General features: G+C 66.7%; 95 protein-coding genes and 1 riboswitch (1 of these 96 running past the window's edge). Of the genes, 40 read left to right on the forward strand and 55 right to left on the reverse strand.

Annotated features, from left to right (window positions below):
* Window positions 1-172: 172 nt before the first annotated feature.
* Window positions 173-262, reverse strand: a riboswitch (cyclic di-GMP riboswitch).
* A gap of 205 nt (window positions 263-467) precedes the next feature.
* The 3 genes from ACYVJ8_RS16925 to ACYVJ8_RS16935 are packed head-to-tail and all read left to right on the forward strand — an operon-like array spanning window position 468 to window position 3,882.
* Complete coding sequence (locus tag ACYVJ8_RS16925) at window positions 468-1,274, forward strand: thiazole synthase (protein WP_460714605.1); 807 nt, start codon at window positions 468-470, stop codon at window positions 1,272-1,274.
* Window positions 1,274-2,014 (forward strand): tRNA (guanosine(46)-N7)-methyltransferase TrmB, encoded by a 741-nt coding sequence (gene trmB / locus ACYVJ8_RS16930; protein WP_460714607.1) that lies wholly within the window; start codon window positions 1,274-1,276, stop codon window positions 2,012-2,014. Before ACYVJ8_RS16925 ends, trmB begins: the two co-directional genes overlap by 1 nt.
* Window positions 2,015-2,034: 20 nt before the next feature.
* Window positions 2,035-3,882 (forward strand): SLC13 family permease, encoded by a 1,848-nt coding sequence (locus ACYVJ8_RS16935; RefSeq protein ID WP_460714609.1) that lies wholly within the window; start codon window positions 2,035-2,037, stop codon window positions 3,880-3,882.
* 5 nt (window positions 3,883-3,887) lie between these two features.
* Here the strand turns inward: ACYVJ8_RS16935 and ACYVJ8_RS16940 are convergent, their stop codons facing one another.
* Window positions 3,888-4,241 (reverse strand): Rieske (2Fe-2S) protein, encoded by a 354-nt coding sequence (locus tag ACYVJ8_RS16940; RefSeq protein ID WP_460714611.1) that lies wholly within the window; start codon window positions 4,239-4,241, stop codon window positions 3,888-3,890.
* A gap of 105 nt (window positions 4,242-4,346) precedes the next feature.
* Between ACYVJ8_RS16940 and ACYVJ8_RS16945 the strand changes: the two genes are divergently transcribed.
* The 4 genes from ACYVJ8_RS16945 to ACYVJ8_RS16960 all read left to right on the forward strand — a co-directional run bounded on the left by ACYVJ8_RS16945 (window position 4,347) and on the right by ACYVJ8_RS16960 (window position 7,412).
* Window positions 4,347-4,631 (forward strand): hypothetical protein, encoded by a 285-nt coding sequence (locus ACYVJ8_RS16945; protein ID WP_460714613.1) that lies wholly within the window; start codon window positions 4,347-4,349, stop codon window positions 4,629-4,631.
* Between the two features lie 3 nt (window positions 4,632-4,634).
* Complete coding sequence (locus ACYVJ8_RS16950) at window positions 4,635-5,387, forward strand: fumarylacetoacetate hydrolase family protein (RefSeq protein WP_460714615.1); 753 nt, start codon at window positions 4,635-4,637, stop codon at window positions 5,385-5,387.
* Between the two features lie 42 nt (window positions 5,388-5,429).
* Window positions 5,430-5,834, forward strand: a complete 405-nt coding sequence (gene mscL, locus ACYVJ8_RS16955) for a large-conductance mechanosensitive channel protein MscL (protein WP_460714617.1) — start codon at window positions 5,430-5,432, stop codon at window positions 5,832-5,834.
* Window positions 5,835-5,969: 135 nt separating this feature from the next.
* Window positions 5,970-7,412: a M28 family peptidase gene (locus tag ACYVJ8_RS16960; protein ID WP_460714619.1), complete on the forward strand. Its 1,443-nt coding sequence runs from the start codon at window positions 5,970-5,972 to the stop codon at window positions 7,410-7,412.
* Between the two features lie 550 nt (window positions 7,413-7,962).
* Here the strand turns inward: ACYVJ8_RS16960 and ACYVJ8_RS16965 are convergent.
* The 3 genes from ACYVJ8_RS16965 to ACYVJ8_RS16975 form a co-directional block, all read right to left on the reverse strand.
* Window positions 7,963-8,919: a TrmH family RNA methyltransferase gene (locus ACYVJ8_RS16965; RefSeq protein WP_460714621.1), complete on the reverse strand. Its 957-nt coding sequence runs from the start codon at window positions 8,917-8,919 to the stop codon at window positions 7,963-7,965.
* Window positions 8,920-8,981: 62 nt separating this feature from the next.
* On the reverse strand, window positions 8,982-12,107 hold the full coding sequence (locus ACYVJ8_RS16970) for an efflux RND transporter permease subunit (protein ID WP_460714623.1): 3,126 nt from the start codon (window positions 12,105-12,107) through the stop codon (window positions 8,982-8,984).
* A 3-nt stretch (window positions 12,108-12,110) separates the two neighbouring features.
* Entirely contained in the window at window positions 12,111-13,256 is a 1,146-nt protein-coding gene (locus tag ACYVJ8_RS16975; protein ID WP_460714625.1) for an efflux RND transporter periplasmic adaptor subunit, read from the reverse strand.
* Between the two features lie 119 nt (window positions 13,257-13,375).
* Here ACYVJ8_RS16975 and ACYVJ8_RS16980 point away from each other — a divergent pair, with 119 nt between their 5' ends.
* Complete coding sequence (locus ACYVJ8_RS16980) at window positions 13,376-13,900, forward strand: O-acetyl-ADP-ribose deacetylase (RefSeq protein WP_460714627.1); 525 nt, start codon at window positions 13,376-13,378, stop codon at window positions 13,898-13,900.
* Window positions 13,901-14,351: 451 nt separating this feature from the next.
* Here ACYVJ8_RS16980 and ACYVJ8_RS16985 read toward each other — a convergent pair whose 3' ends face one another.
* The 10 genes from ACYVJ8_RS16985 to gap all read right to left on the reverse strand — a co-directional run bounded on the left by ACYVJ8_RS16985 (window position 14,352) and on the right by gap (window position 30,224).
* Window positions 14,352-15,362, reverse strand: a complete 1,011-nt coding sequence (locus ACYVJ8_RS16985) for a class I fructose-bisphosphate aldolase (protein ID WP_460714629.1) — start codon at window positions 15,360-15,362, stop codon at window positions 14,352-14,354.
* A 195-nt stretch (window positions 15,363-15,557) separates the two neighbouring features.
* Window positions 15,558-16,700 (reverse strand): OprO/OprP family phosphate-selective porin, encoded by a 1,143-nt coding sequence (locus ACYVJ8_RS16990; protein WP_460714631.1) that lies wholly within the window; start codon window positions 16,698-16,700, stop codon window positions 15,558-15,560.
* A 124-nt stretch (window positions 16,701-16,824) separates the two neighbouring features.
* Entirely contained in the window at window positions 16,825-18,291 is a 1,467-nt protein-coding gene (gene pyk, locus ACYVJ8_RS16995; RefSeq protein WP_460714633.1) for a pyruvate kinase, read from the reverse strand.
* A gap of 190 nt (window positions 18,292-18,481) precedes the next feature.
* On the reverse strand, window positions 18,482-19,120 hold the full coding sequence (locus ACYVJ8_RS17000) for an HAD hydrolase-like protein (RefSeq protein ID WP_460714635.1): 639 nt from the start codon (window positions 19,118-19,120) through the stop codon (window positions 18,482-18,484).
* Between the two features lie 32 nt (window positions 19,121-19,152).
* On the reverse strand, window positions 19,153-21,420 hold the full coding sequence (locus ACYVJ8_RS17005; RefSeq protein ID WP_460714637.1) for a tetratricopeptide repeat protein: 2,268 nt from the start codon (window positions 21,418-21,420) through the stop codon (window positions 19,153-19,155).
* A complete protein-coding gene (locus tag ACYVJ8_RS17010) occupies window positions 21,417-23,453 on the reverse strand; it encodes a DUF3857 domain-containing protein (RefSeq protein ID WP_460714639.1) in 2,037 nt (678 codons plus the stop codon). Before ACYVJ8_RS17010 ends, ACYVJ8_RS17005 begins: the two co-directional genes overlap by 4 nt.
* Window positions 23,454-23,556: 103 nt before the next feature.
* On the reverse strand, window positions 23,557-24,732 hold the full coding sequence (locus ACYVJ8_RS17015; RefSeq protein WP_460714641.1) for a phosphoglycerate kinase: 1,176 nt from the start codon (window positions 24,730-24,732) through the stop codon (window positions 23,557-23,559).
* 109 nt (window positions 24,733-24,841) lie between these two features.
* Entirely contained in the window at window positions 24,842-26,260 is a 1,419-nt protein-coding gene (locus ACYVJ8_RS17020; protein WP_460714643.1) for a DUF3999 domain-containing protein, read from the reverse strand.
* Window positions 26,261-26,271: 11 nt separating this feature from the next.
* Entirely contained in the window at window positions 26,272-29,061 is a 2,790-nt protein-coding gene (locus ACYVJ8_RS17025) for a DUF2339 domain-containing protein (protein WP_460714645.1), read from the reverse strand.
* Between the two features lie 158 nt (window positions 29,062-29,219).
* Window positions 29,220-30,224 (reverse strand): type I glyceraldehyde-3-phosphate dehydrogenase, encoded by a 1,005-nt coding sequence (gene gap / locus ACYVJ8_RS17030; RefSeq protein ID WP_460714647.1) that lies wholly within the window; start codon window positions 30,222-30,224, stop codon window positions 29,220-29,222.
* Window positions 30,225-30,407: 183 nt separating this feature from the next.
* On the opposite strand from gap, the gene ACYVJ8_RS17035 reads away from it, so the two are divergent.
* The 5 genes from ACYVJ8_RS17035 to ACYVJ8_RS17055 are packed head-to-tail and all read left to right on the forward strand — an operon-like array spanning window position 30,408 to window position 35,061.
* The gene (locus ACYVJ8_RS17035) at window positions 30,408-31,349 is read left to right on the forward strand and encodes a S1/P1 nuclease (protein ID WP_460714649.1); all 942 of its coding nucleotides are present in this window, start codon (window positions 30,408-30,410) and stop codon (window positions 31,347-31,349) included.
* On the forward strand, window positions 31,346-32,218 hold the full coding sequence (locus tag ACYVJ8_RS17040) for an MBL fold metallo-hydrolase (RefSeq protein ID WP_460714651.1): 873 nt from the start codon (window positions 31,346-31,348) through the stop codon (window positions 32,216-32,218). The genes ACYVJ8_RS17035 and ACYVJ8_RS17040 overlap by 4 nt, the downstream gene beginning before the upstream one ends.
* Window positions 32,219-32,248: 30 nt before the next feature.
* Window positions 32,249-32,674, forward strand: coding sequence for a YeeE/YedE family protein (locus ACYVJ8_RS17045; protein WP_460714653.1), 426 nt, complete (start codon window positions 32,249-32,251; stop codon window positions 32,672-32,674).
* On the forward strand, window positions 32,671-33,093 hold the full coding sequence (locus ACYVJ8_RS17050) for a DUF6691 family protein (protein WP_460714655.1): 423 nt from the start codon (window positions 32,671-32,673) through the stop codon (window positions 33,091-33,093). Before ACYVJ8_RS17045 ends, ACYVJ8_RS17050 begins: the two co-directional genes overlap by 4 nt.
* 30 nt (window positions 33,094-33,123) lie before the next feature.
* Window positions 33,124-35,061 (forward strand): acetyl-CoA hydrolase/transferase C-terminal domain-containing protein, encoded by a 1,938-nt coding sequence (locus ACYVJ8_RS17055; RefSeq protein WP_460714657.1) that lies wholly within the window; start codon window positions 33,124-33,126, stop codon window positions 35,059-35,061.
* Here the strand turns inward: ACYVJ8_RS17055 and ACYVJ8_RS17060 are convergent.
* Window positions 35,058-37,088: an oxidoreductase gene (locus tag ACYVJ8_RS17060; protein ID WP_460714659.1), complete on the reverse strand. Its 2,031-nt coding sequence runs from the start codon at window positions 37,086-37,088 to the stop codon at window positions 35,058-35,060. The two genes, ACYVJ8_RS17055 and ACYVJ8_RS17060, sit on opposite strands and share 4 nt — an antisense overlap.
* A 161-nt stretch (window positions 37,089-37,249) precedes the next feature.
* On the opposite strand from ACYVJ8_RS17060, the gene ACYVJ8_RS17065 reads away from it, so the two are divergent.
* Window positions 37,250-40,774, forward strand: coding sequence for a galactose oxidase-like domain-containing protein (locus ACYVJ8_RS17065; protein WP_460714660.1), 3,525 nt, complete (start codon window positions 37,250-37,252; stop codon window positions 40,772-40,774).
* A 37-nt stretch (window positions 40,775-40,811) separates the two neighbouring features.
* Window positions 40,812-42,431: a hypothetical protein gene (locus tag ACYVJ8_RS17070; RefSeq protein WP_460714662.1), complete on the forward strand. Its 1,620-nt coding sequence runs from the start codon at window positions 40,812-40,814 to the stop codon at window positions 42,429-42,431.
* Between the two features lie 67 nt (window positions 42,432-42,498).
* Here ACYVJ8_RS17070 and tkt read toward each other — a convergent pair whose 3' ends face one another.
* The 14 genes from tkt to ACYVJ8_RS17140 all read right to left on the reverse strand — a co-directional run bounded on the left by tkt (window position 42,499) and on the right by ACYVJ8_RS17140 (window position 59,526).
* The gene (gene tkt / locus ACYVJ8_RS17075; protein ID WP_460714664.1) at window positions 42,499-44,493 is read right to left on the reverse strand and encodes a transketolase; all 1,995 of its coding nucleotides are present in this window, start codon (window positions 44,491-44,493) and stop codon (window positions 42,499-42,501) included.
* Between the two features lie 103 nt (window positions 44,494-44,596).
* A complete protein-coding gene (locus tag ACYVJ8_RS17080) occupies window positions 44,597-45,919 on the reverse strand; it encodes a dicarboxylate/amino acid:cation symporter (RefSeq protein ID WP_460714666.1) in 1,323 nt (440 codons plus the stop codon).
* A 125-nt stretch (window positions 45,920-46,044) separates the two neighbouring features.
* The gene (locus ACYVJ8_RS17085; protein WP_460714668.1) at window positions 46,045-47,376 is read right to left on the reverse strand and encodes a dicarboxylate/amino acid:cation symporter; all 1,332 of its coding nucleotides are present in this window, start codon (window positions 47,374-47,376) and stop codon (window positions 46,045-46,047) included.
* A gap of 63 nt (window positions 47,377-47,439) precedes the next feature.
* Window positions 47,440-49,119, reverse strand: coding sequence for a BatD family protein (locus tag ACYVJ8_RS17090; protein ID WP_460714670.1), 1,680 nt, complete (start codon window positions 49,117-49,119; stop codon window positions 47,440-47,442).
* Window positions 49,116-50,885: a VWA domain-containing protein gene (locus ACYVJ8_RS17095; protein ID WP_460714672.1), complete on the reverse strand. Its 1,770-nt coding sequence runs from the start codon at window positions 50,883-50,885 to the stop codon at window positions 49,116-49,118. The genes ACYVJ8_RS17090 and ACYVJ8_RS17095 overlap by 4 nt, the downstream gene beginning before the upstream one ends.
* On the reverse strand, window positions 50,882-51,895 hold the full coding sequence (locus tag ACYVJ8_RS17100) for a vWA domain-containing protein (RefSeq protein ID WP_460714674.1): 1,014 nt from the start codon (window positions 51,893-51,895) through the stop codon (window positions 50,882-50,884). Before ACYVJ8_RS17100 ends, ACYVJ8_RS17095 begins: the two co-directional genes overlap by 4 nt.
* Window positions 51,892-52,344 (reverse strand): DUF4381 domain-containing protein, encoded by a 453-nt coding sequence (locus ACYVJ8_RS17105; protein WP_460714676.1) that lies wholly within the window; start codon window positions 52,342-52,344, stop codon window positions 51,892-51,894. The genes ACYVJ8_RS17100 and ACYVJ8_RS17105 overlap by 4 nt, the downstream gene beginning before the upstream one ends.
* Window positions 52,344-53,285 (reverse strand): DUF58 domain-containing protein, encoded by a 942-nt coding sequence (locus ACYVJ8_RS17110; RefSeq protein ID WP_460714677.1) that lies wholly within the window; start codon window positions 53,283-53,285, stop codon window positions 52,344-52,346. The genes ACYVJ8_RS17105 and ACYVJ8_RS17110 overlap by 1 nt, the downstream gene beginning before the upstream one ends.
* 8 nt (window positions 53,286-53,293) lie before the next feature.
* On the reverse strand, window positions 53,294-54,325 hold the full coding sequence (locus tag ACYVJ8_RS17115; RefSeq protein ID WP_460714679.1) for an AAA family ATPase: 1,032 nt from the start codon (window positions 54,323-54,325) through the stop codon (window positions 53,294-53,296).
* Between the two features lie 207 nt (window positions 54,326-54,532).
* A complete protein-coding gene (locus ACYVJ8_RS17120) occupies window positions 54,533-56,479 on the reverse strand; it encodes a type IV pilus secretin PilQ (RefSeq protein WP_460714681.1) in 1,947 nt (648 codons plus the stop codon).
* A 15-nt stretch (window positions 56,480-56,494) separates the two neighbouring features.
* The gene (locus ACYVJ8_RS17125) at window positions 56,495-57,019 is read right to left on the reverse strand and encodes a pilus assembly protein PilP (RefSeq protein ID WP_460714840.1); all 525 of its coding nucleotides are present in this window, start codon (window positions 57,017-57,019) and stop codon (window positions 56,495-56,497) included.
* A 31-nt stretch (window positions 57,020-57,050) separates the two neighbouring features.
* Window positions 57,051-57,749 carry a type IV pilus inner membrane component PilO gene (locus ACYVJ8_RS17130; RefSeq protein ID WP_460714683.1) on the reverse strand — a complete coding sequence of 233 codons (699 nt, stop codon included), beginning with the start codon at window positions 57,747-57,749 and terminating at the stop codon, window positions 57,051-57,053.
* Window positions 57,746-58,468, reverse strand: coding sequence for a PilN domain-containing protein (locus ACYVJ8_RS17135; protein WP_460714684.1), 723 nt, complete (start codon window positions 58,466-58,468; stop codon window positions 57,746-57,748). The genes ACYVJ8_RS17130 and ACYVJ8_RS17135 overlap by 4 nt, the downstream gene beginning before the upstream one ends.
* The gene (locus ACYVJ8_RS17140) at window positions 58,468-59,526 is read right to left on the reverse strand and encodes a pilus assembly protein PilM (RefSeq protein ID WP_460714686.1); all 1,059 of its coding nucleotides are present in this window, start codon (window positions 59,524-59,526) and stop codon (window positions 58,468-58,470) included. Before ACYVJ8_RS17140 ends, ACYVJ8_RS17135 begins: the two co-directional genes overlap by 1 nt.
* Window positions 59,527-60,000: 474 nt before the next feature.
* On the opposite strand from ACYVJ8_RS17140, the gene ACYVJ8_RS17145 reads away from it, so the two are divergent.
* The 3 genes from ACYVJ8_RS17145 (at window position 60,001) to ACYVJ8_RS17155 (ending at window position 64,974) form a co-directional block, all read left to right on the forward strand.
* Window positions 60,001-62,529 (forward strand): penicillin-binding protein 1A, encoded by a 2,529-nt coding sequence (locus tag ACYVJ8_RS17145; RefSeq protein ID WP_460714688.1) that lies wholly within the window; start codon window positions 60,001-60,003, stop codon window positions 62,527-62,529.
* A gap of 183 nt (window positions 62,530-62,712) precedes the next feature.
* Window positions 62,713-63,372: a hypothetical protein gene (locus ACYVJ8_RS17150; RefSeq protein WP_460714690.1), complete on the forward strand. Its 660-nt coding sequence runs from the start codon at window positions 62,713-62,715 to the stop codon at window positions 63,370-63,372.
* Between the two features lie 108 nt (window positions 63,373-63,480).
* Window positions 63,481-64,974: a M20/M25/M40 family metallo-hydrolase gene (locus ACYVJ8_RS17155; protein ID WP_460714692.1), complete on the forward strand. Its 1,494-nt coding sequence runs from the start codon at window positions 63,481-63,483 to the stop codon at window positions 64,972-64,974.
* 79 nt (window positions 64,975-65,053) lie between these two features.
* On the opposite strand, the gene ACYVJ8_RS17160 is transcribed toward ACYVJ8_RS17155, so the two are convergent.
* The 9 genes from ACYVJ8_RS17160 to ACYVJ8_RS17200 all read right to left on the reverse strand — a co-directional run bounded on the left by ACYVJ8_RS17160 (window position 65,054) and on the right by ACYVJ8_RS17200 (window position 75,001).
* A complete protein-coding gene (locus ACYVJ8_RS17160; RefSeq protein ID WP_460714693.1) occupies window positions 65,054-66,358 on the reverse strand; it encodes a citrate synthase in 1,305 nt (434 codons plus the stop codon).
* A 403-nt stretch (window positions 66,359-66,761) separates the two neighbouring features.
* On the reverse strand, window positions 66,762-67,007 hold the full coding sequence (locus ACYVJ8_RS17165) for a type B 50S ribosomal protein L31 (protein WP_460714695.1): 246 nt from the start codon (window positions 67,005-67,007) through the stop codon (window positions 66,762-66,764).
* An 84-nt stretch (window positions 67,008-67,091) separates the two neighbouring features.
* Window positions 67,092-68,027, reverse strand: coding sequence for a nucleoside hydrolase (locus tag ACYVJ8_RS17170; protein ID WP_460714697.1), 936 nt, complete (start codon window positions 68,025-68,027; stop codon window positions 67,092-67,094).
* Between the two features lie 45 nt (window positions 68,028-68,072).
* Complete coding sequence (gene recG, locus ACYVJ8_RS17175) at window positions 68,073-70,208, reverse strand: ATP-dependent DNA helicase RecG (RefSeq protein WP_460714699.1); 2,136 nt, start codon at window positions 70,206-70,208, stop codon at window positions 68,073-68,075.
* A gap of 47 nt (window positions 70,209-70,255) precedes the next feature.
* Window positions 70,256-70,639, reverse strand: a complete 384-nt coding sequence (locus ACYVJ8_RS17180; protein ID WP_460714701.1) for a RidA family protein — start codon at window positions 70,637-70,639, stop codon at window positions 70,256-70,258.
* 48 nt (window positions 70,640-70,687) lie between these two features.
* The gene (locus ACYVJ8_RS17185) at window positions 70,688-72,883 is read right to left on the reverse strand and encodes a RelA/SpoT family protein (protein ID WP_460714703.1); all 2,196 of its coding nucleotides are present in this window, start codon (window positions 72,881-72,883) and stop codon (window positions 70,688-70,690) included.
* A gap of 172 nt (window positions 72,884-73,055) precedes the next feature.
* A complete protein-coding gene (rpoZ, locus tag ACYVJ8_RS17190; protein ID WP_460714705.1) occupies window positions 73,056-73,355 on the reverse strand; it encodes a DNA-directed RNA polymerase subunit omega in 300 nt (99 codons plus the stop codon).
* A gap of 133 nt (window positions 73,356-73,488) precedes the next feature.
* Window positions 73,489-74,106, reverse strand: a complete 618-nt coding sequence (gene gmk, locus ACYVJ8_RS17195) for a guanylate kinase (protein WP_460714707.1) — start codon at window positions 74,104-74,106, stop codon at window positions 73,489-73,491.
* A 34-nt stretch (window positions 74,107-74,140) separates the two neighbouring features.
* On the reverse strand, window positions 74,141-75,001 hold the full coding sequence (locus ACYVJ8_RS17200) for a YicC/YloC family endoribonuclease (RefSeq protein ID WP_460714709.1): 861 nt from the start codon (window positions 74,999-75,001) through the stop codon (window positions 74,141-74,143).
* A gap of 170 nt (window positions 75,002-75,171) precedes the next feature.
* Between ACYVJ8_RS17200 and rph the strand changes: the two genes are divergently transcribed.
* The 8 genes from rph to pepQ all read left to right on the forward strand — a co-directional run bounded on the left by rph (window position 75,172) and on the right by pepQ (window position 82,712).
* Window positions 75,172-75,903, forward strand: coding sequence for a ribonuclease PH (gene rph / locus ACYVJ8_RS17205; protein WP_460714711.1), 732 nt, complete (start codon window positions 75,172-75,174; stop codon window positions 75,901-75,903).
* A gap of 111 nt (window positions 75,904-76,014) precedes the next feature.
* A complete protein-coding gene (locus ACYVJ8_RS17210; protein ID WP_460714713.1) occupies window positions 76,015-76,407 on the forward strand; it encodes a VOC family protein in 393 nt (130 codons plus the stop codon).
* Between the two features lie 11 nt (window positions 76,408-76,418).
* On the forward strand, window positions 76,419-77,015 hold the full coding sequence (gene rdgB, locus ACYVJ8_RS17215) for an RdgB/HAM1 family non-canonical purine NTP pyrophosphatase (protein WP_460714842.1): 597 nt from the start codon (window positions 76,419-76,421) through the stop codon (window positions 77,013-77,015).
* Window positions 77,016-77,017: 2 nt separating this feature from the next.
* On the forward strand, window positions 77,018-77,317 hold the full coding sequence (locus ACYVJ8_RS17220; RefSeq protein WP_460714715.1) for an antibiotic biosynthesis monooxygenase family protein: 300 nt from the start codon (window positions 77,018-77,020) through the stop codon (window positions 77,315-77,317).
* On the forward strand, window positions 77,314-78,516 hold the full coding sequence (gene hemW, locus ACYVJ8_RS17225; RefSeq protein ID WP_460714717.1) for a radical SAM family heme chaperone HemW: 1,203 nt from the start codon (window positions 77,314-77,316) through the stop codon (window positions 78,514-78,516). Before ACYVJ8_RS17220 ends, hemW begins: the two co-directional genes overlap by 4 nt.
* Before the next feature lie 148 nt (window positions 78,517-78,664).
* Window positions 78,665-80,953, forward strand: a complete 2,289-nt coding sequence (locus ACYVJ8_RS17230) for a DUF1631 family protein (protein ID WP_460714719.1) — start codon at window positions 78,665-78,667, stop codon at window positions 80,951-80,953.
* Window positions 80,950-81,294, forward strand: a complete 345-nt coding sequence (locus ACYVJ8_RS17235; RefSeq protein WP_460714721.1) for a PilZ domain-containing protein — start codon at window positions 80,950-80,952, stop codon at window positions 81,292-81,294. The genes ACYVJ8_RS17230 and ACYVJ8_RS17235 overlap by 4 nt, the downstream gene beginning before the upstream one ends.
* A gap of 86 nt (window positions 81,295-81,380) precedes the next feature.
* The gene (gene pepQ, locus ACYVJ8_RS17240; RefSeq protein WP_460714723.1) at window positions 81,381-82,712 is read left to right on the forward strand and encodes a Xaa-Pro dipeptidase; all 1,332 of its coding nucleotides are present in this window, start codon (window positions 81,381-81,383) and stop codon (window positions 82,710-82,712) included.
* A gap of 7 nt (window positions 82,713-82,719) precedes the next feature.
* Here pepQ and ACYVJ8_RS17245 read toward each other — a convergent pair whose 3' ends face one another.
* Entirely contained in the window at window positions 82,720-83,181 is a 462-nt protein-coding gene (locus tag ACYVJ8_RS17245; protein ID WP_460714725.1) for a hypothetical protein, read from the reverse strand.
* 98 nt (window positions 83,182-83,279) lie between these two features.
* Here ACYVJ8_RS17245 and ACYVJ8_RS17250 point away from each other — a divergent pair, with 98 nt between their 5' ends.
* From ACYVJ8_RS17250 to ACYVJ8_RS17270, 5 genes are all read left to right on the forward strand, one after another.
* Window positions 83,280-83,858, forward strand: a complete 579-nt coding sequence (locus ACYVJ8_RS17250; protein WP_460714727.1) for a manganese efflux pump MntP — start codon at window positions 83,280-83,282, stop codon at window positions 83,856-83,858.
* 153 nt (window positions 83,859-84,011) lie between these two features.
* Window positions 84,012-85,253, forward strand: coding sequence for a hypothetical protein (locus tag ACYVJ8_RS17255; protein ID WP_460714729.1), 1,242 nt, complete (start codon window positions 84,012-84,014; stop codon window positions 85,251-85,253).
* A gap of 165 nt (window positions 85,254-85,418) precedes the next feature.
* Window positions 85,419-86,225 carry a thiol:disulfide interchange protein DsbA/DsbL gene (locus ACYVJ8_RS17260; RefSeq protein WP_460714731.1) on the forward strand — a complete coding sequence of 269 codons (807 nt, stop codon included), beginning with the start codon at window positions 85,419-85,421 and terminating at the stop codon, window positions 86,223-86,225.
* A 141-nt stretch (window positions 86,226-86,366) separates the two neighbouring features.
* Entirely contained in the window at window positions 86,367-86,576 is a 210-nt protein-coding gene (locus ACYVJ8_RS17265) for a dodecin (protein ID WP_460714733.1), read from the forward strand.
* A 79-nt stretch (window positions 86,577-86,655) separates the two neighbouring features.
* The gene (locus tag ACYVJ8_RS17270) at window positions 86,656-86,964 is read left to right on the forward strand and encodes a hypothetical protein (RefSeq protein WP_460714735.1); all 309 of its coding nucleotides are present in this window, start codon (window positions 86,656-86,658) and stop codon (window positions 86,962-86,964) included.
* A gap of 17 nt (window positions 86,965-86,981) precedes the next feature.
* Here the strand turns inward: ACYVJ8_RS17270 and ACYVJ8_RS17275 are convergent, their stop codons facing one another.
* Window positions 86,982-87,455: an Lrp/AsnC family transcriptional regulator gene (locus ACYVJ8_RS17275; RefSeq protein WP_460714737.1), complete on the reverse strand. Its 474-nt coding sequence runs from the start codon at window positions 87,453-87,455 to the stop codon at window positions 86,982-86,984.
* A 177-nt stretch (window positions 87,456-87,632) separates the two neighbouring features.
* Here ACYVJ8_RS17275 and ald point away from each other — a divergent pair, with 177 nt between their 5' ends.
* The gene (gene ald / locus ACYVJ8_RS17280; protein ID WP_460714739.1) at window positions 87,633-88,751 is read left to right on the forward strand and encodes an alanine dehydrogenase; all 1,119 of its coding nucleotides are present in this window, start codon (window positions 87,633-87,635) and stop codon (window positions 88,749-88,751) included.
* A 639-nt stretch (window positions 88,752-89,390) separates the two neighbouring features.
* On the opposite strand, the gene ACYVJ8_RS17285 is transcribed toward ald, so the two are convergent.
* Entirely contained in the window at window positions 89,391-89,867 is a 477-nt protein-coding gene (locus ACYVJ8_RS17285; RefSeq protein WP_460714741.1) for a thioesterase family protein, read from the reverse strand.
* A 183-nt stretch (window positions 89,868-90,050) separates the two neighbouring features.
* On the opposite strand from ACYVJ8_RS17285, the gene ACYVJ8_RS17290 reads away from it, so the two are divergent.
* Window positions 90,051-90,950 carry a DUF6689 family protein gene (locus tag ACYVJ8_RS17290; RefSeq protein ID WP_460714743.1) on the forward strand — a complete coding sequence of 300 codons (900 nt, stop codon included), beginning with the start codon at window positions 90,051-90,053 and terminating at the stop codon, window positions 90,948-90,950.
* A 24-nt stretch (window positions 90,951-90,974) separates the two neighbouring features.
* Here ACYVJ8_RS17290 and ACYVJ8_RS17295 read toward each other — a convergent pair whose 3' ends face one another.
* The 4 genes from ACYVJ8_RS17295 to ACYVJ8_RS17310 all read right to left on the reverse strand — a co-directional run bounded on the left by ACYVJ8_RS17295 (window position 90,975) and on the right by ACYVJ8_RS17310 (window position 94,268).
* Complete coding sequence (locus ACYVJ8_RS17295) at window positions 90,975-91,778, reverse strand: alpha/beta fold hydrolase (RefSeq protein ID WP_460714745.1); 804 nt, start codon at window positions 91,776-91,778, stop codon at window positions 90,975-90,977.
* Window positions 91,779-91,844: 66 nt separating this feature from the next.
* Window positions 91,845-93,083 carry an MFS transporter gene (locus ACYVJ8_RS17300; protein ID WP_460714747.1) on the reverse strand — a complete coding sequence of 413 codons (1,239 nt, stop codon included), beginning with the start codon at window positions 93,081-93,083 and terminating at the stop codon, window positions 91,845-91,847.
* An 86-nt stretch (window positions 93,084-93,169) separates the two neighbouring features.
* Window positions 93,170-93,550, reverse strand: coding sequence for a cupin domain-containing protein (locus ACYVJ8_RS17305; protein WP_460714749.1), 381 nt, complete (start codon window positions 93,548-93,550; stop codon window positions 93,170-93,172).
* Between the two features lie 37 nt (window positions 93,551-93,587).
* The gene (locus ACYVJ8_RS17310; RefSeq protein WP_460714751.1) at window positions 93,588-94,268 is read right to left on the reverse strand and encodes a hypothetical protein; all 681 of its coding nucleotides are present in this window, start codon (window positions 94,266-94,268) and stop codon (window positions 93,588-93,590) included.
* A 135-nt stretch (window positions 94,269-94,403) separates the two neighbouring features.
* Here ACYVJ8_RS17310 and ACYVJ8_RS17315 point away from each other — a divergent pair, with 135 nt between their 5' ends.
* The 3 genes from ACYVJ8_RS17315 to ACYVJ8_RS17325 all read left to right on the forward strand — a co-directional run bounded on the left by ACYVJ8_RS17315 (window position 94,404) and on the right by ACYVJ8_RS17325 (window position 96,770).
* Window positions 94,404-94,937, forward strand: coding sequence for a tetratricopeptide repeat protein (locus tag ACYVJ8_RS17315; RefSeq protein ID WP_460714753.1), 534 nt, complete (start codon window positions 94,404-94,406; stop codon window positions 94,935-94,937).
* A 182-nt stretch (window positions 94,938-95,119) separates the two neighbouring features.
* Window positions 95,120-95,677, forward strand: a complete 558-nt coding sequence (locus ACYVJ8_RS17320; RefSeq protein WP_460714755.1) for a hypothetical protein — start codon at window positions 95,120-95,122, stop codon at window positions 95,675-95,677.
* Window positions 95,678-95,783: 106 nt separating this feature from the next.
* Window positions 95,784-96,770, forward strand: coding sequence for an aldo/keto reductase (locus tag ACYVJ8_RS17325; RefSeq protein WP_460714757.1), 987 nt, complete (start codon window positions 95,784-95,786; stop codon window positions 96,768-96,770).
* A gap of 47 nt (window positions 96,771-96,817) precedes the next feature.
* Here the strand turns inward: ACYVJ8_RS17325 and ACYVJ8_RS17330 are convergent, their stop codons facing one another.
* Window positions 96,818-97,786 (reverse strand): lipase family protein, encoded by a 969-nt coding sequence (locus ACYVJ8_RS17330; protein WP_460714759.1) that lies wholly within the window; start codon window positions 97,784-97,786, stop codon window positions 96,818-96,820.
* A gap of 527 nt (window positions 97,787-98,313) precedes the next feature.
* Between ACYVJ8_RS17330 and ACYVJ8_RS17335 the strand changes: the two genes are divergently transcribed.
* Window positions 98,314-103,416 (forward strand): amino acid adenylation domain-containing protein, encoded by a 5,103-nt coding sequence (locus ACYVJ8_RS17335; RefSeq protein WP_460714761.1) that lies wholly within the window; start codon window positions 98,314-98,316, stop codon window positions 103,414-103,416.
* 15 nt (window positions 103,417-103,431) lie between these two features.
* Here the strand turns inward: ACYVJ8_RS17335 and ACYVJ8_RS17340 are convergent, their stop codons facing one another.
* The 7 genes from ACYVJ8_RS17340 to ACYVJ8_RS17370 all read right to left on the reverse strand — a co-directional run bounded on the left by ACYVJ8_RS17340 (window position 103,432) and on the right by ACYVJ8_RS17370 (window position 109,095).
* On the reverse strand, window positions 103,432-104,457 hold the full coding sequence (locus ACYVJ8_RS17340) for a diguanylate cyclase domain-containing protein (RefSeq protein ID WP_460714763.1): 1,026 nt from the start codon (window positions 104,455-104,457) through the stop codon (window positions 103,432-103,434).
* Window positions 104,458-104,647: 190 nt separating this feature from the next.
* Entirely contained in the window at window positions 104,648-105,046 is a 399-nt protein-coding gene (locus ACYVJ8_RS17345) for a DUF1801 domain-containing protein (protein WP_460714765.1), read from the reverse strand.
* Between the two features lie 65 nt (window positions 105,047-105,111).
* Window positions 105,112-105,525, reverse strand: a complete 414-nt coding sequence (locus ACYVJ8_RS17350; RefSeq protein ID WP_460714767.1) for a VOC family protein — start codon at window positions 105,523-105,525, stop codon at window positions 105,112-105,114.
* Window positions 105,522-106,040, reverse strand: coding sequence for a helix-turn-helix transcriptional regulator (locus tag ACYVJ8_RS17355; protein WP_460714769.1), 519 nt, complete (start codon window positions 106,038-106,040; stop codon window positions 105,522-105,524). The genes ACYVJ8_RS17350 and ACYVJ8_RS17355 overlap by 4 nt, the downstream gene beginning before the upstream one ends.
* A 5-nt stretch (window positions 106,041-106,045) precedes the next feature.
* The gene (locus tag ACYVJ8_RS17360; RefSeq protein WP_460714771.1) at window positions 106,046-106,627 is read right to left on the reverse strand and encodes a TMEM175 family protein; all 582 of its coding nucleotides are present in this window, start codon (window positions 106,625-106,627) and stop codon (window positions 106,046-106,048) included.
* A gap of 124 nt (window positions 106,628-106,751) precedes the next feature.
* Window positions 106,752-107,213 (reverse strand): GNAT family N-acetyltransferase, encoded by a 462-nt coding sequence (locus tag ACYVJ8_RS17365; protein ID WP_460714773.1) that lies wholly within the window; start codon window positions 107,211-107,213, stop codon window positions 106,752-106,754.
* Between the two features lie 49 nt (window positions 107,214-107,262).
* Complete coding sequence (locus ACYVJ8_RS17370; protein ID WP_460714775.1) at window positions 107,263-109,095, reverse strand: sensor histidine kinase; 1,833 nt, start codon at window positions 109,093-109,095, stop codon at window positions 107,263-107,265.
* Between the two features lie 307 nt (window positions 109,096-109,402).
* Here ACYVJ8_RS17370 and ACYVJ8_RS17375 point away from each other — a divergent pair, with 307 nt between their 5' ends.
* The 3 genes from ACYVJ8_RS17375 to ACYVJ8_RS17385 all read left to right on the forward strand — a co-directional run bounded on the left by ACYVJ8_RS17375 (window position 109,403) and on the right by ACYVJ8_RS17385 (window position 114,064).
* Entirely contained in the window at window positions 109,403-111,505 is a 2,103-nt protein-coding gene (locus ACYVJ8_RS17375; protein WP_460714777.1) for a peptidase domain-containing ABC transporter, read from the forward strand.
* Entirely contained in the window at window positions 111,502-112,761 is a 1,260-nt protein-coding gene (locus ACYVJ8_RS17380; RefSeq protein WP_460714779.1) for an HlyD family secretion protein, read from the forward strand. Before ACYVJ8_RS17375 ends, ACYVJ8_RS17380 begins: the two co-directional genes overlap by 4 nt.
* Window positions 112,762-112,921: 160 nt before the next feature.
* A complete protein-coding gene (locus ACYVJ8_RS17385) occupies window positions 112,922-114,064 on the forward strand; it encodes an ATP-grasp domain-containing protein (RefSeq protein ID WP_460714781.1) in 1,143 nt (380 codons plus the stop codon).
* A 191-nt stretch (window positions 114,065-114,255) separates the two neighbouring features.
* On the opposite strand, the gene ACYVJ8_RS17390 is transcribed toward ACYVJ8_RS17385, so the two are convergent.
* Window positions 114,256-114,492, reverse strand: a complete 237-nt coding sequence (locus tag ACYVJ8_RS17390; protein WP_460714783.1) for a hypothetical protein — start codon at window positions 114,490-114,492, stop codon at window positions 114,256-114,258.
* A gap of 428 nt (window positions 114,493-114,920) precedes the next feature.
* On the reverse strand, window positions 114,921-115,343 hold the final stretch of the coding sequence (locus ACYVJ8_RS17395; protein WP_460714785.1) for a S8 family serine peptidase. It continues 1,353 nt past the right edge of the window; 423 of the gene's 1,776 nt are visible here — the last part of the coding sequence; its start codon lies beyond the right edge, outside the window; the stop codon is at window positions 114,921-114,923.

Genomic DNA, 115,343 nt, shown 5'->3' on the forward strand with positions numbered 1-115,343 from the left:
CTAAAGGCAGGGATGCCGTCCGGAGGGGCGGAGCACCCCCGTCCCGTCGGGCAGCGCGTCCTGCCGAAGAAGACAGACCTTGCCGTGGAAAGCGCAGCCGCCCCCATACCGGCGGGCAGCGCGTCCGAACGAGGCCGACGCTTTGCAGGTGACGCGCGGTAAACACCGGCGGTATGGTGGTCCGGCCATCGCGGACGGAGGGAGTCGTCCGGGATCCGTGGCTTTGCGGCCCCGGCTCGCACCGGGTGTGCCATTAGCAGACCGCACGGTGTAAACCGCGCGTAGCAAGAGCGTCGCCGGTGGGAGCAGCGCAGGGGAACGCTCCCCCGATCCGGGCCAGTTGCATCCTGCTGACTGGACCCAACGTAGCCGCGCACCCGCAGCGGCCACGCATCCGGGTTTCGGCGCGAGCTGTACGACAGGCGGTCGATGCCCGGCGGCGGCGGCGCCGCTGCTAAAATTCGCGGATGACGCTCCCTGCCCTCTTTGCGCCGCCCGCGGACCCCCTGGTCATCGCCGGAAAGGCCTACGCATCCCGCCTGCTCACCGGCACCGGCAAGTTCAAGGACCTCGACGAAACCCGCCGCGCCACCGACGCCGCCGGCGCGCAGATCGTCACCGTCGCCATCCGCCGCACCAACATCGGCCAGAACCCCGGCGAGCCCAACCTGCTCGACGTCCTGCCCCCCGACCGCTACACGATCCTGCCGAACACCGCCGGCTGCTACACCGCCGACGACGCGGTGCGCACCTGCCGCCTCGCGCGCGAACTGCTCGACGGCCACAACCTGGTGAAGCTGGAGGTTCTCGGCGACCAGAAGACCCTCTACCCCGACGTGGTGCAGACCCTAGCCGCCGCGGAAACGCTGGTGAAGGACGGCTTCGACGTCATGGTCTACACCAGCGACGACCCGATCCTGTGCAAGCGTCTGGAAGAAATCGGCTGCGTCGCGGTGATGCCGCTGGCCGCGCCGATCGGCTCGGGCCTGGGTGTGCAGAACCGCTACAACCTGATCGAGATCATCGAGAACGCCAGGGTCCCGATCATCGTCGACGCCGGCGTCGGCACCGCCTCGGACGCCGCCATCGCGATGGAACTGGGCTGCGACGGCGTGCTGATGAACACCGCGATCGCCGGCGCCAAGGACCCCGTGCTGATGGCGCATGCGATGAAGCTGGCGATCGAAGCCGGCCGCGCCGCGTTCAAGGCCGGACGCATTCCGCGCAAGCGCTACGCCAGCGCTTCGTCGCCGGTCGATGGGCTAATCGGCTGATGACGGAGCAGGACGAAATTGAGCAGGGCGGCAAGAAGGCCCCGCCCAAGCCCTTCACCCTCGAGGAAGGCCATCGCAAGGTTCGCAGCTTCGTGCTGCGCCAGGGGCGCTTCACGCCCGCGCAGCAGCGCGCCTTCGACGAGTTGTGGCCGCGCTTCGGCCTGGACTACACCGGGCAGCCGCGCGACTTCGATGCGGTCTTCGGCCGCAAGGCCAAGCGCGTGGTCGAGATCGGCTTCGGCAATGGCGAGGCCTTGCGCTACGCGGCGCAGCACGACCACGACCGCGACCTGATCGGCATCGAAGTGCATGCACCCGGCGTGGGCCGGCTGCTCAACGCGCTCGCGCAGGACGGCAGCGATCACGTGCGCCTCTACCACCACGATGCGGTGGAAGTGCTCACGCACGAGATCGCCGACGCATCCCTCGACGAAGTCCGCATCTACTTCCCCGACCCCTGGCACAAGAAGCGCCACAACAAGCGTCGCCTCGTGCAGCCGGAGTTCGCCAAGCTGATCGTGAGCAAACTCGCGTCCGGCGGGCGCTTGCACCTGGCCACGGATTGGCACGACTATGCGGAGCAGATGTGGGATGTGCTCGACGCCACTTCGGGCATCGTCAATCGCGCCGGGGAGCGCGGGTCGGTGCCGCGACCGGAGTGGCGCCCGCAAACGCATTTCGAGACCCGAGGCCAGAAACTGGGCCACGGCGTCTGGGACCTTCTCTACTCCAAGAACTGATGACTCGCTGACTCCTCGGCATGGACACCGCGCTTCCGCTCACCACCGACATGAAGCTCGTTCTCGGGCTGGTGGTGTTCACGATGGTGATGTTCCTGTTCGAGCGGATCCGCGCGGACGTCGTCGCCCTGGTCGTGCTGGTGCTGCTCGGGCTGTCGGGATTGATCGAACCGGCGGAGCTGTTCAACGGCTTCTCCGGTAACGCGGTCATCACCATCATCGCCACGATGATCCTCGGCGCCGGCCTGGACCGTACCGGCGCACTCAATCGCCTCGCGGGCTGGCTGTTGCGAAGATCCAACGGCATCGAACAGCGATTGTTGCTGTTCACCACCGCCATCGCCGGCCTGAATTCGTCCTTCATGCAGAACCCGTCGGTGATGGCGCTGTACATGCCCGTCGCCTCGCGCCTGTCCTCGCGCACCGGCCTGTCGTTGCCGCGGCTGCTGTTCCCGATCGCAGCCGCGATCGTGATGGGCGGCGCGCTGACCATGGTCGGCAATTCGCCGCTGATGCTGCTCAACGACTTGCTGGAGGCGGCCAACGCCAGCTTGCCGTCGGGTGCGGCGACCATCGAACCGCTGAAGATGTTCGCGCCGTTGCCGATCGGCCTGGCGCTGCTCACGCTGTCGCTCGTGTACTTCCATTACTTCGGCGACAAGTTGCTGCGCGAGAAGGAGGAAGCCGGCGGTGGCGCGACCCCGGCGCGCACGCAGAGCTATTTCGCCAAGACCTACGGCATCGAAGGCGATGTGTTCGAACTCACCGTCACCGCCGACAGCGCGCTGGTGGGCATGTCGATCGGCGAAGCCGAAGCGCTGCGCGGCGCGCCACTGCTGCTGGCGCTCAAGACCGGCGACGAATCGCGCCTGGCGCCGCCCGCTGACGCGCGCATCTGGGTCGGCAGCGTGCTGGGCGCGATGGGCGACAAGCAGGCGATCGTCGATTTCGCGCAGAACAATTTCCTGCGTCTGAGCTCGCGGCTGCGCAATTTCGCCGACCTGTTCAATCCCAGCCGCGCCGGCATTTCCGAAGCGGTGATTCCGCCCACGTCCAAGTTCCTCGGCATGAAGGCCGGCGACCTCGGCCTGCGCAAGAACCTCGGCCTGAGCCTGCTGGCCGTGAACCGGGACAAGCACGTACTGCGTGAGGACCTGCGCAGCGTCACCTTGCGCAGCGGCGACATGCTGGTGCTGCACAGCATCTGGACCGACCTGGCCGAAGCCGCCGAGAGCAAGGATCTGGTCGTCGTCACCGACTATCCCAAGGGCGAGCAGCGTCCGCATAAGCTCAAGATCGCCTTGGCGATCTTCGTCGTATCGATGCTGCTCGCGTTGTCATCGCGCCTGCCGGCGTCGATCGCGCTGATGACGGGCGTCGCCGGCATGCTGATCGCCGGTGTGCTGCACATCGACGAGGCCTATGCGGCGATCAACTGGCGCACGGTCTTCTTGATGGCCTGCCTGATTCCGCTGGGGTGGGCGATGGATTCCAGCGGCGCGGCCGCGTGGATCGCCGGGCATTCGCTGGAGCAATTGCCGCGCGGTACGCCCATCTGGATGCTCGAATTGCTGGTCGGCGTACTGACCACCGCCTTCTCGCTGGTGATCAGCCACGTTGGCGCGACGATCGTTGTGGTGCCGCTGGCGGTCAATCTCGCCCTCGCCGCGGAGGGCAATCCCACCGCCTTCGCGCTGATCGTCGCGCTGTCGGCGTCGAACAATTTCATGACCTCCTCCAACCCCGTGATCTCGATGGTCGTCGGCGCGGGCGGCTACACCAGCAAGGAGATGTGGCGGATCGGCGGTCCGTTGTCGCTGCTCTACATCGGCGTGATCGTGGCGGTTTCGCAGCTGCTGTTCCGCTGAGCGGCTCAGCGCGTCAACCAGACGTACCCATCGCGCACTTCCACCGTTATGGCGCGCAGCGCTTCGCCGCGGCACGGACCGGCCACGCATTCGCCGCGCGACAACTCGAAGCTCGCGCCGTGCGCGGCGCACACCAACAGGCCGTCCTTGCTCTTGAGGAACAGGCCAGGCGCCCAGTCGAGGCGACGCCCGGCGTGCGGGCAGATGTTCATCCATGCGCGCACCGCCTCGCCCTCGCGATACAGGATCAGCGATTCGGCATCGCCATCGACGGCCGCCTCGGTTTCGGCAAAGCCGCCGTCGGTAATGGCGTCCAGGGCGATCAGCGCGGTGCGGGCAGGAGGCAGGGTTGTGTCCACGGTCTCATTGTTTAACGCAGTTCTCACACTTGAACCGGAGGGCCGGCTGATACTGCGCGCCCGGTCTTCATGACTGGATTGTGTCACCAGAGGGGTCCGTACACGATGTTTGCCCAGACTTTCCGTTTCGATCAGTTCAATGCGCGCATGCGCCAGACGTTCTCGGCACCGCGCAAGCCGCGCCATCGTGCGCTGCGCATCCTGCTGGGCCTGGTCGGACTGACGCTGTTGGCGGTGCTGGTGATGTTCGGCGTATTCGTCGGTGCCGCGATGATCGGTGCCGGCCTCCTGTTCAAGCTGTGGAAACAGCGCGGCAAGCCCATTGCGCGCGATGCGCGCGTGCTCGACGGCGAATTCCGCGTGGTCGATCCCGTGTCGCTGCCGCGCTGACGCATGCACGACGTCGTCGTCGCGCCCGCGCAGCCGCGCGTTCCGGTGCAGGGCACCGGCCTTCCCGCCGATAGTTTCTTCCCCGTCCACCGCATCTACTGCGTCGGCCGCAATTTCGCCGAGCATGCGCGTGAGATGGGGGCCGCAGCGCCAGCCTCGCCGGCCGAACGCGGCACGCCCACCTTCTTCCTCAAGCCCGCCGACGCCATCGTCACCGATGGCCAGGTGCGCTATCCGCCCGGCACGCGCGAGCTGCATCACGAAGTGGAGCTGGTGGTCGCGCTCGGCCGCGACGCGCCTGCCGGCGTCGTCGCCATCGGCGATGCGATGTCGCTGGTCTACGGCTACGCGGTCGGCCTGGACCTGACGCGCCGCGATCTACAGGCCGCCGCCAAGGCGAAGAGCCTGCCCTGGGATACCGGCAAGTCGTTCGAGCACGCCGCACCGATCGGCACCCTGGTGTCGGCGGCCGACGTCGACGCGCTCGCCGACGGCAAGCTCGAGGCCTGCACGCTCACACTGCGCATCGATGGCGAGGTCCGCCAGCACGGCGTGCTGTCCGATTTGATCTGGAATATCCCCGACATCCTCCACGAGCTGTCGAAGCTGTACACGCTGCGTGCGGGCGACCTGATCTTCATGGGCACGCCGGCAGGCGTGGGCCCACTGCAGCCGGGCGACGCCTTCGAGGCGCGGCTGGAAACCGCCAGCCAGCGCACGGCGCTGTTGCTGCAGGGCCGCATCCTCCCCGCTTAGGTATAGTCGGCGCGGCACTGGCGCCGTCCGGGGAGAAAACAGATGGGTCTGATTGCGGAGTTCAAGGAATTCGTCTTGCGCGGCAACGTGCTCGATCTCGCGGTCGGCGTGGTCATCGGCGCCGCGTTCGGCAAGATCGTCACCGCCTTCGTCGACAAGGTCGTCATGCCGCCCATCGGCGTGCTGATCGGCGGGGTGGATTTCTCCAAGTGGGTGGTCACGCTGAAGGAAGCCACCGTCGACGCCGCAGGCAAGGAAGTGCCTGCCGTGGTGCTCGGCCTGGGCGAATTCGTCAATGCGATCGTGCAGTTCCTGATCATCGCGCTGGCTATCTTCCTGGTGGTGAAGGCCGCCAACCGCATGCGCAAGCCGGCCGCTGCAGCGCCCGCCGCGCCGCCCGAAGAAGTGCTGCTGCTGCGCGAGATTCGCGACTCGCTCAAGCGCTGAGGCACCGCGCAGCCGCGAGTGGAATTCGCGGCTGCCGCCAAAAACTCTCACGTCTGCAGTGGCGTGGCGCACAACGGAAACGGGCCGCGGGCGGGTAAGCTCGCGGTTTCGTCTTTTTCGTACCCAGGAGCCGTGATGCGCGTTGTGCCGTGGTCTCTCGCAACTTCTCTGCTGTTCGCCGCTCCGCTCCTAGTTGGTACCGCGCTCGTCGGCACCGTGCAGGCCGCACCACGCACCACGACCATCCCCGCGAAGGCGATAGCCACCGCCACGCAGCTGCGCGAGCAGGCGCTGGCGAGCAATCTGGGCTACGAGGTCACCGAATCGCTGACCACCGAGGTCGGTCCGCGCCTGGCCGGCAGCGAAGCCGATGCGCGCGCGGTGCAATGGGCGCAGGCCAAGTTCAAGGCGCTGGGCTACGACAAGGTCTGGCTGGAGGAAGTGCGGTTCCCGAAGTGGGAGCGTCGTAGCGAACGTGGCGAGATCCTCGGCGCGCATTCGCAGCGTCTCGCGCTCATCGCGCTGGGCGGCAGCCCGGGCGGTACGGTCGAGGCTGAGGTCGTGCGCTTCGCCGATCTCGCTTCGCTGCAGGCCGCACCGGCGGGTTCGCTCGCCGGCAAGATCGCCTTCATCGACCATCACATGGAACGCGCCCGCGACGGTGCCGGCTACGGCATGGGTGGCAAGGTTCGCGGTCAGGGTCCGTCGGCTGCGGTGCGTGCGGGTGCGGCCGCTTATCTGATGCGTTCGGCCGGTACGGACTCGCATCGCAATCCGCATACCGGCATCACCCACTTCGATGAAGGGCTGACGCCGATTCCGTCGGCGGCGCTGTCGGCGCCCGATGCCGAGCAGCTCACTCGTCTGCTCGCGGACGGGCCGGTGCGCGTGCGCGTGGCGCTGGACTGCGGTTGGAACGGTGAGGCGGTGTCGCACAACGTGGTCGGCGAGATTCGCGGCCGCAGCAAGCCCGATGAGGTGGTGTTGATCGGTGGCCATCTGGATTCCTGGGATCCGGGCACGGGTGCGATCGACGACGGTGCGGGCGTGGGCCTGACCATGGCCGCGGGTGCGTTGATCGGCGAGATGAAGCAGCGTCCGGCGCGCACGATCCGCGTGGTCGCTTTCGCGAACGAGGAGCAGGGGCTGTACGGCGGCAAGGCTTATGCGGCCAAGCATCTGGGCGACATTCGCAAGCATCAGTTGGCCGCGGAAAGCGACTTCGGTGCGGGCCGCGTCTATGCGTTCCGCAGCGGCGCGCCGGACTATGCGCAGGGCGCGGTGAAGCAGATCGCCGAGGTATTGGCGCCGCTGGGCATCGCGCATGCGCCGGAGGAAGGGGGCCCGGGCCCGGACATCGGTCCGTTCGCCGCGCAAGGTCTGGCCTGGGCGACGTTGCGCCAGGACGGCACCGACTACTTCGACTATCACCACACGCCCGACGACACGCTCGACAAGATCGATCCGAAGGCGCTGGCGCAGAATGTCGCGGCGTATGCGGTGTTCGCTTATCTCGCCGCTAGTGCGGATGGGGATTTTGGTAGCGAGGCTAAGCCGAATACGCCGCCTTCTGAGTAAGGCAACAGCGGATTCGCTGCCCCAGCAGGAGGGCGGCGCCCATGCGTCTGCGTGACACGCCGTGAATCCGTCCATGGAGGCTTGGTCGGCGGCATCCATGCCGCCGACAGTCACGCAGACACACCGGCACCGCCCTCCCCCCAAACATCATGGTTCGTCAGCCAACCGCAAAAACAAGAGCGCGGCCAATGCACGCAGGATGTTCGCCCCGTGGAATTTGCGGAGTGTGTGCTCGCGCCTGTGATTAGTGGCAGTCGTGGTGGATGGCGCCACCACTCGAAGACAGGCCGTCGTTGTGTCGCTTCAGCTTCGCTTTTTCTTTTTTCCACCGACACAGTGATGTGTGATGGGCAGGTGGTGTCGGTGGGCAGGCGTGACTGTCAGCGGCATGGATGCCGCTGACAAGCCGCGCCCCCGTGAAAAGCAGTTGCGAGCGCGCCGAACGCGCCGCAGCGCGTGTCTGCGGTGAACGATGGGGTCGATTCACGGCGTGTCACGACTGCCCACCGGCGCCGCCTGCCCTCAGGCAGACAACAACTAGCCGCTTCGCTTATAAACGCGACCGCCAAGCAGCCAGCAACACAGCTGTAGCCGCAGCAACGTTGAGGCTTTCCACCGCCCCAGTGCCCGGTATCGAAACGCGCAGGTCGCAAGCGTCGGCAAGCTCGCGATCCATGCCCTCGCCTTCGCTACCCATGACGAACACCAGTCGCTGCGGCAGCGAAGCGTCGAAAACGTCGGTACCGCCCTGCACCACCGTCGCGGCGAGCGCGAAGCCCGCGCTGCGCAACTGAGCCATCGAATTGTCCTGCCGCCCGAGGCGCACCATCGGCACGGCCTCCGCACCGCCTTCGGCCACGCGCGCCGCCGCACCGGACAACGCCAGCGGCGAGTGCTTGGGCAGCAGGATCGCGCCGACGCCGAAGTGCGCGGCCGAACGCAGGATCGCGCCGAAGTTGTGCGGATTGCCCACGCCATCCAGCCATAGCGCGCATTGCGGACCCGGCTTGAGATCGCGCAGCCAGGTAGACAGCGAATGCGTGTCCTCGCGCAGCACATCGGCGACCACGCCTTCGTGGTGCGTGCTGGCGGCCAGGCGATCCAGATCGCCCTCCTCCACCACGCGATAACCGACGCGATGCGCGACGCACCACTTCAATAACGGCTGCAGCGCCGGAATACGCGCCTCGGCCAGGTACAGCTTGCGAATGGCCTGCGGCCTGCGCGCGAACACGGCGTGCACGGCATTGAGCCCGTACAGGCGCAACTCGGCGTCGCGGCGCGCGCGTGCGGGATGCGCCGGGTGCTCGCCGGCATCGTCCTGCCACGGGTCGCCGTGTCCGCGCGACGGAGCACGAGGCTCATGGCGCGGATCGGATTGCGCACGCGCAGCGCGCGGCTCCTCATGCGGACGCGGCGAGCGCTCGCGTGGCGCGGAAGCGGGGGTGGATTTCCAGGGGCCGGCGCCAGCAGGGGGGCGCGGCGGGCGGGGACGGTGCTCGGACATATGCGCAGCTTACCGCCTGACCGAGCGCGGGCGTCGAAAACGACGCCCCACGCCTCCGCGGCTCAGGCGTGGCCGCTCACCGGCGGCGTCGCCTCGTCGAGCTTCTCCAGCTCCTGCGCCACCGCGTCCGGCGACTTCGTGAACGGCGCGATCAGAGCGTAGAACGCCGGCACCACCAGCAGCGACAGCAAGGTCGAGAACGCCACGCCGAAAACGATCACCACGCCGATGCTGGAGCGGCTGGCCGCACCGGCGCCGCTGGACAGCATCAGCGGAATCGCACCGCAGATCATCGCCACCGAAGTCATCAGGATCGGCCGCAGGCGCACCGTCGCGGCCTCGACGATGGCGTCGCGCACCGCGCGGCCTTCGTCGCGCAGCTGGTTGGCGAACTCCACGATCAGGATGCCGTTCTTCGCCGCCAGGCCCACCAGCATGACGATGCCGATCTGGCTGTAGAGATTGAGGCTGACGCCCCAGATCGTCAGGCCGAGCAACGCGCCCAGCATCGCCAGCGGCACCGTGAGCATGATCACCAGCGGGTGCGCGAAGCTTTCGAACTGCGCGGCGAGCACCAGAAACACGACCAGCAAGGCCATGCCGAAGGTGAAGAACACCGCGCCGCTGGACTTCATGAATTCGCGCGATTCGCCCTTGTAGTCGGTCTGCGCTTCCGGCGGCAGTTCTTCGGCGGCGATGCCGCGCAGGTATTCCAGCGCTTCACCAACGGTGTAGCCCGGCGCGAGGCCGGCGCTGAGGGTGATCGCGCGCATGCGGTTGAAGCGGCTTAGCGTGCCGGCTTCGGCGTTCTCGCTCAGCTTGACCAGGTTGGACAGCGGCACCAGCTTGCCGGTGCTGGTCGAACGCACGTACAGGTCGGTGATGTCGGTCGGGTTGCGGCGGCTCTCCAGCGGCGCCTGCATGATGACGTAGTACTCCTCGCCATCCTTCTCGTAGGTGCCGGCGCGCAGCGAGCCCAGCATCGTCTGCAGCGCGTTGCCGATCGCCTGCACCGGCACGCCCAGGTCCGCGGCGCGCGCCTTGTCGATGTCGACGCGGATCTGCGGCAGCGTTTCCTTGTAGTCGGAGTCGACGTTGAGCAGGCGCGGATTCTCTTCCATCCGCACCAGCATGCGGTTGCGCCATTGCGCCAGCGTCTCGTAGGTCGGTCCGCGCAGCACGAACTGCACCGGCCGGCCGAAGCCGCGCACCAGGCCCTGGCGCACTTCCGTCGTCGTGCGCACGCCGGGGATGTCGGCGAGATCCTTGCGCACGCTGTCCATGACGTCCTGCGTGGTGACGTCGCGATCGTCCCAGGACTTCAGGAACACCGTCGCACGGCCCGTGTTGAAGCCGGTGCTCAGTCCGCCGAAGCCGCCCGGCACGCGCGTGATCACGCGCTCGATCGGCCTGTCCTTGCCGGTAGCCGCCAGAAGGCGCTTCTCGATCTGCGCCATCTGCCGGACCATGTAGTCGTAGCCGGCGCCTTCGGGGCCCGTCATCGAGATATTGAAGTCGCCGCGATCCTCGGCCGGCGCCAGTTCCGACGGCACCAGCTTGAACAGCACGCCGCTGATGACGAAGGTCGTAAGCATCGCTACGGCCAGCAGCCAGCCGCGCCCGACGATCCTGCCGACCAGGCCGCGGTACCAGCGCGTCAGCGCGTCGAGGCGATCGTTGACCCAGTTGTTGAAACCGCGCTTGTGCGTATGCGGGCGCAGCAGGATCGAGCACATCATCGGCGTCAGCGTGAGGGCGACGAAGCCGGAGATCGCCACCGCGCCGGCCACGGCCACCGCCAGTTCGCGGAACAGCCGCCCGGTGTTGCCTTCCATGAAGGCGATCGGCAGGAACACCGCGATCAGCACGATGGTGGTGGCGATCACCGCGAAGGCCACCTGCCGGGTGCCGCGCATCGCCGACAGCAACGGCGGCTCGCCCAGGTCGGTGCGGCGCTGGCAGTTCTCCAGCACCACAATGGCGTCGTCGACCACCAGGCCGATCGACAGCACCAGCGACAGCAGCGTGAGCTGGTTGATCGAGAAGCCACAGGCGTACAGCGCCATGAACGCGGCCGTGATGCACACCGGCACCGTCACCGCCGGAATCAGCGCGGCGCGCACGCTGCCGAGAAACACGAACACCACCAGCAGCACCAGCACGATGGCTTCGATGAGCGTCTTGTAGACCTCGTGCACCGCGGCGTCGGTGAAGACGGTGGTGTCGTAGGGAATGCTCATCTGCATTCCCTGGGGCAGGGTCGGCGAGATCCGTTCGACCAGGGCGCGGACGTTGCGGGCCACTTCCAGCGAGTTGGCCGTGGAGGTCGCGACGATCGCCAGGCCGACCTGCGGCACGCCGTTGCCGTGGTAGTAGGCGCGGCGTTCTTCCGAGGCCAATTCGACCTTCGCGACCTCGCCCAGGGTGATGACGTGACCGTCGCTGCCCTTGCCGACCACCAACTGCTGGAAGCTCTCCGGCGTCTGGTAGCCGCGCATCACCCGCAATGCGAACTCGCGAGTTTGCGATTCGATGCTGCCGCCCGGCAATTCGATATTTTCGCGGCGCAGCGCGGTGCCGACGTCTTCGGCGGTGAGTCCGCGCGCGCTCAGCGCGTTCGCATCCAGCCACACGCGCATCGCGTAGCGCTGGCCGCCGCCGATGAACACCGAGGACACGCCGTCGATCGCGGAGAACTGGTCGACCAGGTTGCGGTCGGCGTAGTCGGTGAGGTCTTGCGCGCTCAGCCTGGGATCGCTGAGGTTGAGGAACATGATCGGCGAGGAGTCACTGTCCTGCTTGGCGACCTGCGGCGGATCCACGTCTTCGGGCAAACGGTTGCTCACCCGGCTGATCGCGTCGCGCACGTCGTTGGCCGCGCCTTCGATATCACGCGTGAGCGTGAACTCGATATTGATGTCCGAACGGCCGTTGCGGCTGGTGGCGGTGATCAGGTCCACGCCTTCGATGCCGCTGATCGCATCTTCCAGCACCTGGGTGATGCGGCTCTCGACCACTGCCGCCGACGCGCCGGTGTAGCTCGTGTTGACCGAGACCACCGGCGGATCGACGTCGGGCAGTTCGCGCAGCGGCAGGCGGGTGAACGACACCACGCCCAGCACGATCAGGATCAGCGACATCACCGTCGCGAAGACGGGGCGCTTGATCGAGACGTCGGAAAGCAGCATGGCTCAGCGACCTCCGGCCGAATGGGCGGCTTCCGCTGTTTTCGCCGATCCATCCGCACTTCCGCCGTTAGCAGGCGCGTCGTCCGCGGTCGCCTTGGCACCCGTGTCCTTGATCTTCGCGCCGTCGCGCAGCTTCACCGTGCCTTCGACCACGATACGGTCGCCGCGCTTCAGGCCGGACACGATCTCGACTTCGCCGTAGCGGCGCGAACCGATCTTCACCGGCACTTCCTTGACCTGGTCGCCGGACTCGACGCGGAACACGCTGGCGATGTTGCCGTTCTGCTGCAGAGCGAGCTCCGGGATCGCGAGCGTGTCGCGCGAGGCGCGTTCGACGCCCACGTCGAGCAGCATGCCGGGACGCAGGCGCCCGTCGGCATTGGGGATTTCCGCGCGCACGGTGACCGCGCGCGAAACCGGATCCACGCGCGAATCGATCGAAGCCACGGTGCCGACGAAGGTTTCGCCCGGCCACGCGTCGCTGCGCGCATTCACGCGCTGGCCGACGGCGAGCTGCGACAGCGCTGCCTCGGGGAAGGTGAAGTCGAGCTTGATCAGCGAGACGTCGTCGAGCGTGGTGATCGGCGTGCCCGGCGTGACCAGCGAACCGGCACTGACCAGGCGCAGGCCCAGCACGCCGGCGAACGGCGCGCGGATGACACGGTCGGCGACGGTGGCGCGCTGCGTGGCGACCTGTGCACGCGCGGCTTCCAGGGCGGTGCGCTGCGTTTCCAGATCGGCGCGGGAGATCAATTGCTGCTCGGCCAGGCGGCGGTTGCGTTCGTAAAGCTGCTCGGCATTGCGCAATTGCGCCTGCGCCTGAGCGACGCTGGCCGCTTGCTGGCCCTGCACCAGCGTCACCAGCGGCTGGCCCTTCGCGACGTACTGGCCGCTGTCGAATTCGACGCTGGCGATGGTCTGGCTGACGCTCGCGGTGATGGTGACGGATTCGCGCGCATGGGCCGTGCCCAATGCGGTGAGCTCGTCGCTCCAGCGCACGGGCTGGAGCTGCATCGTGGTGACCGCAGCCGGCGGCTGGCCGCTGCCCTTGCCCCCTTCTGCATCGCCTTTGCCGCACGCGGCGACCAGACTGACCAGGGCCAGCGCCACCAGGATGCGAAGCGGACGTGAAAGCGGGAAGACGGGCATGGGCAGCGGGAGGGCCAACGGAAACCCCGATTCTACGGGGCGGACATGACCCCACGTATGGCCCGATGGTTGCCCCCCGATGCGGCAAAATGGCGTGACTTGTCCGAGCACTCCCGGCCATGCGCATCGAGGTCCTGCAGGGCGACATCACCCAGCTCGCGGTGGACGCCATCGTCAATGCCGCCAATGAAGCCCTGGCGGGCGGGGGCGGCGTCGACGGCGCGATCCATCGCGCGGCCGGCCCCGGATTGTCAGCGGAGTGCCGGGCCATCCCCTTCGTCCGCCCGTACGTACGCTGCCCCACCGGCGAAGCTCGCATCACCGGCGGCCACGATCTGCCGGCACGCCACGTGATCCACACCGTGGGCCCGGTGTGGCGCGGCGGCACCTCCGGTGAAGCTGAGCTGCTGGCCAGCTGCTATCGCGAGTCGCTCACGCTAGCGGAGGCGCATGCCATCGAGTCCATCGCCTTCCCGGCGATCAGTTGCGGAATATTCGGTTACCCGCCCGAACGTGCCGCGCGGGTTGCGGTCGACAGCATCCGCGAATGGCTGGCCGAACAATCCCGGCCGCAACGAGTGTTGCTGTGCTGTTTTGATGCGCGGATGGAAGCGCTTTATCTCGAGGCGCTCGCAGTGCGTTGATGTGTCACACGTTCCGACTGCCCGTCTTCGGACGGACGCGCTGCCCGATGCGATGGGGGGTGCTCCGCCCCTCCGGACGGCATCCCTGCCTTTAGTCGGGGCCGCGGACCATCCTGGTCCGCTCTCCGCACCCCCATCCCATCGGGCAGCGCTTATCGCGAGCGTGCAGGACGCCACTTCGGCGTCCTCCGCACTCTTCTTCTCCCCGCGTGCGGGGAGAAGATGCCCGAAGGGCAGATGAGGGGAGGCGAGCGCAGCGAGTTGCCTGTGCTTTTTGCCGCCGCGTCCAGATGTATAGGAGGGCAGGCGGTGCCGGGATCGTGACGCCACGTCCCCTCACCCTGCGTCGCTAGCGCGACGCTTTCCCTCTCCCCGCAAGCGGGGCGAGGGAGTGACGAAAAACAAAAACGCCGGCACGTGGCCGGCGTTTTCATCGAAACAGAAAGCTCGCTTACGCGACCTTCTTCCACTGACCCAGCGCAGCCAGACCATTGTCCTTGGCACGCGCGTACACGGTCTTCTGCGCGGCGGCGAAGTTGTTCACCAGGTCCTGCGACCACAGCTTCAGCGCAGCGGCCTGCATGGCGCGGCCGTAGGAGAACGACAGCGGCCACGGATTCGGGCCCATCTGGTTCATCGCGTTGAGATGCGCCGTCGCGTCTTCGTCGCTCTGGCCACCCGAGAGGAACACGATGCCCGGCAGGATCGCCGGCACGGTCGACTTCAGGCACTGCAGCGTGGCGGCGGCGACTTCCTCGACCGAAACCTTCTCACCGCTGGTGGTGCCCGGCACGACCATCGACGCCTTCAGGATCGTGCCTTCCAGCACCACGTTGTGCTCGACCAGCGAAGCGAACAGCGAACGCAGCATCACCTCGGTGACCTGGAAGCACTCATCGATGTCGTGGCTGCCGTCCATGATGATTTCCGGCTCGACCATCGGCACCAGACCCTGCTCCTGGCACAGCGCGGCGTAACGCGCGAGCGCGTGAGCGTTGGCTTCGATGCAGGTGCCCGAGGGGATGTCGTCGCTGATGTTGATCACCGCGCGCCACTTGGCGAAGCGCGCACCGAGCTTGTAGTACTCGGCCAGACGCTCGCGCAGACCATCGAGGCCCTCGGTGACCACTTCACCCGGACAACCGGCGAGATTGTGGGTGCCCTTGTCGACCTTGATGCCAGGGATCATGCCGTTGTCCATCATGTACTTCGCGAACGGCACGCCGTCGCTGGTGGACTGGCGGATGGTTTCGTCGAACAGGATCGCGCCGGAGATGTACTCGCTCAGGTTCGGCGTGGTGAGCAGCAGCTCGCGGTAGCGGCGACGGTTCTCTTCCGTGTTCTCGATGCCTACGCCAGCGAAACGCTTGGCGCAGGTGGCGGTGGATTCGTCGATCGCGATGATGCCCTTGCCCGGGGCGACCATGGCCTGGGCGATTTCGGCGAGCTGTTCGATGCTCATGGGAGTCCTGCGGTGCGGGTGGGAAGCCGCACATTATAGCGGCCGCGGGTGACCGCCGCGTGCCTCCGCGGACTGAAAATCAAGGACTTGCAGGACCGGCACCCTCGAATCCAATACCAGTTCCGCCCAGCGGAAGTGCAAGGCCGATACCGTGCCGGTGGGCTCCGCGCCCACCGGCCCGAGACGACGCTGGCGTCAGAACGACAGCTGCACCCGCATCTCGAACACATCAGGCGACAACGTCACCGCGCGGCGATCGCTGTCGACCCGCACGTAGTTCGCCTGGAACTTGAAATAGCGCGTGAGATACCAGCTCGCGCCCAGCGTCCAATCATGCTGGGTGCCACCGGCGACGAGTCCGTCGTCGAGATCCAGCGTCGAATAGCGCAGCCCCAGCTCCACCGCACCGGCCGCCCGCGCCGGCTTCGGATTGCCGAAGGCGCTGCCCTTGTACGGCTTGGTTTCGCCGGTGAGCATCCAACTGGCCTGCGCGTACGCGCCTTGGGCGCGATAGTCCGCGGTGCCTTCGCGGCGCACGTTCGCCGTCAGCCATTCCGCCTGCGCCACCCATGGCCCGCGCTGCCAGGCGCCTTCCAGGCCAAGGCGATCGATGTCGTCCGCACCCGCCAGAGCGCCGCTGTCGACCAGGCGGACGTCGGTGAGCCCGGCTTCGGGCCGGGTACGGACGCGTGCCGTGTCGTCATCGCGCTGCTCGCGCGAGGCGGCCAAACCGAAGTGCAGCACATCGCCCTCCTCGTTACGCGGTGTGAATACCACGCGACCGGCCGCCGTGTGCCCCTCGTTGAAGCCGTTGAGATCGCCGCCGCTGAAGTAGCCCAGATTCACGCGCCAGTGCTTGTCGACCGTCCAGGTCCAGTCGGCACCGATGCGGCGTCCCTCGTAGATCGCATTCGCGGGGGCAGCGCGCTCGAGGAATGTGGTTGCGGCCGACGAAGTCGCACCCTCGTCCAGGCCGACGGGTGTCTTCATCTGACCCAGCCGGATCTCGTGCGCCTTGCCGGCGTTGAACTTGAAGTAGTTGTCGATCCACGTATCAGAGGCGAAGTCGTAGCCCAGCAAGAGCTCGAACACGCCCGGCTTGCGCACGAAACCGCCGAATTCGCGACGGCGCCAGTCGTGCGCGTCTTCGAAGCGCTGCGTGCCGTTGTCGAGGCGATCGTTGCCGAACTCGTTGAGGTCGTACTGGAACTGGGCCTTGAGGCCGTACTCCACGCCCGACTCGGTCTTGCCCTGCGTCGGCCAGTCGTTGAGGCCGATCGCGGCGGCGCTATGGATACCGGCCAGGCTCAGGCCGATGGCGATGCAAATGCGCTTCATAAGATTTCCCAATGGCCGGATACGGTGCCAGTTTGCTTGGCACGGCGGTCCACGCCATTGATGCAAATCAAGCGTGAGACGGCAAATTCCTTCGCCTTCCTAGTTTAGGAGCAAAGGTTGGGGCTTACAGCTCGCCGAGCCCTTCGGCCTTGCCGCCCTCGCCCACCTGCAGCAGGCGCAGGGTGTTGGTCGCGCCGTGGTGTTCCATATGGTCGCCGCTGGTGAAGATCACCCGCTCGCCCGGCGCCAGGAAGCCCGCGTCGAACAATTGCTTGATCGACACGCGCGCCGCTTCGCGCGAGGCCAGGCCGCGGCTGTCGAAGTCGACCGGGAACACGTCGCGCATCATCGCCATCCGCCGGCGCGCGCCGTCGTGGCGCGAGAGACCGTAGATCGGCACCGACGAACGGAAGCGCGACAAGAATCGCGCGGTGCCGCCGGATTCGGTAGCGGCGAGGATCGCACGCACGCCGATGTGTTCGGACAGGAACATCGCCGCCATCGCGATGGCCTGGTCGGCACGCTCGAGATTGCGCGGCGCGGCTTCGAAGTCGGTGTCCGATTCGAACTGGCGTTCGGCACCGAGGCAGATGCGCGCCATCGCCTCCACCGCTCTTACCGGGTACTTACCGGCTGCGGACTCCTGCGAAAGCATCACCGCGTCGGTGCCATCGATGACGGCGTTGGCGACGTCGAGGACTTCCGCACGCGTCGGGATCGGGCTGTCGACCATCGACTGCAACATCTGCGTGGCGGTGATGACGACACGGCCGCACTCGAGCGACTCGCGGATGATCTTCTTCTGCAGGCCGGGCAGCTCGGCGTCGCCGATCTCCACGCCAAGATCGCCGCGCGCGACCATCACCACGTCGCTGGCCAAGACGATCTCGCGCAGATTCTCGATCGCTTCGGCGCGCTCGATCTTGGACACCAGCGCGGCATCGCTGCCAGCGGCGCGGGCGATGCGCCGCGCCTCTTCCATGTCCTCGGCATTGCGGCAGAACGAGACCGCGATGAAGTCGGCACGCAGTTCGGCAGCGACCTTGATCAACTCGCGGTCGCGCTCGGTGAGCGCGCCCAGCGACAGGCCGCCGCCCTGCTTGTTCAAGCCCTTGCGGTCGGACAGTGCGCCGTCGTTGAGCACGGTGTTGACGATGCGCTCGCCTTCGATCCGCTCGACGCGCAACTGCAGCATGCCGTCGTCGAGCAGCAGCACGTCGCCGGGGATGACGTCGCCCGGCAGCCCCAGATAACTCACGCCGACTTCGCTGGTGGTGCCGGGCGGCGCGCTGTCGCTGGCGACCAGGTCGAAGCGATCGCCGGCCTTGAGCAGCACGCGGCCTTCGGCGAAGCGCTCGATGCGGATCTTGGGACCGGGCAGGTCGGCGAGGATGCCGACTTCGCGGCCCACGCGATGCGCGGCTTCACGCACGGCCTGCGCGCGTGCGACCTGACCGGAAGGATCGCCGTGCGAGAAGTTGAGGCGGACGACATCGACGCCCGCGGCCAGCAGGGCGTCGAGCACGCCCGGCGCATCGGTGGCCGGGCCGAGGGTGGCGAGAATCTTGGTGCGGCGTCTGGTCGTCGTCATCGCTTGCGGTCCATGGAACTCCGCGACGCTAGCACAGCTCCCCGCCTTTGCCGATTGCATGCGGGCGCGGCCCGGCCATACCGCGGCGCATGCGGCGGATTGGTCTCAAATACCCCACCCGAAAGCGGACCACTGCCCTGGCGACTGCCGCTTATGCAAACCTGGATGCGCGCGCCATGAGCGCCAGGGTTCAAGCCGCCAGCAGCGGCAGCAATTCGTCCGGGCGCGTCGCCAAACGCTGAGCGCCCGCCTCCCGCAACTCGTCCTCGCCACCGAAGCCCCACAACACACCGACGTGGCGCATGCCGTGGTGCAGCGCACCTTCGATGTCCATGCGGCGATCGCCGATCATCCAACACTCGGCCGGCGACACCGCCAGGCGCTGCAAGGCCGCGCCGATCAGTTCCGGCTTGTGACTGAGCGAGCCGTCGATGGTGGCGCCGACGATGTCGACGAAGCGATGCCCGAACGGCAGATGCTCCGCGATCTTGCGTGCGTGCGGCTCGTTCTTCGCCGTCACTACCGCGAGCCGGTGGCCGGCGGCATGCAGCGCCTCGATGGTTTCGCCGATACCGGCGTAGATCTCATGCTCGGCCCAGCCGTGCGTTTCGAAGCGGTCGCGGTAATGCAGCACCGCCGCTTCCACCTTCGCGTCGTCGCGCAGCAGCGGCGCGAAGCTGGTGCGCAGCGAGGGACCGATCCACCGCCGCAGCTCCGCTTCCGCCGGCACTTTCAACCCCATCTGCGTGAGCGCGTGCGCCACGCAGCGGGTGATGCCGACCTCCGAGTTGATCAGCGTGCCGTCCATGTCGAAGAAGAGCGTGGCCATGATGTCAGTGCTTCGGAAAGTGGTTTCGCAGATCAGTCGCCCGACGAGTCGTCGTCGCGGAAGGCCTTGCCGGCGCGGTAGAGATCCAGGCGCTGCTTGTAGCCCGCTGGCTTGCCCTTGCGCTCTTCCTGTTCGGTATCCAGGGCCGCCATTTGCGTGGCGGCACGTTCCTGCAGGGTCGCGGCCCGCTTGAAGTTGCCCACCGCCGCCTCGCATGCGGCGACGGTGTCGAGCCACCAGGGAACCATGGTCTCGACATTGCCCAAGCGCTTGCTCATCTCCAGGCCACGAGCCGGGTCGTAGGCGTCGTCATGTACCGCCGTGCAAAGCGCCCAGGCATAGCTGTTGATGGAAGTGACATGACCGGCCGCGTCGCCGCGGCCCCAGATTCGCAGCGCCTCCGCACGCGACTTCGGATCGTTCTTGTGAAAGAGCCAGGCGCCGTACTCGACGAACGCACGCTCGTTGTCTCCCGCGATCGCGCGCTCCATCCACTGCAGTCCCTGCGACTCCTGGTCTTTACCGAAGTCGCCCTTGAGGTAGTGATATCCCAGCATCGCTTCGGATTCGTGATCGCCGTTCTGCGCGTCGGTCTGCAGCCACTGCTTCGCCTTGGCGGCATCCTTGTCCATGCCGCGGCCACGCAAGGCCAACTCGGCCAGCGCGCGCCGCGCAGGCGCCCCGTCGGGCGCCTCGGCCATCGACTCGTAGATCCGCAGCGCGCGATCGGTCTTACCGGAAACCCCCGGGCGATCCTGCGTATAGAGGTCCGCGAGGAACATGAGCGAGTCGAGGTCGGCAGAGGACGCGGGCGCCAGCGCCCAGCCTTCCGCATCGGAGAATTTGGCCGCGCTGAGGCTGAGCCATGCTTTGTAGAGGCCTGCTCGGGCATTGCCCTCGTGCGCCGCTTCGGCCATGAGGGCTTCGCCCTTCTCGACGTCGCGTGGAATGCCTTCGGAATTGCCGGAAACAAGCGCACTGGCATAGCGGAACTTAGCGACCGTGGCTCCGGCCAGCGCGGCCTTCACCGTCGCGTCCTGCTGTTCCTTCTGCTTGCCTGCCGCCGCGTAGTAGTCGACCAGCACCGCAAGCCCCTGGCCCCGCCGATTCACCGCCGGGTCGGCGAGGAAAGCCAGATCGGCCGGATCCAGTTGCGCTTTCCCGTCCGCTTTACGCTGGATGGCGACCAGGCGCGCGGCCTTGACCGATTTGCTGGCACGCGCAAGGCGCTGCTCGACTTCGGCCGGCAGCGGCGTCGCGTTGCGCGCAACCGACCAAAACGACACGAAGTCGATCAGCGCTTCCTGCGGCTGGATGCGTTCGGCCTTGTCCAGCAGAGTCCAGGCGGCGGCACTGTCGCGCTTCACCCCGACGCCCTCTTGGTAGGCGAAGGACAGCAGCACCATCGCGATCGCATTGTCTTCTTCCGCCTCGGGCAGGAGCGCGTCCACCAGGCCATCCGTGCAATCGGCGTACTTCGGGGTGCTCGTGCAGATCACCATCCATGCGATGGCGGCCTGCATGCCGCCTGCGTTCGCGGCGCGCCGCAACTTGGCGACCTTGTCTTCCGGCTTCGTCTCGCCGACGGACGTCTGCACGGCGTCGATGTCTATGGCGGTCAAACGATCGCCCTTGATCCCGCCTTCGACGAACGCACGCGCCATGACCGTGCGCAGCATCGGAAAACCCGCCAAGGTATTGGTCCGGCTCAGCGTGTAGGCGGTATCGACGTAGTCGAACCGCAGCCGCCGCTCATGTTTCGCATCGTCGTCCCAGGCGGCAATCACGAGGGGGAAATACCGCGCCGGATGCAGCGCGCCGTAATACTCGTAGCGGACCTTCAGGCCGAGGCTTTCCACCAGCGCATAGGCATCCGCCGGCGCCATCACCCGGATCGGGTCCGTCAGCAGCGGTTCCGGGCCGGTCTGCTTCATGGCGTACTGCGACAAAGCCGCAAGCACGTTCATTTCGCGATCGGCGGTGGCGCTGTCGTTCAGCGCATCCGCGCAAAGAAAGGCCGCGCGGCGTATCGCGATGCTGACGGGGGCAGCGGCCACGGCCGCTTGCATCGCATCGCGATGTTCGCTGCACTTCGCCGAATCGACCGAGGCGATGTCGTAACCGACCGCATCCAGAACTGCGAGCGCGTCATAGGCTTTGCCGGCGTCCGCAGTCTTGAGGAATTGCTCCCACATGCGGGCTGCGTCCGGCGCTTCGTGCCCCTTCGCGAGCGGCGCACCCATGACCAGCGCAACGGTGGCGCCGGCCATCCAGCGCAGAACGGTATTCTCGGTTTTCACTTGGCCTCGCCCTCGATCGCATTCTTCAGCAGCGCCTTCAGGCGCGCGTCCCGGTCCTTGTTTCGCGCCGCCGGCGACGGCTTGATCGTCACCCGCGCATTGAGGTTGTCGTGAACCTTGCGCAGCTCCACCAGGTGCGGTCCGACCTTGTCGCCCGCGACCTCACCGGCGACCACCTTCATGTCGAACACGACCTTGACGCTTCGGTCCGCCACGCTGACTTCGCGCGTGAACTTGAAGGCATCCGAATCCACGTCCAAGGTTTCGTCCCCGAGCGTGGAGATCCAGCGTGCGGGAAGCTGCACTTCGACCTCCTGGCGATAGTGCGCAGGCATACCGACATCCAGCGGTCCGACCCGCTCCATCGAACCGGGTAGTTGCGCGGGCGACGCCAACGCTTCGGCGTAGAGGTCGAGGAATCGGAAGTCGCCCTCTTCCTCGAAGGGTGAGGCCAGCAGGTATTCCTCCCGGACTTCGAGGACGTTGCCGTCCAGGTCGTCCTTGAAGGCCGGCGCACCGACAACCGTCACCTTTCCGAAGCGGCGGCGGTAGTAGTCGGCATAGCGTCGAGACGTCTCCTCGGGCCGTGCGCTCGCGAAGCCGCGACGGGCGTTGTCGGCGGCTCCGCCACGGTACGTCGTTCGGATATTCAGCTTGGCACTGCGTCCATCGTCGCTGGGTTCGTAGCGCTCGGCGATGGCAATGGAAGCCTGCGGCGTCTTGGCCGCGGGAATCTCCTGCAGCGAGCTCACGCCGGCAGCGACCGGCAAGGCGACGCCATAGCGGCTGAGGTCGCTGTCGCGCGCCGCACCGCCCTGCGATGTCATGGTCGCATCCAGCCATAGCACTTGATCGCCCACTTTCGCCCGCACGATGACGTGGTCGAAGGCGGAAGCGGCCGGCGGGCCTTTGGCGATGCCCTTCCCGCTCTCGATGGACGCCAGCGCAGGCACCGCGTCTATGTTCATCCTCGTCAGCAACGTGGCGAGCAGATAGGCCTTGTCCTTGCAATCGCCGTAGCGGCGCGACCAGGTTTCCGCCGGAGCCGTGGGCTTGTGCGTGTTGTCGCCCATCTCCACGCCGAAGTAGCGGACCTCTTCCTGCACCAGGCGCAGCGCGGCACTTACCCGTGCCTGCGCATCGGGCAACTTCGACCAGCGCACGAGGTGGGCCTCGAGATCGGCAGGCAAGGCCCCCTTCTGCGCCGGATACAGCGGCAGCGCCCAATCCACCACATCGGACCAGCGACGCGTTTGCGATACCTGCGCCAGCGGATAGGGCTGGTACCAGGCGGGATACGAACCTTCGTCCGTGTAAGCGCGGTTGCGGCTGGATTCGAACACGACCTCGGTCGCCGCTTCGGTCTCGCGGATCGCCGGCGAAGGCGCACCGTTCTCCAGATGCACTTCAGGTTTGCTTCCGCGGTCGTAGAGAACGCGCATCCGCGCCTTGAGCATCGGGCTGTTCCACGCGAACGTGGCGCTATCGATCAGCTGCTCGGACAGGATCGGATTGCTGCCGATGATGGAGTAGCGCACGCGGACGACGTCATTCACGCGCACGTCGTCGAGCACGATCAGCGCGGTCACGTTGCCGTCCGCCATATCCTTCTCGAAACCTTCTTCGCGGCGCGCCAGCGAAATCCGGTCCGGCGCGAGCCGCTCGTACCACTTGCCATCGCGGCGCAGCTGCACACGATGCAGAACGAGACGCTGATAGGTAGGGTTGAACGAGATCTGATACCGCCCAGCCTCGCCGAGCAGCGTCGCGTCCTTCACTTCATAGACGTAGTCGAGATAGACCTGGTCGCGGCCCTTCCGGCGATCGACCTGCTTGTCGAAAAGCCAGAACCGCCAAGGGGTGTCGCCGCCGCCCGGGGCCTTCGCGTCCCACTGCGCCGGCACGTCCTGCGGCGTTGCGAAAGCCGGCTCCGGCCCCACGAAGAATCGATATTCACCGCGCGCATGTTCGACTTCCTGCGCACCCGCCACGCCCGCGAATGCCAGCGCGAGCCACATCAGAATTATCCGCATTACGCCGTCTCAGTTTCCCCTGGCTTACTGTAACCGAGCCGGCTCACACAGACGTAGACGCCAGTGGATCGCCGGGCCGCGCGCCCGGCGATCGGGTACTTCCTTAACCGCGGCTCTTGAGCGCCGCCACCGCCGGCAGCTCCTTCCCTTCGAGGAACTCGAGGAAAGCACCACCGCCCGTGGAAATGTAGGACACGTCCCGCTCGATGCCGTACTTGTCGACCGCGGCCAGGGTGTCGCCGCCGCCGGCGATCGAGAACGCCTTCGAGGCGGCGATGGCGCGCGCGAGGGTCTCGGTACCTTTGCCGAATGCGTCGAATTCGAACACGCCGACCGGGCCGTTCCACACCACCGTGCCCGCAGCCTTGATCAGCTCCGCGTAGCGCGCGGCGGTCTGCGGGCCGATGTCGAGGATCATGTCGTCCGCGGCGACCGCATCGACGGCCTTGATCGTCGCCGGCGCATCCGCGGCGAATGCCGGGGCCACGACCACGTCGCTGGGAACCGGAATCTCGGCGCCGCGCGCCTTGGCGTCGGCCATGATCTGCTTCGCGGTGTCGAGCAGGTCCATCTCCACCAGCGACTTGCCCACGCCGTAGCCCATCGCGGCGATGAAGGTGTTGGCAATGCCGCCGCCGACGATCAGCTGATCGACCTTGCCCACCAGCGAGGAAAGCAGTTCCAGCTTGGTCGAGACCTTTGAGCCGGCGACGATCGCGAGCAACGGGCGCGCCGGATTGTCGAGCGCCTTGGCCAGCGCATCGAGTTCGGCCATCAGCAGCGGGCCGCCCGCGGCCTGCCTGGCGAACTTGATCACGCCATGCGTCGAGGCCTGCGCGCGATGCGCGGTGCCGAACGCGTCCATGACGAACACGTCGCACAGTTCGGCGTACTTCTTCGACAGGGTCTCGTCGTCCTTACCCTCGCCGACGTTCATGCGGCAGTTTTCCAGCAACACCAGCTCGCCCGGCTTCACATTGAAATCGGCGCTGAGCCAGTCGCGCACCAGCGGCACTTCACGGCCGAGCAGTTCGCCCAGGCGCTGCGCGACCGGCGCCAGCGAATCCTCCGGCGTCCACATGCCTTCCTTCGGCCGGCCCAGGTGCGACATCACCATCACCGCCGCGCCCTTCTCGAGCGCGAGCTTCAGCGTGGGAATGGACGCGGTCAGGCGCTGGTCGGAGGTGACCTTGCCGTCCGCCACGGGCACGTTGAGATCCTGGCGGATCAGCACGCGCTTGCCAGCGAGGTCGAGGTCGGTCATGCGGACGATGGACATGGGATTCCTAAGCTGGAGCGGCAGCAAAAAGGGGGCGACATTGTCGCCCGTAGCGCCTGGCTTTCAAACCGAATCCCTCGCCGGCCCGCGGCTAAAGGGCCGGCGCCGCTCAATCCGACGGCATGTCGGTATCGGACGCGGCGGCTTCACCACCGGCTGCGGCCTTTCCACCGCGCAACAGCGCCGCGGCGAAGCCTGCTATTACTACCGCGCCTAGGCCGAGCACCGCCCACAGCAGCCAGGATTTCCAGTCGCGTTGCGCGCTGAGTGCTGAATTCCCGGCGAGGACGCGCGGCGCGCCCAGATACGCCTGCGCAGGTTGCCAGTCCGCCCCGCGCTGCCTTCGCATTTCCGCCACCAACTGCAGCAACGGCGATTCGACCCGCCGGCTGCGCGTGCTTCCGGCGGCGAGTGCATAAGGGGCTGCGCCTTGCGCCAGGAACACCACGACTTCGGGCCGATAGCCCAGCCGCAACACCGGCACGCCGGCGACGGGAACGGTGGCGCGCAGGCGCCACTGGCGATCGCGTACGGCGTCCGCAAGCTCACGGGCCGGCGAGTGCGTGGCGGCACCGCCGGGGCCGACCTGAAAGGCCACCCACGGGCCCGCGCGATGGCGCCAATCGGCGTCGTCGCTGTCGCGGCTTTCCAGACTCCACTCCACGGCGCTGTTGCCGGGCAGGGCCACATCCACCTCTTGCACCGGGAAGCGTCCACCGCTGTCGAATTCGAAAACCGAGCCCGGCGCGCTCCCACGCACATCGCTGCTGCGTCCGCTCAACTCGATCCAGTTCGGCGCCGCGGCCGCGCGCGACACGGCCAGTTCGGCCGACACGCCGGTGATCACGACCGACTGATCGTTGCGATCCGGCGTGAGGCGCAGATAGCGCGCCTTCTGATACTGCGGAAGCAATCCGTACAGTTCGATACGGCGATGCAACAGCCGGCGGCCTTCGCGACTGAGATCCACCATGCGGCCGCGCGTGCCCAGCAATTGCCAATGCTCCAGATCGTCGCTGGCTTCGACGGTGTAACCCAGGTCCAGCGAATCGACCGGTTGCCACTGCAGCTCCAGCGCCGCGATCGCCTCGTGCACGCGACTGACGTCGACCAGCAACGCATTGCGCGGCAGCGCCGCGGCGGCCGTATCGCTCGTGCGAATCTCGACGCGACGAAGCCGGCCATCGGCATCGGCCTGGCTGATCAACTCCCAGCCTTGCGCGGCGCCTCCCGGTTGCGTCGACGGCAAGGCGAACCAGGGCAGCACGACTCGCGAAGCCGGCCGGGCCAACGGTTCCTCCGGCGCGAATACATCGGTCGGCACGGCAGCGCCGTCGCGATTGATGACCACTACGTCGCGGACATGGGGATCCTGCAGTTGTCGATAAACCCCTTCGTCCAAGGTGACACGATACGCGCCGGCATCGTCGCTGCCCAAGGTCAGCGGCCATTGCTGCGCGTACTCGTCGCGCGGTGCGGCCAGCGCGGCCAATGGAAGCATCAGTGCCAGCCAAGCGCAGCATTTCATCGGCCCGCTTTTCATACAGACTCCTCCGCCGAATGATCGAGCGACGGCGTGCGCGGCGGCGCCGGCGCGAAGTAACCCACCGCCGTGCACAACAGGCCGTACGCCATGAAGGACGCGATCCCCATCAGATTGCCCAGGTGGCCGCGATCGACGAGCACCAGCTTCGCCAGCACCACCGCCATGAGCACGGCACCGGCCAGCCACAAACCGCGTTGGCCGCGGCGCGAACCCAGGATCCAACCCAGCACGCCGAGCACGCTCCACACGATGGTGAGGCTGGTCTGCGCCAGACTGCTCGCGAACAGGCTGTCGTCCCACGGCACGGCGCCCCAGTGATGCGTCGCGCGCAGCGTGATCGACGTGATCAGCGCGAACGCAGCGGATGCGATCAGCGGGATGCGCCGCTCGCGCAGATCGTCCCCTGCGGCCAGCGAGCCCAACCACTTCCATAGCAGGCCGAGCACCGCGATCTGCGCCAGGTCCAAAGGATTGAGCACAGGGATCCACTGCAACGGCTGGCTGTCGCCCGCGGCGAACAACGCGAACAGCGCGGCAAGCGCGAGGGCCGCCACGATCGAGCCCTGCACCAGCGCGCCCCAGCGACGGAAGAGTTCGCCGAACGGCGCGGCGGCCAGGCGCTCGCGCCACTGCAGCAGCGCCGCCAGCACCAGCCACGGCAGGCCGAAGGCCGCCATGCGCCAGCCGTCGCCCAGGCTCGCATCGCTCGCGAGTTTCGTCAGCAGCAGCGCGACCGCCAGCGGCCATGACCACAGCCAGGCGAAGTGACCGAAGCCCGCGGCTCCCACGTGCGTGGCTTCATCGCGTTGGCCATCGGCGCCATCGCGCAGGCAGACCAGGCTGCGCCACCCTGCAATCGCATACGCGAGCCAAGCGGCAAGACCGAAGCCGGCGAAGGGATGTTCATGCGCCGAACTTTGTGCGATCGCCAGAGGGAAAGCCGACGCCAGCGCCAAGGCCGTCGTCCATGCCAGCGCGCCCGCGGGCCTGCGGCGATGGAATTCGCCCGAGAGCCAGCCTGTGGCGACGGCAAGCACCAGCAATGCATCCGCGCGGACATCGAATGCGACGTAGCGTTCGATCTCGGTGTAGCCATTGCCGATCCACCACGCCAGTCCCCACAGGTAGTAGGGCAAGGCGAGTTGCGGCGTCGCTTCGTCGCGCCGATAGCTCCAGGCGCTGAAGAAACCCGCCAGCGCGATCAGCAATGCGCCCATGAAGCGCGCGTTCAACACCGCTTCCGGCGGTGGCACCGTCGCATCGACACCGATCGCGAAGCTGCCGGCGGCGAGCAACTGCAGCAGCAGGCCCGACAGCTGCGGCAGTCGTCGGCCCTGGCGCAGACCGAGCCAGATCAGCGCGGCCCCTTCGAGTGCGAACACGCTAGCCGTCGCCTGTGCCGACAGCGCCAACGGCACCGCCAGCGTCGCGAAGCCCACCGCCAGCACCGCGTACGACGTGGCCAGGGCCGCGTAGTGCTCGCGCTTCTTCAGCAACCAGCCGAGCAGTGCGTAAAGCGCACCCAGGGCCAGCGCGAAGTACGCGAGCGGCATGCGCACGTCCAGCAGCGCATCGCCGCGCAGCAGGCCCGCCTGCAGCGAAGACACCACCAGCGGCGTGCCGAACACGAGGCAGCCGTCGACAAGATCGCGCCGACCGGCGGCGCGGCGGCGCGCGTAGAGAATCGGAATGAGCAGATAGAACGCGAAGAACAGGAGCAGGAACGGCTCGGTCGTATCGAACTTGTCGGGGTGGTAGTTCCACAGCCCCCACAAGGTACCGATGGCGAAGGTGAAGAAGAAACCGAGCACGTTGAGCGCGCGCCACGGCCGCCACCAGGCGATCGCCAAGATCGCCGCATTCAACACCGCGTAGTAACCGAACAGCGCGACATGGCTGCCGCCGCCCGTGGACAACCAGATCGGCGCCAGAAAGCCGGCGAGGATCGCGAGCAGTGCGAGCGCCAGCGCGTTCTGCGCCACCGCGAGCACGCCCGCACCGGCCACGATCACCACGCTCAATCCGAATGCCGCACCGGCGGGTATCAGGTGATAGAGCTTGAAGGCGGCGAACACCACCAGCAGCAGTACGCCGATCGCACCGCCCTGCAGGCTGAGTGCGAAGCCGCGCCGATCCTCGCGCTGGCGCCAACCGAACACGAGCCCGGCAACCGCGGCGGTCGCGATGCCCGCCAGGCGCAGCTCGATCGGGAACGTCATCCAACCCTGGTCGCTGGCGTACTTCAACAAAGCGGCGACGCCTGCGAACAACACCAGCACGCCCACCTTCACCGGCACGTTGCCCTCGGTGAACCAGCGACGGATCGCGCGCGCCGCGAGCGTGAGCGGATCCGGACGCGCGGGTGCGCGCGGCACGCTCGATGCGGGACGCGCACGGATCGGCGTGTCGGGAAGCGGAGGCGGTACGGCCGGCGACGACACTGCGGCCGGTGCCGCGCGTTCGGGCGTCGCGCGTACCGGCGCCGCCGGTGCGGTTACGGCAGGCGCAGGCTGAGGCTCAGGAGGAACCGGTGCCGGCGTAGGCGTAGGCGTCGGCGGGGCTGCGCGTGGCGCCGATGGCGGCACGGCTTGCTGCTGCATCCAGTCGCCCAGCGTCGGCTCGGAAACAGCAGCCGGTGCCGCGCGCTCGGCGCGAAGCTGCTGCACGTCGCTCTCCAACTGGCTGACGCGCCGCTTGAGCCCGCCAATCATCGCCAGCGCAGCGATCAGCAAAACCGGCACCGCCAGGACCAGCAGCACCGCGAGCATGATCAGACCTTCCATTGCCGTCCCGTTCCCCGTTCAGGTGGCTGGACGGTACCACCATAGGAGGCGCTTGCGGACCGCGATGCACGCCTTCGACACCGGAGCGGTTCACCTGTCGTGCAAAAGAAAAGCCCCGCGCTTGCGGGGCTTTTCGTAACGCGATCGGCGGGGTTCGCTTACTTGCCCGCGACAACCTTGACCATTTCCAGGCACTTGTTGGAGTAGCCCCACTCGTTGTCGTACCAGCTCACCAGCTTGACGAAGGTGCCGTCGAGCGCGATGCCGGCTTCGGCGTCGAAGATCGAGGTACGCACGTCGCCGCGGAAATCGGTGGCGACAACCTTGTCTTCGGTGTAGCCGAGGATGCCCTTGAGTGCGCCTTCGGACTGCGCCTTCATCTCCGCGCAGATCTCGGCGTAAGTCGCCGGCTTGTCGAGTTCGACGGTAAGGTCGACCACCGAGACGTCCGAGGTCGGCACGCGGAAGGCCATGCCGGTGAGCTTCTTGTTGAGTTCCGGAATCACCACGCCCACGGCCTTGGCCGCGCCGGTCGACGACGGAATGATGTTCTCGAGGATGCCGCGGCCGCCGCGCCAGTCCTTGTTGGACGGGCCGTCGACGGTCTTCTGCGTGGCGGTGGCGGCGTGCACCGTGGTCATCAGACCGCGCTTGATGCCCCACTTGTCGTTGAGCACCTTGGCCAGCGGCGCCAGGCAGTTGGTGGTGCACGAGGCGTTGGAAATGATCGCTTCGCCGTTGTACTTGGTGTGGTTCACGCCGTAGACGAACATCGGCGTGTCGTCCTTCGACGGGGCCGACAGCACGACCTTCTTCGCGCCGGCATCCAGGTGCTTCTGCGCGGTGGTCTTGTCGAGGAACAGGCCGGTGGATTCGATGACGACGTCGGCGCCGACTTCGTCCCACTTGAGGTTGGCCGGATCGCGTTCCTGGGTCAGGCGGATCTTCTTGCCGTTGACGATCAGGGTGTTGCCTTCGACCTTCACGTCGCCCTTGAAGCGGCCGTGCACGGAGTCGTAGTTGAGCATGTAGGCCAGGTAGTCCGGCTCCAGCAGGTCGTTGATGGCGACGATTTCGATGTCGTTGCCGAAGTTCTGCACGGCGGAGCGCAGCACGTTGCGTCCGATACGGCCGAAGCCATTGATGCCAACCTTGATCGTCATTGCGGGAGAACTCCTGGGAGAGCGAGCCTGCGGGGCGCGGGCGGGATAAGAAGTCCGCCATTTTAGCAGGCGGGCCGAAGCCGCCGGCTGCTTGGCCGCGGGTCGCCCGCCCTGCGAAAGGGCGGCCCGCAAGCAGGCAGGCGCTGTAAGAAAGCGGACGGCTGGCTCCGGTACAGTGAAGGGATGATCCCGACCTTCTTCCGTCGGCCGGCCCCTGCCCGGCCCGCTTCGCCCTCGTCCCCCTCCTGGCGCCGCCTGGCCGCCCTCGGCCTGCTCGGCGCCCTGCTCGTGGCCGGCCCCGTGGTCGCCTGGAGCGCGCTGGGCCACAAGCTGGTCGGCGCGATCGCCCAGCGCCACCTGACCCCGGCGGCCAACGCCGAAGTCGCGCGCCTGCTCGCCGGCGAACCCGACCCGACCCTGGCCGGCGTGGCCACCTGGGCCGACACCCTGCGCGACAGCGACCCCGAGCGCTTCAAGCAGACCTCGCGCTGGCACTACGTCAACCTGTCCAGCGACCGCTGCAACTACAACCCCGAGCGCGACTGCAAGGACGGCCAGTGCGTGATCGGCGCCATCGCCGCGCAACGCGCGATCCTGGCCGACCGCAGCCAGCCGCTCGCGGCCCGGCGCGATGCGCTCAAGTTCCTGGTCCACCTGGTCGGCGACGTGCACCAGCCGATGCATGCCAACTCGCGCGACGACCAGGGCGGCAACAAGTACCAGATCAGCCTGCGCACCGACATCCAACCCGAAGCCTATGCGCGCGACCGCTACGTCGGTGGCGTGATGGGCACCAACCTGCATTCGGTCTGGGACTACTACGTGCTGGCCGAGCGCGGCCTCGACCTGCAGCAGTACACCGATCGCCTGGATCACGAACCCTGGCCGCCGGCCCTGAATACCGCCGCGTCGACGCCGGCGGCATGGGCAAGCGAATCGTGTGCGCTGACCGCCGCGCGCCAGCTCTACCCCATGGAGAACGGCGAGGAAGTGCACAAGCTCGACAGCCGCGCGTATTCCTATAAATATCGCGCACTGGCCGAACAGCGCATCCGCATCGCCGCCTTCCGCCTGGCGACGCTGCTCAACGATGCGCTGGACACTCCCGCAGGAGCGCAGCAATGAATACCTCCGCGACGACGGTGCAAGTGCACCCGTTCCATCATGCCGAGACCGGCACCTGGAGCTACGTCGTCGCGGACCCCGAAAGCCGCCAGGCCGCGATCATCGATCCGGTCCTGGACTTCGACGCCAAGTCCGGGCGCATCACCCACACCTCGGCGCAAAAATTGCTCGAGTGCGCGAACGAGCAAGGCCTGCAGGTGCGCTGGCTGCTGGAAACCCACGCCCACGCCGACCATCTCACCGCGGCGCAGTGGCTGGCCGATCAACTGCCCGATGCGATGGTGGCGATCGGCGCGGGCATTCGTGAAGTGCAGCGCACCTTCGCGCCCGTATTCGAAATCAACGCGGAAGCCGCGGCCGAGCATTTCGACTGCCTGTTCGGCGACGAGGACGAGTTCTCGCTCGGCTATTTGCGCGGCCGCGTCATCCCGGTGCCCGGCCACACCCGCGACAGCCTGGCGTACCTGATCGGCGACGCGCTGTTCACCGGCGACTCGCTGTTCATGCCCGACGGCGGCACCGCGCGCTGCGACTTTCCCGGCGGCGATGCGGCCATGCTGTACCGCTCGATCCAGCAGATGTACGCACTGCCCGACAGCACGCGCGTCTTCGTCTGCCACGATTACGGCCCGGGCGGTCGTGCGGTGGCCTGCGAGACCACGATCGGCGAGCAGAAGCGCAGCAACATCCACGTGCGCGCCGACACTACCGAAGCCGAATTCGTCGCCATGCGCGAGGCCCGCGACGCCACGCTGGCCATCCCCGCGCTCATCATCCCCGCACTGCAGGTCAATCTGCGCGCGGGCGTCCTGCCGGCGTCCGCGGCGAACGGCATCCGCTATCTGCGCATTCCGCTCAACCAGTTTTGATCCATCGCGCTTGACCCATCCCGCGCATCCATGCCGACGACCTTCACTCCCTTCACCGCCTTGCTCGGCGGCGCCTTGATCGGCCTCGCGGCCACGCTGCTTTACGCACTGCTCGGACGCATCGCCGGCATCAGCGGCATCGTCAACGCCGCATTGGAACAGCGGGGCGAACGCGGCTGGCGGATCGCGTTCCTGCTCGGCCTGGTCGTCGCCGCGACCGCGTGGTTCGCCTATACCGGCACACCCGCGCGGACGGGATTCCCAATGGGCTGGCTGATCGCGGCGGGCGCACTGGTCGGTTTCGGTACCCGTCTTGGCAACGGTTGCACCAGCGGGCATGGCATCTGCGGACTGGCGCGCCTGTCGCTGCGCTCGTTGGTCGCGGTGCTGGTGTTCATGGGCGCGGGCTTCGTCACGGTGTATGTGCTGCGGCACGTGATGGACATGGCGGCATGAAGACGCCCCGCTTCGCACAGCTGGCCTTCGCGTTGCTGGCGGGACTGCTGTTCGGCCTGGGACTGGCCGTGTCGGGAATGACCAATCCCGACAAGGTGCTCAACTTCCTCGACCTGGCCGGGCACTGGGATCCGTCGCTGGCGCTGGTGATGGGCGGCGCACTGGCGGTGTCCGTTCCGGGCTTCGCCTGGGTGCGGCGGCGCGGACAGGCCGTCACGGGTTCCGAATTGCCACCGCCGCCGTCCCCGCGCGTGGACGCAAGGCTGCTCGCCGGCAGCGCGCTGTTCGGCATCGGCTGGGGCATCGCCGGCTATTGCCCGGGCCCGGCGCTGGCCAATCTCGCGCATGCCGGGGAAGCGATCGTGTTCGTGGTCGCGATGCTCGCGGGCTCGCAATTGGCGCGGGCCCTGACGCGCTGAGTTCACTGCGTCCGGCGGCATACTGCCGGCATGGCTACCGTCCACACCGATTCGCTCGAGACCGCCGTCGACCTGCTGCTCGCGCGCATCGAGGGTCCGCTGCAGGTCGGCGCGCCACTCGGGCTCGGCAAGCCGCATCGACTGCTCAACGCTCTGTACGCGCGCGTCGAACGCGATCCGGCGCGGCCGCTGCACCTGTACACCGCGCTGTCGCTGGATCCGCCCAGTGGCGGCAAGGGTTTGGAAGCACGCTTCCTCAAGCCGTTCGTGGCCAGGCATTTCGGTGAGGACTTCCCGCGCCTGGCCTACGTGCAGGCGCTGCGGCGCGATGCGCTGCCCGCTCATATCGAAGTCGAGGAGTTCTACTTCCAGTCCGGTGCGCTGCTCGGCTCGACGCAGGCGCAGCGGCGCTATGCCAGCCTCAATTACACGCACGTCGCGCGCGCCCTGGCGGACCGCGGCCTCAATGCAATCGTGCAGAAGGTTGCCGCTTCGGCGGACGGGCGCCGCCTGTCGCTGTCGTGCAATACCGACCTCACCTTCGATGCGCTGGATGCGATCGCTGCGCGCGGTTTGCCGCGCCCGCTGCTGATCGCCGAAGTCGATCCGGAGTTGCCCTGGCTGGGCGGCACCGCCGCCGTCGATGCCGACTTCTTCGACGTGGTGATCACACCGCCCGGACCGCATCCGAAACTGTTCGGCCTGCCGCGGCAACCGGTCAGCGAGATCGATTACGCGATCGGCTTCCACGCCAGCACGCTGGTCGTGGACGGCGGCACCCTGCAGATCGGTATCGGCGCGCTGGCCGATGCGCTGTCGCACGCACTGGTGCTGCGCCACACGGACAATGCGGCGTATCGGCGCGTGCTGCGCGCGCTGGGCTCGCCGCGCGCCGACGACGCCGCACTGGCACCCTTCGCGCAGGGGCTGTACGGCTGCAGCGAGATGCTCAACGAAGGCTTCCGCCGCCTGGTGGAAACCGGGGTCATCAAGCGCAAGGTGCTGGACGATGCGGCGCTGATGCGGCGTCTGGCCGACGGCACGGCTTCGGCGGACGACCACACAAGACTCGACCGCGACGGCGAGTACCTGCACGGCGCGTTCTACCTCGGCTCGCACGACTTCTACCGCTGGCTGCGCGACATGCCCGAGGCCGAACGTCGCGCGATCGGCATGAAGCACGTCAGCGAGGTCAACGATCTGGGCAACGACATCGCGCTGGAACGCCTGCAGCGCCGCGATGCGCGCTTCTTCAACACCTGCATGATGGCGACCGCGCTGGGCGCGGCCGTCTCCGACGCGCTAGGGGATGGTCGCGTGGTTTCCGGCGTGGGCGGCCAGTACAACTTCGTCGCCATGGCCCATGCCCTGCCGGACGCGCGCTCGATGTTGCTGCTGCGCGCCACGCGCGACAGCGGCGGACGCGCCGGTTCGAACATCGTGTGGAACTACGGCCACACCACCATTCCGCGCCACCTTCGCGACATCTACATCAGCGAGTACGGCATCGCCGACGTGCGCGGTCGCAGCGACGAGGACTGCATCGTGGCGATGCTCGCGATCGCCGATGCGCGTTTCCAAGAGGGGTTGCGAACGACCGCGACCGGCCACGGCAAATTGCGCACGGACTACGCGCTGCCGGCATCCGCGCGCAGCAACACGCCGCGCGCGTTGTGCGATGCATTGGCCGGCTTCCGCCGCGACGGCACCTTGCCGGACTACCCGCTCGGCAGCGATTTCACCGCGGTCGAACAGCGTCTGGTCAAAGCCCTGGGTTGGTTGAAGTCGCACACCGCGACACGCAGCAGCAAGGTACGCGTGCTCATTCGCGCGATTTGCGGACGCGGCCTGGGCGATAACGAAGCCGCGCAGCGCATGGACCTCGCCGCGCCGCGAGGCTTCAAGGCCTGGCTGGAAGCGCGTTTGCTGGCGCTGGGCTTGCGCGAAACGTCGGAATCGGCGACTTAGAGCGCCGCGGCCACGCGGCTGCCCTGATTGATCGCGCGCTTCGCGTCCAGCTCCGCCGCGACGTCGGCGCCGCCGATCACGTGCACGGGCACGCCGGCGGCACGCAGGTCGTCGGCAAGCGGACGGAAGGGCTCCTGTCCTGCACAGATCACGACATGATCGACCGCGAGCGTCTGCGCCGCGCCATCGACACGGATGTGGAAGCCCTCGTCGTCGACGCCGAGGTATTCCACGCCGCCGAGCATGCGCACCTGCTTCGCCTTCAGTGTCGCGCGATGGATCCAGCCGGTGGTCTTGCCGAGTTTCGCGCCGGGCTTGCCGGGACTGCGTTGCAGCAGCCACACCTCGCGCGCCGGTGCTTCTGGTTCCGGCTTGCGCAAACCGCCGCGATTGCCGTCGTAGTCGAGGTCGACGCCCCACTCCGCGCGCCAGCGCGACGGATCGAGCGAAGGCGATGCACCTTCCTGGACCAGGAACTCGGCGACGTCGAAGCCGATGCCGCCCGCGCCCACGATCGCGACGCGGGCGCCGGGCTTCACCCGACCGGTTAGGACGTCGATGTAATCCACGACCTTGGGGTGGTCCGCACCGTCGAAGGCGACCTTTCGCGGCCGGATGCCACTGGCAAGCACGACCTCATCGAATGAGGTCGCCAGCGTGGTCATATCCGCGCGCGTGTTCAGGCGCACCTCGACCTTGGTCAGTTCCAGCTTGCGGCGGAAGTAACGCAGCGTCTCGTGGAATTCTTCCTTGCCGGGAATGCGCTTGGCGAGATTGAACTGCCCGCCGATTTCGCCCGCCGCATCGAACAGGGTGACCTGGTGCCCGCGTTCCGCGGCGACGGTCGCCGCGGCGAGTCCCGCCGGACCTGCGCCGACCACCGCGACTTTCTTCGGCGTTTTGGCCGGAAGGTAGACGAGCTCGGTCTCCGCGCAGGCGCGCGGATTCACCAGGCAGCTCGCCGTCTTGTCCTGGAAGACGTGGTCCAGGCAGGCCTGGTTGCAGGCGATGCAGGTGTTGATCTCGTCCACGCGTCGCGCACGCGCCTTGTTCACCCACTGTGGGTCGGCCAACAGCGGCCGCGCCATCGACACCATGTCCGCTTCGTTGCTGGCGAGGATGCGTTCGGCGACCTCGGGCATGTTGATGCGGTTGGTCGTCACCAGCGGCACGGTCACGTGCGGCTTCAGTCGCGCGGTGATCCCGGTGAAGGCCGCGCGCGGCACCGACGTGGCAATGGTCGGGATGCGCGCCTCGTGCCAGCCGATGCCGGTGTTGATGATCGTCGCGCCCGCGGCTTCTATCGCTTTCGCCTGGGCGATCACGTCGTCCCAGGTGCCACCGTCGTCGACCAGGTCCAGCATCGACAGGCGATAGATGATGATGAAATCAGGCCCGCATGCCTCGCGGATGCGGCGCACGATCTCGACCGCGAAGCGCATGCGCCGCGCGGCATCGCCGCCCCACGCATCGCTGCGCTTGTTGGTGCGCGGCACGGTGAACTGGTTGAGCAGGTAGCCCTCCGAGCCCATCACCTCGACACCGTCGTAGCCGCCCTCGCGCGCGAGCTTCGCGGTGCGCACGAAGGCCTTGATCTGGCGCTCGATGCCGCCGGCCGACAGCGCGCGCGGCGTGAACGGATTGATCGGCGCCTTCAACTTCGATGGCGCGACCTGCAGCGGCTGATAGCCATAGCGACCTGCATGCAGGATCTGCAGGCAGATGCGGCCGCCGTGCGCGTGCACCGCGCGCGTGACCTGCCGGTGCTTGCCGACGTGCCATGGCCAGCGCAGCGTGCCGCCGAACGGCTTGAGCCAGCCTTCGATGTTGGGCGAGAAGCCGCCGGTGACCATCAGGCCGACCCCGCCTTCGGCGCGTTCAGCGAAATACGCCGCGAGCTTGGGGAAATCGCGCGCCTTGTCTTCCAGCCCCGTATGCATCGAACCCATCAGCACGCGGTTGGGCAACGTGCAAAAGCCCAAGTCCAGCGGGGCCAAGAGATGGGGAAAGGGCTGCTCGACCGTCATGCATGCGTACGCTTGCGTATGGAGCGCGCACGATGCCGGGAAACCCGGGGCGCCACAAGAGGGGCCGATCACCCTTCCGGCGCTGTCCTGGGTGCGACGGCTGCGGCGTTGTATTCGATAGGCCTCCCCGTGCGGAGACCGCTGCGGGCAAGGAGGCCGATATGGAGATCGTCGCCAGGGGTGTAGTCCGGATCGCCGAAACCGGGCTGGGATTGGAAGGGCTCAAAGTCCAGTTGGGCCGGGGCGCCGGGGAGCGTTGGGCCCTGCTATGCGACAGCGAAACCGCGGCCGACGGCTCGTTCGAGATCTGCGCCTCGGGCGACGAGGCGCAGGCGCTGATCGAGCGACGGGCATCGCTGCACGTGCGCGCCCTGGATGCCGCCGGAATCGAACTCGGGCGCGCTGCCTGCATCTGGCGGCGAGGCTTCCTGGACTGGTGTCCGGTCGCAGTGCCCGCCGAACGGTGCGGGCGGGAAGACCACGACCACGGCTCCGGTCACCCGCATGACCACGACTCCGGCCATTCGCACGGATCGCATGGCCATTCGGACGATTCGCACGGCACCGGTCATGACCACGATCACGGCTCCGGTCACTCGCATGACCACGGCGCCGGCCATTCGCATGAATCGCATGATCATTCGGACGATTCCTCCGAGCCGGGTCATGGTCATGATCACGGTTCCGCCCATCCGCACGATCACGGCAAGCACGACCCTCGTTCGCGCTGCCGGCGCATCTACCTGCGGATCGAACGCCTGCAGTCGTACACACCGGTGGCGCCGGACGAAACCGACCACATGCGCTACAAGATCGACTGCATGCGCGGGCCGGGGCACGAAGACGGCACCATTCCGCCCAACGAAGTGGAACTGCGCCGGTTCGATGCCGTGGTCTACCGCCGCTACTTCGATGCCGCGCACACGGTGCCGGACACCTCGCCTCTGGTCGTCGCCGACATCAACGAGCCGCCGTGGGATCGCCGCATTCCCGGCTGCGTGCTCTACGCCGATCCGGGGGAGCGCTTGTTCATCCACGTGTACAACGCGGACTCGGAACCCCATAGCTTCCATGTCCACGGCCTGGATTACGGGATCGATTCGGACGGCTCGTTCCCGTTCGGCGTGGCGGATCATCACCACCATCGCAGCGATGCGATCTGCCCCGGCGAAAGCTGGTGCTACGTGTTCGACGTTACCCACGACACGATCGGCGCCTGGCCGTTCCACGACCACTTCATGGATATCGACGCGGTGGTGTCGCGTGGGCTGTTCGGCGCGATCATCGTGCGCGATCCGGCAGCGAAGAAGGCCGACTACCACGTGCCCATGTTCCTGCACCGCCTGCAGGGACAGTCGGACGTCACCCGCTTCCGCTTCGGTCCGCTATCACCCGGCGATCCTCCGGTTTCCTTCACGTTTGCCGACGAAGGCACCTACGACTACTTCTGCGAGATCCACACCGCCATGACCGGCGTGGTTCGCGTGGTCGCCGGCGGCCCGGCAGCGGCCGCGGTGAGCATCATCGATTCGCCGTCCAGTTTCGCGCCCAACGACGTGACCATCGGTCCGGGCGGCACCGTCACGTGGACGCACGCGGGCAACCAGCAGCACACCGTCACCGATCGCGGCACGGCGGCGATGCCTTCGTGGTGCCTCAACGGCCGCTCGTTCGTCGGGAACACGCCAACCATCGTCGCCAGGTCGGGCAAACGCATCCGCTGGTACGTGTTCGACCTCGACCTGTCCACGCAATGGCACAACTTCCACATCCATGGCCAACGCTTCCGCCGCGGCGACGAACGCTACGACACACGCAGTCTCGGACCGGCCGAATCGTTCATGGGTGACACGATCGTGCCGAACGTGATCCTGATGCCGATCGACGGCTGCTGCGAATGCCACGAAGAGCTGCACGAAGGCGAGGCGCCGGCGGAAAAGTGGCGACCGCCCACGCGCAAGGGTGCAGTGCAGATGAAGGCGAAGGCGATGGCCAACGCCGTCACTCGAGCCATGGCGATGATTCAGTCGCCCAAACCGGCGCACGGCCATCACGCCGAGCCCGCGAAACCGGTGCTGACGCACGACGACCACTGTCTGCAGTTGCGCGGCGATTTCCTGTTCCACTGCCACGCCGAGATGCACATGATGATGGGCATGGCCGGTCTCGTGCGGGCCTCGCAGGAGATCGAAGCGAGCAAGGAGCTGAAGGCCTGCCTGGGCTTCGAACTTCCCGTCGATGACGGAACGCCGTGTCCGGATGTCGAGATGCCGTGTATGTCGCACGCCGGCACGTGGTCGACCGTTCCGGATCTCGACCTGTTCGTGGTTCACGCCGCGGTGCTCAATACGGGCAAGGTGCTGTTGTGGTCGGGCACGGCCGAAGCGGGCTATCCAACCGAGTCGAGGGTCTGGGACCCCGCGACAGATGCGCGCACGAACCAGGCTTACGCGGCCGACCTGTTCTGCAGCGGGCATGCCTGGTTGCCGGATGGACGATTGCTCGTCGCCGGCGGCGCGCCGAGCGGCCTCATGAACCAGACGCACATCTTCGACCCAGCGACGGAAAACTGGGCGGTGATGGCCAATATGAACGAGGCGCGCTGGTATCCCACCGTGTTGACACTGCCGGACGGCCGCGTGCTGGCGGCCTCCGGCTCGGGCGCGTCCGGCCTGGAAATCTGGGATCCGGGCAGCAGCAACTGGACCATGGTGGCGGGCGCCGATCGCACCTTCCCCGAACTGTTCCCCAGCCTGCATCTGTTGCCCGCGGGCGGCCTGTTCTATTCGCGTTGCGGCTGGGCCGGACCGGACATGTCGCATCGCGAATCCGCGCGACTCAGTTTCACCGGGGCCAATAGCGGCAGTTGGGCCGATCTGGGACTGCTGCAGTTCCCCGACCGCCAGGAAGGCATGGCGGTGTTGCGCATCGACGACACCGTCTCGCCTCCTGCCACCGAAGTGTTCGTGATCGGTGGCGGCGTCAGCGGCGTTGCGACATGGCGTAATCCGCAGACGCTGGAGCGCATCGACCTGACGGATCCCGCCGTCGCTGCCTGGAGCCGTGGTGCGGACATGGCGTTCCCACGCGTCAACGTCACCGTGGTGCTTCTGCCGAACGGACATCTGCTGGCGGTCGGCGGCCAGCGCAATGGCAAATGGGCCGCAGATCCCCAGCCGGTGCTTGAAGCCGAGATCTACGATCCGGCGAACAACACCTGGACGACGCAGGCGCCGATGCTGCATCCGCGGCAGTACCACTCGGTTGCCGTGCTCCTGCCCGACGGACGCGTGCTGGTGACGGGCGGCATCGATCCCATGCTGGGCACCACGCCGATGCGCGATCAGCGCTCGATGGAATTGTTCAACCCGCCGTACCTCGGCGGTGGTAGCCGGCCCTCGATCACCAGCGCGCCGGCGGGTGCGACCTGGGGGGCGACGATGTCGATCGGAACCGCGGCCCCGGGCGATATCGACAGCGTGGTGCTGCTGCGGCCAAGCGCGCTGACCCATCACACCGATGCCGGTCTGCGCTGGATCAAGTTGCCGATCCTCGGTGCGACCGGAGCGACCGTACAGGTCCGCGCTCCTTCCAGCGCCGCGGTCGCACCGCCCGGACCGTGGATGCTGTTCCTGTTGGATGCAGCAGGCGTGCCTTCGGAGGCGAAATTCATCGACCTCGCGTGAACGGCGAGAACTGGCGGCAAACAAGGAGTGAACGGCGATGGACAGATCCGCAATCCGCAATTCGACAAGCGTGCTGCTGTGCTCGTTGCTGGTCGCATGCCGATGGCAATCGAGCACGCCCACGACCGAGACCACTGGACAATTCGGCGGTGGCACCGGCACGTACACGGCGCAATGCTCCGGCGACTTCCCCGACTGGATTTCCGATCATCAGCCGCAAGCGGACGCGAGCGGCGACGTGAACCCGAACGAACCGGGCGTGCAGAAGAGCTTCCAGCTCGCGCAGGCCTATCCGCTGGGTGTTCCGGTGATCACCAACGACGCGCAGGGCCAGCCGCACATCACCTCATGGAATCCACCGGCAGCGGAGACCAACGGGCCATGGCGAACCTTCAGCAATCTGTCGATCCCGGCGCAGCGCGACGGCTATCTGGCCGCGCTCAAGGCTTACATCCTGCAAGGCATGTCGGACCCGGGCATCGACTTCAACGCGGTGAAGAACAACAGCAACTGGGCATCGCGCAAGTGGTACCACGTGCCGATGATGACGGCTTCGGCGAACGCTCGCCGTGAGCCCTACCACGGCGTAACCAGCGAGCGACCACTCAAGGCCAGCGAGCAGACGCATTGGCTGACCTCCGGTGGGGACCTGCGTGCGGTAGCGGTCGGTTACTACAACAGTCTCGGCGGCTACACGATCGGGCAAGTGTTCCCCAGCTACGACCTGGCCCAGACCAGTCCCTCGGCCGCGCACTTCATCGACGGTACCGTGGTGTTCAAGCTGCTGTTCGCCGAATACGTGCCCTCGCGGATCCAGGCACCGGATCCATTGGCGCACGCACCGCGCTGGTTCGTGCAGGTGCCGTCTAACTCCGCGGCCCCGCCCATCGAAGTGCGCTTGTTGCAAGTCGACATCGCGGTCAAGGACGACCACTTCAGCGGCAAGACGGGCTGGGTGTTCGCCACCTACGCCTACGACGAGCGGCAGTGGCCTGCCGAAGCCAACGCTTGGCGACGACTCACGCCGATCGGCGTGCAGTGGGGCAACGATCCGACGGTGACCGGGACTGCGATCACCACGCTGCAGGAAAGCTGGATCAATCCCGACACGCCGCCCGCCTTCCGCGATCATGTGGGGCGCGCGGGCCGCCTGATCGGACCCGTCGACAATCCGCGCTCCTCCTGCCTGAGTTGCCATTCGACCGCGCAGGTCGACATGGCGCAGGTGGGCAACGTGGGCGGCATGTTCGCTACCCAATCGATCCCGCCGACCTCGTGCAGCACGCCGATGGCGTGGTTCCGCAACCTTTCCAGCGGCCCGAGTGGCAGCACCGCGTTCGGACGCATGCCGGGCAACAACTGCCCGGTCGACGTCGCCACCACCGGCCTCACCTCGCTGGACTATTCGCTGCAGTTGCAGGTCGGGGTCGTTTCCGTTTTCGGATTCCAGAACCCCAATCCGTGCGCGGACTATGCCCAGGCGCATTACGCCGCAACCAATGCGATGGCATTGCGCCGCAACCAGGAGCAGATGCGCCAGTCGCCGGATCGCGAACGGCACTTCCTGCGCGAGCTGCCGGCGCAATCGCAGCGAGTGAAGATCACACGCGACGGCAAGCTGTTCAACAGGGAAATACCGCCGGAACATCGGCGCTGACGGGACGCGGCGTGAAAACGAAAACGGCGCCGTCGAGGCGCCGTTTTCTTGCCGCGTTCACAGTGGCTTAGGACAGCGCGTTCGCCGCCTCGACCACCTTCTCCACGGTGAAGCCGAAGTGCGGCAGCAGCTGTTCGATCGGGGCGCTGGCGCCGTAGCTGTCGATACCGACGACGGCGCCGTCCAGGCCGACGTACTGGCGCCAGAAACCGGTGACGCCGGCTTCGATGGCGATGCGCTTGCGGCAGGCCCTGGGCAGCACGCTTTCGCGATACTGCGCGTCCTGGCGCTCGAACACGTCGGTGGACGGCATCGACACCACGCGGGCCTTGTCGCCGAGCTGCGCGGCGGCCTGCATGGCGAGACCGACTTCCGAGCCCGTCGCGATCAGGATGATTTCCGGCGCGCCGAGCGAATCCTTAAGCACGTAGCCGCCGCGTTCGATATCGGCGACCTGCTGCGCGTTGCGGGTCTGATGCGGCAGGTTCTGGCGCGAGAAGATCAGGCAGCTCGGGCCGTTGTAGCGTTCGATCGCCTTCTTCCAGCACACCGCCGATTCGACCGCGTCGCACGGACGCCACACGTCGTTGCCCGGGATGTAGCGCAGCGAAGCGAGATGCTCGATCGGCTGATGGGTCGGGCCGTCTTCGCCCAGACCGATGGAGTCATGGGTGTAGACGTGGATCGCGTGCGCGCCCATCAGCGCGCTCATGCGCACGGCGTTGCGCGCGTAGTCGCTGAAGACCAGGAAGGTCGCGTCGTACGGAATGAAGCACTCATGCAGGCCCAGGCCGTTGCTGATCGCGGTCATCGCGAACTCGCGCACGCCGTAATAGATGTAGTTGGCGTTGGGGTCGTCGGTCGCGACCGACTTGCTGCCCTTCCACAGGGTCAGGTTGGAATGCGCCAGGTCGGCCGAGCCGCCGATCAGTTCCGGCAACAGCGGCGCGTAGGTTTCGATCGCCATCTGCGAGGCCTTGCGCGACGCGACCACCGGACCTTCGGCCTGCAGCTTGGCGATGTAGGCGTCGGCGGCGGCGATGAAGCCTTCCGGCAGTTCGTTGCGCGAACGGCGGTTGAGCTCAGCGGCCATTTCCGGATGCTTCGCCGCGTACTTGTCGAACAAGGTGTTCCACTCGGACTCGCGCACTTCGCCCTTGCTGCTGCGCCAGGCCTGGTAGATGTCCTGCGGGATTTCGAACGCGGCGTGCGACCAGTGCAGCGCCTCGCGCGTTATGGCGACTTCGTCCTTGCCCAGCGGCGCGCCGTGGCTGGATTCCTTGCCGGCCTTGTTCGGCGAACCAAAACCAATCGTGGTGCGGCAGCAGATCAGGGTCGGCTTGTCGCTGGACTTCAGCGCGGTCTCGATTGCGGTCTTGATCTCCTGCGCGTCGTGGCCGTTGACGCCACGCACGACGTTCCAGCCGTAGGCCTCGAAGCGCGCCGGCGTGTTGTCGGTGAACCAGCCGTCGGTGTTGCCGTCGATCGAGATCTTGTTGTCGTCCCAGAATGCGATCAGCTTGTTCAGGCCCCAGGTGCCGGCGAGCGAAGCGGCTTCATGCGAGATGCCTTCCATCAGGCAGCCGTCCCCCATGAACACGTAGGTGTGGTGGTCGACGATCTCGAACTCGGGACGGTTGAAGCGCTGCGCCAGCAGCTTCTCGGCGAGCGCCATGCCCACGGCATTGGCGAAGCCCTGGCCGAGCGGGCCGGTGGTGGTTTCCACGCCCGGGGTCATGAAGTTCTCGGGGTGACCCGGGGTCTTCGATTCGAGCTGGCGGAAATTGCGCAGATCGTCGATCGACAGCTCATAGCCGGACAGATGCAGCAGCGCGTACTGCAGCATCGAGCCGTGGCCGTTGGAGAGGATGAAGCGGTCGCGGTTGAACCAGTTCGGGTTCTTCGCGTTGTGGCGCAGGTAGTCGTTCCACAGCACTTCGGCGATGTCGGCCATGCCCATGGGCATGCCGGGGTGGCCGGAGTTGGCGGCCTGGACCGCGTCGATGGCAAGGAAACGGATGGCGTTGGCGAGGTCGCGGCGGGCGGGAGCGGTCGTCGTCATGGAGGGCGGCTGGGAGCGGGAAGAGGCGCGGCCGCGGCAGGGCCGGGCCGGCGAAGGGCGCCATTGTCCCACAGCGCCCGGCCGGTACGGGGTTTCGCCCGCGCTACGCGGGTTTGACCGCCGTTTCCGCGCCCGGCGCGTCGGTTTCGCCCCGCGACACCATCGCCGCGATGGCCAGGTCCCCGGTGACGTTGAGCGTGGTCCGGCACATGTCGAGGAAGTGGTTGACACCCAGGATCAGGCCGATGCCCTCGGGCTTGACCCCCACCATCGCGCAGATCAGCGCCACCACCGGCAGCGAGCCCGAAGGCACGCCGGCGGTGCCGATGCCGCCGAGGATGCAGACGAACATCACCGTCACCTGCTGCGACAGCGACAGCTCCACGCCGAAGAACTGGGCGAGGAAGATCACGGTCACGCCCTCGAACAGCGCCGTGCCGTTCTGGTTGGCGGTCGCGCCCACGGTCAGCACGAAGCGCGAGACGCGCCGCGGCAGGTGCAGTTCCTCGTCGGCCACGCGCAGCGAGGTCGGCAGGGTGGCGTTGCTCGATGCCGTCGAGAAGGCCAGCAGCATCGCTTCGCGCACGCCGCGGAAGAACTTCCACGGCGACCAGCCGCCGATCAGCTTCAGTGCGAGCGAATACGTGACGCACAGGTGCAGCGCCAGCGCCAGCACCACCACGCCGACGTAGCTGGCGAGCTTGCCCAGCAGATCCCAGCCGAACACCACGGTCATGTTGAACATCAGGCACGCCACCGCATACGGCGCGAGCCGGATCACGATGCCGATCAGCGCCATCGACACGTCGAACAGCCCCTGGATGCCGCGCGTCAGCGTCGCGGTGGCTTCGTTGCGCACCATCACCAGCCCGATGCCCAGCATCAGCGCGAAGAACATCACCGAGAGGATGGTGTTGTTGTCCGCGGCCGCGGCGACGATGTTGTCGGGCACGATCGACAAGACCATGTCCAGGCCCTTCGGCTGCGCGCCGGCGTCGCTGACGATGCCGCGCGCGCGTTCGGCGTTGTCGCTGAGCAGCTTCAGCGCCTGCGCTTCATCCACGCCCGCGCCGGGGCGGAACAGATTGACCAGCACCAGGCCGAGCACCACCGCCAGCGCCGACAACGCCACGGTATAGATCAAGGTGCGCCAGCCGACGCGGCCGAAGGCGCGCACGTCGCCCATTTCCGACACGCCGATCACCAGCGCCGAGAACAGCAGCGGGATCACCAGCATGAAGATCAGGCGCAGGAAGATCGTGGCCGCGGGCTGGGTGAGATACGTGGTGAACGTCGCCACCACGGGCGCCTCGGCGCCGACGGTGTAGTGCGCGGTCAAGCCGAGCGCCAGGCCGACCAGGAAGCCGATCAGCATCTTCCAGTGCAGCGGCAGCTTCCGTGAGGCAGCGCGGTTGGCTTCGCTCATCGACCGGCTCCGGCGTTGAATGTCGAGAGCTTAGCGGGTACCGGTGTTAACGCCATGCGGACAATTACGCCCCGCACTAGTCTCCTTCTCCCCGCGTCGCGGGGAGAAGGAAAGCTTCTTGTGCTTTAAAGCGCGCTCTCGGTCACCGGCAACTCGGCCTCGGCCACTTCACCGCTACGTGCCGAAACGACGACCGCCGTGGCCAGATCGCCCGTGACGTTGAGCGAGGTGCGGCACATGTCGAGGAAGCTGTTGACGCCGAGGATGATGCCGATGCCCGCCGGGTTGAGGCCGATGATGCCGCAGATCATCGCGATCACCGGCAGCGAACCGGACGGAATACCGGCCGTGCCGATGCCGCCGAGAATGCACAGGCCCAGCACCATCAGCTGCTCGGTCAGCGGCAGATGCAGGCCGAACACCTGCGCCAGGAACAGCACGGTCACGCCTTCGAACAGCGCCGTGCCGTGGTGGTTGGCCGACGCGCCGACGGTCAGCACGAAGCGGCTGACCTTGCGCGGCAGGCGCAGGTTTTCTTCGGCCACGCGCAGGGTCACCGGCAGGGTTGCGGTGGAGGACGCGGTGGCGAAGGCGGTCAGCACGGCTTCCTGGCTGCCACGGAAGAAGGTGCGCGGCGACATGCCGCCCATGAACTTCACCCACAACGGCAGCACCACGAACATGTGCAGCGCTAGCGCCAGCACTACCGTGATCACGAAGTAACCCAGGCCCTTCAGCACGTCCCAACCCAGTTGCGCGCACAGGCTGAACATGAAGCACGCCACGGCATACGGCGCGAGGCGGATGAACAGCCCAATCAGCCGCATGCTGATTTCGAACAGGCCTTGCAGCGCGTGCTTGAACGCCTGCGTCGCCGGCGACGGAGTCAGCACCAGACCGATGCCGATCATCAGCGCGAAGAACACGATGCCCAGCTTCTGCTTGTCGTCCACGCCCGCCGCGAGCACGTTATGCGGAACGATGTTGACCAGCAGATCCAGCACCTTGAGCTGCTGGCCGCTGGCGACGATGCCATTGATCTTGTCGACGTTGCTGCTCATCGCCTTCTGCACCAGCGCCGGATCCATGTGCAGGCCGGGCTGGATCAGATTGACCATCAGCAGGCCGATGCCCACGGCGGCGCCGGTGACGGTTGCGGTGTAGGTCAGGGTGCGCCAGCCCAGACGTCCGAGACTGGCGATGTCGCCAAGCTCCGCCACACCCAGCACCAATGCCGAGAACATCAGCGGCAGCACAAGCATGAACAACAGATTGAGGAAGATCTGTCCCGCAGGACGCGTGACGTATTCGATGGTGCCCTGCACGAAGGGAGTATCCGCGCCCAGGTAACGGTAAGCGAACAACCCGAGCGCCGCACCCAGCACGAAGCCGATCAGCACCTTGATGTGCAGCGGGATGCCCTTGACGGCAGTGGCGGGCAGGCTGATGTGGCTCATGCGGGTTTCTCGCGGCGTGTGCGGTGGCAAAACAGCCGCGAGATTACACCAGCCCCTCCCTGTTCAGCTTTGCCGGCGTCCGTGTTCCCGCTCGGGATACAGCGGCGGCAGCAGGACCGGCCCGCGCGCCGGCTCGGCCCGCCAGCGCGGGCCTTGGGCGAAGGCGCTTCGCAACGCCTGGCGGGCGCGCACGCCGTCCCCGTGACCCCAGCGCGCGCCCTGCAGCGCCGTCACCGCCTCGCGCTGCGTGGCATCGTCGAGGCGAGCGAGCAGATCGTCGATATCGCGCGCGGGTGGCATCGCCATGCCGCACAGGGTGTCAGCCACTTCGCCGAGATCGCCGGTATCCAGGACACGGCGGAGTTCCGCCAGCGTCCGCGATGGTCGTGACGAAGACGGTGGCGGCGTACCCGCGGCATGCGTGTGCGCAGCGGCCACCGCGTGATGATGCGAACGCTGATGGAAGCCCCATACCAACGTCAGCAGCCACAGCGCCGCGAACAACAGCGTCGCCAGCACCCAAGCGCGGTGCGCACCGGAGGCCGGCGCGGCGCGGCTGGCAGCGCCTTCCGTGAGCACGGCATTCGGCACGGCCGCACCGTCCGCCGCCGCGACGTTCCAGGACATCGGCGGCAACGCGGCTGTGCGCTTTTCGCCAGCGAGCACGTCCCACCAGTCGATGCGCAGGGCCGGCAGCGTCGTCGACCCCGCGTTCGCGGGTACCAGCGAAAAGCGCCGCGTGAGCTTCACCCGCGGACGTCCGTCGCGGAAGGTTTCGTCGGCTTGCACCGGATCGGCGAACACCTGCACACCGTCGATCGGCGGCAGCTGCAGCTCTGGCATCTGCGCGGCGGTGGCGCCGTCGGCGATCGCCTCGACCACCAGACTGCCCGACGTCCCCGCGCGCAATTCGCGCGGCGTGGTCGCGTAACGCAGCTGCAGGCTGCGCAGCGGCAACCACGGTTGCGGCGCATTCGCGGGCGCCGCCTGCACCTGCAGAACGCGGGCCGGCGCCTGCGCATTCAACGCGCCGCCGCGATCGCCGAACAACTCGTCGAAGAAGCCGCCGGTGCCGCGCCCCTCGAACACCGCACCCGGGACCGTGAGCGCGCCGCTGCGCTCCGGAATCAGCTGGAAACGCCGTTCGATCACTTCGTAGCGCCGCCCCGCGACTTCGCGCGTGTAACGCACGTCCTCGCCGACCTGCTGCAGCGCCGCGCCATCGGGCGCCGCCTGATCGAGCTGACCAGAGATCAGCGGCGCTGCCGAATACAAGCGCACGACCCAGCCCACGGTCTGCTGCACATAGGGCTGGCTGTCGTCGGGCTCGCTTTCGATGAAGACGTCGTCCCCGGCACGCGACGGCAGCGGCGCGGTCGCCGCTTCGACCTGCAAGGTCAGGGGCTGGGTGCGCGCATTACCGACGGCGAGCGCGGGAATCACCAGCGGGCCGGCGCGGCGCGGCTGCAGCGCCACCGCGTAGAGACTGTGCACGCCGGCATTGTCCATCTGCGTGCGGCTGCTGCGGCCGCTGATGCTGAAGTCGCGCTGCAACGGGTCGTAGTCCGGCCGCGCCATGCCATCGGTCTTGATGTTGAGGGTGACCGTCTCGTTGGCGTTGATGCGATCGCGATCCAGCCAGGCGCGCGTCTGCGCGAACGCCGGCAGCACGCACAGCGCCAACACCAGCGCGAACGCGCAACGCACGATGAAAGACACTCCGATGTAGCGCCGTCTGCTCACTCTTCGACCTTACCTTTGGCCGCACGCCGTTCCAGTTCGAGGCGGAATTTCGCCCGCAGCAGGCCGCCCGGATCGTCCGGCACGCGGCGCAACCAGGCTTCATTGGCCAGGCGGCGTTCGCGTTGCTCGGGCGTTTCCTCGGCCTCCCCCTTGGCTTTCTGTCGCTGCTTGGCGGTCTGCGCCTGGCCTTGCTGTCGCAAGGCTTGCTGCATGCGTTCGCGCTGCGCGCGGTCTGCTTCCGCCTGCGCCTTGGCGTCTTGGGGTTTAGCCGGTTGCGATTGTGTCTGTTGGGGTTGCGCTTGATCGTGCGGCTGGGTGGGCTGGTGCTGTTGATTCTGTTGCGCGCTGTGTTGCGTGTCCTGCTGCGGATTTTGTTGCGTCTGCTGTGGGCTCTGTTGCGGGTTCTGCTGCGGATCGCTTTGCGACTGGCCTCCCTGTCGCTGCGATTTGCCCTGTCCCCCGTTCAATCCCGACGGCGGGCGGCGTTTCATCGCGGCTTCGACGGCGCGCTTGTTGGCGAGCGCATCGCCCATGCCGGGTTGCAGGCGCAGGGCCTGATCGTATGCGGCCATCGCCTGCGGGTATTGCCCCGCCTTCGCCAAGGCATTGCCGCGGTTGTAGTGCGCGGTCGCACTGCCCAGCCCTTCGTATTCGCGCGTGGCCGCGGGGTAGTCGCCGCGGCGATAGGCGTCATTGCCGCGTTGCATGCGGGCATAGGCGGCCTGATCGGGGCGGCGCCAGAGGTCGGCGGCTTGCGCCTGATGCGGCGGCAGTACGGCGCACAGCAGCAGCAATGCGAGGACGCCGCCGCGACGGAAGGCGAGCAGCGCGAGCAGCATCAGCGGAAGCAGCAGCCAGTAGCCTTCGTCCTGCCACGCCAGTCCGCTCGAACCTCCGCCGGACGACTCGGCCGTTGCCGGAGTGAGCAATCCGAGCGTGCGCAGATCCTCGTCGCCGCCGTCCAAGACCGCGTAGGCGCCGTTGCCTTCGCTGGCGAGCCGGCGCAGCGATGCGCTGTCGAGCCGTGCGTTCGCGATGTCGCCGCCGCTACGCCGATAGGCCGCACCACGCTCGGTTCCCAGCCCCAGCGCGGATACGCGGTAGCCGGCCGCGGCGGCATCCGCGGCGGCCGCGATCGCCGCAGCGTCGGCGTGATCGGTGATCACGACGATGTCGCCGCGCGTCGCACCGGCGCGTTGCAGCAATTGCGCGGACCAGGCGATCGCTTCGTCGCTACGCTGGCCATCGCGCGGCATCACGTCGGGCTGCAATGAGTCCAGGAACAGCGCCACATTCGTGGCGTCGTCGGTCAGCGGCGCCACGGTGAAGGCATCGCTGGCGAACGCGACCAGACCCACCTGCCCGCCCTTGCGCTCGCGCAGCAGCGTCGCGAGCTTCGCGCGCGCCTGGGCAAGCCGCGACGGCGGCAGATCCGCAGCCAAGCTCGCGCTGGACAGATCCAGCGCCACCACCAGTGGCGCCTGGCTCTGCCACAAGGGTTGTGCGGACTGGCGCCAACTCGGTCCGGCCAGCGCGAGCACCGCCAGCAGATAGGCGAGCGCCGCGAGCCACAGTCCGAAGCGACTACGCCGGTCGTCCCGCTTCTCCAGCAAATGCGGCAGCAGATGCGGATCGACGGCCTCGCGCCAGACGCTGCTCAACCGTCTGCGCCGACGCCACCACCACGCCAGCAGCGGCAGCACCAGCGCAGCGAGCAGCCACCACGGACGCAGGAAGTGCAGCGCTGACAGATCGTGGAGACTCATGCCCGCCTCCGCGGCCACAGCAGGGCGAGCAGGCCGCAGGCGAATGCCGCCGCGAGCGGCCAGGCATAGCGCTCGAGCCGCGGACGTACCGCCTTGCCGGCACGGCTGATGGGTTCGAGACGATCGATCTCCGCATAGATGCCCGCCAGTTCGGCGGTATCGCGCGCACGGAAGAAGCGGCCGCCGGTCTGCTCCGCGATCGCGCGCAACGTGGTTTCGTCGATTTCGTCGCCCGCGCCGGCCATCGGCAGCTTGAAGCCGAATACCGACAGCGAGCCTTCGCCGCCGAAGGCGATGGTGTGCACGCGCACGTGCTCGCTGCGCGCGAGTTCCGCCGCCTTACGCGGATCGAGCACGCCTGCGGTGTTGACGCCGTCGGTGAGCAGAATGACCACACGCTGCGCGGCCGGTTGCGTGCGCAGGCGCTTGACCGCCAGGCCGATTGCATCGCCGATGGCGGTCTCCTGCCCGGCCAGACCGACAACACTGTCGCCGAGCTGCTCGCGCACCGTGTCGCGATCCGCGGTCAGCGGCGTGAGCGCATACGCGCGACGGCCGAATACAAGCAGGCCGAGACGATCGCCGGCGCGGCGATCCAGGAAGTCGGCGAGTACCGCCTTGGCGGCGGTCAGGCGATCGACGGGACGGTCGCCCAACTCCATGTCGGGCTCGGCCATGCTGCCCGACAGATCCAGCGCCAGCAGCATGTCGCGTCCGGCCTGCGGCGGCTGGATCGCTTCGCCGAGCTGCTGCGGTCGCGCCGCGGCGATGCAGAGGAGAATCCAGGCGAGCACCAGCAGCGGATTGAGCCGGCCCGCATGCAGTGCATGGCTGCCGCCTTTGGCGATCGCCTCCAGGCGGGCGCCATACGGGACGCGCAGTGCGGCGCCGGTCGTGCGCGATGCCGGCAGCAGCCAGCGCGCGAGCAACGGCAGCGGCAGCGCCAGCAACAGCCATGGCCAGGCGAAGTAGTCGTGCAGTGATGTCAGCGCACCGAACGACGTGCTCATTGCGTCATCCAGCGAATGAAGCGCGCACGCACCAGCGTTTGCAGTGCGGCGACCTGTGTGGGGTCGGCTTCGCGACGAAACCCGCCTTCGAGCAGCAGGCGTCCCTCGCCCTGGGAGAACGGGCGGCTTGGATCGCCGGCGTCCAGAAACGCCAGCCAGGCATCGCCTTGCAGCGTATCGGCGCGCGGATCGCGACGCCGCGCGGCACGGCGCAGCAGGCCGGACATGGCCGCAACCTGCATCGGCAAATTGCCGTCGCCGGCCAGCGCGTCATCGAACAAGCGAGCGACGACGCGCCGCTGCCTTGCTTTCCGCGCACGCCACAGCTGCCACAGCACCACCGCGATTAGCGCGAACGCGGCGAGCATCCACCAGCCGGGCGCGGGCGGCCACCAAGCCGGCGCGGCCGACTGATGGATATCGCGCAATACGAGCGTGGCGTCTGCCATCACGCCACCAGCGGCCGCGCACGGCCCAGCAGCGGTAACCAGGATTCGCTCGCGGCGTCGGTGGAAAGCGCCTGCACGCGGATTCCCTTGGACGGCAACGCTGCCAACGCGCTCTGGATCGGGGCGACGAATTCGCGCAGCCAGCGTTGCCGTTGCGGCGCGGCGCCCAGGTCCAGTTCCAGGCGATGCCCATCGCCGACGAAGGGCGATGCGCGCTTGGGCGGATCGGTTTCCAAAGGATCGGTCAACAGCAGCACGATGACTTCGTGATGCTGCGCAAGCGCGGGCCAGCGACGTTCGGGGATGCCGGCGACGCTGTGCGGATCGGCCAGCAGCACCAGGCGCGCGCCCGGCCGCAGCAGCCGCTGCGCATGATCCAAGGCTACGGACAAGCCCGCGTCGTCCTGCGGCGGCTGCGCATACCAGCGCACCAGCGCATCGAGTACGCGCAAGGCGCCGCGTGCGCCCGATGCAGGCGCAACGGGCGGCTCGCGCAGGCTGCCGCGCAGTGCGGCGATGCGATCGCCATCGCGCATCGACGCCCATGCGGCTACCGCGCCGGCGCGCGCGGCCTGCACCGACTTGAAACGCGTGCGCGTGCCGAAGTAGAGCGACGGCGCGGTGTCGGCAACGATCATCGTCAGCCGCTCGCGCTCGGCCTGGAACAACTTGGTATGCGCGCGGCCCGTGCGTGCGGTGAGGCGCCAATCGATATGGCGCGCATCGTCTCCGGCCACGTAGTCGCGGGATTCGGCGTATTCCATGCCGCGGCCACGCAGCTGCGACAGCGCGTGGCCACTGACGCCATGACGGCCCATACGCGCATTGCGCCGGCCGCCGACACTACCGCGCAGGGCGACCAATTCCGCGAGCGATGGCCGCACGCCATCGCCATCGGAACCTGTCGCCGTCGTCTTGCGTGCGTCGTCGTTCTGGCGCATGCCGGAGCCTAGGGCAGCGGAACCTGCCGCAGCAGTTCGAGGACCAGACGGTCGCCGTCCCAGCCTTCGGCGGTCGCCTCGTAGCTGGGCAGGATGCGATGGCGCAGCACGTCCGGCGCGATCGCGCGCACGTCGTCGGGCGTAACGAAATCGCGTCCCGCCAACCAGGCGTGCGCACGCGCGCAACGCTCCAGTGCGATCGATCCGCGCGGGCTTGCGCCCCAGGCGATGCGGCGTGCGAGTGCCGCGTCGTAGCGTTGCGCATCGCGCGAGGCCAGCACCAGTTCGATCAGGTAACGCTCGACCGCGGGCGCGACGTGCAGATCGAGTACGGCCGCACGGGCGGCGAATACGTCGGCCAGCGGCATGCGCGCGAGCGAGACCGGCGTGGCACGCACGCTGGCGCGGGCACGTTCGCGCGCGAGGCGGAGGATTTCGGTTTCGGTCGCAGCCTCGGGATAACCGATGCGCACGTGCATCAGGAAGCGATCGAGCTGCGCTTCGGGCAGCGGGAAGGTGCCTTCCTGTTCGATCGGATTCTGCGTCGCCATCACCAGGAACAGGGGCGGCAGCGCGTAGGTCTGGCGTCCGACCGTCACCTGCCGCTCGCCCATCGCTTCGAGCAGGGCCGATTGCACCTTGGCCGGGGCGCGATTGATTTCGTCGGCCAGCAGCAGCGGATGGAAGATCGGGCCGGGTTGGAATTCGAAACGCCCGTCCTGCGGACGCCACACTTCGGTACCGGTCAGGTCGGCGGGCAATAGATCGGGAGTGAACTGGACGCGTGCGAAGTCGGCGTCGAGGCGCGTCGCGAGGGCACGAATGGCGCTGGTCTTGGCCAGGCCTGGGGCGCCCTCGACGAGGAGGTGGCCATCGGCCAACAAGGCGATCAGGAGGCGCTCGATCAGCGCGGCCTGGCCGACGATCTCGGCCGAGAGTGCCGTCCGCAGGTCGCGGAATGCGTCGTGCAGGCGGCCGTTCGTCGCATTGGCGGCGCGGGTCGGGGGCTCGACGGGAATGGGAGGGATGCTGCTGTCCATGGGAGGCTCGGTGACAGACCCGAACCATTCTGACCGAAGTGACGCGCGCAAGTTCTATCGGCCCGGATCGGTTTCAGCGAACCGACAGGCAATCGGCGGAAACGAAAACGGGCCTTTCGGCCCGTATTCATCGTATCGGCAGCGCTGGCACCCCGCAAAAACAAACGGGGGCCTTGCGGCCCCCGTTTTGACATTGCGTCGGCGCGATCAGCGCTGGGCGACCTGCAACACCTTCGGCGTCACGAAGATCAGCAGCTCGGCCTTTTCCTTGTTCTTGCCCTTCTTCTTGAACAGGTTGCCGAGGAAGGGGATGTCGCCGAGGAAGGGCACCTTCTGCAGGTCGGTGCGGTCGCGGAATTCATACACGCCACCGATCACGACGGTCTGGCCGTCTTCGATCAGCACGGCGGTGTTCACTTCGCGCTTGTTGATCAGCGGCACGCTGCCGATCGAGGCCTGCACGAAGTCTTCCACTTCGTCCTTCTTCACGTTCATGTTGAGGAAGACGCGGCCGTCGTTGGTGATGGTCGGGGTGACCTTCATTTCCAGCAGCACGTCCTTGAACTGGACGTTCTGCTGCGCGACCTGGCCGGCGGCGCCCTGGCCCTGGGTCACGGTCACGTAACCGACTTCCTGGCCCTGGCGGATCACCGCTTCACGCTGGTTGCTGGTCACCACGCGCGGATTGGAGATCACTTCGCCGCGGCCTTCTTCCTGCATCGCCGACAGTTCGACGTCGAGCAGATAACCGGCGTTGATGATCGAGAAGGCCAACGCACCCGCGGGGTTGTTCACGGGGAGATTGACGTTCAGATCGCGGGTCGCGGTGAAGCCGCGGGCACCGGACTGGACCGCGTTGGCGCGCGAGAGCGCGCTGGCCGCGGACGCATCGGCGCTGCCGCCGAAGCCGAGGGTGCTGCGGTCGCCGTCCTTGCCCGTCGCGCCGTTGAGGCCGAACTTGGCGCCGATTTCGCGGGCGAAGGTTTCGGTCGCGATGACGATGCGCGCTTCGATGATGACCTGGTCGACCGGACGGTCGATCACATGGACCAGCTCCTTGAGCTGCGCGACCTTCTTCGGGATGTCGCTGACCATCAGCGTATTGGTGCGGTCGTCGGCGACGAGGCGGCCACGCGACGACAGGAAGCCGCTGTCGTTCTGGCTGTTGCCGCCCTGACCACCGCCACCACCGCCGCTGCCGCCGACGCCCTTGGCTTCGGTCAGTGCTTTGAAGATCGCACCGGCATTGTGATAGTTGATCTGGATGTACTCGGTCACCAGGTCGACGCGGTTGTCGAGCGCGATGCGCGCGTCTTCCCGGTCCTGTTCGTACTTGGCGATTTCGGCCTGCGGCGCGATCCAGACGACGTTGCCGCTGCGACGCTTATCCAAGCCCTTCGCCTGCAGCACGATGTCGAGCGCCTGATCCCACGGCACGTTGACCAGGCGCAGGGTGACGTTGCCCTGCACGGTGTCGGCGGCGACGACGTTCAGGCCAGACTCTTCGGCGATCAGCTGCAGGACGGTGCGAACCGGCACGTCCTGGAAGTTGAAGGTTACCGGGCGGCCGCTGTAGGCACGCGCCGGAGCGGCGGCCGTAGTGGTAGTGGCGGCACCCACAGCGCGCTGCTGCTTGGCGCCTGCGGCACGCGGGATGATTTCGACGATGTAGTCGCGGCCGGTCTGGTAGGCCATCGACTCGAACGCGCCGGTGGTGTTCAGCACCAGCTGGGTGCCGGTACCGGCGGTACGCGCGTCGATGCTCTGCACCGGGGTGGCGAAGTCGGTGACGTTCAGCGGCTTCTGCAGGTTCGCAGGCAGCTGCGCGTTGCCGACGTTGACGGTCACGGTCGAGCCGGTGCTGCGCAGGTCCGGCATGGCACCGTCGCCGCTGAAGCGCAGGATTAGCTTGCCCGCGCCGCCGTCGCCGCGCTTGAAGTCGATGTTGGACACCGAGATGGTGCCCGGCACCTGCTTGGCCGGATCGTTGCTCGGCGTCGGCGCGGCGGCAGGCGCAAGCTGGGCAACGAACGTAGGCGTGAAGGTCCCTTGCGTCGAAGGCGTACCGGCCTGGGCAGCGCTGAATCCGGCGAGCAGCCCGATTGCGAGGCCGATGCCGGTGCGCTTGGAGCGGTTGGCGTTGAAAACGGTCATCGTGTCATCCCCCAATCATTGATCTTCTAATGCGACCGACGCTGGACGTTCCAGCCAGCCACCCGCGCCATCCGGCACCAGTTCCACCAACTCGATGCGGTCTTCAAACACTCCGGTCACGCGACCGTCGCTCTGCCCCATGTAGTTCCCCGGGCGTACGCGGTACGTGACTTTATCGGGCGCCATCACCAACGCGATCATGCCGGGACCACGGCCCAGCGTGCCGACCATGTCCAGACTGTCGAGCGGGAATTGCTCGAGGGTCTGCTTGCGGCGCTCGCGGTCGGGACGAAGGCCAGCGCCGTTGTCGCTGTCGGTAAAGGCGGTACTGAACGGATCGCGCAGCGAATAGGCCGCGTATTCGAACGTTTCGAACTGCTGCATCACCGGCAGCGGGTCGAGCGGCGGCGCGGGACGCGCCTTCACTTCCGCCACCCACTTTTCCAGGTTCGGCGCGTCACCCGGCGTGCTGGTGATGCCGCGAGCACAACCTGTCACGGCGAGAACCAGAGCTACAGCAAGCAGAGTTCGTTTGCGCATGGCACTCAGGCGATCGGATTGAGCGAGCATGTCAGCCCCCTCCCTGTGCATTCTTGGGAGCGCCGCCAGCAGTACCGGCTTGCGCCGCCTCTTGCGCGGCCACTTCCTCTTCGTCGAGGTAGCGATAGGTCTTCACCGTGCCGGCCAATTCCAGCGGGCTGTTGGCGGTGATCGGCAGCGGTTTGCCGGACCGGTCCTTGTCGCGCGGCTTCAGCGAAATATCGTGCATGGTCATGATCACCACGCGCGGCAGGGTCGCCACGCCGCTCACGAAGCCGCCGAACTGGTGGTAGGTCCCCACCATGCGCAGCATGATCGGCTTCTCGGCGTAGAACTCCTTCGGAATTTCCGGACCCGGCTGGAACAGCTCGTTGGTGATGCCGGTCGCGAGTGCGGTCTGCGAGATGTCGACGATGAGGTCGGGCATCTCGGTCTTGCTCGGCAGCTGGCGCAGCATCTGCTTGAGCTGCTCTTCCATCTGGGCGAGCTGCTGCTTCAAGGGTTCGAGGTTGGCGGCGCGGCCCTGCTTGGTCTCGAACTCCTGGCGCAGGTTGACTTCCTGGCGCTCTAGCCCTTCGAGCTCGTTCAACTTGTCGCGCACGAACACCCACCAGCTCAGGAAGATGATGAGCAGCGCGACGATGACGCAGAAACCGACCTTGGCCTGCTGCGGCCAGGAACCCATGTTGTTGAAGTCGAGGTCCCGCAGCGAGAATTTCTTGGCGCTCACGAGGCGGCTCCTTGTTTCACGGGTGCGGCAGGCGCGGAGTTGGCGGGAGCCGCCGGCGTCGTTGCCGGCGCGGCATTGGCCGGGGCCGTACCTGCAGGAGCGTTCGCCGGTGCTGCGCCCGCCGGAGCCGGGGCCGGCTGGTCAGGTATGCCATCGCCGTTCTCGTCCTTCGGCGCGTTCGGGTTGGCGAGCTTGACCGACAACTTGAACTCGTTCGGCAGCGACTTGTCGTTGCCCTTCGCCTCGATGATCGACAGGTCCGGCTTGGTCATCCAGCCCGAGCTCTCGAGATTGCGCATGTAGGTACTGACGCGAGCGTTGGACTGCGCGCGGCCTTCGAGGGTCAGCGTGTCTTCGTCCTGCTTGATCGAGGTGAGGATCACGCCATCGGGAATGGTGCGCACCAGCGAATCGAACAGGTGCACCATCTGCGAGCGGTTGGCCTGAAGCTTCTCGATGATTTCCTTGCGGGCGAGCAGCTTGGCCTTCTTCTCGTCGAGCAGCTTGATCTCGTCGATCTGCTTCTGGACCAGCGCGATCTGGTCGGTGAGGTACTGATTGCGCTCGTTCTGACCGCTGATCTGGGCCTTGTAGTAGCCGACCATCAGGAACGAGAGCAGCACTGCACCCAGCGCGGACAGGCCGAGCAGGATGCTGAATTCCTTCTGGCGTTGCTTGCGCCGTTCGGCGCGCCATGGGAGGAGATTGATCCGTGCCATCAGTCGAAGCTCCTCAGGGCGAGACCGCAGGCGATCATCAGCGCGGGGGCGTCCTGGGCCAACGCGTGCGCCTGCACGCGCGGACCCAGCGTCATGTGCGCCAAGGGGTTGGCCACCAGGGTCGGAACGCCGAGCTGTTCCTCGACCATCTGGGCGATGCCCGGGATGGCCGCATTGCCGCCGGCGAGGACGATCTGGTCGACACGGTTGAATTCGCTACCCGCATAGAAGAACTGCAGGAGGCGGCTGACCTGCTGGACCATCGCTTCCTTGAAGGGCTCGAGCACTTCGGCCTGATAGCTCTCGGGCAGGCCACCCTGGCGCTTGGCCAGGCCGGCTTCCTCATAGCTCAGTCCGTAGCGGCGCATCACCTCGTCGGTGAGCTGCTTGCCGCCGAACACCTGTTCGCGGCTGTAGAGACTGCGGCCGTTGCGCAGCACGTTGAGCGTGGTCATCGTCGCGCCGGAGTCGATCAGCGCGGTCAGACCGTCGCGCGGACCGCTCAGCTGGTTGGCCAGCAGCGCGAATGCGTTCTCGATCGCGAACGCTTCCACGTCCATGACCTTCGGCGTGAGTCCGCCGATTTCCAGCGCGGAAGAGCGCAGCTCGACGTTTTCGGAGCGAGACGCCGCGAGCAGGACCTGCAGCGTTCCGGGGTTGTTCGGCATCGGGCCGAGCACCTCGAAGTCGAGGTTCACTTCCTCGATCGGGTACGGCACGTAGTTGACCGCTTCGAGTTCGACCTGGGATTCGAGGTCGTCCTCGTCGAGGTCGGCCGGCATCGGGATGACCTTGGTGATCACCGACGAACCCGCGACCGCGGCCGCGGCGTACTTCACCTTGGTGCCCGAGCGGTTGACCGCGCGCTTGATGGCCTCGCCCACCGCCTCGACCTCGACGATGTTCTTTTCGACCACGGCGTTCGGCGGCAGCGGCTCGACCGCATAGTGCTCGACGCGGTAGCGGTCGCCAGCCCTGGAGAGCTGCAACAGCTTGACCGCGGTCGAACTGATATCCAAGCCGACGAGGGTCGGCTGGCCTTTTGTGACGATCCCCACGATTTTTCTCCCCATGCCACAAGCGCTTACGCGCACTTCGTGTGGCCGTGCCTTAAATATCGGACTTTACCCGGGCTGGCAACTCCCCTGTGCCCCGAACTGCCAACCAGACCGCTTTTCCCTCTGAACGCTGAACCGGAACCGGAACGGCCGTAGCGGTCGCGTACCCCAAGACCATCGCCGGTCCGACCCCGGGGACCCCAACCGGTGCCGAGCGGAGCTGACCCCGTTTCGATCCGCCGCTATCGACGAGCCCGCTGCCCCTTACCCCCGCACTTGTCCCCTGGTCCGCCTCGATCTGGCGATCGCCCCGGGGTAATGCGCGGCTCACCCGCACTGCGTAGTCATGATAGTGGGCCGCGAGCATGAAGCGCGCATCGATTTGCGACGTTTCGCCGGCGGGGCCAACACTTGCCTCCTCTATACTCCTGGACCACAACACCCGCAATCTCCGTTGCCAGGAATTCCGCTTCGATGCCCCGTTTCCGTCGTTTGCTGCGCTGGTCGCTGATCGCGGCCGCCAGCGTGATCGTGCTTGGCGCCATCGGTCTGGGCGTCCTTTATTTCCTCATCGCGCCGAAGCTCCCGGACGTGGAAACCCTGCGCTCGGTCGAGTTGCAGGAGCCGATGTACGTCTATTCCCGCGACGGCAAGCTGATGGCGCTGTTCGGCGAAACGCGCCGTTATCCGGCCAACATCGAGGACGTGCCGCAGCGGCTCAAGCAGGCCTTCCTCGCTGCCGAGGACGCGCGCTTCTACAAGCATCACGGCGTCGACTACAAGGGCACGGCCCGCGCTATCTGGCTGCTGGCGACGACCAACGACCGCCGCGTCCCGGGCGGCTCCACCATCACCCAGCAGGTCGCCCGCCAGTTCTTCCTGAGCCAGGAATACAGCTACAAGCGCAAGCTGGCGGAAATGATGCTGGCCATGCGCATCGAGAATGAGCTCAGCAAGGACGAGATCTTCGAGCTGTATCTCAACAAGAGCTTCTTCGGCCATCGCTCTTACGGCGTGGCCGCGGCGGCGGAGTTCTACTACGGCAAGAAGCTCAACCAGCTCAACCTGGACGAGATGGCCTCGCTGGCGGCCATCCCCAAGTTCCCCTCGACCGCCAATCCGCTGAGCAACCCGGAGCGCGCCAAGGAGCGCCGCGACGTCTACATCCTGCAGCGCATGGCGCAGCTCAAGTACATCAGCCAGGCCGAAGCGGATGCGGCCAAGGCAGTGCCCATGCACGCCAAGCCACATGAGCGCCCGGTCGAGGTGAATGCGCCGTACGTGGCCGAGATGGTGCGCCAGGAGATGGTGGCGCGTTACGGCGCGGAGGCGCTGACCAAGGGCTACCACGTCGTCACTACCATCGATCCCACCCTGCAGGCGGCCGCGGACAAGGCGATCCGCGAAGGACTGCGGACCTACGACCTGCGCCACGGCTGGCACGGGGTCGAACAGCATTTCGACCTCGCCGACAACGAGGACGCGGCGACCTTGCTGACACGCCTGCGCAACGTGTCGGTGCAGGGCGATCTGCTGCCGGCGCTGGTGCTCGAAGCCGGCGACGGACAGGCCCAGGTCCTGTTGGGTGACGGCAGCCGTATCCAACTCGGCCCCAACCAGGGCTGGAACGCCCAAGCCCCCGACAAGCTGGTCCAGCGCGGCGACCTGGTCCGTGTGCTGCGCGCCGATGCGGCGCCCGCGGCCACCGCTCCCGGCCAGGCCGCGCCGGCGCCGAAGGCGCCCGTGCCTGTTCGCTACGTGCTCGCGCAGATGCCGCGTGCGCAGGCCGCGCTGGTCTCGCTGGAGCCTTCGAACGGCGCGTTGCGCGCACTGTCGGGCGGCTACAGCTACGCCGCCAACAAGTTCAATCGCGCCACCCAGGCGCGACGCCAGCCGGGTTCGAGCTTCAAGCCCTTCGTCTATGCGGCCGCGTTCGAACGAGGCTTCAATCCGGCGTCCGTCGTGCTCGACGCGCCCGTTGTGTTCAAGGACCGCCGCGGCCACCTGTGGCGCCCGCAGAACGACACCGGCAACTTCGCAGGCCCGATGCGCCTGCGCGAAGCGATGGTGCAATCGCGCAATCTGGTTTCGGTGCGCCTGCTCGATGCGATCGGCGTCGACTACGCGCGCAAGTACATCAGCCATCTGGGCTTCGAGGAGAAGGAACTGCCGCCGAACCTGTCGATGTCGCTGGGCACCGCTTCGCTGACGCCGCTGTCGGTCGCGCGCGGCTTCTCCGCGTTTCCCAATGGCGGCTTCCTGATCACGCCGTGGTTCATCGACGAAGTGCGCGACAGCAATGGCGCCGTACTGTTCAAGGAAAAGCCCGCCACCGCCTGTCCGCAATGCGGCATCGGTACGGCCGGCAAGGTCGTCGCGGCCACGCAGGCCGCGTCCACCGTGGTCGACGGCTTCGACTTCGGACCGAGTGGCGGCACCGGCGCGCAGCCCGCGGTCAAGGAGCCCGAGAAGAGCAAGCCCAAGGAAGCGAAGGCACTCCCGGCCGACATGGTGGTCGCGCCGCGCGCCATCGACAACCGCATCGCTTACCAGATCGACTCGATGCTGCGCGACGTCGTCCTGCGCGGCACCGGCACGCCCGCCAAGGTGCTCAACCGCGAGGACATCGGCGGCAAGACCGGTTCGACCAACGATCACCGCGACGCGTGGTTCTCCGGTTTCGGCGGACACTTCGTCACCACTGTGTGGGTCGGTCGCGACGACTTCAAATCCCTGGGCTATCGAGAATACGGCGGCCGCGCCGCGCTGCCGATCTGGATCGACTACATGCGCGTCGCCCTGAAGGATCAGCCGGTCATGGCGAACGAACCGCCGGAAGGGATGGTGAAGGTGTCCGTCGCGGCCAACGGCACGCTGCTGCCCGAAGGCAACGGCGGCGTGGCCGAATGGGTCAAGGCCGAGGATCTCGACCGCATGGAGACCTATGTCGACTACGGCCCGCAGGATACGACGCCGACTGAAGAGTCGTTCGACATCTTCTGAGCCTGGAGCTTGTGTGAAGGAAGCGGGCTTCGGCCCGCTTTCTTTTTTGCGTAAGCCGTCCGATCGCGGACCACGACGGCAGCCAATTCCTGATTCACGCCACCCATGCTAGCGTTGCTCCGCCGGCACCTGCTGGCCGCGGCGAAAACGCTCGCCGTCGCCGTGCCAGCCGCGGAGGTCGTCATGCGCCACGCCCGACAGCACGCCCAGCAACACGCGCAGACCCGGATCAACGAGCGTCGCCGCAGCCTCGCGCATGAAGCGGCGCGGCTGATGGCCGAAGGCGGCATTCGCGACTACCACCAGGCCAAGCTGAAAGCCGCGCAACGCCTGGGCATCTTCGACGACGCCTCGCTGCCGCGTAATCGCGAGATCGAAGACGCGCTGCGCGAGTACCAGCGCCTGTTCCAGCGCGACAACATCGTCGAATTGCGCACCCGCCGAGAGGCGGCCCTGCGTGCGCTGGAATTCTTCACCGAGTTCGAGCCCCGCCTCGTCGGCCCCGTGCTCGAAGGCACGGCCGACGCGCGCAGCGCCGTCGCCCTGCACCTGCACAGCGATGATCCCGACGCCGTGCACCGTCATCTCGACCAGCACGCCATTCCGGCCGAAGCGCGCACCCGCCGTATCCGCCTGGACCGCGAGCGCAGCGAGGACTTTCCGGTGTGGGTGTTCAGCGCGGAAGGACTGCCGTTCGACTTAACCGTGTTGCCGCGCGACGTGCTGCGCCAGGCGCCGCTCTCCGGCATCGACGAGAAGCCGATGCGCCGCGCTTCCGCCCCGCAGGTGCGGCAGATGCTGGCCGACGAGGAGATCGCCGGCTACGAGGCCGACCGCGGCTAGAGCGTTCTCCGAGCGTTCGTCGCGGCCAACGAGATTGCATCGCGAGATGTTGCGTCGACGCCATAGGGCGTCGACGACGTTGTCAGCCAGGAGGAGGGAGCAATGCGAGTGAGTCAGTACAGGGCGTTGGCGTTGGCCGGCGCCATGGCCTTTGTCGTCGGCATCGGCCAGGCCGGTGCGGCCGAAGCCGATCTGAAGGCGATCCGCGCCGCCGTCGCGCAGAACCATGGCGAGGCGGTCAAACGCCTCCAGGATTGGATCGCCCAGCCGGCGATCGCCGCCGAGAACCGCGGCTATCCCGCGGGCGCCGAATACATGGCGCAGCTGGCGCGCGACGCCGGCTTCCAGCAGGCGAAGGTCATTCAGACCGATGGCAAGCCCGGTGTGTTCGCCACGCTCGACGCGGGCGCAGCGAAGACCGTCGGTCTGTATTTCATGTATGACGTGAAGCAGTTCGATCCCGCCGAGTGGACCTCGCCGCCGCTGGAGGCACGACTGGTCGACAAGCCCGGACTCGGCAAGGCCATCGTCGGGCGCGGCGCGGTCAACCAGAAGGGCCCGGAGTCCGCCTTCCTCGCCGCGCTGCACGCGATCAAGAAGGCCGGCAAGAAACCGCCGGTGAATCTCGTGTTGGTGGCAGAGGGCGAAGAAGAAATCGGCTCGCCGCACATCGGCCAGATCGCACGCAATCCGGAAGTCGACGCCGCGCTGCGCAAGACCATCGGCGTGTTCATGCCGTCGGCCATGCAGGGCACGGATGGTGTGGTCACGGTCAATCTGGGCAGCAAGGGCGTGGTCGAGCTCGAACTGGTATCGAGCGGCGAGAAGTGGGGACGCGGCCCGTCGAAGGACATCCACTCCTCGCTCAAGGCGATGGTCGACAGCCCCGCCTGGCGCTTGGTGAAGGCGCTCGACACGCTGGTGTCGGACGACGGCAACACGATCATGATCGACGGCTATCCCAAGCCGCGTCCGATCTCCGCCGAAGAGAAGGCAATGATCGCCGAAGCATCCAAGCGCAAGGACGAAGCGCAGGTCAAACAACAGCTGGGCGTGCAGCACTGGATCGATGACCTGCCGTGGCAGCAGGCCAACGAGCGACTCGAGACGCAGCCCACGGTGAACATCGAAGGCCTGGTCGGTGGCTATACCGGCCCCGGCGGCAAGACCGTCCTTCCTCACCGCGCGGTAGCCAAGCTGGACCTGCGCCTAGTGCCGGACATGAAGGCCGCCGATGCGGTCGCGGCGTTGAAGGCGCATCTGGCCAAGCGCGGCTTCGGCGACATCGAAGTGAATGTCACCGGTGGCTACGACCCCACCAGCACATCGGCGCAGACGCGACTGATCCAGGCGCAGGTCGCCACGCTGAAGAAGGCGGGGATCGACCCGGTGCTGTGGCCGCGCAATGCCGGCTCGTATCCGGGCTACGTCTTCACCGATGCGCCGCTGAAGCTGGCCGCCGGCCACTTCGGTCTCGGCCACGGCAGCGGCGCGCATGGTCCCGATGAGTACTACCTGATCGAATCCAGCAACCCGAAAGTCCAGGGCTACGACGGCGCCGCAATGTCGTTCGTGGAATACCTGTACGAGCTGGCGAAATAAGCGACGCTTCGTACGCATACGAAAACGCCCCGCAATGCGGGGCGTTCTTTTTCGACAACTGGCGTTACGCCCGTCGGATTCAGCGCTTGCCGAAGTCGGCGTAATCGCGCGTCGGCGAGCCGGTGTAAATCTGGCGCGGACGGCCGATCTTGTTTTCCGGATCGTTCTGCTGCTCCAGCCAGTGCGAGACCCAGCCGGCGGTGCGCGCGATCGCGAACATCACCGTGAACATCTCGACCGGAATACCCAGCGCCTTGTAGATGATGCCGGAGTAGAAGTCGACGTTCGGGTAGAGCTTGCGCTGGACGAAGTAATCGTCCTTCAGCGCGGCCTCTTCCAGCTTCATCGCGACGTCGAGCAGCGGGTCGTTGATGCCCAGCTCGCCCAGCACCTTGTGGGTCATCGAGCGGATGATCTTCGCGCGCGGGTCGAAGTTCTTGTAGACGCGGTGGCCGAAGCCCATCAGGCGGAAGCCCGACTCCTTGTCCTTGGCCTTGGCGATGGCGTCGCCGACATTTTCCGGCCTGCCGATTTCGCCGAGCATCTTCAACACGGCTTCGTTGGCGCCACCGTGCGCCGGACCCCACAGCGCGGCCACACCGGCGGCGACGCTGACGTAGGGGTTGGCACCGGTGGAGCCGACCAGGCGCACGGTCGAGGTCGAGGCGTTCTGCTCGTGGTCGGCGTGCAGGATGAACAGCAGGTCCATCGCCTTGGCGGCGACCGGACTGAGTTCCAGCGGCTCGCTCGGCACTTCCTTCAGCATGTGCAGGAAGCGCGTGGTGTATTCGAGGTTGTTGCGCGGATAGCGGATCGGCCAGCCGATCGAATAGCGATAGCAGGCCGCGGCGATCGTCGGCACCTTCGCGATCAGGCGGATCGCGGCCAGGCGACGCTGTTCCGGATCGTCGATGTCCAGATCGTTGTGATAGAAGCTCGCCAGCGAACCGAGCATGCCGGTGAGCATCGCCATCGGATGCGCGTCGTGGCGGAAGCCGTAGAGGAACGTGCGGAACGCCTCGTGCATCATCGTGTGATGCGTGACTTCGTGCTCGAACTTGGAGAACTGGTCCTGCGTCGGCAGTTCGCCGTTCATCAGCAGGTAGGCGACTTCGAGGAAGCTCGACTTCTCCGCCAGCTGCTCGATCGGGTAGCCGCGGTACAGCAGCACGCCGGCGTCACCGTCGATGTAGGTGATCGCGGAACGGCAGCTCGCCGTCGCGGTGAATCCGTTGTCGTAGGTGAAGCAGCCGGTTTCCTTGGGCAGCTTGCCGATGTCGATGCATGGGGCACCCAGGGTCGGGTGATGCACCGGCAGGGTGACGCTCTTGTCGCCCGCGGTCAGGGTGACCTGATCGAGGCCGGACGGGGTGGACTCGGACACGCAACGCTCCTGGTATCTGCACGCCGCAGGGACGGCCGCGGCGGATGGAGGGAAACACCTTTTGTGTGGTCGTTCGCGGGCTCGCCGCGACAGCGAATTATCGCACAAGCATTCGCCACCGCAGGGTGGTACCAAAGTCGCATGCGCCGCTGCAGCCCGCGTCGGCACAAGCGGACGCCCTTACGGAAACGGTGCATTCCGCCTGCGTGGACCTAGGTGCGATCGGGTACCGGGTCAGCCAGAAGCGCAGCCCTAGCTGCCCAGGCAATAACGCATGAAGCCCGCCTAGGGCGGGCTTCACGGAGCAGGATTCCGCTGGGCTTGCTTCGGTCGAACGCGCTCGTCGAACGCACGCGTTTGTGAAGCGCAATCCCAAGGCCGCGCGAAGCGCAGCCGGAAGTGCTTACTTCTGTGCGTAGCGCTTGCGGAACTTGTCGACGCGACCGCTGGTATCCATGATCTTGTGCTTGCCCGTATAGAACGGGTGCGAAGCCGAGGAGATATCCAGCTTGATCAGCGGGTAGTCATTGCCGTCTTCCCACTTGATCGTTTCCTTGCTGGCAAGGGTCGAGCGGGTGAGGAACGCGAACTCAGTAGTCACGTCCTGGAAAACGACTTCGCGGTAGTCGGGATGGATGCCGGTCTTCATGGCAATCGCACCAATAGGTTGCGGGGAAAGTCGGGCAGTATAGCGGCGACCTCCCCGCCTAGGCAAGCCCGTACTGCTCGGGAATCACGGGGCCGCCAGAGCGGCCTGGACCAGCCCCTCGAACCGGGCCTGGTCGTAGCGCAGGAGGATGCGCACGTTGTCGGGGCGGCCGCTTTCACGGCGCCAGTCCACGATCGTGGCCCCACGCGTATGCCGCCCTTCGGTTTCCACGACCATCGGCCGCTCGGCCGTGTCCACCGCCCCCTCCGGCGCCAGGGCGAAGGCCATCGCCAGCCCGTCCGCGGAATGCCAGCGGTTGCCGCGGCGTTCCCCTGCCCAGGCGCGCGTCTGGCGAGAGATCGCTTCGTAGAAGCGGGCACGCGGTGAATCCGCGGCCAGCCAGCGATTGACATCGTCGTCGAGCAGTCCGTGTTCGAGCGTCGCTTCCCAGTCGCTCAGGTCGATGTGCTCGAAGGCGGCGAACACGATGTGCGCCGCCTCGGGATCGAAGGCGATGTTGAACTCGGCCGCCTCGGTGATGTTGCCGTGCGCAGTCACCGCCCCGCCCATGACCACGCAGCGCGCGATGCGCGAAGGCAGCGACGGATCGAGCTTGAGCGCCAGCGCTACATTGGTCAGTGGCCCCAGTGCCACCAGCACCAGCCGGCCGGCGTATTCGTGCGAGAGCCGCAGGATGGCCAGCGCGGCGTGCTCGTCTGCCGGACGGCGCGTTGCAGGCACGTAGGCGATATCGCCGAAGCCATCGAGCCCATGCACGTAGGCCGCATCGCGCGCGGGGTGCAGCAGCGGCGCGGCGCATCCCGGATACACCGGCACGTCGGCGCCGGCGACTTCGCACAGCTTCAGCGCATTGGCGACAGTGTGCTGCAGGCCGACGTTGCCGGCGGCAATGGTGAGACCCACGACTTCGTGGCGCGGATCGTTGAACGCCATGAGGATGGCGAGGGCGTCGTCGACGCCCGGATCGGTGTCGATAAGGAGCGGGATACGGTTGGTCATGGGCGCATTATGAAGAGGACTGAGCAGTAGGCGAGCGAGGCGGCTTCAGGCCGACGCATAGCGCGCCGCGCCGCCGACCCAGCGGGCGATGATGCGCTCGACGATATCCGGCGCGGACGAGAGCAGCTTCGCACCGACCTGCTGGACCTGCGGCAACAGGTCGGCATCGCGGGCCAGGTCGGCGACACGGAAACCGGCCAGGCCGGTCTGGCGCGTGCCCAACAGTTCGCCGGGGCCGCGCAGCTCCAGATCCTTTTCGGCGATGACGAAGCCATCGTGGGTCTGGCGCATCGTCTCCAGGCGCTGCTTCGCCAGTTGCGAAAGCGGCGACTGATAGAGCAGGACGCAACTGGATGCGGCGGTGCCCCGCCCCACCCGCCCGCGCAGCTGGTGCAATTGCGCCAGACCAAGACGCTCGGCGTTTTCGATGATCATCAGCGATGCGTTGGGAACGTCCACGCCGACTTCGATCACGGTCGTCGCGACCAGCAGGTCGATCGCGCCTTCCTTGAATGCGCGCATCGTCGCCTGCTTCTCCGTCGCCTTCATGCGCCCGTGGACCAGGCCGACGCGCAGCTTGGACAGCTGCTTCGACAAATCCTCGAACGTGGATTGCGCCGCCTGTGCGACCACCTCGTCGCTGTCGTCGATGAGCGTGCAGACCCAATAGGCCTGGCGGCCTTCGGCACAGGCGGAGCGGATGCGTTCGACCAGTTCCGGGCGGCGCTCCGCGCTCAATGCGACGGTCTGCACCGGCGTGCGCCCGGGCGGGAGTTCATCGATCGCGGAAACGTCCAGATCGGCGTAGGCCGCCATCGCCAACGTTCGCGGAATCGGCGTCGCCGTCATCACCAGCTGGTGCGGCACGATGCTGTCGCCATTGAACCGCTCATCCTGAGCCTGTCGAAGGACCGTGCCCTTGTCACGCAAGGCCAGGCGCTGGTGCACGCCGAAACGGTGCTGCTCGTCGACGATTGCAAGGGCCAGGTCATCGAAGGCCACGCCTTCCTGCATGAGCGCATGCGTGCCGACGACCACTTGCGCGGTGCCGGAAGCGACTTCTTCGAGCACCTTGCTACGCGCCTTGCCGGTGACTTTGCCCGCGAGCCACGCGACGCGCACGCCCAGGGGTTCCAGCCACACACGCAGGTTGTTTAGGTGCTGCTCGGCAAGCAGCTCGGTGGGCGCCATCAGCGCGGCCTGCTTGCCGGCTTCCACCGCATGCATGGCGGCCAGCGCGGCCACGACGGTCTTGCCGCTGCCCACGTCGCCTTGCACCAGCCGCAGCATCGGCGAAGGTTTGGCCAGGTCGGCGCGGATCTCGTCGAACACCCGCTCCTGCGCGCCGGTGAGCTTGAACGGCAGCGCCCGACGCAGGCGCTGGGCGAGCGTCTTCGCGCGCAAGGCCGGCGCGGCATGCGCCTGTTGCGCGAGGCGCTGGCGACGCAGACTGAGGTGATGCGCCAGCAATTCCTCCAGCGCGAGCCGGCGTTGCGCGGGATGGCGCCCTGCCAACAGCGCGGCGATGTCTTCGTTCGCCTGCGGCCGATGCACGGTGAGCAACGCTTCGCGCAGCGACGGCAGCTGCAGCGACTGTCTCAGCGCGGCCGGCAGCAGTTCGAGCGAGTCGTCGTTGGGCAGCCGGTCGAGCGCGAGTCCGATCAGCTTGCGCAGGGAGGCGGGGCCGATGCCTTCGATCGCCGGATATACCGGATCGAGCGCGCTGCCGAGCTCGGCTGCATCGCCTTCGTCGAGCACGCGGTAGCTGGGGTGGACGATCTCCAGCCCCTGCTGGCCGGCGCGCGGCGTGCCATAGCAGCGCACGCGCACGCCCGGCGAGAACTGCGCCACCTGCGCGGCGCGGAAATGGAAGAACCGCAGCACCAGCGTGGCGTGGGAGTCGTCGCTGACCGCCACCTTCAGCATCGGCCGATAGCGGAAGCCGCGCTCGACCGCTTCCACCCGCCCCTCGACTTGCGCCGCCACGCCGGCCTGCAGCGCGCGGATCGGCGTCAGCACGGTGCGGTCTTCGTATTGCCGCGGCAGATGCAGCCACAGGTCCTGCACGCTGACCAGACCGCGCGCGGCGAGTTTCTCGGCCACGCGCGGGCCCACCCCGGCGAGCCGGGTGATCGGTTGCGTCTGGAAGTCGACAGGGGCCACGTGCTTGCGCGTCGGCATCGCTACAGGATGCCGGGATTGCCCGCCACTTCGCGGGCTCCCGTCGCTCAGTCGAGCACCATGATCGCGTCGATTTCGAACTGCACGCCGCGCGGCAGCGCCGACACCTGCACGGTCGAACGCGCCGGGAACGGCGCATTGAAGTACTCCGCCATCACCGCGTTGACCTTGGCGAAGTCGCCCAGATTGGTAAGGAACAGGCCGGCGCGCGCGATCTTGTCGAGCGATCCGCCTGCGGCCTCACAGACTGCTTTGAGGTTCTGGAACGCGCGATGCGCCTGCGCCTCGATGTCGCCCTCGATCACCAGGCCGGTGTTGGGGTCCAGCGGAATCTGGCCGGAAAGATAGACGGTGTCGCCGACGCGGACGGCCTGCGAGTAAGGGCCAATGGCGGCCGGGGCACGGTCGGTGTGGATGATGTCGCGGGACACAGGGATCTCTCCGGGCGGAAGCTGCGCACAGCTTACCGGAGCCTCCCGTCAAATCCGCTGCACGCCCAGCACGACCTTGAGCCGGCGCACGCGCCGCATCACTTCCGCCACGTGCTTGCGATCGCGCACCTCGATCTGGAAGCGGATCGCGGACACGTTGGTGTCGCGCTCGATGTATTCGAGGCGATCGATGTTGGATTCGGCTTCCGCGATCGCGGCCGCGACCTGCGCCAGGGCACCGGGGCGGTTGTCGAGTTCGATCCGCATAGCGGTGGGGAAGTCACCGCTCACTTCGCGGTCCCAGCCGATCGAGACCCAGCGATCCGGCGACTTGCGGTATTCGGCGACGTTGGGGCAATCCAGGCGGTGCACGACGATGCCCTTGCCGGTGGTGTGGTAACCCATGATCTCGTCGCCCGGAATCGGCAGGCAGCACTGGGCGAAGCTAATCACTCCGCGCTCGGCGCCGGTGATCAGGATCTTCTCTTCATGCAGCGGCATGGGCTCGGGTTCGGGCGCCGTGGCCTTGCGTGACTTCTTCGCGGTGGCCTCGCGCACCAGCGCCTGCGCGACCTGCGCCGGCATGCGGTTGCCCAGCGCTATGTCGGCGAGCAGCGCTTCCAGGCGCGGATAGCGGTGCTCGGAGAGGAAGGCGTCCACACGCTGCGCAGGCACGCGTTCCAGCGACGTGGCCTGGGACTCCAGCGCGCGGTCGAGCATGCGATGACCCAGCTGCACGGCGTCTTCGTGCTCCAGTTGCTTGAGCTGCTGCCGGATCGACGTACGCGCCTTGCCCGACACCACGAATTCCAGCCACTGCGGCTTGGGCGCCGCCGATTTCGCGGTGATGATTTCCACGCGCTGGCCGCTGGACAGCTTGCTGCGCAGGGGCACGAGCTTGCCGTCCACGCGCGAGGCGACCGCATGGTTGCCCACGTCGGTGTGCACCGCATAGGCGAAGTCGAGCGCGGTGGCGTTGCGCGGCAGCGACAGGATGTCGCCCTTCGGCGTGAACAGGTAAACCTCGTCGGGGAACAGGTCGACCTTGACGTTCTCCAGGAACTCCAGCGAAGAACCGGTCGCGCGCTGCGACTCGACCAAATTGGTGATCCAGCCCTGCGCGCGGCTCTGTGCGCTGGAGGGCATGTCGCGCCCGCCGTGCTTGTACGACCAGTGCGCGGCGATACCGCGTTCGGCGATCAAGTCCATGTCCTCGGTGCGAATCTGCACCTCGATCGGCGAGCCGTACGGACCGAACAGCACGGTGTGCAGCGACTGGTAGCCGTTCGCCTTAGGGATCGCGATGAAGTCGCGGAAGCGCGCGTCGAGCGGCTTGTAGGCGGCGTGCACGACGCCGAGGGCGTGGTAGCAGTCCGGCACCGTACCGACCACGATGCGGAAGCCGAATACGTCCATCACCTGGTTGAAGCTCTTATGCTCCGCGCGCATCTTGCTGTAGATGCTCCACGGCGACTTCACCCGGCTGATCAGGCGGTGTTGCAACTTTTCCTTAGCCAGTTTCTGCGCCAGTTGCGCCTCGATCTGCACCATCGACTCGCGGCGCATCACCGGCTGCGTGCGGATGCGCTTTTCCATCACCGCGTGGCGCCAGGGATGCAAGGCGCGGAAGCCCAGATCCTGCAGCTCGGCCTTGATCAGGTTCATGCCCAGGCGCTGGGCGATGGGCGCATAGATCTCCAGCGTCTCGGTGGCGATGCGGCGACGCGCTTCCGCGCTCTGCGCGCCGAGCGTGCGCATGTTGTGCAGACGGTCGGCGAGCTTGATCAGGATCACGCGCAGGTCGCGCGACATCGCCAGCAGCATCTTGCGGAAGCTTTCGGCGTTGGCCTCCTGGCGATCGCGGAACTGCAGCTTGTCGAGCTTGGTGACGCCGTCGACCAGTTCGGTCACGGTCGCGCCAAACTCGGTGGTGATCGAGTCGGGCGTGAGCGGCGTGTCCTCGAGGGTGTCGTGCAGGATCGCGGCCACCAGGGTCTCGACGTCGAGTCCCTGGTCGGCAAGCACCTTCGCCACGGCCACCGGATGGGTGATGTAAGGCTCGCCGGACTTGCGCGTCTGCCCGACGTGCGCGGCGGCGCCGATGCTCCAGGCCCGGCGCAGTTGTTCACGCTGCGGGGCGGGCAGGTAATGCGCCGCCTGCTCCAGTTCGCGCACGTAATCGGGCAGGTCCGCTTCGTCGAAGGCGGACGCGACCGGCGTCAGTACGGGCGAGGGGGGCGTCATGATCTGAATCTAAGGGCGCATCGGATGCGGCGCAATGGAATTGGCGCCTGAACGGTCGGCCTGAAGCGTCCGGCTGATCAGATCCGCCCGATGGTTCCCCAATCGGGGGACCCAAAAGCGAACGGCCCCAAGCGGGGCCGTTGCGGAGCGGTGTTGCGACTTGCCTGGTGGCTCAGTCGTCGCCCTTGGACATGTCGTCGTCGGCGACCACTTCGGCGGCGGCCCATTCCAGCGCCTCGCGCTCCTTGCGCTCGCGCTCGGACTTCTCGACTGCGTCGATATAGCCGGTGTCGATGCGGCGCGCGGCGATCTCGCGCAGCGCCAGGACGGTCGGCTTGTCCTGCGCCTCGCTGTTATCGATCATCGGCTCGACGCCGTTGGCCAGCTGGCGCGCGCGCTTGGCGGCCATCATGACGAGTTCGAAGCGGTTATCGACCACTTCCAGGCAATCTTCTACGGTGATGCGGGCCATGGGGACTCCGGGCGGCCAGGGGCCGTCCATCAGGCTTTGAGGGGGCGTGGATTGTAGGGTGCCCGCCGCGGCAAAAGCAAGCCAATCCTTATGAATCAGCCAGTTAGGCTGGATTCGGGCTCAATCAGGCGACTTATTCGTCGACCAGCAACTGCGTGATCAGCCGCTGATGCCGGGCCACCTGGGCCTCGCGGCGCAGGCGGCTGGCGGTGAAGATCGAGCACATCTCGTCCACCGCCGTATCGAAGTGCTCGTTGACGATGACGTAGTCGAACTCGATGTAGTGCGACATCTCCTCGCGCGCGGCATCCAGGCGCTGACGGATCGTCTCCTCGCTGTCCTGCGCGCGGACGCGCATACGGTGTTCCAGCGCCTCGCGCGAGGGCGGCAGAATGAACACGCTGACCGCATCGGGCACCTTGGAGCGCACCTGGCGCGCGCCTTGCCAGTCGATCTCCAACAGCACGTCCTTGCCGGACGCCAGTTGCGGCTCCACGGATTGCCGCGCGGTGCCCTTCCAGTCGCCGTGCACGAGCGCGTGCTCGAAGAAGTCACCCACCGCCACCATCGCCTCGAACTCGGCCGCGCTCACGAAGTGATAGTGCTCGGCATGGCGCTCGCCGGGCCGCGGCTGTCGCGACGTGAACGAAATCGACAGACGGATATTCGGATCGCGCGCCAGCACGGCGTTGACGATGCTGGATTTGCCGGCGCCGGAGGGCGCCGCGACGATGTAGAGGGTTCCGCGCATGGAAGCCGTGATTGGTGATGGATGAGGGGAACAGCTACTCGATGTTCTGGATCTGCTCGCGCACCTGATCGATCAGCACCTTCAGCTCCACTGCAGCGGTGGAGCTGCGTGCGTCGACCGATTTCGAGCCCAGCGTATTGGCCTCGCGATTGAATTCCTGCAGCAGGAAGTCCAAGCGCCGGCCCACTGCTTCCTTCAACTTGAGCACGCGCCGCGCTTCGCCGACGTGCGAGTCGAGGCGGTCGAGTTCTTCCTCGACGTCGAGCTTCTGCAACCACAGCACCAGTTCCTGTTCGAGCCGGCCCGGTTCCAGCGGCTGCGACAGCTCGCTCAGCCGCGCTTCCAGTTTCTGCCGCTGACCGGCACGGATGATCGGCATCAGCGTGCGCACTTCAGCGGTGATGCGGTCGATGCCGTCGATGCGCTCGGTGATGACCGCGGCGAGCTTGGCGCCTTCGCGCTCGCGCGAAGCGACGAATTCGGCGAGGACGTCGTCCAGCAGCGCCAGCGCCTGTTCCTGCAGCGCTGCCGCATCCGCGGCCGGCGCCTGCAGCACACCGGGAAATTGCAGCAGTTGCGTGAATTCGGTATGCAGCCCGGGGAAGCGCGCGGCCATATCGATGGATAGCTCGCTCAGTTCGCGCAGACGGGTGGGATCCAGTTGCAGGCTCCCGGCACCTTCGGGCGCGCGCAGGCGCACGGTGAGATCGAGCTTGCCGCGGGAGATGCGCCCGGCGATGCGCTCGCGCAGGACCGGCTCCAGCGAGCGCAGTTCCTCGTGCAGGCGCACGCCGATCTCCAGGAACCGGTGGTTGACGGAGCGCAGTTCGCAGCCGAGCGTTCCCCAGGGCGTCACGCGTTCGCCACTGGCGAAGGCGGTCATGCTGCGGATCATGCGAGGCTCCGGAGGTTTCGGGCGCGCAGTATGCCATTCGGCAGCCCGCCCGCGAGGAACCCAAAGTACGGGGATGCCAAGGTCGCGCGCGTGGCTGATTTCAGCAGGCTATAGGACATGGCCTACCGTTCATCCAGTAGCCCCAAGCAGCTCACTGCTAGACTTCACCAATGAATACCTCCCCCCTCCGTCCCAGCGGCCGCGCCGCGGACCAGCTGCGCGACGTGCGCATCGAACGCGCCTTCACGCGCCACGCCGAAGGCTCCGTGCTGGTGAGCTTCGGCGACACCCGCGTGCTGTGCACGGCCAGCGTCGACGACAAGGTGCCGCCGTTCCTGCGCGGCAAGGGCGAGGGCTGGATCACCGCCGAATACGGCATGCTGCCGCGCTCCACCAACACGCGTAACGACCGCGAAGCCGCGCGCGGCAAGCAAGGTGGCCGCACGCTGGAGATCCAGCGTCTGATCGGTCGCGCACTGCGCGCATGCGTCGACCGCAAGGCGCTGGGCGAACGCACCATCACCCTCGACTGCGACGTACTCCAGGCCGACGGCGGCACCCGCACGGCGGCGATCACCGGGGCTTACGTCGCGCTGGTCGATGCGGTGCGCTGGATGCAGGCGAAGAAGATGTTCGCGACCTCGCCGGTGTTCGGCGCGGTCGCCGCGGTTTCGGTCGGCGTGTATCGCGGCGTTCCTGTGCTCGACCTCGATTACGCCGAAGACAGCGACTGCGACACCGACATGAACGTCGTGATGAACGACGGCGGCGGCTTCATCGAACTGCAGGGCACGGCCGAGGGCCACGCCTTCCGTCGCGATGAGCTCGACGCCCTGCTCGGCCTGGCCGAAGCAGGCATCGCCACGCTGATCGCGAAACAGCGCGAGGCGCTGGCCGTCTGATCGCGCGCGCGGCGTTCATCCGGGAGGCGGCACGCTTTCCGGATGGCGCTTCGCACCGCCTTACCCATCACGGCCGCGGGGGCCTTCGCTTCCGCGCCGCAGAGGAATCCCATGAAGCAACATCTCGCCAACATCGCGCTGCTCGTCGGCGACTACGACGAAGCAATCGCCTGGTACACCCAGGCGCTCGGCTTCACCCTGCTGCAGGACACCGACCTGGGCGACGGCAAGCGCTGGGTGCGCGTCGCTCCACCGCAGGCCACCGGCACCGCGCTGTTGCTTGCGCGCGCCGACACCGAAGCGCAACGCGTGCGCATCGGCGACCAGGTCGGCGGGCGGGTCGGCTTCTTCCTGCACACCGATGATTTCGCCCGCGATTACGCCGCGATGAACGAGCGCGGCGTGCGCTTCTCCGAGGAGCCGCGGCACGAGCCCTACGGCACCGTCGCCGTATTCGTGGACCTCTACGGCAATCGCTGGGACCTGATCGAGCTCAACCCGTGAGTGCTGCGCCGGTGAAGTTCGTCGTCGCCAGCAGCAATGCGGGCAAGCTCGCCGAATTCCGCGACCTCCTCGGCGAGGCGGGATACGACTTCGTCACCCAGGGCGAACTGGGCGTCGAAGACGTCGAGGAAACCGGGCTGACGTTCGTCGAAAACGCGCTGCTCAAGGCGCGCAATGCCGCACGTGCGACCGGGCTGCCGGCGCTGGCCGACGACTCCGGCCTGTGCGTCGATGCGCTCGGCGGCGCGCCCGGCCTGTATTCGGCGCGCTACGCCGGCGCGCACGGCAACGCGCAGGCCAACATCGCCAAGCTCCTCGACGTACTGAAGGACGTGCCGCCGCCGCAGCGCAGCGCGCACTTCGTCGCCGTGATCGTGCTGCTGCGCCACGCCGACGACCCGCAACCCATCATCGCCGAGGGCCGCTGGTCCGGCATGATCCTCGATGCGCCGCGCGGCAACGGCGGCTTCGGCTACGACCCGGTGTTCCTGGATCCGGAGAACAACCTGGCGGCCGCGGAATTCGAGCCGGCGATCAAGAACCGCCTCAGCCATCGCGGCCGCGCCCTGGCGCAATTGCGGCAGAAGCTCGCCGATACGAAGCTGTAACCATGTTCGTCGTGATCTGGGAATACGAAGTGCGCGCCGGATGCGAAGCCGCGTTCACAGCGCTCTATGGCGGCGACGGCGACTGGGTGGCCCTGTTCCGCGACTACGGCGGCTACGTCGGCACCGAGCTGTTGCGCGACCTCGACGCTCCGGAGCGATTCGTCACGATCGACCGTTGGACTTCGCAGGCCGCGTACGCCGCCTTCCTCACTGCAGCGCAACCCCGCTACGCGCAGATTGATGCCCGCGGCGATGCATTGACCGCCGCCGAGCGCCGCATCGGCGCATATACCTCGCCATGAACGGACATTCTTCTGCGCCGCAGCCGCTGGATCTTCCGCAGCAAGCGCTGCCGCTGCATCCACCGCCGCTATCCCTTTACGTCCATATCCCATGGTGCGTACGCAAATGCCCGTACTGCGATTTCAATTCGCATGAAGGGCGCGGCGCGCTGCCGTTCGACGCCTACGTGGATGCGCTGCTGGCCGACCTCGACCACGACCTGCCGCTGGTGTGGGGCCGCACCGTGCAGACGGTGTTCTTCGGCGGCGGCACGCCCAGCCTGTTCCCGCCCGAATACATCGACCGCTTCCTGCAAGGCACCAGCAGCCGCCTGCGCTTCGCCCCGGGCTGCGAGATCACGCTGGAAACCAATCCCGGCACGGCCGAGCACGGCCGTTTCGAACTCTATCGCCGGGCAGGCGTGAACCGTCTCAGCTTCGGCATCCAGAGCTTCGACGACGGCTGTCTGCAGCGACTGGGGCGCATCCACGACAGCCACGAGGCCGATGCCGCGGTGAAGCTGGCGCAGGACGCGGGCTACGACAACATCAATCTCGACCTGATGTACGCGCTGCCGCAACAGACACTCGCGATGGCCGAGCGCGACCTGGAGCGTGCGTTCGCCCTGCAACCCGCGCACGTCAGCCACTACCAGCTCACGCTGGAACCGAACACTGTCTTTGCCGCCCGGCCGCCAAAGGGCATCCCAGACGACGACGCCAGCTGGGACATGCAGGAGCACTGCCAGGCACTGCTGGCCGCCAACGGCTATGCGCAGTACGAAGTCAGCGCCTACGCGCGCCCCGGCCGCCAGTGCGCGCACAACCTCAACTACTGGCGCTACGGCGACTACCTGGGCATCGGCGCCGGCGCCCACGGCAAGATCACCCTGGGGCACGACGGAAGCATCCTGCGGCGCTGGAAACTCAAGCACCCCGCCGCGTACCTGGCCGCCGCCGGCCGAGCGGAGGCCATCGGCGGCGACGACCGTATCGAGGCGGAGCGCCGCCCGTTCGAATTCATGCTCAACGCTTTGCGCCTGGTCGAGGGCTTCGACCTGTCCCTGTTCGCCCTGCGCACGGGCCTGCCGATCGACGCAATCGGTCCACAACTGCGGCAGGCCGTCACCCAAGGCTGGCTCAGCATCGAGGATGAACGCGCGCGCCCCACCGACGCCGGCCGCCGCTTCAACAACGATCTGGTCTCGCTGTTCCTCTGAAGCCACCCGGACGGGTGTTTTGGCCCTGCATGGCCGTTTTTGGCGCGGATTTTGCGTTCAGTAAATGAGGTCGCCGCTGGCAGCCATGCCATACCCGTGATTAAGATCAGGGGGATAATCCGGGCGGCCCGGGAAAGGATGCATGTCGGTGACTTTCGAACATTCAGCCCTGCACCCCACCCTGGCTTCCGCCCAGCTGCCGCGGCGCGTGCGCCGCGCGCTCGAGCAGGTCTACAACCTCGCTGCGGATGAGATGGCGCGGGCGCTGGAACGCATGCTGGCCGAATTCGAGCAGCAGCAGTTCCGCCTCGCCGACCAGGCGGCGAATCCGGGCCTGCAGCAGGCGTATTTCGACACCCTGCGGCTGGTGCGGCAGAACCGTGCCGACCTGATTCCCGAATTCCTCGGCGGAATGGAGGCGGCGCTCGCCAGCATCCGCGCACCGGCGTCGCCGCAGGACAAGGTCGCCGCGCCGGTGCATTTCGGCAATCTGCGCCTCGTCGAGGAATATGAAATGGACGAGGAAGCGGTGCTGCGCGCGATCGCTTCCCGGCACGAGTCGCGCACCAGCCTGCCCTTGCACCTGCTGGGCCAGCGCTTCGGCGTGCTCGCCGGTACGCCGGCCTTCGAGGCCGAACGGCTCCCGGTCGGTCCGCGCCAACTCGGCGAAATCCTGGGCCGGGCCAGCCGCGTGCTGCAGATCGAGCTGCAACCGCGACTGGAACTGTTCCGTTGCTTCGACCATTACGCGCTCAACGGCTACGCGCAGCTGGTCGAAGCGATGAACGCCATGCTCGCGCGCGAGAACATCCTGCCCAACCTGGCCTACGTGCCGATCCGGGCGCGCCCGGCGGTGCAATCTGAGCTCACCGGTGAAGCCGGACGCGAGCGCCGCGAACACGCCCGCGCGCAGGCAGCCGCGGGGCGCAACTCGCCGTACACGGGCTGGTTCGGCGGCGACGGCAACGCGCCGGACGGCCCGGAGAGCTTCTCTCTGCTGCAGGACATGCTGGCGTCGCGCCGCGACCTGCTCAACAAGTTCACCCCCGGCAACGCCGACGCGGCCGCGCGCGCCCAGCTCAGCACCGAGGACGTCATGCAGGCGCTGGCGCGCATGCAGGCGGCGCCGCGCGAGCCGGCCAGCGAAACCTCGCGTCCGCGCAGCGTCCACGACGTACGCCAGGCGCTGCTCGCGCAGAGCCGGCAGACCCGCGGGCAGGCCACTGCGCTGTCGCGTGAGGACAACGACGCGTTCGAGCTGCTCGCCATCCTGATGGCCGAGATCCAGCGCGAGCTGCGCCAGGATGCGCCCGGCAACCGCCTCGTGCACAAGCTGGTGGTGCCACTGCTGCGGCTGGTGCTGAAGGACCGCGGCTTCTTCGTCCACCAGAGCCATCCGGCCAGGCAATTGCTCAACGCCGTCGCCGAATCCGGAGCCAATTGGGTCCCCGACGACGAGGTCGATCCGCAGCTCAACGACCAGCTCGTCCACGCTGTCGACGAGGTCGTCACCCACTACGAGGGCGACACCAACGTTTTCGATGCCGCCAACCAGCGCGTGCAGCAGCACCTGCAGGTCATGGCACGGCGCGCCGAAGTAGCCGAACGCCGCCATGTCGAGGCCGCGCGCGGCAAGGAAAAACTGGAGCTCGCCAAGCGCCGCGCCACCGACGTCATCGCCGGCGCGTCGCAGGACCACAAGCTGCCCCGCTTCGTGCAGACGCTGCTGGCCAACTCCTGGACCGACGTACTGACCCTGATACTGCTGCGCAACGGCGACGACTCTGACGAATGGCAGCTGCACGTGGACGCCACGAGCGCGATCGTGCGCGCGACCTCGCTGAATCATCCGGCTTCCGCGCCCGAAGGCCTGGCCGAGCAGATCGAACACGCCCTGACACTCGTCGGCTATCACGTCGATGAAGCCGGCGACATCGCGCGCCGGCTGACCGCCCGCGTCGACGAGGAAGAGAACGATTCGGCCTCACGCACCGAGCTGGCGATGCGGCTGAAGGCCCGCGGCCGCCTTGGGCAGGAGTCTTCGCCCGAGAAGCCTGCCCTACCGCCGCGCAGCGAACGCGAGCAGGCCGCCTACGACATGCTGCGTACGCTGCCGTTCGGCGCCTGGTTCGAGTTCATCACCAACCAGCAGGGCGATGTCATCCGCCGGCGCCTGTCCTGGTACAGCCCGATGACCGACCACGCGCTGTTCGTCAACCAGCGCGGCCAGCGCGTGGGCGAGCAGTCGCTCGACAGCCTGGCGCGCATGCTCGCCAGCGGGCAGGTACGCATCGTCACCGTCGAACACAGCAGCCTGGTCGATCGCGCGTGGCATAGCGCACTGGGCGCGTTGCGCGGCTTCGTCAGCGGCAAGCACGCATCCGATCACGACCGCGCCCAGCAGGAGCGCGCCGAGCATCCTGGAGATCACGCATGAAGGAGTTCCGCCGCAGCCGCCGTCGCCAGGTCGCCGAAGTGATCCACGTGACGGACAGCATGACCGAGCTGGTGATCGGGCATGTCGGCAACGTGTCCGAAACCGGCATGCTGGTGATGTCCAACGCGCCGCTGATGGTGGACGCCCTGTACCAGCTGCGCTTCGGCCTGCCGGAAGGCATCTCCAAGATTCCCTTCGAGGTCGGGGCGCATCTGCTCTGGCGCGACCAGGCCAGCGCCCCGGGGCAGGCCTGGACGGGGTTCCGCTTCATCACCATGAGCGATCAACAGATGCAGCAATTGCGTCGCTGGATCGACGCTCCGGGCAGCCAATACGCCTGAATCCCGGCTACGTCGCCACCTGCGGCACAGGGCACGTCCGCCGCAGCCACGTAAAATGCGGCGGTCCCCACATGGCCTGACCGCGCATGAGCCCGAAGAGCGATATCGCCGCGCTGTATCCGCAGCACCTCGACACCCTGCAACAGCGCACCGCCGAAGCCCTGCAACGCGGCGGCTTCGATCACCTGGTCGTCCCCAGCGGCACGTTGCATTACCAGCTCTTCGACGATCGCGATTACCCGTACGCGGTCAATCCGCAGTTCAAGCATTGGGCGCCGCTCACGCGCAATCCGGGCAGCTGGCTGGTGGTAACGCCCGGCCGACGGCCCAAGCTCGTCTACCTGCAGCCGTTCGACTATTGGCATGCGGTGCCGGAAGCGCCCAGCGGCTACTGGCCCCACCACTTCGACGTCGTGGTGATCCGCAAGCCGGAAGAGGCACTCGAACACCTGCCCGGACCGGCCGCGCGCTGCGCGATTCTCGGTGAGCCGCAGAGCGCGCTGGGCGATTTCGTCCCGAACAATCCGCCGGCGGTGGTGAACTACCTCGAATACCAGCGCGCCTTCAAGACGCCGTACGAGATCGCGATGATGCGCGAGGCTTCGCGGATCGGCGTGCGCGCCCACCGTGCGGCCGAGCGCGCCTTCCGCGCCGGCGCCAGCGAGTTCGGCATCCACCTGATCTATTGCCAGGCCGCGCTGCAGGACGCCAACGACCTGCCCTACAACAACATCGTCGCACTCAACCAGCACGCCGCGGTGCTGCATTACACCGAACGCGACCGCCTGCCGCCAAAGCCATCGCGCAGCTTCCTCATCGACGCGGGCGCGAGCTTCCACGGCTATGCGAGCGACATCACGCGCACGTACTCGGCCGATTCCGGCGACGAATTCCAGGCGCTGATCGATGCGGTCGACAAGGCGCAGCTGGCGATGTGCGCGCAGGTGCGTGGCGGTTTCGACTACAAGCAGTTGCACCTGGATGCGCACCTGTCGCTGGCGCGCATCCTGCACGACTTCCGCCTGATCAATGTGCCGGCCGAAGTGGCGGTGGAAACCGGCGTCAGTAGCGCCTTCTTCCCGCACGGCATCGGCCATGGAATCGGCCTGCAGGTGCACGACGTCGCCGGCTTCGCGCAGAGCGATCGCGGCGGCACAATCCCGAAGCCGCAAGGCCATCCTTACCTGCGCCTGACCCGCGTGCTCGAACCGGGCATGGCGGTGACGATCGAACCCGGCCTCTACTTCATCGACATGTTGCTCGAAGAGTTGAAGGACAAAGGACTGGGCCCGAGCGTCAACTGGGAGCGCGTGGCGCAGTTCAAGCCGTTCGGCGGCATCCGCATCGAAGACGATGTGGTTTGCACGGAGGGCGAGCCACTCAATCTGACCCGCGAGCAGTTCGCTGCGATCGGTTGACCGTGCTTCAGTGCAGCGGCTGCGACATGCCTGGTTCGCTTTCCCCAGGTAGCAGCCGCTCCGCTCGCTCCTGCTCCAATTGCTGCAGGTAGTCCTCCAGCGACTTGCCTTCCGCCTGCGCTTCTCGCGTCGCCGCGGTTTTCATCGCGGGCGAGAAGGTGAGCGTTAATTCCGTACCGGCTTGCGCCTGCACGGCCACGATGTGTCGCAGCATCGCCAGGGTCAGCGCCGCGCTGGGCGTGCGCGCGGCGACCTGCCCGCCCAATACGGTGAGCCATTCGCCATCGCGCCAGCCGGCGCCGCCGATGGTATTGCCGTCGCCGGTTTCGAGCTGCGCATGCGGCTGCAGGGCTGAGCCGAGTCGGCGGATCGGCCGCCTGGGCTCCTTTTTCTTGCGCGCATCGCGCCGGGCTTTGGAATCACGGGACATAGTGGCCTTGGCGGCTAACAGGAAGAGCAGGCCGACCATGCTACGCGCTCGCCCCCTCGGACTCATCCACCCGAAGCCGTCATGGCCTTGCGGCAGCCGCTCGGCGAAGATGGCGCGCCCTCCCGCCACGATGTCTCATGAATCCGATCTCCATCCTGCTCATCGGTATGGCCATGTCGACCGACGCCTTCGCCGCCGCCATCGGCAAGGGTGCGGCCATGGCGCGGCCCCGCCTGCCGCAGGCGCTGCGGGCAGGCTTGATCTTCGGCGTCGTCGAGGCGATCACACCGGTGCTCGGATGGCTGCTGGGAACGGCCGCCTCGCGCTTCATCGAAGCCTGGGATCACTGGATCGCCTTCGTCCTGCTCGCGGCGCTGGGCCTGCACATGATCTGGCAGGCGCTGCAGCCCGCCGACCCGGAAGCGGAGGAAGACGACGACACTCACTCCAACGTCTTCAAGCTCGCCATCGCCGGCCTGGCGACCAGCATCGATGCGATGGCGGTCGGCGTGGGGCTCGCGTTCGCGGACGTGAACATCGCTGTGGTGGCGGTGGTGATCGGACTGTGCACCTTCACCATGGTCACGCTGGGCATCATGCTCGGCCGCGCGCTAGGCATGATCATCGGCAAGCGCGCTGAAATCGCCGGCGGCATCATCCTCATCGCCGTGGGCGGCGTGATCCTCTACGAACATCTGAGCGCCGGCGCGACCTGAGGGTCAGCTGCGGTCCGCGAGCGGCCCGCTTCCCCGCTCAGCTTCGTGAGCCCAGCGGCGGCTGAATGGGTAGGTGCGGCCATGGCAATTCTCAGAGTGGATTAAGCGCGGCAGCCGCTAACTGCGCATAGCAAGTCTTTCGCAGGCACGCCCATGAAAACCAAGAATCCCTCACTGCTGGGTCGCACTCTCGCACTGACGCTGGCGATCGCCCTGACCGGGCCGGCTTTCGCACGCGAACACGGGCCGGATTGGCAGCAAGAGAACAAGGAACACAAGGAGAAGGACGCCCAGCGCGCACCGAAGAAAGCGCAGGAAAGCGACTACCGCGCACCCAGTGGCCGCCAGAACGAGACCTTCGCCCCCTCGCGCCCCGACCCGCGCGCCATGCAGATGCGCCAGCGCGAAGCCGAAGACCGCAACGACCGCGCGGACGCGATGCGCGAACGCATGCACCAACAGCAGCGCGAAAGCGACCAGCGCGCGGCCCAGGTCGATCAGGCGCAACGCCGGCAGGCCAAGCAACGCCGCGAATTCGACCGGCGCCAGGCCGAACAGCGCGATCGCGAACGGATCGCCACGACCGAACAGGCGCGCCGCGATGCGGACCGCGATCGGATAGCCCAGACGCAGCGCCACGCGCAGGAGCGACGGGAGAACCTGCAAGGCGATCGTCGCGAAGATCAACAGCAATGGCGACAAGCCGACGCACGCCGTGACGCAGTGCGACGCGAAGCCGTGCTGCGCGATGCGCGCCGCGAAGACGCGCGTCGTAACGACGCCCGCCGCGAAGCCCGCGTCTCCGATCAGGAGCGCCAGCGCCGCATCGACCTGCAGCAGCAGCGCCTGGCCCAGTACCGCCGCGAAACTGCCGCGCGCGAAGCCCTGGAACGCCAGCGCATCATTTCTCTGCAGGAAGGACGCCGCCTGCAGCAGTTCCGCTATCAGCAGGACTATTGGCGACGCCAGCGCGAATTGCGCAACCGTTGGGACGCGCGCAGCTACAGCTACTACAACGACCCGTTCTATTACCAGCCGATCAGCTACCGCTATCTGCGCGCCGGCCGCTGGTACGACGTGAATCGCTACGCTGCCAATCTGCTGCAGCAGGCCATCCGCACGGGCTACGACCAGGGCTACCGTGCCGGCGAGGCCGACCGACTCGACGGCTGGCATTACGACTATCGCGGCAACTACGCCTACCTCGACGCCAACTACGGCTACTACGGTTATTACGTCGATCAGTCCGAGTACAACTACTACTTCCGCCAGGCGTTCCAACGCGGCTACCAGGACGGCTACGGGCGCGCCTATCGCTACGGCCGCTACGACGACGGCAGCTACGTGATTCTTGCGTCGGTGCTGCAGACCATCCTCAACCTGCGTCCGTATTGATCTACCAGCGAAGTCTCGATCGAACGCCCGGGTTTCCGGGCGTTCTTCTTTTGTTTGGCGAAATCGCGCTCGGGTTCGCGCACGGCTCGGACGGCGGCTATCCTTGCGCTCTGTAGGCGCGACTGCGCCCTGCCTCCTCAACCATCACTGCAGAGATCTCGTCCGATGAACGTGCGCTTGGCTTCCCTGCTTCTTACCTTGCTGACTCTGTCCGCCTGCTCGCAGCAGCAGGCACCAGAGGCCACGGCTCCGGCGGCGACGCCGGCCGCTCCGGCCGCCACCGCCGCCGCGGCTCCGGAAGCGGCGAGCCCGGCAACGCCCGCGCCGGCGGCCGCTCCCGCCGCCGAGCCCGAAGCGCCCAACAACAACCCCGTCGTGCCACCGAAGGGTCCGGCGCCCGTGGTCGGTACCGACTACGACGAGATTTCTGGCGGCCAGCCGTATCAGCCGCTGGACGGCAAGGTCGAAGTCGTCGAAGTCTTCGGCTACGTCTGCCCGGCCTGCGCCAGCTTCCACCCGGTCGTGAGCGAGTGGGAAAAGAAGCTGCCCGCCGACGTGCGCTTCACCTACGTGCCCGCCCCGTTCGGCCCGGAATGGAATCCCTACGCCAAGGGCTTCTACGTCGCCGAATCCATGGGTCTGGTCAAGCGTTCGCATGACGCGCTGATCAATGCGATCCACGTCAAGCACACCATGCCCGGCGAAGGCGACAAGCCCGACGAGCAGAAGATCGCCAACTTCTACGCCGCCTACGGTGCCGACCCGGCGCAGTTCCTGGCGCAGATGAACAGCTTCGCGGTGAACGCCAAGGTCAACCGCGGCAAGCAGTTCATGATGCGCAGCGGCGTGAGCGGCACCCCGACCCTGATCATCGACGGCAAGTACCGCGTCACCGGCAAGGGCGGTTGGGACGAGAAGCTGCGCATCGCCGACCACCTGATCGCGATGGAGCGTGCGGCCCAGGGCCACTGAAGCACGCAAGCCCCAGCTCTCCCGAACGGCCGGATGCGCGCAGCATCCGGCCGTTTTTCATGGTGTACTTCGCCGGTACGTGACCGGAGCCAACCGGCACCCGCGTTGGCTCTCAATGCCTGTCCAACCGGAGCTACCGCCATGAGCGACCACGTCTACAAGTCCCTGGAACTCACCGGCTCGTCGAAGAGCAGCAGCGACGACGCCATCCGCACCGCGATCGAACGCGCCTCCGTGTCCATGCGCAACATCCGCTGGTTCCAGGTCATGGAGACGCGTGGCCATGTGCAGGACGGCAAGGTCGCGCACTGGCAGGTCACGGTGAAGGTCGGCTTCACGCTGGAAGAATGATTGCCTGCCTACCTTGGCGGGCTGACGGCGCCGACGAAGCTCTCCGCCAAGCCATCAGGATTCTCCTGGCAGGAAACCCATGACCGAGAATGACGAGATCGACACCGACGCCGGCCCCCTCGTGGAAGCGCGCCTGCGCGAGCTGGAAGAGGAAATGCCGCATCTGTTCCTCCGCCACAACAGCGTGTTCGCCCTCGCCAGCGCATGGGCAGAACGCCACGACGCGATCCTCGCCCTCGCCACTCCTGCTACGCGCGCCGATGTGGAAGCCCGGCTGGCCCGCATCGGCATCCGCTGGGGCGTGATGCCGGGCAGCCGGGTCACCGTGGAATTCCGCGTCAGCGACATCGAGGAACTGGCGCGCGCACGCCGATCGCGGCGAAGCTGAGGCTCCGCATCGCGCGCTTAGACCGGCAACGCCGTCGTCTTCTTCACCGTGCGCAATGCGAGCGTCGATTGCACGCGCACCACGCCTGGCAGCTGGGTGAGGATCTCGGTGTGGATGCGTTCGAAGTCGGCCGAGTCCGCGTAAGCCACGCGCACCATGTAGTCAGCCGCACCTGCGAGCAGGCAGCACTCGGTCACTTCCGGGTGCTGTTGGATCGCGGCCTCGAACGCGTCCAGCGCCGCGCGCCCCTGCTGGTCCAGAGTCACCAGGACGAAGGCCGTGCCCGGCAAGCCTGCGGCTTTCTCGTCGAGCAGCATCACGTAGCGCGAAATCAGCCCGGACTCCTCCAGCAGCTTGACCCGGCGTAGGCAGGCCGAGGGCGAGAGATTGATCCGCTGTGCCAGCTCCATGTTGGTCAGGCGCCCGTCTTCCTGGAGCAGGCGGAGGATGGCGCGGTCGCGTTCGTCGATGGCGGGCTCTGGAATTCGCATTTTGTTCTATTGATCGGCCAATTTGCGAACAACAATGCGACAAACGGCCGGCCAGCACAACAAAATTCGCGACAAAATGCGCAATTCTTCGCCCATACTCCCCAGCCTCGAAACGTCGGGTGTCCCGACGTCGCACGTCGGGACGCCCGACGCCACATCTACCGGGAGATTCCAGTCATGCGTATCGGCGTACCCAAGGAAATCAAGAACCACGAGTACCGCGTCGGCCTCATTCCCTCGTCCGTGCTCGAACTGGTGCACCACGGCCATGAAGTGCTGGTGCAGAAGGGTGCCGGCCTCGGCGCCGGCCTGACCGATGCCGATTACGTTGCCGCCGGCGCCAAGATCATCGACACCGCCGACGAGATCTTCACCAGCGCCGAGATGATCGTGAAGGTGAAGGAGCCACTGGCCGAGGAGCGCAAGAAGCTGCGCCCGGGCCAGATCCTCTTCACCTACCTGCACCTCGCGCCCGACGAGCCGCAGACGCGCGACCTGATCGACTCCGGCGCGATCTGCATCGCTTACGAAACCGTCACCGCACCGAACGGCTCGCTGCCGCTGCTGACGCCGATGTCGGAAGTCGCCGGCCGCCTCGCGCCGCAGGTCGGCGCGCATTCGCTGGAGAAGGCCCAGGGCGGCCGTGGCGTGCTGCTCGGCGGCGTGCCGGGCGTGTCGGCTGCGGAAGTCGTGATCCTCGGCGGCGGTGTGTCGGGTACGCATGCGGCGACGATTGCCGTCGGCATGGGCGCCAAGGTCACCGTCGTCGATCGTTCGGCCGATGCGCTCAAGCGGCTGGCCGCGCAGTTCGGCACTTCGATCTCGACCGTGTTCTCTACCCGCGCGGCGATCGAAGAGCTGGTGCGCCGCGCGGACCTGCTGATCGGCACGGTGCTGGTGCCGGGCGCCGCGGCGCCGAAGCTGGTCACCAAGGACATGGTCAAGACCATGAAGCAGGGTGCGGTGATCGTCGACGTCGCGATCGACCAGGGCGGTTGTGTGGAAACCTCGCACGCCACCACTCACGCCGATCCGACCTACGTGGTCGACGGCGTCGTGCACTACTGCGTGGCCAACATGCCGGGTGCGGTCGCGCGCACTTCGACCTTCGCGCTCAACAGCGTAACGCTGCCCTTCACTCTCGCGCTGGCCAACAGCGGCTGGAAGAAGGCGCTGGCGCAGGACGTACATCTGCGCAACGGCCTCAACGTCTGCGAAGGCAAGGTCACCTGCGAACCGGTCGCACAGGCGCACAACCTGCCTTACGTGACGGCGGAACAGGCTATCGGCATCTAAGCGTCACTCGCCGGATCGCCTCTAAAAGGACGGGCAATTGCCCGTCCTTTTTTGTTCCGCTCCCTCGCCCCGCTTGCGGGGAGAGGGAAAGCGTCGCGCCAGCGACGCAGGGTGAGGGGACGTGCTGTCGGCGGTAACGATCACGGGCAGGCAGGCGGCGCCGGTGGGCAGTCGTGACACGCCGTGAAGCCGTCCATGGAGGCTTATCAGCGGCATCCATGCCGCTGATAGTCACGCCTGCCCACCGGCACCGCCTGCCCTCCCACACATTTCGGGCGCATTGGCAAAAAAGCAAAAGCAACTCGCTTCGCTCGCTCCCCTCATCTGCCCTTCGGGCATCTTCTCCCCGCACGCGGGGAGAAGAAGAGCGCCTGGCCGAAGCGGCGATCGTCACGCTCGCGATTAGCGCTGCCCGCCGGGATGGGGGTGGCGGAGAGCGGACCATGGATGGTCCGCGGCCCGACTAAAGGCAGGACTGCCGTCCGGAGGGTCGCAGCCACCCCCATTCCGGCGGGTAGCGCGTCAGTCCGAAGCCAACAGCCGAAGCCCAGGTGGCGAAGCGGGCAGCGCGTCAGTCCGAAGCCAACAGCCGAAGCCCAGATGGCGAAGTGTGCAGCGCGTCCCAACGAAGCACAGAATTCAGCGAGGCGGCAATTCAACGAACTCCGCCGAGCGCGGCACCTGCACGAAGGCATCGAGCAACGCCTGCGGTGGCGCGATCAGCTTGCGCGCCTGCAGGTCCAGCCAGCCGCCGGTAGAAACCACCTTGGCCGCACGCTGGCCATCGTCGCGCCAGATCTCGTTCTCCAGCACGAAGCGCGCGCCGTCCGCGCTCATCGCCCGCATCGCGTAGGTGACGGTGACGGTTTCGCACAGGCCGACTTCGCGGAAGTATTCGATCTCGTCCTTGCGGATCACCGGGCCCAATCCGAGGCGGCGGAATTCCGCGGGCGGAAAGCCATGCTCAGCGAAGAAGGTCATGCGCACGTCGGCGGCGAGATCGAGATAGGCCGTGTTGGCCATGTGGCTGTTGAAGTCCATGGTGCGCCAGCCAGCGAAGAACTCCCGGGCGTAACGATCGTCGCGTTGTGCGGACGGCGGAGTCGGAGTGTTCATGGCAACCTCGCCCACTCGGTGCGGTAGGTGCAATGTAGCCAACTGTCGTCCGTCGGAGCCACAACCCGTCCATCGCGAAAGTGGACGCCGCACTTGTCCGCCGCCTCGGGCAGGTTTAAAAGGCGTCGGAGCCGGGGGCGTAATCGCACCCACAGGGATGTCGGGGTGTTCAGGGGGTTCTCAATGAAACTGTCCGCTGTCGCATGGACTGCTGTCCTATCGCTGTGCCTGGTTGCGCCGGACGCTTCGGCGCAGCTGCTCGGCCATGCCGTGAACCAGACCGGTCAGCTGCTGGCGCAGACCACGTCGACGGTGAATGGGCTGATCCCGGTAGCGGTTACCGCATCCGGGGACCACGCCGAGATCCGCGTCGGCAATACCCTGCTTCCGCTCGCCGAGGTCTCCCTGGATTTCCAGGATGCCAGCGGCCTGACGCCGGCCAGCCTCGGCGCCACCGCGCAACTGGTCAACCTGCTCGACGAGACGCTGCTCGCGCGCCTGCCGGACACCGGACTCACGCAACTCACCAGCGCCCTGCCCCTGCTGCTGACGATCGAGCCGCCGGCGAACGGCGGTCTATCGTTCCGCGACACCGGGCGCATGGAAATCCACACGCACCTGCTGCCCTACACCGCCGGCTCGCCGCTGCGGGTATTCAAGGCGTCGCTGGGCGCGCCCTTCCGCGACGTCACCGATGAAATCGCCCGCGGCAGTGTGCGTGCGCGCACGACCTACGGCGGCTTCTCGCAGTTCCTGATCCTCGTCGACCTGCGCAGCACGCGCACCGTGATCGACCAGAAGCTGGTGTGGATGCGCGGCATCGCGGCGCAACTTCCCGCCGCCGAACAGGCGCCGTTCCAGGCGCTGATCGACGATGTGGAAACGAACGTCGATGCCGACCAGTACGCCTCGGCCCTGACCGGCATCGACGCCATCCGCACGCGTGCGCAGGAGCGTGCCGGCATCTACCTGCCCAACGAATGGCGCGCGACGCACGACTCGCAGAATCTCGCGGGCGAGCTGGTGGCCGCTGCCAATACCTTGGGATTCAGCGTGCGCTACCTGCGCGACTTCGGGCAGTAGGCAGCGTTCACGCCGTGGCGCCGCTCACGCGCCTTCGGTGGCGTGAGTAGCCGCGAATGCGGCGACCCGATCGAGCACCTCGTCCGGCCGTTCGCGATGCGGCACGTGACCGCAGTCGTCGAGCAGAGCCAACTGCGCCGGCCCACTCACTGCGCCGACGATGCGCTCGGGAAACGCGCGCGAGCCGTATTCGTCGCGATCGCCATGGATCGCCAGCACCGGGCAGCGCACCTGCGGCAGCCACGCATCCAGGCTCCACGCGGCAAACACGGGATCCAGCCAGACTTCGGTCCATGCCTCCAGCACCCAACGCGCCCGCTCGCCGTGCCACTTCGCGAGCCGGGCGAATTGCGCGGGATCGGCGAACAGCGCCTTGGCCGTGCGGATTCCTTCCAGCGTGCGCGACTCGACGAAAGCCTGCGCGGATTCGGTGACGACGAAACGGCAGGCCTCGCCTTGCAAGGCCGCGATCACGATCGCCATCGCACCGCCGACGCTGTGCCCGAACAGACCGAAGTCGGCCAGTCCGAGCGCGCGGCGCAATGCCGGGAAATGCACGCGCGCCTCGCCGGCGATGAAGTCGGTGTTCGGTTTGTCATCGCGTCGCGAAGAGCGACCGAAGCCGGGCCGGTCGTAAGCAATGACCGTCCGCTGCAGCCGCTGCGCGAGTTGCGCCGGGAAATCGCGCCACTGCTCCACGCTGCCGAGCGAGTCGTGCAGCAGCACGATCGGAGTGGACGAAGCGGTAACCGCAGGGTGCCAGCGGCGGACGAACGTCTGTCCGTCCGCTAGTTGAATGTCTGCGTCTTCGACGTGCATTTCGCTCATGCGCACAGCTTGCCGCATGACGGCGGGTCGCGACCCACCGCACATGCGACGCGGTGTTGCGCCGGCTCAGCCCTGCAGCGCGGGTTCGAGTCGGCCGGAGTCGCGCGGCGGCCGCTTCGACGGGAACATCAGCGCGATGCCCGCCGCGGCGAGCCCCATCGCCATCGAACCGATGTACAGCCAGGTGTAGCTGCCGTAACGGTCGTACAGCCAACCGCCCACCAGCGGACCCAGCGCCATGCCGAGGCTCGACACCAGCGCCGCGGCGCCGAGCACGGTCCCGAGGATGCGCGGTCCGAACGCTTCGCGCGCGAGTGAGGCGTACAACGGCATCGTGCCGCCATAGGCCATGCCGAACACGATCGCCACGGCATAGAAGCCGTCGAGCTGATTCACCTGCAGATACGCCGCCGCGGCCAATCCCTGCAGCAGGAGACCTGCGACAAGCACTCGCTTGGCGCCCAGGCGATCGGCGAGCAGGCCGAACAACAGCCGCCCGCCCAGGCCGGCCGCGCCTTCCATGCTGTAGATGGTCACCGCCGCGGTCACCGGCAGGCCGCAGCCCACGGCGTAGCTCACCGTGTGGAAGATCGGTCCCGAATGCGCCGCGCAACAGGCGAAGTAGGCCAACGCGAGGATGACGAAGGGGCGCGAACTCAGCGCCTGTCCGACGCTCATGCCCTGCGTGTCCGCCACTTCGCCGCCGTGGGCATGCGAGGGCGGCGTGGCCGGCACGAACCACACCGCCGGCAGCGTCAACGCCCAGGCCAGCACGCCCACGATCAGCAGCGTGGTCCGCCAGTCGTAGTGCGTGACCAGCCAGGCGACCAGCGGCGAAAGCGTCAGCGGTGCCACGCCGACGCCGGCCGACACCAGCGAGATGGCCAGGTTGCGCCGACGTTCGAACAAGGCCGCGGTCGTGGAGATCACCGGCGCGAAGAAACTCGCGGCGGCCACGCCGATCAGCACGCCATAGCTGAGCTGGAATTGCAGCAGGCTGCCGGCCCGGCTGGCGAGCACGCAGGCTAATCCCAACAGGACCGAACCGGCCAGCACCGCCACGCGCGGCCCGTAACGATCGCTCAGCATGCCCCAGCCGAAGCCGGCGAATCCCATGCTCAGGAAGGCCAGCGTCATCGCGCTGGACAGCCCGGCACGCGACCAGCCGGTGGCGGCGCTCATCGGCGTCAACAGTACGGCCAGCGCAAACACCGCACCGACCGCGACGCAGCACATGACGGCGCCGGCGGCGACCAGGGCCCAGTTGCGGTCCAGAGGTGGCGAGGCGATGGGCGTGCTGTTCATGGGCAGAGATTCTCCGGAGGTTTCTTATCCGACGAAGCAAGCGCCCCGGATTCGACATGGCGCGGCGCGATCCGGCATCGGACCGGTCAGGGGCCCTCGAGCTCCTCGATGTCCTCGTACGCCTCGGGCACGAAGCGTGGCGTGCAGATCGCCAGAAACACCAGATCCGTCGTCCCGATATTCGCGATGCGCTGCGGGCACGACGGTGGAATCAGCACCACATCGCCGACCTCGACCTGCTGCTCAGGCAGTCCGCCTACTTCCATCCGGCCGCGCCCTTCCAGGATCACGTAGCGTTCGGCGATATCGCGAACGCGATGCCAGCGCGTGGTGACGCCAGGTGCGACACGTGCACGCGCGATCGATACGGCCGGATCGCTGGCCGTGTTGGACAACTCGTTGATGAAGCAGCGTTCGGGTGTGTCGTACTCCGCACTCGGTTCGAAAGGCCGTATCGCCGGATTCATCAGGTCCCTTCCCTTCGACTGGAGTGCCGCAAAACCTTTACTTCGCCAGATCGCCGTACTCGGTGTAGATCACGCGCTGCACGCGACCACCGGGCACAGCGTCGCCGATTTTCAGTTCGCCGGCGTTCGGCATGCGCACCGGCGCCCCTTCGGCCGGCGCGGCAGACACCTGCACCACCTGGTCCATATCCGGCGCGCCTTCGATGCGATGGGCGAGGAAGTGTTCATGGCCGCGACCGAAGCCGAACCATTGCGCCGGGTCCGCCGCATGGCCCGCATCGAAGCGGCGGAAATGCACGATGCGGCGCACGGTCACCGTCGCCTGCTTTCGGATCGGCATGCCGCCACGCTCGAAATGGCCGCGGTACAGGTCCACGGCGAAGCGCGCACCTTCGCGGATCGTATCGGGCAGCACCCAGCGCGCCGTCGGCACCAGCGTGTAGTACGTGCCGGGATGGCGGCGGCTGTCGCGACGGTAGGCGGCGAGCGCGTCGTCATCCAACGCCGCTTCGAACACGAGCTGGTAGTCGTGCGGCGCATGGAACATCGGCAGGTGCGACAGGTACACCACGTCGGTCCCGACCACGAGCATGCCGTGTTCGCCGGGCGGATCGGTCGAAGGCGCACGGTCGGGCAGCACGTCGCCGGCGCTGGCCGGCAACGCCTGCACCAGGGCCAGGCAGAACGACAGGAACACCAGCCTGCGCATCGCATCCATCCCTAAAATTCGGGAGTCACTTTACTGCGCCGAGCGTCTGCGGCACAGCTAGACTCATGTTGCCGAGGCCCACCGGGCTACGGAGTCACCGGGTCCGCACTGCGCGGCCCCCGTCAACCACCAGGGAGATTCTTCATGACGAAACGCATTACGGCCGCCGCCGCCGCGGTCCTGTTCGTGGCCGGTATCGGCGTGGGCTATGCCGCGCAGAAGGTGCGCGCTGCCCCTGAGGCCTATCAGAACAAGGCCCCGCGCGACGCCGCCAAGACACTGCTGGAAACCGCGGTCTCGCAGGCCGGCAAGAACGGCAGTTGGGAGCGCATCGGTGCAGGCCGCGTGTACTACCTCGGCGGCTTCAAGAGCGAGGGCCAGGCCATCTTCGATGCCCTCCTCAATGGCAAGCATGACGACAGCGACGTCTACCGCATCGCCCGCGTCTACGCCGAAGCCGGCGAGTGGAACAAGGCCAAGCCGTTGTTCGAGCAGTTCCTTGCCGCCAACCCCGACGACGCCAAGGGCATCGCCGAAGTCGGCGCGCATTACATGCTGCAAGGCGATCGCGCCACGGCCGAGCGCATGTTCGCGCGCGCACTCGCGCTCGAAGACAACGACCCCTGGATGACCGAGCACATGGCCGGTGCCTACCTGGGCGTAAAGCCCCAGGAGTAGCCGATCCAAGGGCCGATGCGGAAAGGCCGGCTTCGCGCAGGCCTTTCTGTTAACGGCGGCCAACGCTACGTGCCGCTTACGGCCGTTTTGCCGCTCCCTTCGCCATGCGCTTACGATCGGCGTGCGACAACAACACATCGAGGAAAACATAGCATCGAGACATTCTGTCGAGGAACGCGAAGATGCGCGCGCGAGTTGTCCGGCCGCTCCTTGCGGCGCTCCTGCCGGCGTCGTTGCTGGCGGCGCTCGCATCGGGTTGCAGCACCAGCCTCGCCAGCGGGATCGCAGCCGACCCACCGCCCGCGCAACATTCCGTCCTGGTGAAAGCCCCGCCATCAGCGACTCGCGGCGAATTCACCTTGCACGCCGACAAACTCGACACCTGGAACGCGGTCGGCCAGATCCTGGTGCGTACGCCCGGCGTGAAATACCAGTCCCGCGCGCAGATGCTCGACCTGTATTCGCTGCGCTATCGCGACATCGAGTTCCTGATCTTCACCAAGGCCTTGCTCGCCTCAGAAACGAACAATCGCCTGACCACGAAGGTCACGGCCACCACGTTGGCCGGCAAGCCGGTCGATAACAATGCCTGTGCGGAGCTGCTCGGCCTGCTGCAGCGCGAACTGCCGGGGGAGATCCTTAGGGTGCGCACGCGCCAGGCGGCGGAGGCGGAGCTGCAGGCCGAAATCGCGGCGGAGATCGCGGCGGAGCGGGGCCCAACAGTGACCAGCGTGCCCTGACAGCTCCATTGCCACGCCGCGGATCCGTCACATCGTTCACCGCAGACACGCGCTGCGGCGCGTTCGATGTACTCTCAACTGCCTTTCACCGGGGCGCGGAGTCGCCATGAAATCCCGAACCCTCGGCCGCAGCGGCCTGAGCGTGTCCGCCCTGGGCCTGGGCTGCATGGGCCTGAGCCACGGCTATGGGCAGCCGACCGAGCGCCAAGCGGCCGTGGCCCTTATCCGCGCCGCGGTCGACCACGGCGTCACCTTGTTCGACACCGCCGAGGTCTACGGCCCGTTCCTCAACGAAGACGTCGTCGGCGAGGCGCTCGCTCCGGTGCGCAACCGGGTCGTGATCGCCACGAAGTTCGGCTTCAGCATTCCCGCGAATCCACAGCGTGCGCTCGACAGTCGGCCCGCGCATATCCGCGCGGTCGCCGACGCTTCGCTCAAGCGGCTGCGCACGGACGTGATCGACCTGTTCTACCAGCATCGCGTCGATCCGCAGGTACCTATCGAGGATGTCGCCGGCACCGTGGGGCAGCTGATCCGTGAGGGCAAGGTGCGGCACTTCGGCCTGTCCGAGGCCGGCGTCGATACGATTCACCGCGCGCATGCGGAGCATCCGGTGACCGCGCTGCAGAGCGAATACTCGCTGTGGTGGCGCGAGCCGGAGCAGGAAATCTTTCCGGTACTGGAAGAACTGGGCATCGGCTTCGTGCCCTTCAGCCCGCTCGGCCGCGGCTTCCTCACCGGTGCGATCGACGCATCCACGACCTTCGACGCCAACGATTTCCGCGCCAACGTGCCGCGCTTTTCGCCCGAGGCGCGGGCGGCGAACCTGGCCTTCGTCGAGACCCTCGGCACGATTGCCGCGCGTCGTGGCGTGACCCGGGCGCAGATCGCGCTGGCCTGGCTGCTCGCGCAGAAGCCGTGGATCGTGCCGATCCCTGGCACGACCAAGCTGCATCGCCTCGAGGAAAACCTGGGGGCCGCCGATCTCGCGCTGAGCGATGAAGACCTCGCGCAGATCGCCACCGGCTTGTCGAGCATCGAAATCCACGGCGCGCGCTATGCCGAGGCGCAGCAGAAGATGGTGGATCGCTAGCACCCGTCATCCCGGTGGAAGCCGGGATGACGGGCCACCGTTCGCCATTACGCCGGCATCAACTCCGGCTCGACGGCCGCCTGCCGCAGCGAGCGTTCGAACGCCATGTGCTCGCGCGCCTTCTCCACCCAACGCACCGGCGCCGTCGCCGGCGGCACCGTGCTGTCCATCGTCCAGGACGGATCCATGTAGTCAGGGAACGTGCCCACCCACTGCTGCGGATTCAACGGCACCGCGTTGGTCAGCACGGTGGTCAGGTTGGCGATGGAGTGACGCGACAGCTCGTGCGGGAACCATTCGCCCTGCACGTAGAACGAGGTTAGGAAACCCTCGCCGACGGTGACATAGCCGAACTGGTCCGGCGGCAGCGACGGAACATAGTCCCAGTAGTTGTAGACGCGAATGCTCTGACCGGCGGCAATGGTGGCCTGGTACGCCGTCTGCCAGCTGTCGGTGCCCACCATCGGGCTGGCGAAATTGATGTTGGTGGAAGCCACCGGCTGGCTGATCGCCACGTCCAGCGAGAACAGCTGGCTCAGCGCCGCGCCCAGGCTGTGCCCGGTGACGTACAGCTGCTGCGGCTGGTACTTGGCGAGCAGCGCGAACAGCTGCTGCCGCATCGACTGGGTCATGCTGCCGCCGATGCTGTCGTAAATGCCGTAGAAGCCCGAGGCCACGCGTGGCGTCGGACTGACACTGCCGCTGGTCGGCACGAAGTTGGTGGTAAGAAAGTGCACGTCTTCCCAGGCATCCAGGTCCGAATCGGTGCCGCGGAACGCGAAGATGAAGGTGCCTGGATCGGCCTGCGACTGGAACACCAGTCCGTATTTCTCTTCCGAACCGGTGGTGAGAAACGCATCCCAACCCGTCCACCCGTCGACCTGGGTGTACCCCACCGGGGGCGTGACCGGGTCGCCGCCGTAGTAGTCGTAAGCCGCCTCCGAGGCGGCTGCGAGCGCGAGGGTCAGGGTGGGATCGAGGGCCGGCTGAGCGGCAACTGCGGTGTGCTTGTTCACGGAATCCTTCCTTGTGGTCGTGAGAGGCGCGCGGCCGCATTCCACTGCGACGCGTCTTGCGGCTTGCACCGAGAGCACCGGCCTGTCGCGACAGCGGCCGGTTGCGGGAGATTAGGCCGGCTTCTCCTGCAAAGACAGTGCATCGCCGGTCCGCGCAAGCGGCAGGAGATCCGCCACGGCACCTGCGGCAAGCGGCCGCACCGCAACGAAGCCGTGGCTTCATCGTCATGGACATGTGGCATAGCGATCGCGCGCATGCCATCGCCGATGGCGGAACTGGCGCCGTTCTGCGTTGTAGTAACCGAGAAACACGAATGCCTTCAGCTGACTGCGCGGAGGGACACACGCAACGGCTGAACAGACTGAACGCCCCGTGCCGCGCCGGCAATCATTCCGTTTCATGCGTGCACGGATCACCCTGTCGGGGGATACGCCGCGCAACGACGCCGCCCCAGACTTTTTTCCGACCTCACGCATGCCGCAATTGCAGCCGCTTGCGAACGGAGAGCCGGCCAGTGGGGACCCGCATGTCGAGCCTCTTTTCCGACGCAGAAGCCAAGCTGGAAGTGCCGCTGCGTGCGAACAACGTGCTCGCCCTCTTCTGCGAAGCCGTCGACGCGAATCCCTCCGCTGCCGCCATTTCCTGGCGCGATGTCGATACGACGTACGGCGAACTCGACCGGACTTCGAACCAGGTGGCGCATGCACTGACCGCGCACGGCATCGCCTGCGGGTCGATGGTCGCACTGCTGCTGGACGCCCCCGTCGCGCGGATCGCGGCGATCCTGGGATGCCTGAAGGCGGGCTGCATCTTCGTTCCCCTCGACGCTTCCTACCCCGTGCAGCGGCTGATGCGCATGCTGGATATCGCGCGACCTGCAGCGGTGATCGCGGACGCACCGAATATTGCACTGTTGGCCACGCTCGCAGGTGGAGCGACCGACCAAACTCCCTCCACGTCGATCCGCGATGTCTTCTTGATGGGCGATGGCGACGATTTGAATGCACTGCATGCACGCGTCCATCGAATCGCGGAACAGAGCACCGACAGGATCCAGGCGGCGACACTGCCCGACGATCCTTGCTATCTGTATTTCACCTCGGGTTCGACAGGGAAGCCCAAGGCCATTCTCGGCCGCATCCGTGGATTGGCTCACTTCGTCCAGTGGGAGATCGAAGCCTTCGCGCTTGGAGCAGGGTCGCGCGTCAGCCAGCTGACCGGTGCTGCGTTCGACGTGTATCTGCGCGATGTTCTGACGCCGCTGTGCTGCGGCGGCACGATTTGCATTCCGCCGACGCCGATGCTCCTCGATCCGCTGCAGCTGTCGCACTGGATCGAGCGCTCCGGCGTCACCTTGATCCACTGCGTGCCTTCGCTATTCCGGTTACTGCTGAGGCAAGGCCTCGCAGCGGCAGGATTTCCGGCGCTCAAGTTCGTCCTGCTCGCGGGAGAAGTGCTGCCGCCGGCCGACGCGAATGCCTGGATCGCGTGTTTCGGCGAACGCATCCGCCTGGTCAACCTGTACGGGCCAACCGAAACGACGCTCGCCAAGTTCTGCTATCGCCTGCCGGCATATCCTGTCGCCGAGACCTTCGTCCCGATCGGCACGCCAATCCCCGGCGCGCAGGCGCTGCTGCTCGACGAGCACCTGGCGCCATGCACGCCGGGTACCCTGGGCGAAATCTTCATCCGCACCCCTTACCGCAGCCTGGGCTACTACACCGATCCGGAGGCGACCGAAGCAGCCTTCATCCGCAATCCTTTCAGCGCGGATCCGAACGACCGGCTGTATCGCACCGGCGATCTGGCGCAGCAACTGCCCGACGGCAACTTCCGCTTCGCCGGGCGTAAGGACTTCCAGGTGAAGATCCGCGGCAACCGGGTCGAGCTGGGCGAGATCGAAGCGCGCTTGCGGGAACACCCGGACATCGGCGAAGCCGCCGTGATCGCGCGCGAAGACCGTCAGGGCGAAATGCGGCTGGTGGCCTACTACGTGCTGCGTGGCGGCCAGCGCGCCACAGGCGCCGAAGCGGCAGCCATCTCCTCGTCGCATTTGCACAGACACCTGGCCGACGCGCTACCCGCGTTTATGGTGCCCGAGTCGTATGTGGCGCTGGACCGGTTTCCGCTCACGCCCAACGGCAAGCTGGATCGTGCCACCTTGCCTGCTCCCGGCGCGGACCGCCCCGAACAGGACGTGGCCTATGCACCGCCGATCACCGCCGAGGAGAAGACGCTGTGCGCCGCCTTCGCCACGACCCTGGGTATCGATCGCGTCGGCCGCCACGACAACTTCTTCGAGATCGGCGGCAACTCGCTGCTGGCCATGCGCTTGCTCGCGCAGGTGCAGGAAGGCGCGGGCGAGCCCATTCCTGGCGCGCTGATCTTCGACCACCCGACACCGGCGACCCTGGCCGCCGCGCTGGCGCAGCGAACCCACGCCATCGAAGCGAAGCGACTGCCGCAGGCGCATCGCGCAGCGGGGACTGCGCGTGAGCCGACGGCGCGCGACTCCATCGCGATCATCGCGATGGCCGGGCGCTTTCCCGGCGCCGGCGATGTCGAACGGTTCTGGGACAACCTCTGCGCGGCGCGCGATTCGATCACCGTGTTCCGTCGCGAGCAATTGGATCCGTCGATCGCCATGGCCGACCGCCTCGATCCGGCCTACGTCACGGCACGCGGCGTCATCGAGGGCGTGGAAGATTTCGACTGCGGATTCTTCGGAGTCAGTCCGCGCGAAGCCGAGTTGATGGATCCGCAGCACCGGATCTTCCTCGAGCTGTGCTGGGAATGCATGGAACGCGCCGGCCATGTACCCGATGCGACGACAGCTCCGGTCGGCGTGTTCGCAGGCACCTACCATTCCACCTATCTGCAGCGCCACGTCGCCGCGCATCCGGATCTGATGGAAGCCGTGGGCGCGTATCAGGTGATCCTCGACAACGAGAAGGATTACATCGCCACGCGCATCGCCCACAAGCTCAACCTCACCGGCCCGGCGATCAGCATCTACACCGCCTGCTCGACGTCGCTGGTCGCGATCTGCCAGGCGATGCAGAGCCTGCAGGCGGGCGCCTGCGACATGGCGCTGGCGGGCGGCGTCTCCATCGTCTGTCCACCACGGCGCGGCCATCACTATCAGGAAGGCGCGATGTTCTCGCCGGATGGCCACACGCGCAGCTTCGATGCACAGGCGAAAGGCACGGTGTTCAGCGACGGCGCCGCGGTCGTGCTGCTCAAGCGTCTGCCGGACGCGATCGCGGATGGCGATCCTGTACACGCCGTAATCCTGGGCGGCGCGGTCAACAACGATGGCGGCGGCAAGGCCAGCTTCACCGCACCCAGCAGCGAGGGACAGGCCGCAGTGATCGCCATGGCACAGGACAACGCGCACGTGTCGCCGCGCGACATCGCCTATGTGGAAGCGCACGGCACGGCGACGCCGATGGGCGACCCGATCGAGATCGAGGGCCTGACCAAAGCGTTTCGTCGCGGTACGACCGAGGTCGGCTTCTGCCGGATCGGATCGGTCAAGAGCAACATCGGCCATCTGGTGATCGCGGCCGGCGCGACGGGCGTGATCAAGACCGCGCTCGCATTGGAATACCGCTGCATCCCCGCGAGCCTGCATTTCGAACGCGCCAACCCGGCGATCGCGTTCGCCGATTCGCCATTCGTGGTCAACTCCGAAGCCAGCGCGTGGATGGACGAGAGCACGCCGCGACGCGCGGGGGTCAGCTCGTTCGGCGTGGGCGGCACCAATGCCCATGTCGTACTCGAGCAGGCGCCGCCGTTGCGTGCGTCCGACAGCGCCTCCGGACCGAATCTCCTCGTGCTGTCCGCGCGTTCGCCCGCGGCGCTGGCGCAGGCGGCCGAGCGTCTCGCGGATTTCCTGCAGGCGGATAACGGAACCAATCTCGCCGACGCCGCATGGACGCTGGCGGTCGGGCGCAAGGCATTCGCCCATCGCGCCAGCGTAGTAGCCACACAGGTGGAGGACGCCGTTCGCGAACTGCGCAACCCCGAGTTCATGGCGGCCATCAAGCGGAATCGCGCCGCGCGGCATCGTGAAGTCGTCTTCGCCTTTCCCGGACAGGGCGCGCAGTACGCCGGCATGGGACGTGCGCTGTACGCCAGCGAGCCCGAGTTCGCCGTCGCCTTCGATCAATGCGCGGACGCCTTGCGCGATGCCGGCGCCGACCTGCACGACGTGGCCTTCAGCGACGATCCCACTCGCCTGCTGCCGACGGCGGTGATGCAGCCGGCGATCTTCTCCATCGAGTACGCGCTGGCGCGCTGGTGGATGAGCAAGGGCTTGCAACCCACCGCGATGATCGGCCACAGCATCGGCGAGTTCGTAGCCGCGACGCTGGCGGGCGTGTTCACGCTGCCCGACGCGGTGTGCCTGGTCGCGAAACGCGGCGCGTTGATGCAGGCCCAGCCCGCAGGATCGATGCTGTCGGTGCGTCTGGGCATCGACGAGGTAGTGGCGCGCCTTCCGCCCGGCCTTTCGCTGGCCGCCGAAAACGCGCCCGGCGCCTGCGTCGTCGCCGGTCCGAGCGATGCCATCGCGGCGTTCCAGGCGCAGCTCGACGCCGACGGCATCGCGTGCCGTGCCCTTCGCACTTCGCATGCCTTCCACTCCGCGATGATGGAACCCGTGGTCGCGCCCTTCCGCGCTGCGGTCGAAGCGGTGCCGCGCGGCGCGCCGCAGTTGCCGATCATGTCGACGGTCAGCGGAAACTGGCTCGATATCGAGAGCGCGATCTCCAGCGACTACTGGTCGCGGCATTTGCGCCAACCCGTGCGCTTCGCCGCGGCACTGGCGCGATTGGTCGCCGATGCGCCGCCACGCGTGCTGCTCGAAGTCGGGCCGCGCGCGACGCTGAGCCTGCTCGCACGCCAGCATCCCGAGGCGCAGCGCGCCAGTCTCGCCACCGTCCCGAGCTTGGGTGACGCTGCCGAGCACGAAGGCACGAGCGTGCTGGCCGCCGCCGGGCAACTTTGGTGTCATGGCGTAGCGATGAAGGTTGCGCAGTTCGATCGTCGCGTGCGGCGCAGGCGGGTGCGCTTGCCGACCTATCCCTTCGAACGCCAGCGTTGTTGGGTCGAGGCCGGCACCGGGGATGCTGCAGCGCCTTCTGTCGCGCCGATGCCTGCAACTGAAGCGGCCGAAACCGAGCCGGTGATGGCCGCCGCCGCATCGCAATCGGGCGAAGCCGATCGCTACGCGCGTCTGCTCGCACAGCTCCGCGAGGTGTTCGGCGGCACTAGCGGTTTCGACCTCGCTGGCGACGATGCGGCGACGAATTTCATCGAGCTCGGCCTGGACAGCCTGATGCTGACCCAGGTGGCGGTGCGCTTGCAGAAGATTTTTTCCGTGCCGGTGACGTTCCGCCAGCTGATGACCGACTGCGCGAGCCTGGAAAGCCTGGCGCGCATGCTTGACGAGCGTTTGCCGCGCGAGCCGCCTGCTGCGCCGGTTGCGCTGCGCCAGCACGCATTGATGGATGCGGCACAGCCTTTGGTTCCCGGCGCCCGTATCGGCCGCGAACCGGACGGCAGCCCGGCGTGGTTCGTGCCCAACCCCAAGCGGCCGGGACGTTATTTGAAGGTGGGCACTTGAGCGTCCGGGACTGACTCAGTGCTGCAATGGCGGCGGAGTCCGCTTCCGCCGCGGCGGGCGCGTGGGCTGCCGGGTTTCGTCCGCCGCGGTCATTGGAAATACCTGTATCTGATTGCGCCCTTCCGCTTTCGCTCGATAACACATCTCGTCCGCTCGGCGCAGTACCGCCTGCGGCGTGAGCGCGCCACTGCGGAACGTCACCAGGCCGATGCTCGCGCCCACGCTGAATTCCTGCGCCAGCCAACGAAACCGGAACGTCGCCACCGCCGCGCGAATGCGCTCGGCGATCTCTTCGGCTTCGCCGGCCTCGCAATGCTCCAGCAGGACGGCGAATTCGTCGCCCCCCAAGCGCGCCAGTGTGTCGTGGTCGCGCAGGCTGCGCTGCAACAGTGCGGACAGGACGCGCAGCAGTTCGTCGCCGGCAATGTGCCCGGCCGTGTCGTTGACGGCCTTGAAGCGGTCCAGGTCGAGATACAGCAGTGCGTAGGGCGTGCCATGCCGCGACGCGTGCGCGACCGCGCGCTGCAGTTGCGACTCGAAGGCGCGGCGATTGATCACGCCGGTCAACGGGTCATGGGTCGCATGAAAGGTCAGTTCGTCCTTGATGCGCTTGGCCGCGGTGACGTTGCGGAACGCGATCACGGCACCGATCGGTTGCTCGGCGCGGTCGAGGATCGAGGCAATGGTCGCGTCGACCAGCACTTCGTGCTCGTCGCGGCGCACCAGGGAGGCGACCTGGCCGCTGGCGTCATGGCCCAGCGCGAGCAGGTCGACGCTGCGTCCCTGCGAATCGCGCAGTTTGACCACTTCATGCAGCGACCGTCCGAGCGCCTGCGCTTCGGTCCAGCCGGTCAGGTGCACCGCGCCGAGATTGAGGTCGGTGATGCGGCCGGCGCGATCCAGCAGCACGATCCCGTCCGGCAACGCGCGCAATGCCGCGAGCACCTGCTCCAGCCGCGCCTGTTGCGTCTGCAGCACAGCTTCGGCGCGCGCCAGTTGCGCGCGCAGGTCATCGTCTGAAGTGGCTTCGGGATCGTCCATGGGGCACTGCTGCGTGGGGGTCGCGTGAAGCCGGTCCTGGCTGGAACGCTAGGGCCAGGGCCGACAAGACGAAGTGAGGGTATCGCTGCGGATGCGGAAGACCGCTGCCGTTCGTCCCCGGGACGAGGCAATTCCGTGCGCTCGCTCGCGGTTTTCGCCCACTAGCCGCTGCGTGAATGATTTAGCCGGCCTATTTTCGCGAGCCTTTGCTCTTGGGTACCGCCCGAGATGCGTTGTAGGCCAAGGCCTCCCGCAGCAGCGCTTTCAGCGCCGTGCGATTGATTTTGTCGCCCATGTGGAAGTCGATCGCGCGCCACTTGCCGCCGTCCAGACCGGCATTGAAGAGCCGGTCCGGATCGCTGAGCTGGGCGCCGTGGAAGAACGTGAGCTTCACCTTGTCCTTGTGCGGATTGGCGAGCGCGTACATGCCCTGATTCGACCAGACTGGCGTGCCCATCCACTTCCATTCCTCGGTCACGCCGGGATTGACCTCGTGGATGAGCTGGCGAATTTCGGCCAGACGTTCGCCGCGCCAGTCTTCCAGCGATGCGATCTTCTTGTCGATCCGCTCGGAGGCGGTGACGATCACGTCGCTCGCTCCCTGGCTACGCTGATTTTGGGATGAGTCGGTGGGCTGATAGAAGCGCGCGCCGCTCATGAGGCGGCCCGCGCCTGGATCATCTTCCAGCCGTTGCCCGACGGATCGCGGAAGCTGGCGTCGACGCTGCCGTAGCGCTCGACCGGCTCCTGGGTGAACTCCACGCCACGCGCGCGCATCCGTTCGAAGGCGGCGCGGCAATCGTCGACGATGAACACCAGCGGCGGCATGCCGCCTTTCGCCACGACTTCGCGCAGGGCCTGCACGGTGGCCGCGTCGAGCGTGGGCTGGTCCGGCGTGAACAGGCCGAGCTGGAACGAGGGCTGCTCCGGATGCTGCACCGTCAGCCAGCGATAATCGCCATTGCGTGCGTCGGTATGAACGCGGAATCCAAGCTTGTCGACATAAAACGCGAGCGCTTCGTCCTGATCGCGCACGTACAGACCGGCTACTCCTACACCCTGGCTCATGGGACCTCCGTTGTTGGGGACGCGGCCACGTTAACTTCCGCCTCCTGCCGGCGCTTCTCCGAAACTGCGATGGTGAGGTCGGGCCGCTCCGCCGCGCTGAGGAAGCACCCCGGCACCCGCTCGCGGTCCTGGGGAGTGGCCTGTATGCGGGCGCGCAGCTCGCTCGGGCTCTCGCCGGTGACGTCGCGGAAGGTGCGCCCGAACGTGCCCAGACTCTTCCACCCGGTCTGGAAGGCGATGTCGATGATCGGCAAATCGGTGTCGCGCAGCAGCGCCGAAGCGCGTTCGATACGACGCGTGAGCAGGTAACGGTGCGGCGGCACACCGAAGGCGTCCTTGAACGAGCGCGCGAAGTGCGCCGCGGATACGCAGCTCAGCTGCGCCAGCCGCTCGACGGGCCACTCCTCGTGAGAGGCCGCGTCCATCCGATCCTTCGCGCGCAGCAGGCGGCGCAGGAGTTCGGGGTCCTGGCCACTGATGCCAGGACGCGCGGGCGATGGCGCGTCGGATGCCATATCCGTCACGCGCGATTGCGCAGGACGCGCTCGATCCGCCGGTCCGGCACCAGCCACATGAACGCACACGCCACGTAGAGCAGCAGCGAGACCCACGGCTGCCAGAAGGTCGCCGCGATCCCCAGCGCGTACAGCCACACCGAAACCCGTCCCTTCCAGTCATAGCCCAGCGCCGATTTCAGCAAGGACTGGGGGCCTTCTACCCGGATGATGGCTTCCTGCAACACCCGGTATGCCCACCCGGCCATCATCAGTACGAAGCCATAGAGCGCACTCGGCCATGCAGCGAAGTGGTTCTCGCCCATCCAGCCCGTGGCAAAGGGAAACAACGACAGCCAGAACAACAGATGCAGGTTCGCCCACAGCACGGCACCCGAGACCTTCGTCGAGACGTGCAGCATGTGGTGATGGTTGTTCCAGTAGATGCCGACGTAGACGAAGCTCAGCACGTAGCTCAGGAACACCGGCAGGAGCGGGCGCAGCGACGCCAGCGATTCGCCGTGGGGCACCTTCATCTCCAGCACCATGATGGTGATGATGATGGCGATGACGCCGTCGCTGAAGGCTTCGAGCCGGTTCTTGCCCATCTGTCCCCCTATCTGCCTGTCGGATGCACGATCGCAGCGAATTATTGGCCAAACCGGACCACGCGTCTGCCCTCGGCAATCGCGTTGGCGACCCTCGGAGCCCGATCAGGGGATGGACCGCGACTCAAACACCCAATCGCTTCACGAGGCGCACGGCATCCAGGCCGGGGCGGTAATACCCCGGCACGCGATCGCGGAAGCGGTAGCCCGAGGCTTCGTAGAACGCGACGGCACCTGGATTATCGGCGCGCACTTCCAGCCCGATCCTGCGCAACCCGGCCGTCACCGCACAAGTTTCCAGCCAGGCCAGCACGTGCCGGCCGAGCCCACGGCGGCGATGTTCGTGTTGCACACCCAGCAGCACTAGGTGGGCCGATGTATCGCCGTAGTCCATGACCCCGGCCGCGATCAGGTTGCCGCCGTCACGCACCACCGCAACATTCGTGCTGCGGCTACGCACGGCCGCGAGGATTCGCGCGGGGGTGTAGGTCCAGACCAGCCCGTACTCGATGGCATCGCGCGACAACTCGGCGATCGCGCGCGCATCGGCCGGAGTGGCAAGGCGGATGGAAGGGAGGGCCAGCACAGGGACGATGCTACGCCGTCGCGGTTGTGGCGGCGTGCAGAGCGCCGCATCAGACGTACGGCAGCAAGAGTTCGACTTGGGTGCCGGTCGCATCAGGGCCCGGACGGATCGTCCAGGTTCCACCCAATGTCCGAATACGATGGTCGATATTCTTCAACCCCTGGCCGCGAGCGTGCGGCCTTTTCAGGCCACAGCCATCGTCGGTCACCTTTATCGTGAGCGTTTTGCCGTCTGCGCACCCCTCGAACACCACCGCGTTGGCGCGCGAATGCTGAATGGCATTGCCCACGACCTCTTCGATGCATCGAAGCAACTGCAGCAGCCTTCGCCGGTCGACGATCCGCACCGACCCCACCCGATCCAGCTTCCAAGTGGATGCGATGCCTGACGATTCCAGCATGGGCTCTGTCCTGTAACGCAGCATGGCCAGCGCAACGTCCAGGGTGTCCGCGCCTTCATCCAGCGCATCGACCATGATGCGCATGTCGAGCAATGCCCGATGCACCCCGTTGTACAAGTCCGCCCCCGTGCCTCCACGGCGAAGGGCTCCGAGCACGCCGACCAGTCTGGAACCGAAGCCGTCGTGAATATCGCGAAGCAGGCGCTGGCGCTCGTCGTTGGCACCGCGTCGGGACAACTCCGACAGCAGGCGCTGGGCCAGGTCCGGCGAGGCCCGGTCCAGGAGGAGATGCGTGTCGACTCCTAGTGCGGAACTGGAGTGGCGCAGGATCTCGAGGCCAAGCACGATCCTTCGCATCATGACGAACAGCAGCGCCCCCGCGATGACCGTCGCGCTGATCGCATAGGCCAATCCGAGATGCCAGTCCCGGGACGTCATCAGGATAGCCACGTCCACCACGCCGCACCCGACCGAAAGATAGTTCGCCCAGTAAAGGGCCCGGAGTTCCCGCCCGAACATTCGCTCATCGATCCGCGACCTGCAGCAATACAAGGGAGCGATGGCACAGGCCACCTGGATGAGTGACGCCGCATAGAAAAGCGAGCTGCCTTGATACCCGAACAGACTCCTGGATAGCCATATCAACGCCGAACCCGCCGCGCACAAGATGAGCACGCGCTGCAGAGCGGGCATCGGCGCGCGCCACAGATGCGAGATCAACTGGCTCATCGCCCACAGGATGACGCCGAGGCTGGAGTCGGCAATGAACCGGTGCAGCATCACGCCCCCCGGCTTCCAGCCGAACGCGGTGTAGGAAATCCACAGGAACATCAGTGCCAGGATGGCCCAATACCAATACAGCGCCTGTCTCCCCTCGCGCAGAAACCACATACCGAGCGTCAGCAGCGCCATCATCAGGAGCAGGACCAGACAGACGCGGGCAGTGCCTACCTGGCGCCACCAATTCGCCTGATAGATAGGGTTCAGTGCTTCATAGTCGCCGACACAGAGCGCTTCCAGCCTCACCTCGCCCAGCGAATCGCTCAGCGGAAGCTCCAGGACCAGGTTGTTCCCCCCGCCATGAAGCAAGTCGCCGGCAAAAGGAATCAGCTGAGGCCCGAGAATCCGAACGTCGCCTCTGGAAAGATCCACGTCCGGCGTCAAGTCGACGCCATTCAGGCTTGCCCGAAGGTAGGGCGCCGCATTCTCGAGAAATATCGCCTGTGGCTTCTTGGGGACTTTTCCGTAGACCAGCTGCTTATAGAGCGTTACTCGCCTCTCCTGCCGCTGGTACGGAGTGATGACTACGGGAAAGGGCAATTGTCGGCTTTGCCCGTTCTCCATCTTTTCGCCGACTTCGGCAAGACACCCAGCTTCAGGGGGTTCCGTGTAGCGAAGCAGAACAGTGACCACCAGAATGCTCGCGACCAGGCTTCCCCAAAAGAGCAGCTCGCTTACAGTTGGCAGTCGGACGGTACTCAAATCAACTCCCGCAGGATCCCGCTTCTTATCGCGCTCCCTGCATCCCGTAGACACCTTCAGGTGTACCGCGGAGACAAATCCAAGTCGCACTACCGTCGCAGGTCGCTTCGGCACTGCCAAGCCATCGCGCGTCAACCATGGGTTGCGACATCACGAACATCTGCCGATCGATGGTTGCGTCTTCGTGGCGCAAAGGTACGTGCCGCTGTGCGGTGTTCTTGAACTGAGAACAGCACGTTGCCTCATTTGAAATTTTGCGCGACCGCGCTCGTGAGATCGTCACGCCCATCGCGTTGTCGAAGCCCCTATGAAAGTAGTGTTGCAGACAGAGGTTTCCGAGTGCGGCCTGGCCTGTCTTGCCATGGTGGCCTCGCACCATGGGAACGCTATAGGACTGAGGGAGCTACGCCGCCGGTTCCCGTTGTCCCTCAAAGGGGCAGCACTGAGCCGTCTGATCGTCATTGCCGATGGGCTGGGTTTCAATTGCCGCCCGTTGCGCATTGAGCTGGAAGACCTGTCCGAACTCACGACGCCCTGCATACTCCACTGGGACCTGAGCCATTACGTCGTGTTGGTGCAGACCGACGGGAACAAGGTCACGCTGCTGGATCCGGCTGTCGGCAAACGCGTGCTTCCTCTGTCGGAAGTCTCCCAGCACCTTACCGGCGTGGTACTGGAACTGGCACCGACATCGGCATTCGAGCCGCAGCGTGCGGCCCCGTCGATCTCGATCCGCCAACTCGCCGGTCGCGTGACCGGCTTATGGCGGTCCCTGGGCCTGATCCTGGCACTCTCGCTCGCACTCCAGGTGTTTGCGCTGATCAGCCCGTTCTTTATGCAATGGGTCATCGATCAGGTGCTGGTCGCAGCCGATCTGGACCTGCTCGCGGTGCTCGGGCTGGGTTTCGGCTTGACCATGCTGCTCCAGATCGCCATTGGCGCATTACGCAGCTGGGCGGTGATCTACCTCTCGACTCAGCTCGGCCTGCAGTGGATGGGGAATGTATTCGCCCATCTGATCCGGCTGCCGCTAGATTTCTTCGAGAAGCGGCACATCGGCGACATCACGTCGCGCATGGGGGCAGTCCAGTCGATCCAGCGAACCTTGACCAGCAGCTTCGTCGAGGCGCTCATCGATGGCCTGATGACCGCAATCACGCTGGGCATGATGCTGCTGTACAACGCGGGCCTGGCCGTGGTCACCCTGGTCGCCGTGGCGCTTTACCTCTGCTTGCGCTGGGTCGCTTACAGCCCGATGCGCGACCGCACCGAGCAGCAGCTGGTCGCCTCCTCGAAGCAGCAAAGCCAGCTGCTGGAATCCATTCGCGGCATCCAGTCGATCAAGATCGCCGGCTGCGAGCCGGCGCGGCGCTCGAGCTATCTCAACCTGATGCATGAAACCGTGAATCGGGACGTAGGCATCGCCAAATTGGGCTTGGCCTTCAGCTCTGCCAATCAGCTCATCTTCGGGATCGAGCGCATCGCGGTGATCTGGATCGGCGCCACGCTGGCCGTGAAGGGTGTGTTCTCGGTCGGCATGCTGGTGGCTTACCTGGCCTACAAGGATCAGTTCTCCCAGCGCATCGCATCGCTGATCGACAAGTCGATCGAGTTCCGGATGCTGCGTCTGTACGGTGAACGTCTGGCAGACATTGTGCTCACCGAGCCGGAAACAGACGAGGGATCCGAGCAGGCAATCGAGGTGCCCACCACGGCGCGACTGAGCGTATCCGGGCTGAGCTTCCGCTACGCCGAAGGCGAGCCTTGGGTGCTGAAAGATTGCAGCTTCCTTGTCGAAAGTGGCGAGTCGGTAGCCATCGTCGGCGCGTCGGGTTGCGGCAAGACCACCTTGGTCAAACTCCTGTTGGGCTTGCTGTCCCCCGCGGAAGGCGCCATCGCGATCAATGGCATCGACCTTCGCAAGATTGGCACGCGTCACTACCGGCAATGGGTCGGCGCGGTCATGCAGGACGATCAACTCTTCGCCGGCAGCGTCGCCGAGAACATCGCCTTTGGCGAGGACGGTTACGACCTGCAGCGTGTCGAAGAAGCCGCCAGACTGGCGGCGGTCCACGAAGAAATCGTCGCGATGCCGATGGGCTACCACAGCCTGATCGGCGATATGGGTACCACTCTGTCGGGCGGGCAGAAACAACGCGTGATTTTCGCCCGCGCGCTGTATCGAAACCCGCGCTTGCTGTTCCTGGATGAAGCCACCAGCCATCTCGACGTCGACAGAGAGCGCCTGGTCAACGGTGCCGTGCGCGGGTTGAAGTTGACCCGGATCATCATCGCCCACCGCCCTGAAACCATCGCCAGTGCGGATCGCGTCCTCAGGCTGCATGGCGGTCGAATCGTACAGGAGCCCCGGACTCAACCGGCTGCGGCTGCGGAGGCCGAACGGTCATGAATCACGAGCTCTTTCGCCGCGAGGTAGCGCAGGCCCGGAGCGGCAGCCACCTGGGCGGAATCTCGCTCGCCCAGCCGCTGCGCCTTTGGGCGTTCGCCAGCCTTGCGGTCGTCGCCGCCGCGCTGATCCTCGGCTTCCTGATCCTCGGCGAATACAGCCGCCGATCGCGAGTCGTCGGGCAACTGGTACCCAACCTGGGCTTGTCCACTGTGGTCGCGCCCACCTCCGGTGTGGTCAGCCGCTTGTTTTCCGATGAGGGCGATCGTGTCCAGGCAGGCGGTGCGCTGGCGCGTATCGACGTGCCCCGCGCGACCGCGGGCGGACAGGATTCACTCGTCGTGATGCGCGCGGGCATGCATGCACGTGAAGCGAGCACGCAGCGCTTAGGGGAATCTCAACTTGCGCAGGTCGATGCGCGGATCGGGGGAACTTCGCGGCAGCTGGCGATCGCGCGCCAGGAGCTGCGCCAGGTCGAGCAAGCCGTTGCTACGCGCACCGAACAGATCCGGCTCGCGGAAGGCACCGCCGAGCGTTATCGCCGCATCGCCGGCACCCAGTACGTCAGCCAGGTGCAACTGGATCAGCAGGAACAGGCGCGGCTGGAACAGGTAAGCCAACGCGAAGCACTGGAGCGGCAGGCCACCGAGCTGCGCCGCGGCATCGCGCAAATGGAACAGGAGCTGCACGAGTTGCCGGCGCAACGCCAAGCGCAGGAAGCGAGCCTGCAACGCGACCGTGCACTTCTGGAACAAGAACGCGTACAGCAGGAGACCAATGGCGAGCTACTGGTGAAAGCGCCAGTAGGAGGGATCGTCGCGAGCCGCTTGGTCGAGCCCGGGCAGGCGGTGCAAGCGGGACAGCCCTTGCTCACGGTGCTGCCGCAGGGCTCCGAGCTGCAAGCGCAACTGCTGGTGCCGAGCCGCGCGGTGGGCTTCATTGAGCCAGGCGACGCGGTACTGCTGCGCTACCAGGCCTATCCCTACCAGAAGTTCGGCCACTACCGCGGCCGTGTCATTGCCGTTTCGCGCAGTGCGGTCAGCCCTGAAACGGGTCCGTCGACGGGCGGTGGACAGGGCGCCGATTCCTACTACCGCGTTCGGGTCGCGCTCGATGCGCAATCGGTGACCGCATACGGCAAGCCGGAGCCACTGCGCCCGGGCATGGCGCTGGAAGCGGACATCCTGGGCGATCGCCGAAAGCTCTACGAGTGGTTGCTGGAGCCGCTGTATGCGCTGCACGGGAGGGTCGGAAGCTAGAGGGCTGCATCCACGCGGCGACGCCTATCCACCTAGTCAATCTTTGGGATATCCCGCGTCATCGCGCATGGATGAGCATGCCGCGAGCGGACATGGAAGCACGCCAGCGCGTCGAAATGCAGCACTGACCCAACAAAGCACCCATTCACCGAGAATACCCATGTCTTGCGAACCCCTGAACGTATTGATCCACAGCCAGCCCGACAACGACTGGCACGCCGTTCTTGTCGAATCCGCGCTCAAGGCGCGTGGCCACAACGTCATCCGCTACTTCGGCAGCGATCTTCCCGATCACGCCGAGATCGAGTTTTCCTATGACAAATCCGGGAGCTGCGCCTTCCTGCATACGCTGGACGGCACGGCCGACCTCTGCAGCATCGATGTCCTATGGAATCGCCGCATCGCCTATCCCACCTCTCCGACTGCCGTCGCGCCGGAAGATCGCGAGTACGTGCGCGCGCAATTGCGCTCGGCTCACGGCGCCATCGATGCGCTCGCCTCCGGCGCGTTCTGCATCAACCCGAAATACGCGGCCATGCAGGCCGACTACAAGCCTTATCAGCTGGCGATGGCGACCAAGTGCGGCCTCAGCATTCCGCCTACGCTGATCACCAACCGTGACGATCGCTTGAGGGAGTTTATCGACGCTCAGGCCGCGGTCATTCATAAACCACTACGAGGATATGGTTGGGACGAGGAGGACAAGCGCATGGGGACCTATACCGCGCTGGTTACTGCAGAGAGCCTCGAAGCCGCTTCCCCCCTGCGTTATACCCCCGCGATCTTTCAGGCCAAGATCGAAAAGCAATTCGAGGTTCGCGCGCAGTTCTTCGGCGATAGTTGCTTTGCGATGAAGATCGATCCCAGCCGCATCGCTTACGGCGAGATGGATTGGCGGCTTCATCAGAGCGCCGGCATGGTGTCGGGCCAGGTTACGTTGCCGGAACCGGTATTCGCGGCGTGCCGACGACTGATGAAGGCGCTGGGCCTGGTCGCTGGCGCCTTCGACTTCATCGTCACCCCCCAGGACGAGTGGATCTATCTCGAAGTCAATGAGGCAGGCCAGTTCATCTTCCTGGAGATGTGGTGCCCGGAACTGCAGGTGTTCGATGGCTTGTGTGGCTTGATCGAGAGCAGGAACCCCAACTATCGCCATCAGCCCTCGAGCGACTCGGTGAGCTACCAAGACCTGATGACGCGCTGTAATCCAGGCCAGATCATCGCCGATGACAAGCGGCGTCGAGAGCAGACGACGCAAGGCCACAAGGACGCAGCAGCAGCGCCCTCCACTGCAGCGATATAGGTCCGTCGAGATTCGTTGTTCTTGTGCGCTGACGTTGCTGGCGGCGACACATCAAGAAAAAAGAACCGCGCCTGCAAGCAGGCGCGGTCGTTGTACGACAATTGTTGGCGCTAGCACGCCATGACTGCGCTATGTCGGCAGGCCCGCCGCTCTCCGTGTCGCCGGCATGGCCATCCGGATCGCGACGAAGCTCAAGGGAATGTAATGTTAATGTCGTAGGCCGGGTCCGAAAAATCGCCGTCCCCGCCGGTGAGATTATGCAGCACTACGACGTCAATCCAGCCGACCCCGACGCCCCCAACCGGATCGCTGTCAGTAGGATCAGACTTGTAGCCGTCGATGGTATTCGGAAGGGTGCCACCGCAAACCGTGTTGATTTCTTCGTGTGCCAGCACGCGGCCCAGCACTCGCTTTTGCTCATTAGCCATACTGCAGTTCCTCATAAGTTGGATCGCTATGCCCCCGATCCAAAAGGGATGGGCGACTGACTCCAGTCGAAGTGTCCTCGCACATTGAGCTACTCGCGTACGCAACCCCGAGAAGCGCGGAAAGGTTGCGGTCACTCAACCAACTCTTTCCAACCTGCTGGACGTGGTGCACTCGCTATACGAGTCCATCCTCATTCACGGACGCTTGCTTGAGAATCCCCAAACTTGACTAGCGGCAGAACCTTCGATTGAACATCTGCGTCGTCGGAACTCATGCATCGTGTTCTACAAAGAGAACATCACTAGAAACGCAGCAGCGCGATATTTTTGCTCGGCCTATCGTCGTGTGCGCCTTGCATCCATCGCGCACAAAAAAAGAGCCCCGGCGTAAGCCGGGGCTTGGCATCAGGCGCTCACGCGCATGAGGCTCAGTTGAAGGAGATCGACCAGTCGATCAGTGATCCCGTGACGACTCCCGACGGGTTCGTATCTGTCACTCTTAGCTTCCAGGTCCCGACAGACCCGAAGCCAGACCGCGGTTCGTTCGACAGATTCAGAAAGGTGGGTAGCGAGCTGGGGCCGAAGGACAGACCCGAGCCCAGGTGGTAGACCGCGCCAGTGGGCGCGATCAGATCCACTTGCAGAATCCCCGGATTGGGATGATTGAGATTGACGAAGATCTGCGTATTGCAGGACGCATTGCCCGGGCCGGACACCTTCAGTGACTGGACCACCGTCGACCCAGGGGTGATCGAGACAGGTCCGGTGCTCCACGGGCCCATAGCGCTGCTGTAGCTCTGCGGTACCGCCTCGGCGACAAGCGCAGCCTTCTGTGCATTGAGAATACCGGC

The sequence above is a fragment of the Lysobacter terrae genome (assembly GCF_054782215.1).

Excerpts from the sequence above, each read along its gene's own strand:
- ACYVJ8_RS17270 (WP_460714735.1), top strand. The coding sequence starts at position 86,656 with ATGACCGAGAATGACGAGATCGACACCGACGCCGGCCCCCTCGTGGAA.
- ACYVJ8_RS17235 (WP_460714721.1), top strand. The coding sequence starts at position 80,950 with ATGAAGGAGTTCCGCCGCAGCCGCCGTCGCCAGGTCGCCGAAGTGATC.
- ald (WP_460714739.1), top strand. The coding sequence starts at position 87,633 with ATGCGTATCGGCGTACCCAAGGAAATCAAGAACCACGAGTACCGCGTC.
- ACYVJ8_RS17310 (WP_460714751.1), bottom strand. The coding sequence starts at position 94,268 with ATGGATGCGATGCGCAGGCTGGTGTTCCTGTCGTTCTGCCTGGCCCTG.
- ACYVJ8_RS17290 (WP_460714743.1), top strand. The coding sequence starts at position 90,051 with ATGAAACTGTCCGCTGTCGCATGGACTGCTGTCCTATCGCTGTGCCTG.
- ACYVJ8_RS17095 (WP_460714672.1), bottom strand. The coding sequence starts at position 50,885 with ATGAGTCTCCACGATCTGTCAGCGCTGCACTTCCTGCGTCCGTGGTGG.
- ACYVJ8_RS16990 (WP_460714631.1), bottom strand. The coding sequence starts at position 16,700 with ATGAAGCGCATTTGCATCGCCATCGGCCTGAGCCTGGCCGGTATCCAT.
- ACYVJ8_RS16980 (WP_460714627.1), top strand. The coding sequence starts at position 13,376 with ATGCGCATCGAGGTCCTGCAGGGCGACATCACCCAGCTCGCGGTGGAC.
- ACYVJ8_RS17165 (WP_460714695.1), bottom strand. The coding sequence starts at position 67,007 with ATGAAGACCGGCATCCATCCCGACTACCGCGAAGTCGTTTTCCAGGAC.
- ACYVJ8_RS16935 (WP_460714609.1), top strand. The coding sequence starts at position 2,035 with ATGGACACCGCGCTTCCGCTCACCACCGACATGAAGCTCGTTCTCGGG.
- ACYVJ8_RS17060 (WP_460714659.1), bottom strand. The coding sequence starts at position 37,088 with ATGACGGTCGAGCAGCCCTTTCCCCATCTCTTGGCCCCGCTGGACTTG.
- ACYVJ8_RS17315 (WP_460714753.1), top strand. The coding sequence starts at position 94,404 with ATGACGAAACGCATTACGGCCGCCGCCGCCGCGGTCCTGTTCGTGGCC.
- ACYVJ8_RS17385 (WP_460714781.1), top strand. The coding sequence starts at position 112,922 with ATGTCTTGCGAACCCCTGAACGTATTGATCCACAGCCAGCCCGACAAC.
- ACYVJ8_RS17250 (WP_460714727.1), top strand. The coding sequence starts at position 83,280 with ATGAATCCGATCTCCATCCTGCTCATCGGTATGGCCATGTCGACCGAC.
- ACYVJ8_RS17340 (WP_460714763.1), bottom strand. The coding sequence starts at position 104,457 with ATGGACGATCCCGAAGCCACTTCAGACGATGACCTGCGCGCGCAACTG.
- ACYVJ8_RS16960 (WP_460714619.1), top strand. The coding sequence starts at position 5,970 with ATGCGCGTTGTGCCGTGGTCTCTCGCAACTTCTCTGCTGTTCGCCGCT.
- ACYVJ8_RS17360 (WP_460714771.1), bottom strand. The coding sequence starts at position 106,627 with ATGGGCAAGAACCGGCTCGAAGCCTTCAGCGACGGCGTCATCGCCATC.
- ACYVJ8_RS17150 (WP_460714690.1), top strand. The coding sequence starts at position 62,713 with ATGCGCCACGCCCGACAGCACGCCCAGCAACACGCGCAGACCCGGATC.
- ACYVJ8_RS17200 (WP_460714709.1), bottom strand. The coding sequence starts at position 75,001 with ATGATCCGCAGCATGACCGCCTTCGCCAGTGGCGAACGCGTGACGCCC.
- ACYVJ8_RS17380 (WP_460714779.1), top strand. The coding sequence starts at position 111,502 with ATGAATCACGAGCTCTTTCGCCGCGAGGTAGCGCAGGCCCGGAGCGGC.
- ACYVJ8_RS17125 (WP_460714840.1), bottom strand. The coding sequence starts at position 57,019 with ATGCGCAAACGAACTCTGCTTGCTGTAGCTCTGGTTCTCGCCGTGACA.
- ACYVJ8_RS17120 (WP_460714681.1), bottom strand. The coding sequence starts at position 56,479 with ATGACCGTTTTCAACGCCAACCGCTCCAAGCGCACCGGCATCGGCCTC.
- ACYVJ8_RS17010 (WP_460714639.1), bottom strand. The coding sequence starts at position 23,453 with ATGCGGATAATTCTGATGTGGCTCGCGCTGGCATTCGCGGGCGTGGCG.
- trmB (WP_460714607.1), top strand. The coding sequence starts at position 1,274 with ATGACGGAGCAGGACGAAATTGAGCAGGGCGGCAAGAAGGCCCCGCCC.
- ACYVJ8_RS17085 (WP_460714668.1), bottom strand. The coding sequence starts at position 47,376 with ATGAGCCACATCAGCCTGCCCGCCACTGCCGTCAAGGGCATCCCGCTG.
- ACYVJ8_RS17210 (WP_460714713.1), top strand. The coding sequence starts at position 76,015 with ATGAAGCAACATCTCGCCAACATCGCGCTGCTCGTCGGCGACTACGAC.
- ACYVJ8_RS17045 (WP_460714653.1), top strand. The coding sequence starts at position 32,249 with ATGCCGACGACCTTCACTCCCTTCACCGCCTTGCTCGGCGGCGCCTTG.
- ACYVJ8_RS17325 (WP_460714757.1), top strand. The coding sequence starts at position 95,784 with ATGAAATCCCGAACCCTCGGCCGCAGCGGCCTGAGCGTGTCCGCCCTG.
- ACYVJ8_RS17265 (WP_460714733.1), top strand. The coding sequence starts at position 86,367 with ATGAGCGACCACGTCTACAAGTCCCTGGAACTCACCGGCTCGTCGAAG.
- ACYVJ8_RS17020 (WP_460714643.1), bottom strand. The coding sequence starts at position 26,260 with ATGAAATGCTGCGCTTGGCTGGCACTGATGCTTCCATTGGCCGCGCTG.
- ACYVJ8_RS17275 (WP_460714737.1), bottom strand. The coding sequence starts at position 87,455 with ATGCGAATTCCAGAGCCCGCCATCGACGAACGCGACCGCGCCATCCTC.
- ACYVJ8_RS17115 (WP_460714679.1), bottom strand. The coding sequence starts at position 54,325 with ATGGACAGCAGCATCCCTCCCATTCCCGTCGAGCCCCCGACCCGCGCC.
- ACYVJ8_RS17100 (WP_460714674.1), bottom strand. The coding sequence starts at position 51,895 with ATGAGCACGTCGTTCGGTGCGCTGACATCACTGCACGACTACTTCGCC.
- ACYVJ8_RS17390 (WP_460714783.1), bottom strand. The coding sequence starts at position 114,492 with ATGGCTAATGAGCAAAAGCGAGTGCTGGGCCGCGTGCTGGCACACGAA.
- ACYVJ8_RS17145 (WP_460714688.1), top strand. The coding sequence starts at position 60,001 with ATGCCCCGTTTCCGTCGTTTGCTGCGCTGGTCGCTGATCGCGGCCGCC.
- recG (WP_460714699.1), bottom strand. The coding sequence starts at position 70,208 with ATGCCGACGCGCAAGCACGTGGCCCCTGTCGACTTCCAGACGCAACCG.
- ACYVJ8_RS17135 (WP_460714684.1), bottom strand. The coding sequence starts at position 58,468 with ATGGCACGGATCAATCTCCTCCCATGGCGCGCCGAACGGCGCAAGCAA.
- ACYVJ8_RS17350 (WP_460714767.1), bottom strand. The coding sequence starts at position 105,525 with ATGAGCCAGGGTGTAGGAGTAGCCGGTCTGTACGTGCGCGATCAGGAC.
- ACYVJ8_RS17220 (WP_460714715.1), top strand. The coding sequence starts at position 77,018 with ATGTTCGTCGTGATCTGGGAATACGAAGTGCGCGCCGGATGCGAAGCC.
- ACYVJ8_RS17105 (WP_460714676.1), bottom strand. The coding sequence starts at position 52,344 with ATGGCAGACGCCACGCTCGTATTGCGCGATATCCATCAGTCGGCCGCG.
- ACYVJ8_RS17285 (WP_460714741.1), bottom strand. The coding sequence starts at position 89,867 with ATGAACACTCCGACTCCGCCGTCCGCACAACGCGACGATCGTTACGCC.
- ACYVJ8_RS17245 (WP_460714725.1), bottom strand. The coding sequence starts at position 83,181 with ATGGTCGGCCTGCTCTTCCTGTTAGCCGCCAAGGCCACTATGTCCCGT.
- ACYVJ8_RS16950 (WP_460714615.1), top strand. The coding sequence starts at position 4,635 with ATGCACGACGTCGTCGTCGCGCCCGCGCAGCCGCGCGTTCCGGTGCAG.
- ACYVJ8_RS17375 (WP_460714777.1), top strand. The coding sequence starts at position 109,403 with ATGAAAGTAGTGTTGCAGACAGAGGTTTCCGAGTGCGGCCTGGCCTGT.
- ACYVJ8_RS17040 (WP_460714651.1), top strand. The coding sequence starts at position 31,346 with ATGAATACCTCCGCGACGACGGTGCAAGTGCACCCGTTCCATCATGCC.
- ACYVJ8_RS17000 (WP_460714635.1), bottom strand. The coding sequence starts at position 19,120 with ATGGCCACGCTCTTCTTCGACATGGACGGCACGCTGATCAACTCGGAG.
- ACYVJ8_RS17185 (WP_460714703.1), bottom strand. The coding sequence starts at position 72,883 with ATGACGCCCCCCTCGCCCGTACTGACGCCGGTCGCGTCCGCCTTCGAC.
- gmk (WP_460714707.1), bottom strand. The coding sequence starts at position 74,106 with ATGCGCGGAACCCTCTACATCGTCGCGGCGCCCTCCGGCGCCGGCAAA.
- ACYVJ8_RS16925 (WP_460714605.1), top strand. The coding sequence starts at position 468 with ATGACGCTCCCTGCCCTCTTTGCGCCGCCCGCGGACCCCCTGGTCATC.
- ACYVJ8_RS16965 (WP_460714621.1), bottom strand. The coding sequence starts at position 8,919 with ATGTCCGAGCACCGTCCCCGCCCGCCGCGCCCCCCTGCTGGCGCCGGC.
- ACYVJ8_RS17305 (WP_460714749.1), bottom strand. The coding sequence starts at position 93,550 with ATGAATCCGGCGATACGGCCTTTCGAACCGAGTGCGGAGTACGACACA.
- ACYVJ8_RS17355 (WP_460714769.1), bottom strand. The coding sequence starts at position 106,040 with ATGGCATCCGACGCGCCATCGCCCGCGCGTCCTGGCATCAGTGGCCAG.
- ACYVJ8_RS17295 (WP_460714745.1), bottom strand. The coding sequence starts at position 91,778 with ATGAGCGAAATGCACGTCGAAGACGCAGACATTCAACTAGCGGACGGA.
- ACYVJ8_RS16945 (WP_460714613.1), top strand. The coding sequence starts at position 4,347 with ATGTTTGCCCAGACTTTCCGTTTCGATCAGTTCAATGCGCGCATGCGC.
- ACYVJ8_RS17055 (WP_460714657.1), top strand. The coding sequence starts at position 33,124 with ATGGCTACCGTCCACACCGATTCGCTCGAGACCGCCGTCGACCTGCTG.
- ACYVJ8_RS17080 (WP_460714666.1), bottom strand. The coding sequence starts at position 45,919 with ATGAGCGAAGCCAACCGCGCTGCCTCACGGAAGCTGCCGCTGCACTGG.
- ACYVJ8_RS17320 (WP_460714755.1), top strand. The coding sequence starts at position 95,120 with ATGCGCGCGCGAGTTGTCCGGCCGCTCCTTGCGGCGCTCCTGCCGGCG.
- pepQ (WP_460714723.1), top strand. The coding sequence starts at position 81,381 with ATGAGCCCGAAGAGCGATATCGCCGCGCTGTATCCGCAGCACCTCGAC.
- ACYVJ8_RS17300 (WP_460714747.1), bottom strand. The coding sequence starts at position 93,083 with ATGAACAGCACGCCCATCGCCTCGCCACCTCTGGACCGCAACTGGGCC.
- ACYVJ8_RS17065 (WP_460714660.1), top strand. The coding sequence starts at position 37,250 with ATGGAGATCGTCGCCAGGGGTGTAGTCCGGATCGCCGAAACCGGGCTG.
- ACYVJ8_RS17335 (WP_460714761.1), top strand. The coding sequence starts at position 98,314 with ATGTCGAGCCTCTTTTCCGACGCAGAAGCCAAGCTGGAAGTGCCGCTG.
- rph (WP_460714711.1), top strand. The coding sequence starts at position 75,172 with ATGAATACCTCCCCCCTCCGTCCCAGCGGCCGCGCCGCGGACCAGCTG.
- ACYVJ8_RS17170 (WP_460714697.1), bottom strand. The coding sequence starts at position 68,027 with ATGACCAACCGTATCCCGCTCCTTATCGACACCGATCCGGGCGTCGAC.
- ACYVJ8_RS17050 (WP_460714655.1), top strand. The coding sequence starts at position 32,671 with ATGAAGACGCCCCGCTTCGCACAGCTGGCCTTCGCGTTGCTGGCGGGA.
- mscL (WP_460714617.1), top strand. The coding sequence starts at position 5,430 with ATGGGTCTGATTGCGGAGTTCAAGGAATTCGTCTTGCGCGGCAACGTG.
- ACYVJ8_RS17025 (WP_460714645.1), bottom strand. The coding sequence starts at position 29,061 with ATGGAAGGTCTGATCATGCTCGCGGTGCTGCTGGTCCTGGCGGTGCCG.
- pyk (WP_460714633.1), bottom strand. The coding sequence starts at position 18,291 with ATGACGACGACCAGACGCCGCACCAAGATTCTCGCCACCCTCGGCCCG.
- ACYVJ8_RS16970 (WP_460714623.1), bottom strand. The coding sequence starts at position 12,107 with ATGCTGCTTTCCGACGTCTCGATCAAGCGCCCCGTCTTCGCGACGGTG.
- ACYVJ8_RS17035 (WP_460714649.1), top strand. The coding sequence starts at position 30,408 with ATGATCCCGACCTTCTTCCGTCGGCCGGCCCCTGCCCGGCCCGCTTCG.
- ACYVJ8_RS17260 (WP_460714731.1), top strand. The coding sequence starts at position 85,419 with ATGAACGTGCGCTTGGCTTCCCTGCTTCTTACCTTGCTGACTCTGTCC.
- rpoZ (WP_460714705.1), bottom strand. The coding sequence starts at position 73,355 with ATGGCCCGCATCACCGTAGAAGATTGCCTGGAAGTGGTCGATAACCGC.
- ACYVJ8_RS17110 (WP_460714677.1), bottom strand. The coding sequence starts at position 53,285 with ATGCGCCAGAACGACGACGCACGCAAGACGACGGCGACAGGTTCCGAT.
- ACYVJ8_RS16985 (WP_460714629.1), bottom strand. The coding sequence starts at position 15,362 with ATGAGCATCGAACAGCTCGCCGAAATCGCCCAGGCCATGGTCGCCCCG.
- ACYVJ8_RS16975 (WP_460714625.1), bottom strand. The coding sequence starts at position 13,256 with ATGCCCGTCTTCCCGCTTTCACGTCCGCTTCGCATCCTGGTGGCGCTG.
- ACYVJ8_RS17015 (WP_460714641.1), bottom strand. The coding sequence starts at position 24,732 with ATGTCCATCGTCCGCATGACCGACCTCGACCTCGCTGGCAAGCGCGTG.
- gap (WP_460714647.1), bottom strand. The coding sequence starts at position 30,224 with ATGACGATCAAGGTTGGCATCAATGGCTTCGGCCGTATCGGACGCAAC.
- ACYVJ8_RS17070 (WP_460714662.1), top strand. The coding sequence starts at position 40,812 with ATGGACAGATCCGCAATCCGCAATTCGACAAGCGTGCTGCTGTGCTCG.
- tkt (WP_460714664.1), bottom strand. The coding sequence starts at position 44,493 with ATGACGACGACCGCTCCCGCCCGCCGCGACCTCGCCAACGCCATCCGT.
- ACYVJ8_RS17255 (WP_460714729.1), top strand. The coding sequence starts at position 84,012 with ATGAAAACCAAGAATCCCTCACTGCTGGGTCGCACTCTCGCACTGACG.
- hemW (WP_460714717.1), top strand. The coding sequence starts at position 77,314 with ATGAACGGACATTCTTCTGCGCCGCAGCCGCTGGATCTTCCGCAGCAA.